The organism is Francisella frigiditurris, assembly GCF_001880225.1.
Taxonomy (GTDB): domain Bacteria; phylum Pseudomonadota; class Gammaproteobacteria; order Francisellales; family Francisellaceae; genus Francisella; species Francisella frigiditurris.
Genome location: NZ_CP009654.1, coordinates 1,038,087 through 1,153,429, shown reverse-complemented (window position 1 = coordinate 1,153,429; position 115,343 = coordinate 1,038,087). Strand labels below are relative to the sequence as shown.

The window sequence follows — 115,343 nt, the reverse complement described above, 5'->3', positions numbered from 1 at the left end:
ATAATCTAAGAGTTCTTGGACAATAGAATTTATATTAATATCAAAAAATAGTCTCTCAGCCGTTTCTTTTAAACGACTTAGGTGCATATCTAAATATGTAAAACTATTATAAAAATACATACTTTCTATGAGTTTAAAATCAGGTTTATAGATCTGTTTTATAAAGTTGATTTTAGTAAGCATCTCTTGCCATTCTGAATGGTATTCAGAGTAAACAGTTATTCCACCACCAACACCGATTTTCAAATTTTTTTCATATTTTTGGATAGTTCTAATTGCTACATTAAAGCACATATCATTATTGGGTAAAATATAGCCTATAGAGCCTGTATAAACTCCCCTATTCTCTTTTTCTACGCGTTTAATAATTTCCATAGTGCGTTTTTTAGGAGCACCTGTAATTGAACCACAAGGAAAAAGCTTATCTAGTATCTGTTTTAATGTCGTATTTTTACAAATATTTCCAGATATTTCAGAAGTCATTTGTAGAAGATTATTATATTTTTCTATGGTAAATGCTTTATCCACTTTAACAGTATGAGTATCACAAATAGCAGACATATCATTTCTAAGAAGATCTACAATAATAAGGTTTTCAGATCTATTTTTAGCAGAGTTTTCTAATTCATTATAAATTTGGGTATTTTTTTCAGTATCATTCGTTAATCTAGCAGTACCCTTCATAGGTCTTACAGTTAATTTTTTATCTTCTTTTTTAAAGAAGAGTTCAGGAGATATTGAAATAATTTCATTTTCAGCAAATGGTAAATAAGCTCCATATTTAACAGGTTGCTGTTTTTTAAGTTTTGTATATAGTTCAAGTCCAGTCAATTCTGTATGGCCATCTAGCATTTTTGTATAGTTAATCTGATAACTTTCACCATTTTCCAAAGCTTTTGTTACTGTAGAAAATCCTTTTTCATAATCTTTTAAAGACAGATTATCTAGTAATACCGCTATACTATTAAAACTTTCTTGAGAAGGAATGTTTTGAGAGAAATCTTTAAATGCTACAAAATGTAATAGTACGCCATCATTACTTCTTCTTAATTTTTTAAAATTATTATTTAAATAGTAACTTGCCTCATAACTAATATAGCCTGCTAAATAAAAACCATGTTTTTGTAAATTTGCTATTTTATCAAAAGCATTATTTAATGAAGTTTCATCTGTAGCAATAACTTCTTCTATAGGATTTGTAAAACAATAATTATTTTCATTTGTCAGAGAATTTTCAAATATCGCAAATTTTGGAAGATTATCATTCATGTTATTCATATTTTTCTCAAATGCTTATTAAGTTTCTCATATAAAACTATTTTCTCAATTATCCTATAAAACTAGCCTATGTATCTTCAGAATTAAAATATTCTAAATCTTCTGGGTAAGGATTAAGATAACTTTGTTTTGCTAAATATGGTAGATCTAAATCAACTAAATACATTTTTATGATACTAACAGGGACATCCCAATTTACTTGAGAGTTTTTATATTTATTAAGTATTTCCTGCAAATACTGTCTTTGAGATTTAGACACTCTCTTATTTATTTCTCTAAGAACATTTTGTAAAGCCATATAATGGTTACCTCGATTTACTGGCTTACTAATTGTTTGCATAAATATTTTTATATATTCTTCTTTTACTTTAGTTAAATTATCATTACTAGTTGTATTAGAAAGCATATTACCTAACTGTTTTTTGATCATATTATTATGCATTCTAAGCAGAATCTTATGTTTAGAATGATAATCTGTCATTTCTTTTACATCTTTTGTTACCATAAAATTTGTTTTCAAGTCATAGTAACAAAATACTCTCTTTAGAAAATGCTCTCTAATACCTTTATCATTTAATCTACCATCATCTTCTATTGGTAAAAGTGGATCATATTTTCTTAATGCTCTAACAAATAATCCATCGGCTTTTAATCCAGTATATTTATGATCTTCATCAAATACTCTAGCTGTATCTACTCCACAACTAGGAGATTTTGCTTTTAGAATAAAACCATATACTTGTCCTAAGCCCCCAACTAATTTACTACAACTTTCTTGTAATGCATCTGTAACATCCTTATGCTCTTTATTTGTTTTTACAGCTAAGATGTTTTTTTCTAAATTTTCTACTAAAAACATTGTCTTTCTAGGAACACCTAAACCAGCAGAAACTTCAGGGCAAACTACTTTATAATCAAAATATTTAGCATAATTATTTGTAATATAAGCTTTATGACAGTTACCAGCATTGTAGCGTACATTATTTCCTAAGAGACAGCTACTAACTCCTATTAATATTTTTTGCATAAAATTTATATTCCTTGCTTTATAAGGGGTTTAAGTATTTATCTAAAAATATTATAGTGATTATGACTTCATAAAAATATAAAAATAAAGACAAACATATGCTAATTTAAATCTTAAAATATTATGAGGAGAAGAAATGAAAATTTTAATAGCTGGTGGCTCTGGCTTTATAGGTTCTGCTTTAGCAAAACAACTATCTAAAAAAGAATACAAACTTTTTTTATTAACAAGAGATAATAATTTAAAAAAACCTAAGTATTATGATCAAGTTATAATTTGGAATGAATTATATAAATGTCATAATGATTTTGATGTGGTAATTAACCTATGTGGCTATAACATATCTGATAAAAAATGGTCAAAAAAAGTTAGAAATAAAATTTTAGATAGTAGGATAATACCAACTGAAGAATTAATTAAGTTTATAAAAAACTCAAAGACTAAACTAATAAATGCTAGTGCTATAGGATTTTACCCTTTTTCAAAAGAGCAGCAAACAGAGGATAAAATAGTTTCAAAAGATACTTCAAATACTGGATTTAGCCAAGAAATAACTCATAAATGGGAAGCTTGTATAAAAACTTCAAATCTAAAAAACTGGTGTATAACTAGATTTGGTGTAGTAATGGGAAATGGAGGCTTTTTAGGTAAGATAAAACCTATCATAGTTAAAGGTCTAGGCGCAACTTTTGGAAAAGGTGATAATTTAATAACTTGGGTACATATAACAGATCTATGTAATGCTATAGATTTTATTATTAAAAACGATGTTAAAGGGTGTTGCAATATTACAGCAAGTGCAGATACCCAAAAGCAAATAATGGAAAAAATAGCCACAAGTTTAGATAAAAAGATAAGGTTTAAATTTCCAGCATGGTTTGTAAAATTATTATTTGGGCAAATGGGTAAGGAAATGCTTTTGAGTTCTAATAATATATATCCTCAAAGGTTGACAAAATTGGGTTTTGAATTTAAATATACTGATTTTGATCAGATATCTATTTAAGAAATAAGCGTATTTGTTGCTCTTAATAAACTAATATCTAACAGAAATAAAGTTTTTACTCATGATGATATAGTTATTGTTCACGATAGAAACTTAACTGAGTACTTATAAAAAAGAAAGATTTTTACACTAAGAAAGAAAATTAGTTAATATTTATTCCAAATCCTGATGCTATGTTTTTAACATCATTAGCATTTAGATCTTTTACAGCTTTACCATTTACTTTACTATTTAATAATTGCTGCGCATCATTAGCATTCATTTCTGATATGGATTTACCATTTATTTTTGTATTTTTTATAAGTTGCTTAGTTTTTTCATCAGCGCCAGTTTTTTCAATAATATTATTAGCAACGTCCTGAACATTTACTGATTTTAGAATATTATCAATCGAAGATGTATCAATACTAAAATTAGTATTGTTTAAATCTCCTGACAATACAGCATTTAATTGTAGATTCTGTAGTTTTTGATTAAATCCATTAAAGTTAACACTTACACCATCTAAATTTACAACTAAAGGAATATTAAAGCTTATATTTTTACCTGATTCAAAACTCCAGTTACCTTTACCACTAATACTTGCATTTTCAGCATTTAATTTTAAGTTTTGAATATCTAAGCCTTTAACAAGATTATCTCCAAGGTTTTTAAATTTAAACTCTACATTATTAGCCGTATCTGCTTTGTTAGAAATTGTAACATTTGCATTTATGTCATCATTCTTCGCAGTATTAATTTTAATAGTAGTTGGCTCACCTAGAAGTGTAGGGTTAGTTGATATATTCCCTAAGTAAACATTAAAGGTATTGCCGAAATCTTCATAATTATTGATATATGTATTTAAAATAGTAAGCATCGGTTTTTTACTTTCTAAGTTTTCAGCTCTAACGTTAGCATATCCATAAGTTTTAGCTTCTTCTTTTGCTACACTTTGTTGTTCTTTAGCAGTTGTTTTTGGTGAAGGTTTAAAGTTACTTAAAACTTCAGCACCTTGTTTTATACCTTTTGCAACTTTACCTGCTGTTTTTGCATTATTAAGATAATTATCTAAATTAAGCTGTTGTAACTTATTCACATCACCTGCTATTGTTTTAACATTATTGATATTCTCATCAACAGCTGGATTTATAGCTTGATCTTTTTCACCATAAAGTTCACCTTTAGAGCTTCTTTCTTTATTTAATTTAACTCCATCTAATTTAACGTTATCTAACACTAAGTGTTTTGTTAAAATTCCAGTCATATTTAAGCTAGCACTTACAGATTCAGCATAGAATCTATCTTCATGCAAATCATTCGGATTTGCAGCACCGAACCCATTTATTTCTAATTTTGCTTCACTAAAGTCTACATTTATTGATTTATAATCAACAGTTGCACCATTAGCTTTAGAAAGTTGTTGTTTAATTATATTAGAAACTAATGTTGTCTCTAATAGTTTTGGGGACATATATATTACAGCAACTATAATGGCTACAAGTATAACTCCCAAAATTCTAAATGGTTGCAAAAATCTTTTCTTTGCCATTTTTTGCCAGTCTACTTTAGAAATATTTTTTCCTAAAAGTATTTTTGAAGCTATTTTAGTACTTAATTTACTTGTGATTTTAGTATACAAGTCATTCTCTGCTTGTAGCTTTGCCATTTTAGAAACAAAGCCTTTATAAACTTTTGCGAGAATTAACCCTACAACAATACCTAAAATGATTGACACGACAAAAGCACCAGTCACAAGATAATAGTCAAATCCAGCATATGCCAAAACAGGGGTATTTACTATTTTCTTAAATAACGGTTGTGCAAAGCCATCTATTAAAAATGTACCCACACTAAAACTAAGGCCTTCGATTGCAAAAGATAATGCCTTTGCTATTAACGCTATTATTATAAATATCCCAATATTTACTCTTAAAATTAATACTAAAAATATAGCAAAAATAAATAGTAATGGAGCATAACTAAAGCCAGGAATAAATCCAAACACAAAACCTAGTATTGAAACTAAAAGCAATTGTGCAGGTGTTGTCTGACTAAAGATAGTTGACATTAATTTGTTATATATTTTTTTCATCATATCAGTTACCTTTATTGATCTTAAATTTACTCTTTTAAATCATACAATAACATTTATAAAAAATATATAAACAAAACTACCGTCTTAAAACCGCTATTTTATATTAGAAAAACTATGACAAATACGCTATTATCTTAACTGTTTAAATTAAAATTTTCGTTAAACGATCAAATAAGGAAGAAAATCAATGAATTTACATGAATATCAAGCTAAGGACCTTTTAGAGAGTTATGGTCTAAAAGTTCAAAAAGGTATTGTAGCTCATAATCCTAACGAAGCTGCACAAGCATTTGACCAAATAGGCGGAAAATTTGCAGTTGTTAAAGCTCAAGTGCATGCTGGTGGACGTGGTAAAGCTGGTGGTGTTAAAGTTGTAAAATCATCTCAAGAAGCACGTGAAGTTGCTGAGAAGCTTATTGGCACAAATTTAGTTACATTCCAAACAGATGCTGATGGTCAACCTGTAAATTCAGTAGGTGTTTTTGAAGATGTTTATCCTGTTTCTCGTGAATTATACTTAGGAGCAGTTGTTGATAGATCTAGCCGTAAAGTAACATTCATGGCTTCATCTGAAGGTGGTGTAGATATTGAAGAAGTTGCTCATAACACTCCTGAAAAAATATTAAAAGTAGAAGTAGATCCTTTAGTTGGTCTTCAACCATTCCAAGCACGTGAAGTTGCTTTTAAACTTGGTTTGGAAGGTAAACAAATAAATGACTTCACAAAAACTATGTTAGGCGCATATAAAGCATTTATAGAATGTGACTTTGCTTTATTTGAAATCAACCCTCTTGCTGTTAGAGAAAATGGTGATATTGTTTGTGTTGATGGTAAGATCAACCTTGATTCAAATGCCCTTTACAGACATCCTAAATTACTAGCTCTAAGAGACAAATCTCAAGAAAATGCTAAAGAGCTTAAAGCTTCTGAGCATGAGCTAAACTATGTTGCTCTTGAAGGTAATATTGGTTGTATGGTAAACGGTGCTGGTCTTGCAATGGCAACTATGGATATCATTCAGCTTTATGGTGGAAAACCTGCAAACTTCTTAGATGTTGGTGGTGGTGCTACTAAAGCTAGAGTTATAGAAGCATTCAAACTAATTTTAGATGATGAAAATGTAAAAGCTGTCTTGATTAATATTTTTGGTGGTATTGTTCGTTGTGACATGATTGCAGAAGCAATTATCGAAGCTGTAAAAGAAGTAAATGTAACTGTACCAGTTGTTGTTCGTTTAGAAGGAAACAATGCTGAATTAGGTTCTAAAATACTATCTGAATCTGGCTTGAAATTAATTCCTGCTGATGGTTTAGCTGATGCAGCTGACAAAGTTGTAAAATCATTAGCTTAATAAATTAAAAAATTAAAAGGAATATTGAATAATGAGCGTATTAGTTGATAAAAATACAAAAGTTTTAGTACAAGGTTTTACTGGTAAAAATGGTACTTTCCATTCAGAGCAAGCTATTGCTTATGGAACAAATGTTGTTGGTGGTGTAACTCCTGGTAAAGGTGGTACTACTCACTTAGATAGACCAGTTTTCAACACAATGGAAGAAGCTGTAAAAGCTACTGGTGCTGACGCATCTGTTATTTATGTACCAGCTCCATTTGTAAAAGATTCTGCAATCGAAGCAATTGACTCTGGTGTTAAGCTAGTTGTTATTATCACTGAAGGTGTTCCAACTCTAGATATGCTAGTAGTTAAAGAATACTTAAAAGGTAAAGATGTAAGAGTTGTTGGGCCAAACTGCCCTGGTGTTATAACTCCAGGTCAATGTAAGATTGGTATTATGCCTGGCCATATTCACCAACCTGGTAAAGTTGGTATCATATCTCGTTCTGGTACTTTAACTTATGAAGCAGTTGCTCAAACAACTAAGCTTGGTTTTGGTCAATCTACTTGTATCGGTATAGGTGGAGATCCAATCCCTGGTATGAATCAAATCGAAGCTTTAGAACTTCTTCAAAATGATCCTCAAACAGAAGCTATCATTTTGATTGGTGAGATCGGTGGTACTGCTGAAGAAGAAGCTGCTGAATATATCAAGCATAATGTTACTAAGCCAGTTATTGGTTATATCGCTGGTGTTACAGCTCCTCCAGGAAAGCGTATGGGTCATGCTGGTGCTATTATCTCTGGTGGTAAAGGTACAGCTGAAGAAAAGTTTGCTGCTTTTGAAGCTGCTGGTATTGCTTATACTAGATCGCCTGCCGAAATTGGTAAAAAATTAAAAGAAGTTACTGGTTGGTAATAATTACTTTTTACTAACTTATCTTAAAACCACCTTTTGGTGGTTTTTTTATGTCTCATTTTCCTAAAAAATTAATTTTATGTCATCCAATTATAAAACAGTACTAATCACAGGTTCTAATAGAGGTATAGGTTTAGGATTCACAAAACATTATGCCAAAAGAGATTATAAAGTTATCGCGACATGTCGTAACCCGTCAGATGCTAAAGAATTAAAAGGCTTGGCAAAACAATATAATAATCTATATATAGAACAATTAGATGTAACAAATGAAGAACATCACAAAAATTTATATAACAAATATAAGAATAGCTTTATAGATATACTAATAAATAATGCTGGAGTTTATCCTGAACATCATGAAAAAATTAGTATCTCAAAAACAGATCCAAATTGGATTGAAGAAGCTTTTAAAGTTAACTGCTTAGGAGCTTTTTATTTACTTCACTATTTTAAAGAAAATCTTCAAAAATCTTTAAATCCAAAAGTTATAAATATGGCTAGTCAAGCTGGATCTATTGAGCAAACAAAGGCTGGATTTGGCTATTCATATCGTATATCTAAAGCAGCTTTAAATATGCTTACAAAAACATTTGCATCAGAGTGTCCAGAGATTATTACTATTAGTTTACGTCCTGGCTGGGTAAAAACTCAAATGGGTGGAGAGAAAGCAACATTAGAAATAAACGATAGCATATCTAATATGTCAGGTCTTATTGATAAACTCCAACCTGAAGATTCAGGCAAGTTTTTAGATGCAATGGGTAATATAGAAAAGTGGTAGTAAAAACTTCAAAAATTTCTGGCTAGTAATTTTATTATATAAACTATTTTAGTCGAATTTTTATATAGAGTTTTTTATACTTGATCTACTTAATTCAAATTTAACTAATTTAATGAAAAAGCTACTGTTATTAACATTAATATTTGTATTATCTTTAAATATTTCTTTTTCAGAAGAAAAAGATCATATGGGGATGACTAAAGATCAAGTTAAAAACTCTATTCAAACAATGAATGTATATGATGTTTCATTAACATATCCATATCCAATATGGTTTAGTTCAGGTTTAATTGGTGATGTTTATAAAACTCAAAAAGGAGTAAGCTTTTTATATGAGGAAATACCTACAGGACAAAATTTTGATAGTTGGAAAGAGATTTATACTATCGCTGGATTATATGATAAAGAAAATAAACTTACCATAAGTCAATATGCAAATTTTGTTCTTGCTGGATTTGTAAAATCATGTGATAAAAATATTAAAATTCTTAATGCTTCAAAAACAGAATCATCTAGTATGTCAATTCTACTTTGTGGATCTTTATCAAATAAAAATATAAAAGCCTATAGTAATAATCCAGGTGAAGTGGCGATTTTTAAATTCATTAAGTTTAAAAATACATTTATACAAATTGGCCAAGAGTGGAGAACACAATCATTTGATACTACCAATATAGGACAAGAAGAATTTTTAGAGAGTGCATATAAATATGTTGGTAGTAAAGAAAATTTTGCTACAGCTTTTAAAAAAATCTATAAAGATGTTGGTGTTACTCAAGCTATTTCAAAGCCGTATTAATTTGAGATTATTCAATCACTTTATATCCAAACCAATCAGGTTTTAGATCATATTTTTCATCACTTGGAGTTAGATGTATATACTTACCATCTATAGAACTAATCTCTAAACAATCATCTACTTCCATAAGATTATCTTTATGCTGATGAATAGAGTTCTTTAATAAGTGATCTTTTGCTTTTTCTTTAGCTTCTGTTTTATTTGTAGCGACAAATAAGGCAAATTCATGCAGTTCATTTAATTTATTTTCATCATAGCCACCAAAATTTACAAAATATAATTTATTATCAGATTTTTGGGGTTGATCTTGTAGAGATATTTTATAGCCATCAGCACCTTTGACAGCTTTATAACTATCTAAATGTAGGCCTTTAATATTACCAAACCAATTTTGTCTAAGCTGTTCATAAGTATCTTCAATAGTATTGCCAATTACAAACTGTATGTCATGCAATTCAATATTAGCTTTTGATGCACTACCACCTAAATAGACTATAAATAATTGACTCATAAATTTACCTTTTTGATATTCAATAAATATTTTAACACTTAGAATCTAATTTTAGCAGTAAGTGGTAAAACATATCCCTACTTATGTAAACAGTTTAATAATTAAATATACACTGATATCCTTAAACTAATAAAAAAATATATATTTTAAAATGGATTACTCAACTATTAAGAAATTAGGAATTATCCTTGCTGTAGGTTCTTTAGCTGTTTGGATTTTATATCCATTTGTCTACGCATTTTTATTTGCTGGACTATTAGCAATAATGCTTTTTCCTATTCAACAAAAGCTTGAAAAACATATAGGAAAAGGAAAGAGTAGTTTTCTAATAGTTATGGGTATACTCCTGTGTGTTTTTATACCACTATTCTTGATAGTTTCTTATGCAATAAGTGAAGCTATTATTTATGTGAAAAACATAGAGTCATTATCTCAGTTTTTTAATAGCTTAGAAGAGCATCTAAGTAGAATTCCTTACATAGGTGATTATGCTAAAGATCAACTACATAAGTTTCTTATATCTGTACAAAAGGATAAGGCTAAAATTGCTTCTCATTTAGACACCCTTCTACCAACTGTTAAATACGTTGGATCAACAGGAGTAAGCTTAGCAACTAATTTTATTATTACCCTATTGTTGGTATACCAGTTTTTAGTAAGTAGCACTGCTTTAGAAAAATTCTTTGATAGAGTTGTGTTAAAGGATTTTGAAGATGGGAATAAATTCTTAATAACTACAGTTAATACAACAAGAAGAGTTAGTTTAGCTGTCCTAACTACGGCATCTCTAACTGGTATTATTATGGGTATAGTTTATTTTGCTCTTGGCATTCCTAGTCCTATATTATTTGCTTTTATTACAGCATTAGGAGCTATGATACCTTTCATGGTGACAATAGTTTATGTTTTCTTAAGCATCGGTGTGTTTGTATTATTTGGATTAACAAAAGCCATAATACTTCTAGTGATAGGTTTTACTCTAAATATGATTACAGATAATGTTATTTCACCTAAGATTATTAATAAAGAAATGAAGCTCAGCTTTGTAGCATCTTTACTAGGAATCATGGGAGGTATAGAGGCTTTTGGAATTATTGGAATATTTTTAGGACCAGTTATATTTAACGTAGTATTTGTAGGTATTCAAAAAGCTATGAGTGAGAGTGAGAAAATTTAAACTGAGAAAGTTTGATGCTCTATCGTTTCTTCTTTGTCATTATTCTTTATAAACCTAGTAACAATAAATCCTGTAATTATAACTAAGCTTCCACCTATCATAGTTAATAAAATTCTATCTATAGATAATATATGGTGATATTGACCCAATAAGTGCGTAAGTGACAACACAAACATTTCAATTAAAAGAGTCCTAGTTGAGAAAGAATACCCTATTGCAAATATTCCAAATAAAAGTAAAGATAAAAATATGAAATTAATCCAAAAAATGTTAGGCATTATAAAAGACATTAAGAAAATAATAATAAAAGCACCTATAGCATTAACAACTATTCTAGTTATTGCAGTTTTACGTATCATACCTTCTGAAGAGCTTTGCAATATAGCTAAAATTGTAATATTAATCCAATACAAATGCCCTACTTCATTAAAATGTTTTAGGTAAGAGGTTATAAATGTTGCTATTACAAGTGAGCTAAAGCATATTAATGACAAAGTGTATCGTTGTGAGTTATATATTTTTTTATAGTAAGTTCTTGATCTATAAATGATGTGTTTATCAAATATCCAATAAGTTAGTAAAAATATAATAATTAATATGATAGAGCATAGAGCAAGTATAGAAGCTTTATAGAAATCAAAAGGGAATGCTACAGAAATAGAAAACACTAATGCGCCAATAATAAATATATTAGACTGGCTTTTAAACCTAGGAATCAAGAAGGCTAAAGTGCCATAACAAATAGTAATTAAACCAGATAACTCTGGTAGGTAAAAGCTTATTATTCCTCCAACTAATGTTGAAATTATTATAATTCCAGCTCCTTCAATAAGTAGTGACAATGGTTTTTTACTAGGTGAAAATGTAGCAACTGTAAACATAACAGACATATTAAATAATATTAATAAAGAATGATGGTCTAATCCTAGAAAGGTAAAAACCGCTGCACTAATAATACAAAAAGTGGTTATTTTAATTCCCTCTAAAATAAATATAGGCTTTCTAATCACAATATGTCATTTTTTATTTTATGAATATTAATATGATAAACCTTACTTCTAACTAATCTAGTCATAATATATAATTTTGTTGAAGCTTTTATTAACTTTTAAGGAAGAGTTATGTCTAATGTTAAGAATAAAGTTGTTTTGATTACAGGTGCTGCTTCTGGTCTTGGTTTGGGAATGGCTAAAGAATTTGCCAAACAAGGCGCCAAAGTTGTAATAGCTGATTTAGATTTAGAAAAGTCTAAGCAGGTAGCAGAAGAAATTGCTAAAGAGAATAAGGTTGAAACTTTAGCAGTACAAATGAATGTTGTTGATGAAGCTCAAGTTAAAGAAGGAGTTGATGAAACTGTTAAAAAATTTGGTCGCATCGATACTGTTATTAATAATGCAGGTATTCAGATAATCTCACCTATTGTTGATTTTAGTGTATCTTCTTGGAAAAAATTATTTGATATCCATATGACGGGTACTTTATTGGTAACTCAAGCAGCTATGAGACATATGATTGAACTAAAAACTGGTGGTAGAATTATAGTTGTAGGCTCTGTACATTCAGTCCTTGCTTCAAAAAATAAAGCAGCCTACGTTGCAGCTAAACATGCACAAGTTGGTTTTGTAAGAGCTCTAGCAAAAGAAGGTGCTGAACATAATATCTCATCGAACTTGATTGGACCAGGTTTTGTAATGACTCCTTTAGTAGAAAAGCAAATTCCAGAACAAGCCAAAGAGCTAAACATCTCTGAAGAAGAAGTTATGAAAAATATTATGCTTGGAGGCACTGTTGATGGTGAGTTCACCACAGTTCAAGATATTGCTGATACTGCTATATTTTTAGCGGGATTCAAAACAAATGCTCTAACAGGCCAAAAAATTTTAGTAAGTCATGGTTGGGGCATGTAAATTTAGTATCATAAAAATTTCTCTATGCTAAGATTATCAATATAATTTATTTCTTTATTATTTTTAATAAAATGCCAAATTCTATACGAAATAAAATTGGTCAACTTATAATGATGGATTTTCGCTATTGGGGACATGATGACTCTAATAAACCTTTACCATTTAAGCAAGCTAATGAAAAAGTTTGTAATCTATTTGAAAAATATAACTTAGGTGGATTTATACTTTTTAGAGAAAATATAGAATCAAATGAGCAGGTTATCTCTCTATTAAGAGATTTACAAAATAGTTCTAACATTCCTATTTTATTTGGAGTAGATCAAGAAGGTGGTAGAGTTAATCGACTAAAGCAAGGAACTAGCACTTGTGGAAACATGGCTCTTGGTGCTACAGCTAATCCTGAAAATGCAAAAATACTATCTAAGCTTATTGGTGATGAGCTGTATTCTTTAGGTATAAATTTAAACTTTGCTCCAGTGGTTGATATAAATTCTAATCCTAAAAATCCAATAATTGGTGTTAGAGCTTATTCAGATAATCCAGAAATGGTTACAGAAATGGCTAGAGCTAGTATTGAAGGTTATAAAGAAGCTAATATCATACCATGTTTAAAACATTTTCCTGGACATGGAAACACCGCTCTAGATACTCATTTAGGACTTGTCACTATAGACGCTGATCTGAAAGCTTTAGAAGATGTTGAGTTATATCCATATATTAATTTATGTAAGGATAATGAAGATGTAGTTATGACAGCTCACATTAGTGTGCCAGCTCTAGATGAGACTAAATTCAAATCAGTCAATGGAGAAGCCTTTTTACCAGCGTCATTATCTTATAAGATAACTACAGAACTGCTCAGAGAAAAACTTAAATTTAAAGGTTTGATTGTAACAGATGCTATGGATATGAAAGCTATAAGCTCAAGCTTAAATCCTGTTGAAGCTGTTAAAAAAACTATTTTAGCTGGTACAGATATCGCTGTAATGCCAGTTAGAGTTTGGTCAGAAGATGATATTTCAAAAATAGAAAATCTTTTTATAGCTCTTGAAAATGAATACCATAGTGACTCTAACTTCGCGAAAAGAGTTGATGAGTCTTTTGATAGAATTATTAAATTTAAAAAAGAAAAAAAGCTTAATAGCAACCCTCTATTCACTTTATCAAAAGAAGATCAGATAAACTTAGCAAACAATATAGTTGGTTCTAACCATCATAAGAAGGTTGAATTGGAAATAGCTAAGAAGGCAACGACTATCGTAAAAAATAGTAGCTTACTTCCCTACTCTTTTAGAGAAAATATGAACGTTTTAATTATAGACTCAGATAATGCTAGATTAGAGGCATTCTCTAGATTATTAAATAAGTTAGCTATTGATAATGATTGTCATATAAACATCTCTACTAAAAATCTAAACGAGAACTTAGAGCAAATTATAAAAGAAGCCGATCTAGTTTTAATAGTTTCTGAAAGCTTAAAAGAAAGTAACTCTATCTATAGTAATATTAATAAATTATCTAAAGGTAAATCAGTGAACATAGCTGCCCTTACTCCATACGATATTAATTATATAGATAATGTAGAGAACTATGTTTGTATATATGGTGCTACATCAATGGACCAAACTAACTATACAAAAACTAATTTAGAAATAAATATTTTAGCAGGCCTTATAACTATCTTTGCTAAGCCTAGTGGAAAGCTTATAAATGAAGCTGTTGGTAAGCTCCCGGTTAGTTTATAAAGTTAAACATTTTTTGATCCAAAAAATTCAAAGTGAATATCGTTAGAATTTACACCGTTATTTAATAATCTCTCTTGTATAGAAAGCATAAAGTTTTTAGGTCCACAGAAAAAGTATTGAGCATCATTTGTTCCTAACATATCTTTTACTACAGCTAAATCTATTAATCCCTGTTTAGCTGTTTTAGACTCTCCATTCTCATAGAAGAAAATAGTTTTTAACCTTGAGTTCTCTTTTGCTAAATTTTTTAATATTTCTGCAAAAGAGTGTTCTGCTTTATTTTTTTTACCACAAATAAAGAGTATTTCTCTTCTATTATTAGTTTTTAGTTCTGACAAAAGCATACTCATTAAAGGAGTGATTCCAATACCTGCTGATATTAAAACAATTGGTTTATTATTAGTTTGATTTAGATCTAAGAAAAACTCTCCATATGGTGTAGAGACTTCTACATTATCGTGCTCTTTTATTTCATTGTGTAAATAATTGGATATACTACCTTTAGTTTCTTTTTTAACAGTTATTCTTAGATAATCCTCACCAGTTGCAGATGAAATGCTATAGTTTCTCATTGTTGTAGTGTCTTGATATGGAAACCTTACTGTAACGTATTGACCAGGTTTGAAATTAATTTTTTTAAACCTATCATTTTTTAGATAAAATGAACAAGCGGTTGAGCTTTCATGTTCTTTTTTTATTATCTTGAAGTTCTCAAAACCATCCCAGCCATATTTCTCTAAATTTTCATCATAAAGTTTTTTTTCACGACCTATAAGAATATTGGCTAAAAATCTATAAGCATCTTCCCATGCTAAAATAATGTTACTACTACTGTCTAAATTTAAAACTTCTTTAATTGATTCTATTAAATTATTACCAACTATAGGATAGTGTTCAGGTTTTATTTGTAAAGAAGCATGTTTCTGAGATATCAATTCAATAGCACTTCCTAGTGCATCTAAATTATCAATGTTCTTAGCATAAGCTAAAATAGCAACAGCTAAAGCTTCTTGTTGGGAATTATTTTCTTGGTGTGCTTGATTAAAAAATTTTTTAATTTCTGGATTATTAACAAACATTCTATGATAAAAATATTTGGTTAGTGCTATTCCATTTTCTTCTAATATAGGAATAGTTGTTTTTATTATATCTATAGTATTTTGACTTAACATAATAGATCCTTTTATACTCATACGCTATAATATGCATTTTAAATGCATATTATGTTTAATGCAAATATATTTTATACTTCTATAAGTAATTTAAGGAAAGTTTTCATGAATTTAACATCTTTTACAGACTATTCTCTTAGAGTTCTAATAATATTAGGCTCAAACCCTTCTTGTAAATTTAAAACAAAAGATCTGGCTGATAATTTAGGAATAAAACTAAATCATGCCACTAAAGTTATACATAATCTTTCTAACTTAGAATACATCAGAAGTTATAAAGGTAGAGATGGTGGAATATCCATATCTCAAGGAGCTTATGAGTCAAAATTATCAAAGATAGTTAAGGATCTCGAACCCTTAAATATAGTAGAATGCTTTTCTATTGAAAAATATCCAAAATGTTTTCTTCTTCCTCAATGTAAGCTTAAATCTATATTACATCAAGCCACAAATGATTTTATTAAAAGATTAGAGAAGTATACTCTTTTAGATATATGTAATTTTAAAAATAATGAATAGTTAGTTAATAGTTAATATTCCTATTGTTGAGTTAAGCTACCTGTGATATTCTGTATGATTAGATTTTAATTCCCTCTTAATAGGTGATTTTATTAACTTAGAAAAATTAGGCCGCATGGGCTATTGGAGTGATTTTTATATCTATCCAATTTTTATATTAGGTTTCTTAATTTTAGGTATTGAAAAACTACCTGTTAAAAATTTTTTTGTCATAATAGTATGTTTTTTTATAGGATTACTTATCTGGACATTTGTTGAGTATTTAGTTCATAGGTTTTTATTTCATAGCTTTCCTTTTTTAGAAAGAATGCATGGAATTCACCATAACTCTCCAATGGAGCTTTTTGGTAACCCAACATTTATATCCTTACCAATATATATAGTTGGTATGTTTCTACCTTTGTTTTTTATATTTGGATTAGCACTTGGAAGTATAATATTTAGTGGCTTTTTAATTGGATCTTTATTATATTTCTTTATTCATCATGCAACTCATCATATTAGAGCAAAAAAAGGTTCTATCTTATTTTTCTATAAAAAATATCATGCTATTCATCATTATAATCAAAAAGCAAATTACGCTGTAACTTTTCCTTTATGGGATAGTGTTTTTAGAACTAAAAATAAGAAATCAAAGTAATTATTTACATTTAACTCAGCAATAGATTTTTAGCTAACGTCCTTATATCATTTTTCTCTACAAAGTTTGATTTATGTAACCAAATTTTAATTTTTTTATTTGAACCATCTTGCATGAAAAATATATAAACCCAATCACTTATTATTATTTTCCTTTTGACTAACCAAAAGTTAGTTTTTACTTTATTTTCTATTAGCTCATAATAACTATCATCTATTGGTAATACTATTGCATCTAAAGTATCCGTCTTTTTAAGAGTAAATAAAATAGATATTAAAATAATAATTATAGAAATTAATAAGATAATGCCACTTAAATAATATACACAGAAAAAGGAAGTTAATGTTAAGCAAAAAGCATAAGTAAAAACCCTGTACTTTCTATCTTGTTTTAAATGAATAGTAGACCCTGGCATATTAGAGGAGCTACATTAAATCATATCCAAGTGACTTAAGTGCCCTATCATCATCAGACCATCCTGATTTTACTTTCACATGAGTTTTTAAATTTACCTGCATTCCTACAAGGTATTCTATATCTATACGAGAATCAGAACCAATCTTTTTAAGCTTAGCTCCTTTCGCTCCAATAACTATTCCTTTTTGACTATCTCTCTCAACCAAAATGCTAGCATATATATCTACAATACTTCTTTCTTGGTCAACTTTGTAGCTGTCTATCTCTACAGCTATTTGATAAGGAACTTCACTTCCAATAGTTCTCATGATTTTTTCACGAATAATTTCAGAAACCATAAATTTAACACTTCTATCTGTGACTTGATCTTCTTCATAGAAAAAATATTCACTTTCAGGTAAAAGCCCTTCTATCTTAGCTTCTAATTCATTTATATTATGACCTTGTTTGGCAGAAACATAAGTAACATCATAGAAATCTAATTTATTTTTTACAGATTCTATAAACATAGATGCTTCCATAGATTTTTTCTTATCTACTTTATTTACTACTAAGAATATAGGGATTTTGGAATCTTTTAACTTTACTACAATATTATCTTCTAGCTCGGTCCATTTACCCATTTCAATTACAAATAATATAACATCAACATCTTTTATCATTGTCGTAGCTGCTTTATTCATAAACTTATTTATAGCTTTAGATTCTTTATTATGAATTCCAGGAGTATCCACATATATAAACTGAGTATCTCCAATAGTTTTGATACCTGTAATCTGATGTCTAGTAGTCTGAGGCTTTCTACAAGTAATACTAACTTTATACTTTAATATGTTATTTAGTAAAGTTGATTTACCTACATTAGGTCGACCAATAATGGAAATATAACCACATTTTTTCATTAGAAATGAATTCTTAAGGATGAATTATTTTACAGAGATTTTAACACTGATTAGCTAGTGTGTCTAATGATGAATCTTTTTAATCTTCTCATTGCTTCTTCTAGCTCTGACATTTTATTTGCACAGCTAATTCTAGCACAGTCTTCAAGACCAAAAGATGATCCTGGCATCATAGCAACAAACTCTTCTTGTAAAAAAGCTCTACAAAACTCTGCGTCTGTATTAAATTTAGTATTTGCTAAAAGCTCTTTTAAACTAGGGAATAAATAAAATGTTCCATGAGCTTTTTTGACATCAATATGAGGCATTTCTTTTAGAGCTTTAGCAACAAAATCAGTTTTTTCTTTATATGAGTCTATAAATACTTTTAAATCAGCCTCTGGGATATTCATAGCTGTAGTAGCAGCATATTGAGATATTGAGCAAGCACAAGTAGTAGATTGTGATTGAAACTTCTTAATAGCATTATTTAAAAATTCTGGAGCTATTGAAAAACCAACTCTCCAACCAGTCATAGAGTAATTTTTAGAAACACCACTAGCTATAACATATCTATCCGCCAAATCTGGTGCAATTTCTGATATTAATGTTGGTCTTTTATCAAAGAATAATTCATCATAAATATCATCACCTATAATCCAAATATTAGGATATTTTCTAATTAGATTAGCTAATGCTTCAATACACTCTTTCGAGTAAATAAGTCCTGTTGGATTATTAGGATTATTTATAATAATAGCTTTAGTATTTTCATTAATGTATGTTTCTAGCTCTGCGACATCAATTTCAAAATTATTTTCAAATTTTGTTTTTACAACTACTGGTTTAGCTCCAGTTAAACTAATCATATCCGGATAAGAAACCCAATAAGGGGCAAAGAAAATGGCTTCATCACCCTCTTCTAATATACAGTTAAAAATATTATGTAGGCTATGCTTTGCACCAGAAGAAATACAAACTTGATCAGCAGAAAATAAAGCTCCATAATTTCTTTTATATCTATCGACTATAGCTTGTCTTAGCTCTTTTAAACCATCTACATTTGTATATTTTGTGATGTTATTATTTATTGCTTCTATACCAGCTTTTTTTATAACATCTGGAGTAGAGAATCCTGGTTCGCCAATAGCTAAAGATACAACATCATGACCTTTTTCAGCTAAGTCCTTAGCAACTTTCGCCATAGCTGTTGTTGATGATGGAGTGACATTTTGAATTTTCTTATTTAAAGTAGCCATTTCATATACCTTATAGTTTCTCTATAGTAAATTCATTTTCTGAAATTTTGATTATTGTATGATTATCTACATATTTGTAAGATTCTGATTTTAGCAAAGGTTCAGATAAAACAACATAACTATTTTTATATTTTTGACCTTGCTTTTCCATGCCTAGTGAATCAAGCATATCTTCATAATTTACATAGTATAATGATGGTTGATGATTAATAGTAGATGTTTTTATAGCATAAGATGTATTTCCATCAGTATATGCTATGCTTGCTTTAATGGCTTGGGGTACATTATTTTGTTGTTGGATTTTGAATATTTGCTCAATAGTTTTATTTATTGCTGTTTTAGGATCTTCTATAAGACCATTAGTTAATGATAATAAAAACATTGCTTCAGTATCAGTACAACCATATCTATGTTTAAAATATTTCTTATCTATAAGATATTCAAGATCGTGTCTAATTTCATTAAAATTAAAGATCGCTCCATTATGCATAAAAAGATGATTTTTATATCTAAAAGGATGGCAGTTTGTTGTTGTGGATGGAGTACCGGTTGAAGCTCTTACGTGAGCAAGAAAGTTTTTACTTTTAATATGAGAAGCAATAGAAGCTAAATTTTTATTATTCCAAGCAGGTAAAGGATCTTTATATACTCCTGGTTTTTTATTAAGCTTTGTGTACCATCCTAATCCAAAACCATCCCCATTTACATTTACAACCCCTTCATGTGAAGCAATACTTTGATGAATTAATGAGTTTTCTGGATCAACTAAAAGTTTACTCATTATTATAGATTTTCCATGATACATTAACCAGCGACACATACTCTAATCAACTCACTTATGATTTCTTAACAAACTCAGACTTTAGTTTCATTGCACCAATACCATCGATTTTACAATCAATATCATGATCTCCATCAACTAGACGAATACTCTTAACTTTTGTCCCAACTTTTACAACAAGAGATGAACCTTTAACTTTTAAGTCTTTGATAACAGTCACACTATCACCATCTTGTAAAAGATTACCATTAGCATCTTTCACTATTTTTTCATCATCTGAGCTATTTGATTCCCCTACTGCATTCCATTCATATGAACACTCTGGACAAATAAATAATTGACCATCTTCATAAGTATATTCTGAATTACATTTTGGACAATTTGGTAAACCTGACATGATAAAAATTCCTTATAGCTTTTGATATACCCATAAGTATAACATTTATTTATTTTGGATTTTCTTGATTTAATTAAAGTTTTTTCTTTTCTTAATCGCATTTATAATTTATTTTAGACAATAGATTAAATATGTATATAAAAATATGTTTGCCAAATTTAACCCTATAAAACTAACTCTTGCTATAGTTATTTTATTTAGCTTTAATCCGTTATATGCTACAGAGAATATAGTTCCATCAATATCTCCTAAACAAATAGCTCAATTACAAAAAGAGCGTAAAGAGTTTATACAAACTTTAATAGATAATCGTTATGTCTATAAAATTTCTACAGAGAATAATCAGGTAATTGTGTATGTAACGCCTAAATTATTAGAAGGATCTCCAGCAAGTCCTCAAGTTAGAGAAGAAACTCTTAACACAATACTAGCTTACTATTACACGAGTAATGAAAAGATTAATAAAATAAATATTAAGTCTAGTGTATCTGATAAGGAAGTGGGAACTTATTCATTCCAAGATGGCTTAGTCTTAAATCAGAAAATAGCTAGATAATTTATATATAGATTAGAAGTTAAGAAAACTAATTTTTTAAGATTACCAAAACATATTTGATGTCATTGGCTTAATAGCTAAAACTACTATTATCCCTACGTATGCATACCATGGCACAGTTATTAAAACAGGTGCCAGAACAGTAATCATACATCCAAAGAAGAATGTGGAAAAAAACAATAACACCTGATATGCCGGTTTATTAGTTGCTAAATAATGTCTCGCTTTTTCCATATAAGTTCCTTCTGAGGTAAAGAAATGTATAAGTAAAGGAAATTGAGCAATCAATGCCATAAGTAAGAAAAAGATCCAACTAACGTTCAATAAAGGTGTATAAAGTGTACAGGTTAATGCACCAATAAATAAATAAACCCATTTAACCAAAGCAATATCTAATAAAGAAAATTTTTGTAGTTTTTTTGATAGGAACTCTTCAGCAGACATAATAAAACCTCCAATATGTATCGCTTAATATCTCTGAAAAATAGTATAACTTAGCCATATTAAAAAACAATTATTTACTAAAGCATTAAACTTTTTTTACTAAGATCTATCAAAATTATCATTATATAAAACATGCATCATAGCTATAGTTTTATTAGTGTTATATAAAGGTTGATAACTATTCATATCAAGCTTACAAGATTTTTCATATAATGGTTCAAACTCTTTATTACACAATTTAAAATAATATAAACAAAATTCTTTTGTAATTTTTGTATGAGTCTCATAGTACGCTACATTTTTAGGTGTATATATCTTGCAAAAGTTTACATACTCCTCATTATTTTCGGCATATAAAGACACACTTGAAAAATATAAACCTATAATGAGTAACAATATTTTTTTCATAGACTTAATATATGATTTCCTTGATAGATAAGTTAAACAATTTATAAATCTATACAAATTAGTATCATTTCAATTTAGAATCTTTTAAAGCAAATACTCAATAAAAAAATATATAATTAACTCACATACTCAACATATTTCGCTGGAGAAATGAGATCTTTCAACTCTTCCGTATTTGAAAGTTTTAATTGATATAACCATCCCTTGTCATAACACGACTCATTAATAAGTTTCGGTTTATCAACAAGAGTTTCATTAACTTTAACTACTTCACCAGATAATGGAGAACAAATATCAGAAGCTGTTTTTACAGATTCAATCACACAGACATCATCATCTTTTTCACATTTTTGACCAACTTTTGGTAAATCAACATAAACAATCTCACCAAATTCATTTTGAGAATAATCATCTATACCAATAGTGGCAATATCACCATCTACTCTAATCCACTCATTTGTTTCTGTATATAAATAATCTTGCTTTATTTCAGTCATCTCATATCTCCACTAGGACTTTATAGCCCTTTCTATTTAAAGCTTTTTACTGCTATAGATAATAACATAAAAATATTTTAAACTTAATCTCAACAAATCTATCTATTTATAATGACTGTATGGAATATAAAACAGATTTATCTAAGCTTAAAGGTAAAAATATTATTGTTACTGCTGGTGGTACTGGTGGCCATATTTTCCCTGCATTAGCCATTGCCCATGCATTAAAAGAAAATGGTGCTAATATAACTTGGGTTGGCACTAGAAATAGTATGGAAGAAAAAATAGTTTCTGGAAAATTTAATATTCAATATATTAAAAGTTCTGGTATTCGTGGTAAAGGTCTGTCAAAAAAAGCTGCTTTACCATTTACATTAACAGCAAGTGTATTAGCTGCTACCATTATTCTTAAAAAAACAAAAGCTAATTTAGTTATCGGTTTTGGAGGATATGTTTCTGGACCTACATGTATAGCAGCTAAGCTTATAGGAATCCCTGTAATAATTCATGAGCAAAATGCTAAAATAGGTTTAACTAACAGAGTTTTAGCTAAATTTGCCAAACAAGTCTGCCTAGCTTTTCCTATTGATAATTTAAATAATTATTTTAAAGAAAAGCAGTTAAAGAAATTTTCAATCGTAGGTAATCCTGTTAGATTAGAAATTGTAAAGCTTAATGGTATCAATAGAAATTTTAGCAATGAAAAATCCTTAAACTTACTAGTTTTAGGTGGCAGTCAAGGAGCTAAAGCTATAAATGAGAAAATACCCTCTTTAATAGAAATTTTAAAGGATAAAGGTATTAATATAACAGTATGGCATCAAACAGGAAAATTATTATTTGATGACACAAAACAACATTACTCTTCTATTTCTAACCAAAACATTAAAGAAATAGCTCCTTTTATAGAAAACATGGCTGAAGCATATGAATGGGCTAATGTTATTATTTGTAGAGCTGGAGCACTCACAGTATCAGAAGTAGCTATATCAGGTTTACCAGCAATTTTTATACCTTTTCCCGCAGCTGTTGATGATCATCAATATTTTAATGCTCATACAATAGTAGAGAATAATGCTGGATTCTGTTTGCGACAAGAAGAAGCCAGTCTTGAAGAGTTATCAAATATACTTTTAGAGCTCGCTTTAAATAAAGAAAAACTTATAAATATCTCAGAAAATGCAAGAAAAACCTTGATAAAAGATAGTACAGCACAAATATTAAATATAGTAGCTCAGACTTTAAAATAATTAATTGGAGAAAACAATGAATTTCGATATGTCTAAATTAATGCAACAAGCCCAAAAAATGCAAGAGCAAATGAAAAAAGCTCAAGAAGAAAAAGATAAAATGGAAGTTGAAGGTGAAGCTGGTGCTGGTCTTGTTAAAATCACTATGACAGGTAAGTATGATGTTAAAAGTGTTAGCATAGATGATAGCCTAATGTCTGAAGATAAAGAAATGCTAGAGGACTTAATTGCTGCAGCTGTTAATAGTGCTGTAAGAAAGGTAGAAGAAAGCTCTGGAACAGATTTAAATAAAATGGCTCAAGAAGCTGGTATAAATATACCTGCAGGCATGAAATTTCCATTCTAATTATTCTATATATGCAAAACAATATACTCTCACCTAAAATAATCGCTGTAATTGACTCTTTAAAAAAACTTCCCAGCGTAGGAAAAAAAACCTCTCAAAGACTAGCATTACATCTTTTAGATAAGTCTCCAGATGCTGCTATTCAAATTGCTAATTCCTTATTAGATGCTGTTAATCATATTCAAAAATGTAATGTTTGTCAGATACTAACTGAATCAGAGATTTGTGATATTTGCTCAAATGAAAGAAGAGATAGTACTAAATTATGTATTATTGAAAACATGCTTGATTTAATTGCTATTGAAGAGGCAAATATTTTTAAAGGTAAATATTTTGTACTAAATGGAAGACTTTCTCCTTTAGATGGAATTGGTCCCAAAGAGCTTAAGCTAGACCTTCTAGAGAAAATCATAACATCTAGAAAAGTTGAAGAAATAATATTGGCTATAAGTCCAACTGTAGAGGGTGAAACAACAGCGCACTTTATATCTGAGATGATCAGGAATAAAGATATTAAAATTACTAGAATTGGCTTTGGTGTTCCTTTTGGAGGGGAGCTAGAGTACTTAGATCAACAAACTATATCTCATGCATTTAACTGTAGGACAAATATTTAGTCTTTATTTAAACCTCTTTCAGCATTTAAACAAATATCTAATTTTCTAATTATTCTAGATAATAAATAAAATTCTTTTGTATCTTTAACAATTATTACAGCCTCTAAGACAGCAATAGAGTTACTCATACTTAAAACACTAAAGCTTCTAATATCAACACCCTCTCTGGCAAAGGCGGTTGTTATTTTTGCTATTGCTCCTGATATATTATTTATTGTAATAATCATTCTTGCTCTAAAGCTCGCCTCATCGCCATCATGAGAAATCCATTTAGAAAAAGTCTCTTTAGAACCCTCTTTAGCTAAGTCTCTATATGCAATATTACAACTTGATCTATGAACTTTTATACCTTCTCCAGGTACTATGACAGCTTTTATATCATCATTAGGAATAGGTAAACAACAGTTAGCAATTCTAAGGTCATCTCCATATCTAAGTCTTATCACAGCTTCATCAAATTCTTCTTCTTTTATAGAATCTGATATATGTTTAACAATAAAATCTATAAAGTTATCTTTCTCAACTAATCCGAGACCTATATCCAAATAAAACCTATTTATTGTTTCTATACTTTCATAATTATATAAAGCACCATCAACCACTTCAGATGGAATTTCTTCTATATTTATATCAAATTTAGCTAATTCATTAGAAATAATCTCTCTACCTCTAATATAATTTTCATTTGTGCTTTGTTCTTTTATATATGATTTTATAGAAGCTTTAGCTCTACCCGTAACTACAAAATTAAGCCATGCTGGATTTGGGTCAGCCACTGGAGATGTAATAATCTCAACACTATCTCCTTGCTTAAGCCTATAATTTAGAGGAACATTCTTCCTATTAACCTTTGCTCCTAAACATCTATTTCCTACAGCTGTATGAATATAGTATGCAAAATCAACACATGTAGACCCTGCTGGTAATTCTATGATTTCTCCATTTGGAGTGAATACAAATACATCGTTATCAAATAGATCTTTTTTTACATTCTCTAAGAACTCTACCGAGCTTGCTGTATACACTTGTATATCAGAAATTCTCTTAAGCCATTTTTTTAGAGACTTATCACTCTTTTCACCTGATTTATAACTCCAATGAGCTGCGACCCCAAATTCAGCAGATTCATCCATCCTTTGAGTCTTAATTTGTATCTCCATAGGAATATTATATGGTCCTAAAACTACTGTATGTAATGACTTATAGCCGTTTACTTTTGGAGTAGCTATATAGTCTTTAAATTTTTGTGGAACAGGTTTATAAGCCTCATGAACTTTACCTAAAGCAACATAACAATCGATTCTTCTAGGAACTATTACTTTATAAGCGTACATATCCATTATTTCAGAAAAAGGCATTCCTTTTTTCTTCATTTTATTATAAATACTATAAAGAGTTTTTTTTCTTCCTTTTATACTCTTATCTGTAATTAATGTACCAAGCCTTTTACTTAAAGTCTCCTTTACTTCATAGAATACTTTTTCTTTATTTTTTTCTACTTGCCTAACTCTTTCTTCTAAGATTCTATAGCGATATGGATACATTCCTTCAAATGCTAAAGTTTCTAACTGTTCTTTTAATGTATTGATACCTAGTCTATGAGCTATAGGTGCAAAAACTTCTAAAGTCTCTTTTGATATTCTTCTTTTCTTTTCTGGCTTTAATGGAGCTAATGTCCTCATATTATGAAGCCTATCAGCAAGCTTTATGAAAATAACTCGAACATCTTTTGTAACAGACAATAACATTTTTCTAAAATTTTCTGCCTGCTGTTCTGCCCTATTTTTATGTCTAATCTGAGTAAGCTTTGTAACCCCTTCTACTAATTCTGCTACTTTTAATCCAAATTTATTTTTTATATCTGTAAAAGTATATTCTGTATCCTCTATAACATCATGCAATAATGCTGCTATTATTGTATCTGCATCTAACATCATATCTGCTAAGATACATGCTACCGCAACAGGATGCGTAAAATATGGTTCTCCTGAGCTTCTAACTTGTGTTTCATGAGCATCTGCACCAAAAATATATGCCTCAGCAATCTTTAGTCTGTCAGATTCCGATAAGTATTCACAAATTAATTTATTTAAATGGTAAAAGCTAAACATAAGAACCTACTATATAAACTTGTATAAATATAATAATTAGATTTAAAGACCAAAGCAATTATTTAGTTTTATAGGAAATAAGATATCTTCTTGAAAGAATTGCTACAACAGTTATTAATATAATATCTATAATTAACAATATAGCTGCTAATGTTGTGTTATATTTTTTTTGTGCAAATATAGCACCTTGACCAGGGGGTGTCATTGTAGTTGGATTATAAGTTATTCCATATTTTTCAACAATTGAAGAGTTAATATCTCTAATATTCACAACAGCAATACCCTCTTTTAAATAGTTAACTGCCACTGAATTTACATTTTTATATTCTATTGGTAGTTTTTTAGTTATACCTGGTGGAAAACTAGATATACGAACAAACTTTTTAGTTTCTTTTTCATCATCCTTTTTATCATTACTTTCTATAGTATTCTTATTTGTATCTATTTGTTTAAGACCAATAGAAGCCATATTTCCACCAACATTAATATAAGCCTTTATCTTATCATCTCCAATAGCTTTTTTATAAAGTTCCATTCTTGTTTTTATAGATCTATTAGTAGAATCTTTATATGGAACATTTATCAATTTATAACCATTTCTTTTAACAGCATCATTTAATTTCAATATAGCCGCTGGTGACATTCCATAACCAGTATCTCTTGAACCTCCTAAAGTAATGCCTAAAATATCATAATCAAAAACTCCATTTTTAACCAAATTCTTATAAATATCTGGCCATGTAAAGTCTGGTCTATTTGCACCAAACTGTGAAGATCCTACAGAGAAAATGATAATTGGCTTAAGCTTTAATGCTTTAATTGCTGATAGCATAGCTATATCCAGAGCAGGATATGATCCTGTTTCTTGAACAGCCACCACATCCCCTTCTTTTAAATCTAACTGCGTTAGCCAACTAACAAATAAAGCTGCTATATTAGGATTTACTGATGACCTTTTAGCGTAAAGATCTCCAGAATCAGTTGTTATTTCTGTCATAGATTCACCAATCAAACCAGTACAAGAAACATCGCCAACCTTACTACAATAATAACCTTTTGATAAAAATTCTCTTTGTGTAGTTTTAAAAGCATTAAAAGCAATATTTGCGGCTTCTAGCTTTTGTGTCATTCCTTTATTTTCTACAACAAGGTTTCCTTCAACTATATATAAAGAAACTATCATAAATGCGCATAAGAAAACTATAATGTAACGTGACAAAAATTTTCTATGCCAATACATATTTTTCATTTTATATCCCTACTATTTGTGGACCTATTAATACAATTAACAATAAACGGATTATTACAGATGCTATCAATAAAGAACCTATCGTCTCTATAAGCCCTTGTCTATCTATAGATAGAGTAATTAATCCTGGTATGATATATCCAATAACTTGTAAATCACTAGAAAAATAGCTTGTACCAAGGTATGGAGCAACAAAGATATTTGATAAATAACCTATAATAAAAGAAAGCAAAACTGTTAATGCTATCCTTCTTCTTCCATAGATAATCATAAATTTAGACATAAAGCGTATAATACCAAAAATAATTATTGAAACTATTATAGTTATTATAACTCTATCAGGAGCACCCATTTCTAAAGCAAAATAACCTGGTACGACCATACCTCCAGTAGAAAGCCCTAAAAATGAAACAAATATTAAACCAACGACAAGACCAATTCCTATCGAGAGAGTTAACGGATCCATAAACAACAACTCCTTAACAAGTTAAACCTCTAAATTATGCTTCTTTTTATGTTCATTATCACAAAAATCGACCAATTGCATACCAATATCTTTAATATTCCCAACACCAACCAAGATATATGAATCACCAGGGTTAGCGACTACAGTTTTATTTAAAATCTCTATTGGTGTCATTTCTTCACAAATAATTACCTTTGCCATAGGCTTGCTAAGTGCTTTTGCATATTTTTTATAAAAAGAAGTAAACACCTCTGTTCCTGTACCAATAAGTACAATAAGATCTTGAGTTTGCCATTCTAAAGCAGCTTCTGCCATTTGTTTAGATCTATCTTCTCTATCATCTCTACAATTAACAACAAGAACTTTTTTATCGCATGCCTCGTACTTACTACAAAGTTTATCCCAAAGCATTTTTGTAGACACTGGATCATTTGCTGCAAAAGCATTTGCAAAATTAATCTCTTTACCTTGGATATCAAAATTATACTCTGTCATCGCTCCCGGATCTGGAGTTGCTTCCCACATTCCTTTTAAAGCCACATCTCTTGGAATTCCAAGATCATCTGTCACTTTTAAGGCTAAAGCCACATTAATTTTAAATTCTGAATAAACAAATTTGTTAATTTCTTCATCTGTTATTTTTTCAGCATCTTCTGGAGTAGCGACTATAAGCTCTGTACCTCTATCCTTACATGCATACTCAAAAAAATCTAAATGAACATCCTCAGCAGTAAAATATTTTGTCCCCAAAGGAACTGTTCCAGCTAAGGCTTTCGCAACATCTCTTTCAGTAGGACCCATAACATCTAAATGGTCTGGACGCGCATTTGTCAAAACTCCATGAGTAGCTCTTACTAACTTTCTTTCACAAAGAGATTGTAAAAGAGGCTGTAAAGCCATACATTCGATAATAATGGCATCAGCCTTTGCTTTTCTTGCTTTAAAAAGTATTTTTATCTGCTCTGCAATATTACTATAACCAATTCTAAAAACTGGTGTTTCAGAACCATCCGTATCTATATATCTTGCCAATGTTCCTGTCGTTTTAGCAACAGTCCTATAACCACCAGCTCTGACACCTGCAGCTATTAGTCTAGCTACACTTGATTTTCCTCTAGTTCCATTAACATGAATTCTTATAGGAACACTTTTTATACTTTTATTGTGAAAAATATTTTCTATTATTAAATACACAGCTAAAGCCACAAAAACGCCAGCTACTAATAAAAAGTCCAAAACTACATCCTTATATTAACAATAAGATATCGCCAAGATTATATCATTATAAAAGATTTATATAAAGTAACAGATAAAATGTAATATTTACTAAACTTCTTTAAATCTCGTTTCTGGCATATAGTAAACTATTGGAATCATTATTATTGATGAAACGATCAATAACCAAGCAGGAGCTGAAGCACTACCTACAATGACTAATAATAGAGTTGCAACAAAAGGTACTGTCCCACCAAAAAAAGAATTCCCAATATTATAGCTCAAAGCATTACCACTATAGCGGTATCTAGCTTGAAATAACTCTGGTGCTGCTGCACCATATGAGCCCCAAATTAGCATAAGTGGAATGCTTAATATAGCCGTAGAAAGTACAAGATAAACAGGTCCCATAGTCATCATAATAAATGCGGGATATGAAAATATTATGTATAACACTATTGAAATTTTAACTAATATTTTACGACCAAAGAAATCACTCATTAAACCCCATAATGGTGCAGAGAATGAAAATAATAAACTAAAAACTGTAATTATAGCTAACGAAAAAAATTCAGAATAACCAAGATCAATAAAGTGTGTTTCTAGATACGACAAAATTAAATAATATGCAATATTACCATATGCTGACAATGCTATAGCAAAAAACAAAGGTTTTGCCTGCTCTTTAAACATTGAGCGAACTGGAGTTAATGCGATTCCGCCTTCTTCTTTAAGCTTTTCGAAAGAGTGACTTTCTGGTATGATCAGTCTCATTATTAATGCAATTATTGCCAAAATCAAACCAACTAAATACCCTACTCTCCAACCCCAAATATCTAAAGCAGTACTTCCTAATATCCCAGATAATATCATCACCACTAGAGATGCAAAAAAGACGCCAGTACCAGACGACATAGTCGCAAAACTTGCAATAAACCCTCTACGATTAGATTTTGCTGACTCAATCATAAGAACCATTACTCCACCATAAGACCCACCTATTGAGAATCCTTGAAAAAGTCTCATCAATATCAATATTAAAGGGGCTAAAATACCTATACTATTATATGTTGGTAGAAAAACAATCACCAACATAGGGAAAATCATCATTAATAAAGATATTACTAATGCTCTTTTCCTACCCAAACGATCTCCCACACTCCCCATAACCATACTTCCTATGGGACCCATAAAAAAACCGGCAGCAAAAACTCCAAAAGTCATCAAGATTCCTGCATACTTATCTACATGTGGAAAAAAATTATGTGCAATAATTGGAGTCAAATATGCAAAGAGCATAAAGTCATACCACTCTACTATAGTACTAGTAGCGGCAAAGAATACATGTTTTTTTGAGAATTTGATCATTCTAAAATAAATATAATATACATATTTATACTTTAATAAGTATTTATAGTCTTTACAATGATTATTTAGAGTTTGGGCTTAATTTTAAATTTGAATGGTGCGGACGGGGAGACTCGAACTCCCACGGTTGCCCGCTGGAACCTAAATCCAGTGCGTCTACCAATTTCGCCACGTCCGCAATATTGTGGGGTGATTGATGGGACTTGAACCCACGACAACCGGAATCACAATCCGGGGCTCTACCAACTGAGCTACAACCACCATTACATCTCTTACTATGTAATGGCACGTCCGGCAGGATTCGAACCTGCTACCCTCGGCTTAGAAGGCCGATGCTCTATCCAGATGAGCTACGGACGCACAAAAATGGTCGGAGCAGAGGGATTTGAACCCCCGACCCTCTGGTCCCAAACCAGATGCGCTACCAAACTGCGCTATGCTCCGACAATATTTTAATTAGTGGTGGCCAGAGGCAGAATCGAACTGCCGACACGAGGATTTTCAGTCCTCTGCTCTACCGACTGAGCTATCTGGCCAATGACGTATATTAAACTATATAGACTATTCTAAGTCAACATGTTTTTTACATTTTTTCTTCGTAAAAAGTTCTAATTTTGTTGCCATCTGCATAAGCATATAACGTCTGTGCAACTTTAGTTGATCCTGAATAGATATTGCCCTTTTTATCTAAAGCTATCAATCCAACATAATACCCTAACTCGTCACTTTCATTTATAGACTTATCCACAGCCTCTTCAAGACTCATTCCATCTTTAACTCTTGTTGCAATTTTTACAGCAACACCTTCATTAACAATATGCTCACCTATACCAGTACAAGATATTCCCACAATATCATTAACGAAGTTCCCAGCTACTGTTGGGCTATCGCCAACCCTCCCAGGATATTCAAAACCTGCTCCACCTGTTGAAGTTATTGCGCAGATATTGTTTTTAGAATCAAGGACTACTACACCTATAGTTCCTGTATATCCTTTTTTCAGGCTTAAATATTCCTTCCAACGTTTTTCTGTCATAGGGTTATAAGCCTCTAAATCCATAATATTATGAGCAAAATCTGTAGCCTGCTGTCCAGCCAATACACTATTATGTTGCTCTGCCAATTTATTAGCTACATCAACAGGGTTCTTAACATTCTGAATATTTATGACACCTGCAAATTTCTTTCTAATACTATCCATAATAGATGCTGACATTCTTATTTGTCCATCTTGCTGAACTCTAGATCCTGTACCAGCATTAAATATATCATCATCTTCTAATAGTTTAGCTGCAAATATAGCCACCTTTCTAGCATCATCTACTTGTACTAAATATTCATATGATTTTTTAATAATCGACAATAAATGCTCATGATAATCTGAAAAACTAGTGTTTTTATCCTCTCTTGCGCCACATCCGCCATGGATAATAATTTTTTGCATAATAATTGCACTGAGTAAAAATTTATTTATAAAAATTATATATGAACTATATAAAAAGAGAAAAACAAATGATTAAAATTCTACAAGATGAGTATTCAAGTTATATCTTTGGCCTTCAAGAAGTAAATGCATTCTGATATCAACTAAACTAATAGGGTCATCATCTCTAGCATTATGCATAGACGAATGCTTAAGATGAGAAAAATCAACTATTGTTATCATACCACTACCAACCACTTCAACAACGCCTTCTGGATTTAAAAATGCCCCAGTATCCTCATCTATCCCAATACCAACCATATAAGGATTGTAAGATAATGCTGTTAGTAACCTACCCAACCTATCTCTTTGAGAGAAATGTTGATCAACTAATAACTTGTTAGTAAGCCCTAATCCTGGCGCTAAACTAACCATGTTACATCTAGGCATAAGACCTGGTTGCCCACTAGCAATCATAAAGCCAGACATAAATGCCGCTCCAGCAGAAGTTCCAGCGACATGAACACCTCTAGCACTTAACCTTCTAATCATTTGGGCAATAGGTGTGCCTCCTAGAGTTGTAGAAAGTAACAATTGATTACCTCCTGTCATAAATACACCAGTACATTCACTCAGCGTATTTAAATACTCCTCATTTACTGTTGCATCTAGCCTAGTTTCGATTTTCAGATTGTAAACATCTTTAACTCCCATTGAATTAAAGATTTTAACATATTCATCACCAGTATCTGGAAGCTTAGAAGCTGTAGGAATCACAGCTATTTTAGCATCTGCGCCACCAGCTAAATCAATAAACTTTTGTAACACTGTAGGACTTGCTAACTTATCCTCTCTTCCCCCAATAGGGATTATATAACCTCTTTCTTCTTTAGAATCTACTTTAGAAGGCATTAATTAAATCTCCTTTAATAAAAATAAACTACACTAAACTTTAAATTTTAAGCCATATAAAATAATACTAATTTATCGTTAATAATTCTATAAAAATTACTCTAAATAAGTATATAAAGTAACTTATTATACTCTTATATAAATGCTATAATTCGCTTAATTGTTTGAGATTTTATGAACGCTTTACTTATGGATAAAAACATAAAAACCCTAGTTATCGGTGGTGCAACTTTAGACACTATTATCGAATATGAAGAAATGCTTACTATGAATATGCAAAGGAAAGATAGTAATCAATCATTCATGCTATTAGAAGAAGGTGCAAAAATAGAGGTTAAAGAACACAATTCTTTTTCTGGTGGTGGTGCTACAAATACAGCTGTTAGCTTTAAAAAACAAGGATTAGATGTTAGCTTCTTTGGAAAAGTTGGCAAAGATATGGCCGGTGAAAAAATAATAAAAGAATTATTGGATCTAGGAATAGATACTTCAAATGTTAGATATTCTGATACTTATGGAACAGCAACTTCATATGTAATACCTTCATTAGGAGGAGATAGAACTATTTTTGCATATCGTGGAGCTAATAGAGATATTCTAAAAGATGATCTTCCTTATGATGCTATTAAAAACAGTGACTTTATATATATAACCTCATTAAGTAAGGCCTCCGCAGCCAGGCTTCCAGAAATAGTTAAAATTGCTTCAGAAAATAATGTAAAAGTCGCTATAAATCCTGGATCCAGCCAGTTGGATGTTGGGGAGAGTTTTATTAAAGACTCTATGTTTGGCATAGATACTCTTGTTTTAAATTACCAAGAAGCAAGGAAGCTTATGATGTCATTACTTTCAACAGAAGATTCTGATGTAATTGAAGCTAGAGATGATACAAATGACAATCTAATTGAAACTAGTTCCGCAATTTTTCAAGATGCAACCTTTAGGTTAAAAAGCTTTTTTAAACTATGCTTAAATCTAGGTCCTCGCGTTATTGTAGTAACAGATGGAGAAAAAGGTGTTTATGCAGCAACTAAAGAATGTCTCTATCATTCAGAAGCTATTTATACAGAAAATGTAGTAAATACACTAGGTGCTGGAGACGCATTCAGCTCTACTTTTTGTGCTAACATATACAAAAATAAAAAAATCTCTGAAGCCATAAAATATGCGTTGATAAACTCAAGTCAAGTTATACAATATCCTGATGCAAAATCAGGTTTACAGACTTCTGAAGATATAGAAAAAATCAAATCATGGCTTGATAAGGAACTTGATAAAAATATAAGAGTTATTTCCTGGTAGCTATATAATCACTCTTAAAGAAAGATTTTACATCTCTAACATAATAATCAATTTCTGCATTATCATAAAAGTTAGCAGCTGATTTTTCATTATCCGCATGCACAAGTACTGTAGTCATGCCTAAATGTTTTGCTGTAACTAGATTATGGGAAGAGTCTTCAAAAAAGACACTATCTTCAAAATTTAGACCAAATTTTTGCTGACCTATTTCATAATATTTTTGCTTTGGTTTTGGCACAAGTCCCGTTTTTTCAAGTGTTAAAATGCCATGAAAAAATTGATGTAGATCAAATTGCTTTAAAACCCTATCTGCATGAAAGTCTGATGCATTAGTAAAAATATATAAGTTTTTATTCTTTTCTTTAAGATCTAATAATATTCCATTTAATTCTTTATTAGGTCTAAAGTGATTTATTTCAATGTTATCAATAAAGTGTAAGAACTCTTTATATTCTATATTATGATATCTCATAAGACCAAGCATGGTTGAACCACACTCATAATAAAGCTCATCTCTAATAGCACTTGCTTTTTCATCATCTAAAATATCTAGCTTAAGTTTTATAAAATCAGACATCCTTTGAAGTTGCATATCAAAAAGACCATTATCATATGGATAAAGTGTATTATCTAAATCAAATATATAGTTTTTCATTCTTTAAGACCTTCTTTATAACTTGTGCAAATTAGTATACTCTTGCCACTTTATAGTATCTTTGCACATGTCATATAAAGATTTACTTACATTAAAAGACAGTTCTCTCTTTGACTTAGTAATATCTGCTAACATCCTTTCAATATCACCATCTCTTCTATCGACAATTTTATACGATATTTTTTTACCTAAGACTTCTTCATAAGCCTTAACAATATCTAGCACACTATAACCGCTTCCTGATCCTAGATTATAAGCTTCACAACCGACTTTCTCCTTATAAAGCTTTTCTAACGCCAAGATATGTCCTTCTGCTAAATCATTTACATGAATATAATCTCTTATTGCTGTACCATCATGAGTCTGATAATCTCCACCAAACACATTAAGCCTATCCCTCAAACCCGAACCAACTTGAGCTAAATATGGCATTAAATTATTAGGAATTCCTTCAGGGTCTTCTCCTATAATTCCACTAGCATGTGCTCCAACAGGATTAAAATATCTTAAAATAGCTATATTGAAATTTGAATATGCTTTTTGTATATCTACAAGAATCCTTTCTATAATTAACTTTGTTGCAGCATAAGGACTAACTGCATTCAAAGGCATTCCTTCAACAAAAGGTACTTTATTATCCATACCATATACTGTAGCCGAGGAGCTAAATACTAAATTATTTATTTCATACTCCTCCATCAATTCTACGAGATTAAGAGTAATATCTATATTATGTCTATAATATAACATTGGTTTTTCAACACTTTCACCAACAGCCTTTAGTCCTGCAAAATGAATTACTGAATCAATTTTATTTTTCTCAAACACTTCTCTGAGCTTTAGTTTATCAAGCATATTAAGCTTAAAACTTAAGAAATCTTTATGAGTAATTTGTTTTATTCTTTCTATAACAGATTCTTTACTATTTGAAAAATCATCAACTACAATAACCTTATAATTTCTTTCTAAAAGTTCAACTACGGTATGACTTCCTATAAATCCTGCTCCTCCAGTAACTAAAATTGTCTTGCTCATTATCATCCTAAATGTTTTAAATTTTCTTTCATCATTAAAATAGTTTTCTCATAACTCTCAGAATTAAAAATTGCTGATCCTGCAACAAAAGCATCTACCCCACACTTTGCTATCTTTGCAATATTTTCAGGATTAACTCCTCCATCTATTTCTAGAAGAATATTCTTACCCGAATTTTTAATCCACTGAGATGTTTCTTTTGCTTTATCTAAAATTGCTGGAATAAACTTCTGCCCACCAAAACCAGGGTTTACAGACATTAATAAAATCCTATCTAATTTATCAGCAACATATTTCAGACTATCTAAATTTGTAGCTGGATTTAAAGCCAAACCTGCTTGAATATTATAAGACTTAATTAACTGTAAGCTTCTATCTATATGTTCGCTAGCTTCCGGATGAAATACTATACTAGTCGCCCCTGCTTCTGCAAAACTCTCTATTAAAGAGTCTACTGGTTTAACCATTAGATGAACATCCATGCCTGCTTTAATACCATAATCTCTTAGTGATTTAAGTATCATAGGCCCAAATGTTAGATTAGGAACATAATGATTATCCATAACATCAAAATGAATATTATCTGCCCCAGCCTCTAAAACAGCTTTAACATCATCACCTAGTTTTGCCAAATTCGCTGAAAGTATCGAGGGATTTATTTGAAAAGATTTCATAAAAATTTAAATAATTAAAATAACTTAAAAAATTTTAACATATTGTGCAGTAAGATTTGAGTATATAAGTAAAACTTTTATATAATATTACTCATGTAGTTGAAATATTTCTCATCTACTTCTTAGGAGATATTGAAATGAATAACCATGTTAAGAATGCAATAGAAACTTTTGATTTAGAAATTAAAACTTTAGAAAACTTAAAAAGATCAATTGATGAAAACTTTGAAAAAGCTTGCGATTTAATATTAACAAATAATAAAGAAAAAGGCCGTGTTATTGTAACAGGAATGGGAAAGTCTGGTCATATAGGAAAAAAGATTGCAGCAACACTTGCAAGTACCGGAACCCCCTCTTTTTTTGTACATCCTGGAGAGGCTGGACATGGTGATTTTGGAATGATCACAAACAATGATGTTTTAATAGCTATTTCTAATTCAGGAACTTCTTCTGAAATAATGGGATTAATGCCAATGCTAAAACATCTTAAGATTCCTATAATTACAATAACAAGTAACCCTAATTCGATAATGTCAAATAATAGCACTATAACTCTTAATCTAAATGTAGAGAAAGAAGCATGTCCTCACAACCTAGCTCCAACTTGTAGTACAACAGCTACTTTGGTTTTAGGAGATGCTCTAGCTATAGCATTACTTAAAGCTAAAAATTTTACTGCAAAAGATTTTGCATTCTCTCATCCAAGTGGTGCTTTAGGTAAAAAGCTAATTCTTAAAGTTGAAGACATAATGAGAAAAGGCTCAGAAATTCCTATAGTTAAACCTACAAACTCAATTAGAGATGCTATATTAGAAATAAGTAAAAAAGGTATAGGCCACACTCTAATTTCTGAAAATAGCAAACTCCTCGGCATATTCACAGATGGTGACTTGAGAAGAATATTTGAAACAAACAATTTTAGTAGTCAAGCAGCTATAAATACAGTCATGAAAGAAAATCCTAAAACCATCTATCAAGATGATATGGCTATTTTTGCTTTAGAAAAAATGGAAACCTATGAAATTACTAGTCTTGCTGTAATTGATAAAGAAAACTCTATTTTAGGAGTAGTTACTCTCCATGACTTAGTTAAATTAGGTTTGAAATAAAATATTAAAGAACGTTACCCATTAATACACTATGATAACCAGCATCTACATGAATATTCTCACCTGTAATACCAGAAGCCATATCTGAACATAAAAACGCAACTGTATTACCAACTTCCATTATATCAACATTCTTTTTAAGAGGAGATACTGTAGCGTTGTAATCAAGCATTTTCTTAAAGTTAGATATTCCTGATGCTGCTAAAGTTTTGATAGGACCAGCTGATACACAGTTTACATTGATTCCATCTTCACCTAAAGCTAATGCTGTATATCTCATAGTAGCTTCTAAAGATGCTTTAGCAACACCCATAGTGTTATAACTAGGCATAGCTTTTTCAGCACCAATATAAGTAAGACCAACGATAGAAGCTTTTCTACCTTTCATCATCGCTCTACCTTCTTTAGCTAATGCTGCAAAAGAATATGCACTAATATCATGAGCAATTGCGAAACCTTCACGAGTAACACAATCAATAAAGTTACCTTCTAGCTGGTCACGAGGAGCAAAAGCAATAGAGTGTATAAGACCATCAAGACCGTCCCAAACTTTAGCTAACTCTACAAATAAATTCTTAATTTCTTCATCAGAAGTAACATCACAAGGAAGAACAGCTGCAGGATTAAATTCTGCCGCAATCTTTTCTACCCTTTCTTTAAATTGGCCAACGTATGTAAAAACAAGCTCAGCGCCTTCTCTATGTAAAGCCGTTGCTATACCATAAGCAATAGATTTATTACTTAGAAGACCTGTAACTAATATTTTTTTACCTTTTAGAAAACCCATGTCATTCTCCTTTTTGGATTTATTAAAACTTTTTAGCAGTAAAAACCTATGTAAGGTATAATTACTACAACGCATATAAAGAACATTATAAATAATACTATTTTAAAAATCACTATTTAATCTTTATTGAGGCTATAGAGAAAATGAGTACTAATTATAAAAAAAAGAAGGTTATCACAGATTCTAGAGGTGAAGTAAGCTTTGATAGAGCAAAAGCAGCTTGGGATATTATGAAAATAACCTCTGAATTAGTTGAAGGCTATGAAAGACTAGATAATATCACTCCTGCCGTAAGTATTTTTGGATCTGCTAGATTAAGAAAAGGAGACAAACACTATGATGCTACAAAAAAACTAGCAAATAGGCTCTCTCAAGAAGGCTTCTCTGTTATCACTGGCGGCGGACCTGGAATAATGGAAGCTGCTAATAAAGGTGCTTATGAAGGAAGCTCAATTAGCGTCGGCCTAAATATAACCCTGCCTCATGAGCAAAGAGCAAATAATTATCAAGATGCTTCTTTATTTTATAGATATTTCTTCACTCGCAAAGCAATGTTTGTTAAGCATTCTATGGCTTATGTTGTTATGCCTGGAGGATTTGGAACTTTAGACGAACTATTTGATATTACAACTTTAGTACAAACAAAGAAAAAAGCATATATGCCAATTATACTTTTTGGTAAAGATTTCTGGGAAGGATTATTAGATTGGATTAATACAGTAATGATTGATAAAGGTGTAATAAGTAATGAAGATAGAATGCTACTACATCTAGTAGATGATATAGATGAAGCTTGTGAGATTATAGAATTACACTATAAAAATACATATCACTCCCAAGATCACTGCAAAATTGTATTTTAAGGAAAACATGGATATTAATACTGTTTCATCAACAATAATAACAAATGCTTTACCAATTATTACAGTATTTACTGTTCTTATTCACATTTTCTGTGGATTGAGTATTGCAAAAGATATACCCAAAGTTTTAGATAGAAGACTAACTACAATTTTATTACCAAAAAATATATGGATATTAGTTGGTTTAGTATTTGGTATTTGGGGTGTACTAATATATTGGCTAATTCATCATTCAAATATATCTAAAGGTTAACCTTCTTCATTGCTTTATAGCAAACTTGTAAAACCTTACTACATCTTCTACTATGAATTAGATAAAGCGTGTAAATAATTCATATATGAAAATAGCAGTTATAATTAATAAAGACTGTCGCAACTATAAAAAAAATAAAGACCTAATTAAAGAGTTTGAAAATAATATCTCTTGTGACAAATTCATAATCAAAGCAAAAGATCTTGTTTCTACATTAAAAAAAATTCAAATATACCCTATTGTTATCATAGGTGGTGGAGATGGCACTATTCATACTACTGTACAACACATCAAACCTGAACAAGTTTTAGGCGTCTTACCTATTGGGACATTAAATCATTTTATTAAAGATGCCCATTTACCTCAAACAGTGCAAGAATTAATAGAAAGTATTAAAGCAAACAGAATAAAAAATATTGACTTAGTCTCTATTAACAATGAGAAAGTAATAAATAATATATCTTTAGGGTTTTATCCCTATTTTGTAAAAAAGAGAGAGCGTTTAGAAAAGTCCATTGGGAAACTATTTGCTTATATTCCCGCTTTTTTTCATCATTTACGCAAACATAAACCTCTAACGCTTACATTGGAACATGATTCTAATAATTATGAAATTACTACTCATACGCTAATTATAAGTAATACACCATATGAACTAAGTTTTCCTATTTCAATTGAAAGAGAGGATTTAATCACAGAAACTATGGGAATTTATTATATAAATACTTTAAAAAATGTGTTCAAAGCAAATTTGAATAAAGAATTTTGGAAAATAAAGCAAACAAGCAATAGTATTAAAATAGAAAATAAAGCCAAGCATAACATAATAAAAGCGGGAATAGATGGAGAAGTCATTACGCTAAAATCTCCATTAACTATTTCTATGCTCCCTAAAGCTCTAAAGGTATTTTACTAGCTATGAAAATTTTACATATTTCTGACTTACACTTTGGTTACCATGATGAACATATCATCCAAAAATTTAAAAACTTCACTCGAATAGAAAATCCTGACTTAATAATAGTTACCGGCGATTTAACACATCGTGCTAAAACTGATCAATTTAAAGCTGCGAAAGAGTTTATTAAGGATTTGCCTTGCAAAACTCTTTGTATACCAGGTAATCATGATGTTCCTTTATATAGATTATATAAACGCTTTTTTTCACCGTTTTCAAAATATAAAAATATCATGAATCTTCCAAAAGAAATTTCTTTTGAAAATGATCTAGTTAATGTAATTGGTTTAAACTCTGTTAATCCAAAATCTGTAAAGAAAGGAAAACTAACTAGTCTTCAACTTGAGCATATAGATAATTATTTCTCTCATGAGAATAAATGGAATATATTAATGTTTCATCACAACATATCTAAAATTGAAGATCTTCATAATCCACTGCATTCTTCTAAAGATTTGATAGAAATTGCTAAAGATCGCCCTATTCATATTATTTGCACAGGACATCTACACTATAGTCATGTAAACCCAATAGATGAAAAGTTCCCAATAATTGCACATGCTGGATCTCTTTCATGCAAAAGAAAGAATGATAATTATAATAGCTTTTTTAGCTTTGATATTGATTTAAAAAACTTAAAAATAACTAAACATATCTATAAAGAAGGTAGTTTTATAAAAGACGCTTATTGGGAATTCTCAAAATAAGATTATGCAGCGATAGCTAATAAATCTTCTCTAATAATATTTAATAATCCATCCTCACCAAGACAATGTCCAAGACCTGTTATAATTTGTATATTTTCAAATCCTTTCTCGAAATATTTATTATCTGTAACAATATCTAATTCAGCTAACATAACTCTAATTCTAGAATCAAATTTACCCATAAAACCATTTAAAAGCATTAGAATGTGGCAACCAAAAAAATCTTTAGGCGCTGATTTCAATAAAATACGCACTGATTTTGAATGTAAAAAGAAAGGAGTAATCATACATAACTTACTAAAATGTCTTTCTTCAATTATTGAAGTTATACATGAGGACATAGATACTACATATATATAATCATAATTATCAAAATTATGTTCTGATAATATTTGCTTTAGTCTTTTTCTAACCAAGATAGGTTTACCTATATGAACAACTGTAAGGTTAATCTTTTTATTATTTACATCAATAGTTTGTTTAAAAGAATTTTCGCTACTATATCCTCTAATAACTAAAATATTCATCTTGCTTTTCTTACCCTTGAATTAACTTATCTTACTTTCTCATCTATTAATTCTATTTGGTATCCATCAGGATCTTTTATAAAAGCGATAATCGAGGTCCCTCCTTTAACAGGACCAGCCTCTCTAGTTACTATACCACCTTTTGCTTTTATTTCATCACATGTTTTGTATACATCATTAACTTCCATACATAAATGACCAAAAGCATTACCATGATCATATTCATGATCTCCCCAGTTATATGTAAGCTCTAAAGCTGTATTTGCATTTATATCTCCATATCCCAAAAATGCTAAAGTATATTTATATTGTGGATTATCAGATTTTTTAAGAACTTTCATCCCTAATATGTTTGTATAGAAATCTATAGATTTATCTAAATCCTTAACTCTCAACATTGTATGTGCAAATCTCATCTTTATTTCTCCTTCAAATTTGTCATTAAAGCAGGTTTTTGCTATATTATAGCAGATTTTAACTCCCCTGTTCGCAATACCTCCAGGGTTAACAAAACTAAGGATTCTAGAAGTGACAAACTTTGAACTACTTTTTCTATATACGATTATAGATTTCTTTATAGCATTTTTAGCATATCGCCTATTTGGCAAAAAAGGGCTTATTGTTTTTATAATTATTAGTGTTATTGCAGCAAACATACAAGTAAACAAAGGCATTGATTACTCTGTTTTTGGATATACATTCTCAGCAACTATGGGAAATGTAATGTTTGGTGGAATATTTTTAGCTAATGATCTACTTAATGAAAAATATGGAAAAGATGAAGCTAGAAAAGCCGTATTTATTTCAATATTCGCGGGGCTCTCTTTTGTTGTCTTAATGTGTTTTTCAACTCTTTATCAAAGCATAACCTCTGATGAATACTATAAAAATACCAATGAAGCTATGGATTTATTTTTTTCTATTAATGGAGGAGCTCTAAAAGCTATTATAATAGGTAACTTGGTCTATCTAATTTCTCAGCTTTTTGATGTATTTATTTACGCAAGATTTAAAAGCTATAATTCAGAATTGAAATGGCTTTGGTTAAGAAATAGTGGCTCTACTGCCATTTCACAGCTTATTGATACAACACTTATAACATATGGATTTGCTTTTGCTGGAATTATCCCAATGGAATACGCTTTAGAAATGGTCTTTACTACTCTGCTTATAAAATATATTGTGACAGTTATTAACTCGCCTCTTTTTTATCTAATAGCTTTTGTGAAACCAAGTAAGAGATTTATTTAGACTAAATTAAATTCAATTCTTTTAAAGCATGAAATATTCCATCTTCAAAATTACTCTTAGTTATCAAAGATGCTTTTGCTTTTAGCTTGTCAGAAGCATTATTCATAGCAATACCACAATCAACTTTATCAAACATTTCTAAATCATTATTACCATCGCCAAAAGCATAAGTTTTATATCCTTCAAGACCTAGATGTTCTATCACTTTAGATATTCCATCTGCTTTTGTATGATTCTCAAGATAACAATCAACATACCCACAAGAAAAATGTTCAGCTACCACATATCCTTTACCTAGCGCTTTACGCAAAGCATTAAGATTAACATAGTCTGCCATTATCAATGCATTATAAATAATCGCATTATCTAGATTTTTAGATTCAATAATTTTTTCTTTATTAACTATTACACTATTATAAAAATATTTTAATTCTTTTGAGGCTAAACTCTCAACGTAAGCTTTATCACCTTCAAACATCCATGGATGATTATTTTGCTCACAGAAATCTAAAACTCTATTAATTGCTTCTTCTGGAAAAAGTTTCTCATAAACCAATTTATTATCAATTCTAACCACAGATCCATTAGCAGTAACAAACCCATCCATATCTAACTCATACACAGAATTTGGTACAAAGGCTTCGGTTCTGCCAGTTGCTATAAAAGTTTTATGTCCTTTAGAGCGTAATTCATTAATGGCATTTATACTTTTTTTAGAAACAACTAACTGTTTGTTTTCTGGATAAACTAAAGTCCCATCAATATCAAAGAAGAATGCTTTTTTCATATTTTAAATCTTATATTTTCTTACCTATTAATAATTAACATTCATTACCAGGTATAGTTATAAACGTTGGCCCATTGAATTTTAAAGCCTCATCTATAGCATTTTTATAACTATTTTTATCAGCTTTAATAGTTTTAGCTCCAAAACCTTTAGCAATACTATATAAATCTAATTTAGGATTTGTAATATCCATTCCTACATACTTTTGCTCGGGAGTTTCTGGGACTTGCAAATGCCATAGCTCTTTTAATATTTTATATTCATCATTAATAATACATATAAATATTACAGGAATATTATATCTAGCAGCACTCCAGATACTGTGGATTGAATACATACTTCCACCATCACCAACAAAACATATACTATGCTTTTTACTATGTAGAGAAATACCAACGGATAATGGCATAGCCATACCTAATGCACCACCTCTAGGTTCATAATAAACTTTTGAAAATTTTAAGGCGTAGGTTATTTCTTCAAGCAATGTTTGATTAGTAGAGCCTTCAATTACTATAGGTGTATCACGAGCAGAATAATTTAATATATCAAATAATAAGCTATCTTTATTAAAACTTTCTTCTTCTATAACTAGAGGAGATTTGTTCTTTGAATTTTTATTTTTAAAATAGTCTGCAATTATTCCTAAATTATTACCTATATCACCTCTAATAACATAATCAAATGGATAATCGTATCTAGTTCTTATATTTCCACTGCTAAACTGAATTAAAGTAGACTCTTCTGGTATCGTCTGTTTTTCATGGTGTAAAAATGACTGAATCTTTTCACCCAATAAAATGATTATTTCATAGTTAGATAATAGATTATTAGCCTCTAAAGAAACAGCTGGTAAAACTCCTTTGTAGTTTGAAGCATTAATATCAATTGATGTTTTCAAAGAAAATGGAGCTAAGTAAATATCTGCATCTAATTTAACACTTATTTCGCTCAAGTTTGTTTTAACTTTATTACTCCAAACCACCTCAGCATCAATAACAAAAGCTATTCTATTTTCACATGCATCTAATAAATTACCAATCTCATCTAAATCTAAAACTTGAGTATTATCTATTAATTTAGTTGGCTTAAAATATCCTGTTTCACATTTATCTGTATAAATTTCCATTGGTATAGACAAAAAAGTTGGCATTTTAGACTCTAATGACTCTAAGTAGCATCTTTGAAGAGCTATATTCAGATCAGATATATGTTGTACTTCATATTGTACTTTTGTTGCAGTTTTAGCAAGCTCTGTTAAATTGCCTGATAATATTGGCTTATGAATAAGATGCTTCCTATTTTGCTGTCCCGCAATAACGAAAAGAGGTATTCCTGCCGCATATGCGTTGAACATATTGCTCATAGCATTTGCCAATCCAGGATATGTATGTATATTTAAAACAGCTGGTTTACCACTTTCTAATGCATATCCCGCAGCAATCCCTGTTGCAACAGATTCATGTAAACCCAATATATATTCACAGTTTTTATTTTCTGAAATCACATCCAAAAAAGTAGTTTCTGTAGTACCAGGATTACCAAAAACATATTCTATTTCAAATGTATCAAAAAAATCATTAAGTATCTGCTTACCGCTTTTTAGCATAAAAATCACTCTTTATTAATATAAAAAAAATATAATACTATTTTATAATGAAATAAAAAATTATACTGAAATAAATTAGATTTTTTCTATCATGCTTTATCTAACAAATATCTCGTATCAATCACCATTAACTATATTTCTTGAATCATGTCCTATAGTTCTAGTAAGGTCTCTAGCTCCATGACCTATAGCATCACCCATATCTTTAAAATTTTCTTTGATTGAACCATTATGTTCAGTATTAGAACTACTACTAGTACTAGAGCTGGAACTATCATTATCATTTGAGCATGATGCGAGCAATATTATTAATATAATAGATACACTTAATTTTATATATTTCATATAGATATTCCTTATGAATTTTGAATGAATTATAGCCATTAAAATAAGCTTTTGAAAGATGGATTAGAAGATATAGTTATTTAATTTTCTAAAAAATAAACATAGCGTCGCCATAGCTAAAAAACCTATACTTTTCTACTATTGCATGATGATATGCTTTCATAATATTTTCTTTACCTGCAAAAGCACTAACTAGCATAATAAGCGTCGATTTAGGTAAATGAAAGTTTGTAATCATAGCATCCACAACATTAAACTTTTTTCCTGGATATAGAAAAATATCTGTCTCGCCTTGATAAGGTTGGATTTCACCATTTTGCCCTGCTGTTTCAAGTGAGCGTACAGAAGTTGTGCCGATAGCTATCACTCTCCCACCATTTGCTTTTGTTTGGCAAATCTTTTCACAAACATCTTCTGGTACTGATATAACTTCTGAATGCATTTTGTGATTGTTAACATCATCAACCTGGACCGGCTTAAATGTTCCCGAACCCACATGTAAAGTTATATAAGCTGTATCAATACCCTTGTCTTTTATCTGTTGCATTAACGAGTCTGAAAAGTGTAAGCCTGCTGTTGGCGCAGCAACTGAGCCAAGGTCTTTAGCATATACTGTTTGATACCTTTCAGCATCAAAGGCCTCATCATAACGTTTCATATATGGTGGCAGTGGAATATGCCCAAACTCTTCCATAAGCTGATAAATATCTTTTTCACCTTGTAATTCAAGCAGATATATACCACCATCTTTCTCAAACACTTTAGCTAATGTATCTTGCACATATATTTCGCTTCCAATAACTGGTGAACGATTTGCTTTAATATGTGTTTCAAATATTTTTGGTGTTTTTACTTTTTCTATTAGGAACTCTAATTTTGCTCCAGTAGTTTTACTACCATACAAACGGGCCAACATTACTTTACTATTGTTAAAAACAAGTAAATCTTTAGGATTTATAAAATCTATAAAATCTGTAAACTTATGATCCACTATCTCGCCAGTGTGCTTATTTAACTTCAATAATTTACTAGCATCTCTATTCTCTAGAGGATAACTAGCAATCAGCTCTTCTGGTAATTTATAATCAAAATCATCTGTTTTCATTTAATAAAAATATTTTTAAAAACTTTTGGGCAAAATATTACCATAACTTAAATAATTGATATAACAATTTAGGTCATTATCAACCTAATATGCTATTATCCGTAGATATAATAATTTAAATATAAATATTTATGTTATTCTCAGACTTACACGTAAGCCAAGATATTATAAAAATATTAGAAAATAAAAATATCAAAACACCTACAAATTCACAAATTTTAAGCTTTGAGAAAATTTTAACTGGAAATAATATTTGGCTAAAATCACCAACAGGTAGTGGTAAAACACTAGCTTATATTTTACCAATCATAAATAAATTATTAACAGATAAAAAACCTCTAACACAAGTTGTATTTTTTACACCCACTCATGAATTAGCTATTCAAATTAGTAATTTTATAAATGAGACTTTCTCAAGCATAGGCATTAAATCATTAGCATTAATTGGTAAAGCATCGATAGACAGACAAAAAGAAAAATTAAAGAAAAAACCTAATATTGTTGTTGGTTCTGTTGGGAGAATTCTAGAACTTATTGATCAAAAGAAACTAAAAGCCGCTCATTTACAATACTGCATTATAGATGAAGCAGATCGCATGCTTGAAGATGATAGTTTAAAGCTTTTAAAACAAATCATCTCTAAAACTACAAATCTACAATATATATTAGGTTCTGCTACTATCAAAAACCATGCCTTTGATATTGCTAATGGTTTTATAGAAAACTTAGAGCTTGTTGATAACTCAAAAGAAAAAGAAACTATAGAGCATAGTTATATTACTGCTGATGGCAACCGTAAAACAGATGCATTACGAAAGTTACTTAACAAAATATTTCCAGCTAAATCTATAGTATTCTTACATAGAAATAATGATGTAGATTTTGTCACAAAAAAAATAGATAAACTAGAATGTGGTGTTGGCTCTATTCATGGTGAACAAGATAAGATTGATAGAGCTAATACCATCAAAAAATTCAAAAATGGACAAATTAAAGTTCTCGTTGCTTCTGATGTCGCCGCTAGAGGTCTTGATATTAATGATGTCGATTTTGTAATAAATTATGATATCCCATCTAAAGTAGAAGACTATCAACATAGAGCTGGCAGAACAGGTCGTATGGGTAAATCTGGCAAAAGTATTTTAATAATCAAAGAATCTGAATTTTCTTATATTGAAAAACTACAAAAAAAATTAAACATCAATATTAAGAATGAAGTTTTTTAAAAAAATATTATAAAACATCAATTATAAAGCTTGTTTAACTATAGTTTTCTTAACCAAATTATTTTTATTTACAAAATTTAGACCAAATTTTCTCAGGCTACTAATGACACTATTATTACTAGCAAACACTTCTTTAAATGCTTTCATCAAATATATCATTTTTGTATTGTCTAATTTCCGTTGTCTTTGATACTTATCTAATGTCGATAAAGCACCTAATATTCTACCTTTTTCAAAAGCTTCACTTAGAACATCTACTAATACCTGAACATCTTTAAAGCCTAAATTAATACCTTGTCCTGCTAAAGGATGTATAGTATGGCAAGCATCACCTACTAAGACCACCCTATCTTGGATATACTCTTTCGCATGTCTTTCAGCTAGAGGAAAACTAAATCTTTTAGAAAGAAGCTTCACTTCTCCTAGCGTTCCATTAATAGCTTTAGAAAGCTCTTTTTCAAAATCGCTATCATCTAAAGAATTAATATAATTCGCATATTCTGATTTTAATGACCAAACTATTGAAGCTCTTTTTTGATCTTCTAATGGTAGAAAAGCCAACACTCCCTTATCATAAAATCTTTGATATGCAGTAGCTTCATGAGATTTTTCTAACTCTAAAGTTGCTACAATAGCTGTATGGTCATATGCTTTTACTTTTGTTGGAAAATTAAAATAATCCCTTACAAATGAGTTAGCTCCATCAGCTCCAACTAGTAAATTTGCTTCTATTTCTAAATCATCAAATTTTACTCTAACAGTATCTTTATATCTTTGTATTTCATTAATCTTAGAGTTTTCTAATATTTGTATATCTGTTGATCTAATTTTATTTAAAAGTGAGTCTACTATAAGCTGATTTTCTACAATATGCCCAAGGCTATGCTCTGATATTTCTTCAGCTGTAATGTTTATATATTCATCTGGAGTATCATCCCACACTCTCATCGTATAATAAGGAGAAACTCTTTCATCTTTTATAGAACTCCATACATCTAGCTCTTTAAGAAAGTTTTGACTATTATGATTTATTGCACTAACTCGTGTTTCAACCCTATCATTAGACAATTTTTTAGCATGTATTTTACCAGCCTCTACTATTACTACTTGGATACCTTTATTGTATAAAGCTAATGCTAGTGACAAGCCAACCATACCTGCACCAACTATTACTACATCTTTCTGTAACATTATTCTACGACCTTTCTCATTAATGTTGAGCCTTTACTAAGCTTACCCATCATTAATCTACTAAATGTTTTTTTAGCTATTTTACTTCTTTGTAGTAAATGTAATCCTGCATTCCTAAGTGTTTTTAGAGTAAAATTGTCTGATACAAACAACTGTATAAAACTATGTGTTACTTTTACAGTCCTATTATGATCAGATTTCCTTAGATCTGCAAAATTTTGTAAAACATTTGTAAGTTTTTGTTTATCTGTTATATCTAAGTCTTTAAATAAATCATATAGACAGCCAATATCTCTAACACTTAAGTTTAAGCCCTGTCCAGAAACTGGATGAAGGAAGTGTAAGGCATTTCCAAAAAATAAAACATTATCTTTAAAAACCTTTTGCGACTGTACTAAATATAGTGGAAAAACCATAGGTTTTGAAATATTAATAAATTCTCCCAATCTATATCCAAATCTTTCTTGCACAAAGTTCTTAAATTCTTGATTTGACAATTTAACTATAGAATCTACTTCTGCTCTATCTACAGTCCAGACACAAGCCATCTTATTATCATCTTTTGGTAAAAGAGCTAAAACACCATCACCTACAAACCTTTCATAAGCCACACCCTGATGATCCAACTCAGTATCAATATCAAAAACTATAGCATCTTGTTTATAGTCTTTTGTATCAGCTAAAACACCAAGCTGCTTTCTAATACTGGAATTAGCGCCGTCGCATGCTATAAATAAATCAGCTTTAACTTTTTTATGATTATTTTCTGAATCTCTAATATTTAAAACATATTCATTTTGTTCTTCTGAAATTGATTCAACTGTAGTTAAAAATGCTTTTGTTATATTTTTAGTCTCAGATACCCTTTTCAGAGCAACTTCTAACAATAGTTTCATCTTAACAATATACCCTAGAAAAGGAAGATTTTCTTCTTCAGCAGAAAGCTCTGCCCTACCATAATTTCCTTTATCAGATACATGTACTTTTTTTATCGGTTGGGAATCACCCTCTATTTCTGACCAAAGATTTAAGGCATTTAAAATTGCTGTTGATGAATATGATAAGGCTAAACTTCTAGTATCATTTTTTACCACTAATGCATCTCTTTCAATATGTAAAATTTGAAAACCTTGTTTAGCTAATGATAATGATGTTAGAAGACCAACAACTCCTCCACCGACAATAACAATATTATATTTATCTTTCATCACAAATTATTTACACACTTTCACTATCTATAAGCAACACAGCAACCTTTGTATATTCAACGAGCTCCATAAAGTCTTCTTCACTAGCATCTCCGTCATCCAAAGCTTCATAATCCATATAAGAAATTTGCATAAGGTCACGTATTGCTTCTTTAACTTCCTTTGAATTACTATTTTCATAATCTAATCCAAACAAGCCCACACCAGATAAAAAACCCTTTATCCAATATGTTAATGCTTCTGCTCTATAACTTAAAATTTCTGTATCTTCTGGTATAAATAAATCAAAGCTAAGGCCTTTTTCATCAAATTGCTCTTTAGTATAGTCATAGAGTTTTTTCATAACACTAATCGCAGAAGTTGCAACAACGTCACCATCCTCTATAGATTTCGTCATCAATGAATCAGCCCATGCTGTAAATTTAACATCTGCACCAAAACTAAATAATGCACACAATAATCCATGAGCCTCTGAAGAGTTTGTTAAAGCTTGCATAACTCTTAAAGCTTCTGTTACATCAGAATAACTAGGTTTTTTATTTTCCATAGAAATATTTTAAAATATATTATTTTTTTCTAATAGCCATTTTACTTCATCTAGCCTTTTAGTAGTAGATTAATATTAAAATAAAACCTAAATAGCTATTAAAAGTTATTGCTACAATACATAATAAACATTTATAATTACATTGAAGTTTATAGTGTTATCTAGATTGTTTGTGATTTAGCTTCAATCTTGAGCCGATACATTTTACAAAGGGAGTCTTGGTATTTTATCTAGAGTGCATGCTTTTGCATTTGCCAGAAAGAAGCCCAACGATAAAATTATGACACCCACTTTTACTGTCCTGGGATCAAGGACATTGAGTTAAAACGACAATCTGGATAGCCACCCTTTATGATAAAAAAAGAGTTTAGACAAGAGCTTTTGCAAAAACGAAGAAATCTAGAAAACAAATGGTTTTTATCTGAACAACTTAATCTTAAAGCCATAAAATATCTAAAAGATAATTTTGATAAAAATATAAAAATAGCAAGCTACAGCTCTTTTCGTGATGAAGTTGACACTAGCACTTTAAACAGACACTTTCAGGTTTATCTCCCAATAATACACCCATTTATAAAACGTGGCCTATGGTTTGTAAAAGATACTATCAAATATCGTCAAAACAAATTTAACATTCCTGAACCTATTTATTCAATACAAGATATATTCGCTCCTTGGGAACTCGATGTAATTTTAGTTCCATTAGTTGGCTTTAATGAAAAAAAATACAGAATGGGTATGGGGGGAGGTTTTTATGACTACTCTTTCAAATTTAAAAAGTCTTTTAATTCTCCTTTAGCTATAGGTCTTGCCTTTGATGAACAGCAAAATAATGATATTATCATAGATAGTCACGACATTGCTCTTGATGTAATTATTACACCTACAAGGATTTTATAGAATGAACTCTTCTGCGATTGCTACAGAGATAAAACAAAATATTTTAGAAAAAATAGATAGTAATGCAGAAATAAATATTGTTGATGAAACACATAAACATAAAAAGCATAAAGGATTCATTGAAGGTAAATATCACTTTTTAATTGAAATAAATTCTAAAGAACTAAATAATCTAAGTAGATTGAAAGCTCATCAAGAAATATACAAGAGCTTAGGAAATTTAATGCAATATATTCATGCTTTATCAATAAAGCTAATTAATTAGGAAACATAATCATGCTTGATATGATAATACATTTAAATTCTTATATAGATTACTTTATTAATACCTTAGGTCCTTGGTTTTATGTTTTATTATTCATTGTTATCTTTTGTGAGACTGGTATAGTTTTTGGACTATTATTTCCTGGAGATTCTCTATTGTTTGCTATTGGAGTAACGGCCGCTGCCACTAGTATAAATATTCATACAGCAATTATTACAATATGTATAGCTGCTATAGCTGGGGACTCTTTCAACTATATAACAGGAAAATTAATTGGAGAAAAAATCTTTACTCCAGATGCCAAAATCCTAAAAGCCTCATACTTAAAGAAGACTAATTATTTTTTTAATAAATATGGTGGTAAAACTATTATTTTTGCTAGATTTATAGCATTTGTAAGAACTTTAGCTCCATTTGTAGCTGGTGTAAGTAGAATGAACTATGCTAAGTTTGTACTCTTTGGTACTATATCTGCTATTTTATGGTCTTGCTCAATAACATATATTGCTTTCTTTCTTAGTGAAAACCAATTTGTTAAAAGGTATTTAAGTTTAATAATAATATGTATAGTTGGTATTGTTATTATTCATTACTTAATAAAAATATTTTTACAAAAACTAATAGCAAAAAAATAATTTACGTTTTGTTAATCAATATCTTATAATTGTCAGATTAATATTATTTTATTAACTTAACAATGGATCTATTTACAGTACTTTTAGATATAATTTTACACCTTGATAAACACATAAGCACTTATATTAATTTACTTGGTAACTGGTCTTATGTTTTATTATTTATTGTTATATTTTGTGAAACTGGTCTTGTAGTTACACCCTTCTTACCTGGTGATTCTTTACTTTTTGCTATTGGGCTAACAGCAGCAGCTACTACATTAAATGTACATCTAATTGCACCTTTACTTGTTATAGCAGCAATTCTTGGGGACTCATGTAACTATTTTATTGGAAGGTATATTGGTAAAAGAATATTTAAACCTGATGCTAAAATTCTAAAAACAAAGCATTTAGATAAAACACAAGCGTTCTTTAACAAATATGGCGGAAGAGCTATTATATTAGCAAGATTTATGCCATTAATTAGAACATTTATGCCATTTGTAGCTGGTATGAGTAGAATGAATTACCCTAAATTTGTAGCTTTAGGTGTTATTGCTGCTATCATTTGGGTTTACTCAGTAACTTATACTGCCTTTATTTTTAGTAACAATGATTTTGTAAGACATAACTTTGGTTTATTTATTATGATAATTATTGTTGTTTCTTTAATACCTGCGGCTATTTCTATTTTAAAAGCACTTATAGCATATATAAAAGACCGTAAATAATATCTAACTCTCTTTTAATCTCAAATAATCAAGTAAAAGCTTTCTACTTTTTAATTCTCTTTTGTCTAAGCATGCATTTATACTTATTCTAGTGATTCTACTAATATAAACTAAGTCTTCTTCATCCCAAACTAGCATTGAATCATAAATCTTCTTTATAGATTTTCCAGATATTTTTGAAGTGTCTTTTTCAACCATTAGTTTAAAGCCTGTTAAAGGAATAATTTCATAAAACATATTTTGACTTATCTTTTCACCAGCAATATCTTCTTCAATACAAATCGCCTGACCTAATGCATTTAATAATTCTAACTCAAACATTCTTAATAGATATTTATAATTAATTTCATTTATATTTTTTATTAAGAAATCATATTTTCTAAATAAAGCTTCCTCTTCATGAGAATAGCTTAACAATAAATACATTAGCTCATTGACATACTGTATAGATAGCAAAATAATATAAGAACTCTTATAGTTAGACTCGACAAACTCTATATTAAATACTTTATTTAAGCCATCTCCTTTTTTACTGAAACTTATTTCTCCTCTAAGCTTTGTAATTGGTTGATATAGATTTTGTTGTTTTTTATTTACTCTAATAATTGCTGATAGCTTTCCAAACTCTAAAGTGAATAAAGATACTAGAATAGAATTTTCCTTATATTTTTTCTGATGCAAGATATAAAAATCATAAAGTTCACCTTTCATTGATTTTATCTATTAACTCCATTATCTGAATAGCTCCTCGGACTTTAGTATCTGGGATATTAAATAATCCAATTAGCTCCTCAAGTCTAATATTAGATAAAACTTTTTTTGCTTTAAGTTCACCCTGCAACCATTTTGTCATAGCTACAACATAAGGATCACCCCAAACTCTAAAAGAAATATTTTTTCCAACATACATTTCGATAATTGAGAAACTATCTTCTACTTTATAAAGCTTTTGATCTACTGTAATAATCCCATCTTTTTTAGACAACTGAGAAAGTAAGTTTTTGACCTTATTGTTATACATCAGCATAGTCCTTATTTGGCAATAAAGACCTTAAAAGTTTAACTTTATGATTAATCACTTTAGCTAAGCTTTTTACATCATCAACTGTTGTCATAGTTCCAAAAGAAACTCTTAAACTAGAGTCAGCTTCTTCAGCTGTTAAGCCAATAGCTGTAAGAACATGAGATGGCTCTATTGAACTTGAAGTGCATGCAGAGCCCATAGATAAAGCAAATTCATTTAACATCGCCAATAAAGTTTCTCCTTTAATTAACTCAAAAGTTATATTAAGTATTCCCTCATAACTATTATTTAAATCTGTATTTATCTTTATATAGTGCTCTTTATTTAATTCTTTAAGAAAAACATCTCTAAGATTTCTTATGTGATCTGTATTTTCTTGTTTATTTATGAAAATTTCTTCAGCCGCGATACTTAAGCCCAGAATCTGATGATTTGCTAAAGTACCTGCTCTTTTTGAAAATTCTTGAGCTCCGCCATGAATTTGTTTTTGTAATTTTACTTTAGGTGACTTAGAGCTTACATATAAAAAACCTATGCCCTTTGGTCCATATATTTTATGTCCTGATACAGATAGCAAATTAATATTCATCTCTTTAATATTTATATCTATTTTTCCATATCCTTGAGCAGCATCAACATGAAATAAAATATTATTTCTTTTCGCAATCTTGCCAATTTTAGCTAAATCATTTTTAACACCTAGCTCATTATTAACAGCCATTAAACTAATCAATACCGTTTGTTCAGTTATTGCATTTTCTAAATCATCTAAACTTATATTACCTTTATTATCAACCTCTAAATAAGTAACATAACATCCTCTAGTCTCTAAATACTGACAAACTTCTAAAACGGCTTTATGTTCTATTTTTGAAGTAATTATATGATTACCTCTATTCTGATAACTTTCTAATACTCCCTTGATAGCCAAATTGTTAGATTCAGTCGCTCCCGATGTAAATATTATCTCTCTTGGTAAAACTCCTAGAGTATCCGCAATTATTTTACGAGCAGATTCTATATTCTTATTAGCTAATTCACCAAATTCATGTGTTACTGAGCCAGAATTACCAAAATCAATATTTGAAAGAATATTATTAACCATTTCCTCCTTTACTTTTTCAGAAAGAGGTGTTGTAGCAGCATAGTCAAAATAAATATTCTTCATATAAGTAATACTAATATAATTTTCTTTTCTTTAATATGTATACTTGCTATTATAACAGATAATTATGTTTAAAAAACTTTGACAAAATCGCTAATAAAAAAGATTCAATTAGAGATGGTAAATCTAATTCTAGAGTCATTAAATTTTTAAAATTAGCGATGTTAAAAGAAGGCTATAAAGAATAGCCAAATTTAAAAGCGAGCTAACCTATTAAACGGTTAGTTGTGATATCTATGTATAAAGGAAAATTACAATAATGAAAAGAATATTAATAAATAGCAAAAGTAGCGAAGAAACAAGAATTGCTACCCTTGATAATGGAAAACTAATTGATTTAGATATTGAAAGTATTGATAGAGAACAGAAAAAGGCTAACATTTATAAAGGCTACATCTCAAGAATTGAACCAAGCTTAAATGCAGTGTTCGTAAGTTATGGTGAAGAGAAAAATGGTTTTTTACCTTTTAAAGAAATATCAGAATATTATTTCAAAGATACTCCAAATGAAAATGGTGATAATATAGCTAGCCTATTAACAGAAGGTCAAGAGCTTCTAGTACAAATAGATAAGGAAGAAAGAGGAGACAAAGGCGCTGCTCTTACAACTTTTATAGCTCTAGCTGGATCTTATATGGTTTTATTACCAAATAATCCAGATGGTGGCGGAATATCTAGAAGAGTTGAGGGTGACGATAGAGAAACTCTTAAAAAATACTTAAAACAGCTAAACATTCCAAAAAGCATGAGTGTTATAGCTAGAACAGCTTGTGTAGAATGTTCTTTTGAAGAACTAAAACATGATTTTGATAATCTTCAAGAGCTATGGGATTCTATAAACAAAGCGTACCATAAAATAAAAAAACCTACTCTTTTACACAAAGAAAGTGACATTATTGTCAGAACAGTAAGAGATAATTTAAAAGAAGACGTTAAAGAAATCATAGTTGATTCTAAAGAATGTTTTGAAGATGTTAAAAGACAGCTTTCTCTATTAAGACAAAATTTTGATATCAATAAAGTAAAACTTTACGATGAAGAAATCCCTCTTTTTACAAGCTTCAGTATAGATCAACAAATTGAAAATGCTTATAAGAGAGAAATCAGACTTCCTTCAGGTGGTTCCATTGCAATAGATACAACTGAAGCATTGGTTGCTGTGGATGTAAACTCTTCTAGATCAAATAAGGCTGAAGATGTTGAAACAACAGCATTTAAAACAAATTTAGAAGCTGCTGAAGAAGTTGCTAGACAATTAAGAATTAGAGATCTTGGTGGACTGATTATAGTTGACTTCATTGATATGTCTTTCTTTCCTAATAGAAAGCAAGTTGAAGAAAAATTAATGGAATCTTTGCAACAAGATAAAGCTAGGATTCAAATGTCTAGAATATCTAAATTAGGCCTTGTTGAAATCTCTAGACAAAGATTAAATGCTTCTATAAATGAAAGTGTAATGCAAAAATGTCCTCGTTGTGAAGGTCATGGTTTCATAAAAACTACTCAAGCTACAGCACTTACAATTTTAAGAAAAATCAGAGTAGAAGCAATCAAAGAAGATACAAATGAAATTAGAGTTCAAGTTCCTGTAGATATTGCTGCATATATTCTTAATGAAAAAAGAGAAAGTATTCTAGAAATAGAAAGAATATCAAATGTTAAAGTCATGATAATTCCTAACTTCAATATGGAATCTCCTAAGTTCCAAATGCAAAGAATATGGGGATCAAGTTACAAATCAAATAAAACAAGTTCTGAGCTTATAGAAGATGTTTTCAATCTAGAAATTCCTAAAGCTCCTAAAAAAGAAGTAGCTGCAACTAATTTAATTAAAGCAGCTGAAGAGCATTCTCATTCTGTTAAAGAAAAAGTTGAGCAACCAAAAGTAGAAAAAATTGAAGAGAAAAAGCCTGAAGTCGTAGCTACAGCTCAAAAGAAAAAAGGATTTTTATCAAAGCTGTCTAGTCTTATTTTTGGAAAAGAAGAAGAGGTAAAGTCAACTCCAAAAAATACTCAAAGCAACAATAAATTTGAGAAAAAAGATAATACAAATAACCGAAATGAAAATGGTAATAATAACAATAATTCCCAAAAAAATGATAAAAAACAAAACGACAATAATAAAACTCAAAGAGATAATAGTGAGAAGCCTTTCAATAAGAATAAGAAAAATGACAACTTTGAAAAATCTCCTAATAATAGAAGAAATAATAATGGGAATGGAAACAACAATAACAATAGAAGCAATAACATAAGTATAAATAATGCTGAAGAAGTTGTAGATATAACTAAACTTAAATACAAAGAACAAGCTAAACAAGAAGAGATTAGTAATGTAAAAAAAGTTATATCTAAAAACCCTCAAGAGTTTATTTCTGTGATGGTAAAAGATGTTTTAGAAAACTATGATAATTTAAAAGATAATAGTTCTGAAAAAATTACTACTATAGAAAAATCAAAGACTGAAAAGTATCTAAAATTTGATATTGTTTCAACTGAAGAACTAGAAAAATCTCTTCTAGCTGAACAAAATCAGATAGTAGAACAAGCTATTGAAGAAAATCAACAGCAACAAGAACTTGTTAATGAGATTAAAGAAGAGATAGTAGAAACTCCAAATAATGAAACAATCATTATAGAAAATGATATAAATGAAAATGTCTCTAAAGAAGATCCTCAGTTAGAAAATAAAAACTCTGAAGAGAATAATAAACAAACTAATAAGCCAGCAAATAAACAAAAAAGAGCTAAGGCTAAACAAAATAAAGAAGAGCAAAAATCTGAAGCTAAAGATGATTTCATAAACTACTCACCAGCTGTAGATTTTGACTCTCAATCTATCTTATAAAAGGAATCTAAACAAAAATGCTACAATATCCAAATATAGATCCAGTAGCTATAAGTCTAGGTCCATTAAAGGTTCACTGGTATGGGCTAATGTATCTCTTTGGTTTTGCTGCTGGATGGATATTAGGCGTCTATAGAGCAAAAAAACCAAATTCAATTATTAAACCTGAGCAGGTTGGAGATATTATCTTCTATATTGCTTTAGGTGTGGTATTGGGTGGTAGAATTGGCTATATAATTTTTTATAATCTTCCTGTATACATTCATAATCCTTTAAGTATGTTTTATGTATGGGATGGTGGAATGTCTTTTCATGGTGGCTTTATAGGAGTTATGCTGGCTTTCTGGTTATACTCAAGAAAACATAATCTAAACTTCATTGATCTTGCTGAATTTTTTGGACCCATGGTTCCTATTGGTCTTGGTGCTGGACGTATTGGTAATTTTATAAATGGTGAGCTTTGGGGTAAAGTTACAGACTCATCTTTTGGAATGCTTTTTCCAACAGGTGGCCCACTACCAAGATACCCTTCCCAGTTATTGGAATTTTTATTAGAAGGCGTTGTACTATTTACTGTTCTCTGGGTTACCACGATAAAACCAAAACCTAGATACTATGTTCTAGGAATGTTTTTAACTTTATATGGTGCTTTTAGATTTATATGTGAATTCTTTAGACAACCAGATCCACAATATGGATATATTTGGCTAAACTGGTTAACTATGGGGCAAATCCTATCATTACCAATGATTATTCTCGGGATTGTTATTTTAATATTTGTTTACTTAAGAAATAGGAAGAATAAATTATGCAACAATATTTAGATTTCCTGAAATATATTAAAGAAAATGGCGTACTAAAAGGTGATAGAACAGGTACTGGCACTATTAGTATTTTTGGCTATCAAATGCGTTTTGATCTTCAAAAAGGTTTTCCATTAGTTACTACAAAAAAGATTCATTTGCCAAGCGTAGTTCATGAACTACTTTGGTTTATAAGTGGCGATACTAACGTTAAATATCTAAATGATAATAAAGTAAGAATATGGAATGAATGGGCAACTGAAGACGGTGAGTTAGGACCCATCTATGGTAAGCAATGGCGAGACTTCAATGGTGAAGGAGTTGATCAAATAGCTGAAGTAATCGAAATGCTAAAAAACAATCCTAATTCTAGAAGAATTCTAGTATCCGCATGGAATCCTTGTGCTATCCCAACAGAAAAACTCTCTCCTCAAGAAAATGTAGCAAAAGGTAAATCTGCCCTTCCGCCTTGTCACGCTATGTTTCAATTTTATGTAGCTAATGGAAAACTTTCCTGCATGCTAACCCAAAGAAGTGCTGATGCTTTTCTTGGTGTACCATTTAATATTGCAAGCTACTCATTATTAACACATATGATTGCTCAACAATGTAATCTAGATGTTGGTGAGTTCATATGGTCTGGTGGAGATTGCCACATATATAATAATCATATTGAACAAGTAGAAGAGCAATTATCTAGAAATACTTTACCTCTAGCTACTCTAAAAATTAAAAACAAACCGAACTCTATCTTTGAATATACCTATGATGATTTTGAGTTTAAAAATTATGAACATCACCCTGCTATTAAGGGAAAAATTTCAGTCTAAGGAGGCTGACTAAAATGTCTCAACTTTCATTAAGTAAAAAGAAAATTCCCATTTTATTATTAGAAGGAATCCATCAAAATGCTGTCGATGCTTTTAAAGCTGCTGGATATGAAAATATTGAAGTAATGTCTACTGCTCTAGAAGGACAAGAACTTATAGATAAACTAAAAGATTTTAAAATTGTAGGAATCAGATCAAGGACTCAGATGACTAAAGAAGTTATCGAAAAGTCCGATCACCTTACAGCTATAGGATGTTTCTGTATAGGAACAAATCAAGTAGACTTACAAACAGCACAAAAATTTGGTATCCCTGTATTTAATGCCCCATTTTCTAACACAAGGAGTGTTGCTGAGCTTGTACTTGCTGAAGCAATGTTATTAATCAGAAATGTTATTGATAAAAATGCTAAGACTCACCAAGGAATTTGGTTAAAATCTGCTGAACATGCACATGAAGTAAGAGGAAAAACCTTAGGTATTATAGGTTATGGACATATAGGAACACAATTAGGTATTCTTGCTGAAAGTGTTGGTTTAAATGTTATCTTCTATGATGTTGAAGAAAAATTACCTTTAGGAAATGCTACTCAAATAAAAAGCTTAAATGAACTATTAAATAAATCAGATGTAGTATCTCTTCACGTACCTCAACTACCATCTACAAAAAATATGATTTCTAAAGATCAGTTTGAGCAAATGAAAGAAAACTCTATACTGATAAATGCTTCTCGTGGAAATGTAGTTGATATTAGTGCTCTTGTAAACGCTTTAGAAACTAAAAAATTAAAAGGTGCTGCTATTGATGTATTCCCTAAAGAACCATCATCTAAAGAAGAATTATTTGTGAGCCCATTAACAAAATTTGACAATGTATTTTTAACACCTCATATTGGTGGAAGCACTATTGAAGCTCAAGAAAATATTGCGACTGAAGTTAGTACAAAATTAGTTAAATATTCTGATAATGGCTCAACCTTAAATGCTGTTAATTTCCCAGAACTTTCATTACCTTCTCATGCTAGTAGCCATAGAATTTTACACATCCATGAAAATATTCCTGGAATGATGAATAAAATAAACCAAATATTAGCAGATAAAAATATAAACGTTGATGGTCAATATCTTAGAACCCTTGAAAAAGTTGGATATGTAGTAATGGACATCCAATCAAATTCTGATCAAGCTAGAGAGCTTGTTGCAGAGTTTAAAAATATTAAAGGGACTATTAGAGCTAGATACTTAATGTAAAATGTTTTTTTCTTCAATTATAAAAGAAATACAAAATTTAAAGCCTTCACAAATATTTATTGGTTATAGTGGTGGTATAGACTCTAGTGTTATCATAGAAATTGTTTCTAAAATTAATGATGTTCCCATTACTGCTATACATATTAATCATGCGATTAATCATAATGCTGATAATTGGGAAAATCATTGTAGAACAATATGTTTTAATAAAAATATACAATTCATTTCACATAAACTAGAGAAGGCACCTAAAGGTGAAAGTTTTGAAGCTTGGGCAAGTAACCAAAGAATGGCTTTCTTTGAAAAACAAATGTCTGCTTTTGACAATCCTTTATTAATATTAGGACATCACTTAGATGATCAGGCTGAAACTTTTCTAATCCAAGCTATCAGAGGTGCTGGTCCTGCTGGATTATCATCTATGCCTAAATTGAGAAAACTAAATCATGGTTATATTTTTAGACCATTACTAGATATTCCTAGAAAAGATATCGAAGAATTTGCTTATCAAAATAAAATAACATGGGTTGATGATGATAGTAACGAAGATATTAAATATCAAAGAAACTTTATTAGGCATAAGATAGTTCCTTTATTAAAAGAAATAAATCCTAGCATTAATCAAACTTTAACTAGATCGGCAAACTTATGTGCTAAAAATCATAACACTTTATCAAAACTTTTAAAAAAACAATTAGATAGTATATTAGAAAACAAGCAGCTAATATTAGAAAAATTAATAAATCAAGATACTGATATACAAGAAAATATTTTACACCTTTGGTTTAAAGAAAATACAGGAGTTAGTTTAAAGGCTAGCCAAACAGAATCTATTATTAATGCATTAAATACTACTGCCCTTACAGGATGGCAAGTTTCTATAAACAATTATAGTCTCTGTCTTACTTATGGAAAGCTAAGTATCTTAAAACAAAATAATACTTATTCACCATCATCTCCAACTAAAGACAATGTTATAAATTGGTTAAAGGCTAATAATATATTTGATATAAACTTCTCTGATATTATTGTCAGAGAAAAAAAACCTTCTGACAAATGTCGCTATATAGGTAGAAATAAAGAAAATAAACTTAAAATTCTATTTCAAGAACTAAATATACCTGCAGCTAAAAGAGATATTGCAAGAGTGATAGAATTAAACAGTCAAATTATAGCTGTTTATCCATTTTTTATTTGTCACTAATAACCTTTATTTAAGTCTTCTTATAACTAAAGATAAAATAAACCAAAAAACTATCATACCAACTATAATTAGAGCTATATGTGAAAACAGTCCCAAAAAGAGATTAGCTTGAGTAACTAACTCATTTGTATCTGAAGTTGTAACATCTTTGAATGCTGCCATTTGTGCAAAGCGTGATGCAATAAATCCAGCAATACTCCCTGTAAATAAAAAATATACTGCAGACAAAAATCCAGAATGCTGTTTATCACTTATTCCCGTAATTTCTGATAGTGCTATAGGGTCTATAAAAAGCTCTGATAATCCTAAGAAGAATAACGAGATAATAACCCATATAGCTGAAGTCTTACCTAAAATAGTTGCTTCCTTAGCTGCAAAGATCAAAATAACAAAAGAAATTAGTTGAAGAATAAATCCAAAAACAAACTTGATCATTCTACCAAAATCATCATCAAGTGCTTTAAATCTTTTCCATACCCATGCAAGAAAAAGACCTCCAATAATAATTGATAATGGATTTATAGATACAAAAACACTTGCAGGCAAGTCATATCCAAATAAAGTTGTATCTACATTTCTCTCGATGAAAAGCTCAACTGAAGTAAACATTTGCTCATCAAACACCCAGAATAGAATACCAAAAATTAAGAAAGGAATAGTTAAAAGTAGCGTTTTGCGTGTCTTAATATCAGTAGAAACAACTATTTTTATATACCATATAACACTAAATATTGTAGTTGCAGTAATTAGATAAATTTCATATTGGTTTTTAAGAGCAAAATAGCTAACTGAAATAATAATTATCGTTAAAACTAAAATAAACCAAACAAGACTTTTGTTACCTAAAATAGAAATTTTTTCAGGCTTTACTTTTGGAACATATTTTCGTCCCAATAAGAATATTGCTAAGCCAAATAGCATTCCTACACCAGCCAGCCCAAAACCATAATCCCATCCATATATATTAGCAACCACACCACAAGCAACTGGAGCACATATACTTCCTATATTTCCACCCAAATATAGTAATGTAAATGCTGAATCTCTTTTAGGATCATCTTTTTCATACAACTGTCCTAATAGGCAAGGAACATTACTTTTAAAATAGCCATAGCCGCAAATAATAAAAGACATTCCTAAAAATAATAAATCTTTACCATCTATACCTATGATAATATGCCCACACGCCATTAAAATAGCGCCTATAATAACTGCAGTTCTAAATCCTAATAATCTATCAGCGGCTAAGCCTCCCAATATAGGAGTCATATATACCAAAGATGCAAAGGCTCCATAAACTGCATAAGAATAATGATCACCTAACAGAAGTTCTTGTGTTAGATATAGTATTAGCAAAGCTCTCATTCCATAAAAGCTAAAATACTCCCACATATAAATCGCTATAATAAACCACAATCCTTTAGGATGTTTATTCGCTAATACTTTTTCCACTAATTAGTTCTCTAGAGATAAATACTAAACTTTAAATATACTTTATAGTAATTAATAGATTCAATTGTTTTCAGCTAAATGAATACATTTTTTATTAAGACAAAAAGACTATGAATTAGTTGCAGCAAATGGTAAAGATGAGTGTTGAACTAATATTTTTATATTATTACCTACTTTCTTATAAACAAAAGTATATTCAACTTTAGTATCATTACCTTTATCATCAGTAAATACATAATGTCCCATAGCAATAGCTAGACTACCATATTTAAATATTTGATCATTTGTAAATGTAATTTTAGTCCATGGTTTAATAGCAAAGCCTTCATCTCCTGCTATTCCAACTCTTCCAGAATCTGCTTTAAAGTTATTTTTACCAATGAAATAAGATAATGCGCTATCAAAATTAGGCCTAAATCCTTCATTAGCTGCTAGTGTTGGTCTAAAGAAAATATATTCATTTTGGTTAAATGTATACATCGCTTTTAAAAAATTTTCAGCAACTTCCTTAACATTCCCACCATCACGATAAGTTTTACCTATATTAATAATTCCATTAGCCCATGCACTCTGAGCTGAATCAATCTCTGCTTTAGTAATCTCAGCTCTCTTTACATGACATCTAGTATAATTTTTATATACACATGTAGCTAACAAGCTTGATACTATAATTAATGCTACTAGCATTATCCAAAAAGCTTTCTTCATTAGAATTTCTCCTCAAATTATTTAATTATCAGAGCTATAATAATATTAATTACAAATAAAGAGAATTAATTTTTTTATTTATATATACCATTGGTCTAATTTTGATTTAAGCTCATCTAAGCCAAGCTTACTCATAGAAGAAAATAATTGGAAAGATATATTATCTGCTGATTTATAATTTTTTAGAAAGCTTTTAACCATAGTAATAGCCTCAGCTTTTTCTTTATTATTAAGTTTATCTGCTTTAGTCAAAAGAATATGTAGGTTCATATTACAAGATATTGCCATTTCCATCATTAGACAATCAAATTCTTTTAGTTCATGTCTAGAATCTACTAAAAGCACAAGCCCTTTTAAGCATTGTCTTTCCGTAACATAAAACTCCATTTCTTTTTGCCAAACTTTCTTTATGACCTCAGAAACTTTAGCATAACCATACCCAGGTAAGTCTACTAATCTTCTTTCATCATCAAGCCAAAACAAATTAATTAATTGAGTCCTTCCTGGTGTTTTACTAACTCTTGCTAAGCCTCTCTGTCCAGTAAGCGTATTTAATGCACTAGATTTACCTGCATTTGACCTTCCTGCAAAGGCTACTTCTATACCTACATCTGCAGGTAGCTGAGAAAATTTGGCTGCTCCCATTATATACTTTGCTTTTTGATAATTTATCATAACTTATGCTCTTTTTTTATTTGATCTAAAAGTCCATGGCAAGCTGTATCTATCATTAAAAAAACTTTCTCAAAATTATTCTCATAATAAGGATCTGGAACTTCCTCTAAAATAATAGTTGGCGCATATTTAAGTAATCTTGATACTTTAGAAAAATTGGCTTGGGGAAACATTAGTTTCATAGTATCAATATTTTCATAATCCATAACAACTAAGTAGTCATAAACATCAAAATGTTCTAACTCTAATTGTGCAGATATGAGGTCTGAAAGATCACAGTCATAAATTGATGCCATTTTTACAGCTCGTTTATCAGCTGGATTACCCTCATGATGCCACTCTCTAGAGCTTGTCCCAGCAGATGCAACTTCAATAACATTTTCTAATGATTCTTTTTTCACCAAATCTCTAAAAATACCATGAGCTGTTGGAGATCTACAAATATTTCCTTTACAAATAAATAATACTTTTATTTGTTTGCTCATAAAACCCCTCTTACTTTGCCTGTTGTATATCTTTTGCTAGCTTACTATCAAGCTTAAATCCTTCAAAGAATTTACCACTTGGTTTCAACATAAATACAACTTCATTCTCACTATTAAAGCTTTCTTTATAAGAGTTCATACTTTTCAAGAACTGATATAATGGTACAGATTTTGAATAAGAATCTGTAAATATCTTAGCGGCTTTAGCATCTGCCTCAGCTCTTATAGTTTTTGATTCTTTATCTGCTTCTGCCATTGTTACAGTTACCTTAGCATCTGCAGCTGCTTTAATTTTTTCAGCTTGTTGCAAACCTTCTGCTCTAATAGATGCTGCAACTTTATGACGAGAAGATTTCATTCTTTCATAAATAGAGTCAGTAACTGTATCCGGTAAATCAATTTGTTTAACTCTCACATCAATAATAGTTACGCCTATTTGCTTAGATTGCTCCTGAACATTTTTTGTTAAAGCAATCATTAATTTATCACGATTATTATTTATTAGGCTTTGAATATCATTATTACCCACTTCTGCTCTTAAAGATGATTCTAAAAACTGTTTTAATAAAGTTTCAGCTCTAAACACATCTCCGCTTGTACTTATAAAGAATTTAGAAATATTATCAATTTTCCAGACAACGTAAGCATTAATAAGAACATCTTTTTGCTCTTTTGTAACAACCCTTGCTGAGTCAGCTGTTAAAATTCTATTTCTCATATCATAGTTCTTAACAGTATCAACAAAAGGAATTTTCACATGGATACCTGGTTTATATTCAATTACATTACCATCTTTATCTGTTACTAACTCACCAAGTCTTAATAGAACTGATTCTGTTCCTTGCTTTACTATAAACTTTGTACTTAGCCCAACTACAATTCCTACAATAATTAAAACTAAGAATATTTTTGCAAATTTATTCATATCTTAGTTACTCCCATTTGAATTTGAATTTGGTAACAAAGCTTTCTCTTGAGCTTTATCTAAACCATAAAAGATGTTTTTAGCACCATCACCATCTATAAGGAATACTTTATTGTGCTGTAAAACTTCTGTGATCGTATCAAAGTACATTTGGTTAGTAACAATATCAGGATTACTCTTATAAATAGGAAGTAGATGTTCAAATTGTGCTATATCACCCTGCGCTTCTAACACAATTTTTTGTTTATATGCATTAGCTTGATCTAAAATCCTTTGAGCCTTACCTTCTGCTACTGGAATAATATTATTAGCATAAGCTTCAGCATCATTTTGTGCCCTTTCCCTATCTTCTCTAGCTTTTATTACATCATCAAATGCACTTTTAACTGCATCTGGAGCCTGAGCTGGTTGCATAATCACTTCACTTACATAAATTCCTGACTTATAAGTTTTAAGTAATGCTTCCATTTCCTCTCTAACTTGTTGTGTAATAACCGCTCTATTTGTAGTTAATATCTGCTCTAGTTTATTTTCACCAACAACCTGTCTAACAGCACTTTCTAAAGCTTGTTGTAATAAGTTAGTTGGATCATTATTAGCAAATAAATAATTTTCTAAGTTTGCGATGCGATATTGAACAGTAAACGAAATATGCACAATATTTTCTTCAGATGTAAGCATATCTCTTTTTAAAGATGTCGTTTTTAGCTCTTGTACATTCTCTTTATAAACTTTATCAATGCCTATAGGGTGCCAATGAAGACCCGGCCCTTCCATTTTAGAGAATTTTCCAAGCCTTAATACTGCTGCCTGTTCTGCCGGTTGAACAACATAAAAACCCAAAAGTCCCCATGCAATAATTAAAATAGCTATACCTATCCACACAATTTTTGCTATTGGTGGTTTTTCATATTTTTTAGCATTCTTTGAATAAATACTCTCTCCAGAATCTCCAGACTTTTTCTTTCTGGAAAAAAACTTCTTTATCATTTCTTCTAAATCTGGTGGACCACCTTGCTCAGAATTCTTACTCCAAAACCATTTTCTTTTGGTTATTTTTTCACTCATTACAACTTCCTAAGTATTTATTACTTTTAAAAATTTACTTAAATCTACTTCAAACTCTCTAATGAAGCTCTCAAAGTCACTTTCTGAAATATTAATATCTAATAAATAATTACCATTTTCAGAAAGATCTTCTTTTTCAACAACGCCTAAATCATATAATTCAGAGCGTATTTTTGAATATTTTGGTTCTAATTCTAATTGCCCTGTTATCCATGATTTATTAAAAAATCTAGCCAACGCATCAAAAAAATAATCTAGCCCTTCTCCTGTTTGTGCAGACAAATAGACTCTTGATACTATATTACTATCTGCATCATCTAAATCAACAAGACCTTTATCAACATGTTCTATTTTATCAATTTTATTATACACACAAATCATAGGTTTATCTGAAGCACCTATTTCATCAAGCACTTTATCTACTTGCTCAATATATCCTTTATAATCTTCATCAGAATAATCAATCACATGTATTAATAGATCTGACTCTATAGCCTCTTCCAATGTAGCATGAAAGGCCTCTACTAAATCATGAGGAAGATTTCTTATAAAACCCACCGTATCAGAAAAAATCACACTTCCTAGCTTAGGAACATTAACTTTTCTCAATGTCGGATCAAGAGTTGCAAAAAGCTGATCTTTCACAAAAACATCTGCATTTGTAATTTTATTAAATAATGTAGATTTACCAGCATTTGTATATCCAACAAAAGATATTGTTGGAATATTATGCTTTTTACGTGAAGATCTGCTCAAATCTCTATGGTGCTTTACCTTTTCTAACTTCTGGGTAATTTGCTTAATTCTTTGTCTAATTAAACGTCTATCAATCTCTAACTGAGTTTCACCAGGACCACCTCTTACACCAATACCACCTTTTTGCCTCTCTAAGTGACTCCAGCCTTTTACTAGCCTTGTAGATTGGTAGTTAAGTTGTGCTAATTCAACCTGCAATTGGCCTTCATGTGTTTTAGCTCTTAATGAAAAGATTTCAAGGATTAGCCTAGTTCTATCAATAACTTTACATTCAAGAAACTTTTCAATATTTCTTTCTTGTGATGGGCTAAGTGGGTGATTAAATACAACTAAATCAGCTTTTAACTCATCTAGCTTTTGTTTAATCATCTCCATTTTACCTAAGCCACAGAAATATTTAATATCTGGCTCCGGATGATTAAAACTAAGACTAGTTAGTGCAACTTTATCTGCTGCTATAACCAAACCTTCTAGTTCAGCCAAATCAGCATTTAAGCCTCTATGATATTTAAAAGTGATATTAACAAGTAGACATTTGCTACCTGATTCATAAGATTGGAAAAATTCCATTTACTAATATACCTCAACAATGGAATCACAAAAAAGATAAGGATAAAACAAGATTTTATTGATTAGCGTTATTATTCTCTTCTATCTCTAAATCTTCAGAGTAAACTTGTTCAACATCATCACCATTGTCATCTTCGTTAGAATTTTCTGCACCTTGGTGATACTGATTATAAGAACTATATACCAATCTAACGCTTTTAGCTGGAACAATAGTTGATATTGCATGCTTGTAAACCATTTGGTTTACTGTGTTTCTTAAAACGATACAAAATTGATCAAAAGCTTCTACTTGACCTTGTAGCTTAATACCGTTAACTAAATAAATAGATACACTTACTTTTTCTTTTCTTAAAGCATTCAAAAATGGGTCTTGTAAAGATGATATTCTAGACATTGTTTCACTTCCTTTTAGTTATTTTATAATAATTATTATTTTATCAAGTTTAACAGAGTTATTTACTCCGGCTTCATTTTAACAATATTTAGCCTTCTCAACAACTAGTTTTAATTTTTTATTGATTCTCTTTAGGCAACCATAGATCAGCTAATTCAGATGAACTTAGTTTAGTAGTAGTTTGAACTATTCCATCTACACTTCCTCCATCCATATCTATGTCATCTGCTCCAGAGGCTGCTAATAGCTCTGCTATCTTATTTGAGTTAGCTGATAAATCTAATGCAAATCCATCATTAGCATCTATCTCTAAACCTTGATTTGTATATTGACTAGTAAAATAATCATCTACTATTACTGAGCCTAATGGATCACTATCAAAACTAATTAGTAAATCTTCTCCATCTCTACTTAAATTAACAGAATCATGATCAATATCTGTTAACTCTAATGTATCCATAGTTCCATCATTAGATGATACATTTAAAGTATCGTTACCATCTCCTTGAGAATATCTATAAGTATCTGAGCCTTCGCCTCCAGAGATTGCATCATCTCCCTGACCTCCAGTTATGATGTCATTTCCTTCATTACCAGAAATCACATTGTCATTATTGTTACCTAATAATGTATCATCTGAAGCGGAACCTATTCTGATATCTGACTTATTTAATTTACTCCCATCAGCAAACTCAAAATACTCTAATGTATTATTGTTCATAAAGTCTTTTAGAACTAACTGATCAACTTCATTTCCTTCAAAGTTAACCAACAAATCTCTACCTGATATGGACAATCTAACATCTTCTTGATTTAAACCTTCTCCAAACTTAATCGTGTCTCTTGAGCCACCATCATAATACTTAGCTCCATAATCACTCATCAACATCTCTTGGATAGTATCTACCCCATCTCCCTTATTGAAAATGTATGTATCACTTCCATAACCTCCAGCTAAGAAATCATCCCCAGTACCTCCAGCTAATACATCATTACCCTTATTATAACGAGCATCCATTACATTATTGTTGTTATAGCCTGTACTTGAGTTGTATACATTGTCCCCTATCAATGTATCATTACCTTCACCACCAGTTAATACATCTGATTGACTTCCTCCATATAAATAATCATCTCCTAAGCCACCATCTAATGTGTCATTATGATTATCACCATATAGTTTATCTGATCCTTCTCCACCAACTAAACTATCATTCTGGTCACCACCTCTTAGAGTATCATCACCAATTCCACCATCTAATGTATCTACTCCTAATCCGCCAGATAAACTATCATTTCCAGCTTCACCATATAAAGTATCATCTCCACCATTGCCACTAATAGCGTCATTTCCATCACCAGCATAAAACTCATCTGATCCATCAAATAATGAATAGCTATCATTATTCTCCGTACCATATAAAGTATTATCTAAACTCATAAAGTTGGTTTTGTTTAACTTACTTCCATCAGCAAACTCAAAATACTCTAATGTATTATTGTTCATAAAGTCTTTTAGAACTAACTGATCAACTTCATTTCCTTCAAAGTTAACCAACAAATCTCTACCTGATATGGACAATCTAACATCTTCTTGATTTAAACCTTCTCCAAACTTAATAGTATCTCTTGATCCACCATCATAATACTTAGCTCCATAATCACTCTTCAACATCTCTTGGATAGTATCTACCCCATCTCCTTTATTGAAAATGTATGTATCACTTCCATAACCTCCAGCTAAGAAATCATCTCCCTTGCCTCCAGCTAATATATCATTACCTTTGTTATACTGAGCATCCATTGTATTATTACTGTTATAGCCTGTACTTGAGTTGTATACATTGTCCCCTATCAATGTATCATTACCTTCACCACCAGTTAATACATCTGATTGACTTCCTCCATATAAATAATCATCTCCTAAGCCACCATCTAATGTGTCATTATGATTATCACCATATAGTTTATCTGATCCTTCTCCACCAACTAAACTATCATTCTGGTCACCACCTCTTAGAGTATCATCACCAATTCCACCATCTAATGTATCTACTCCTAATCCGCCAGATAAACTATCATTTCCAGCTTCACCATATAAAGTATCATCTCCACCATTGCCACTAATAGCGTCATTTCCATCACCAGCATAAAACTCATCTGATCCATCAAATAATGAATAGCTATCATTATTCTCCGTACCATATAAAGTATTATCTAAACTCATAAAGTTGGTTTTGTTTAACTTACTTCCATCAGCAAACTCAAAATACTCTAATGTATTATTGTTCATAAAGTCTTTTAGAACTAACTGATCAACTTCATTTCCTTCAAAGTTAACCAACAAATCTCTACCTGATATGGACAATCTAACATCTTCTTGATTTAAACCTTCTCCAAACTTAATAGTATCTCTTGATCCACCATCATAATACTTAGCTCCATAATCACTCTTCAACATCTCTTGGATAGTATCTACCCCATCTCCTTTATTGAAAATGTATGTATCACTTCCATAACCTCCAGCTAAGAAATCATCTCCCTTGCCTCCAGCTAATATATCATTACCTTTGTTATACTGAGCATCCATTGTATTATTACTGTTATAGCCTGTACTTGAGTTGTATACATTGTCCCCTATCAATGTATCATTACCTTCACCACCAGTTAATACATCTGATTGACTTCCTCCATATAAATAATCATCTCCTAAGCCACCATCTAATGTGTCATTATGATTATCACCATATAGTTTATCTGATCCTTCTCCACCAACTAAACTATCATTCTGGTCACCACCTCTTAGAGTATCATCACCAATTCCACCATCTAATGTATCTACTCCTAATCCGCCAGATAAACTATCATTTCCAGCTTCACCATATAAAGTATCATCTCCACCATTGCCACTAATAGCGTCATTTCCATCACCAGCATAAAACTCATCTGATCCATCAAATAATGAATAGCTATCATTATTCTCCGTACCATATAAAGTATTATCTAAACTCATAAAGTTGGTTTTGTTTAACTTACTTCCATCAGCAAACTCAAAATACTCTAATGTATTATTGTTCATAAAGTCTTTTAGAACTAACTGATCAACTTCATTTCCTTCAAAGTTAACCAACAAATCTCTACCTGATATAGACAATCTAACATCTTCTTGATTTAAACCTTCTCCAAACTTAATAGTATCTCTTGATCCACCATCATAATACTTAGCTCCATAATCACTCTTCAACATCTCTTGGATAGTATCTACCCCATCTCCTTTATTGAAAATGTATGTATCACTTCCATAACCTCCAGCTAAGAAATCATCTCCCTTGCCTCCAGCTAATATATCATTACCTTTGTTATACTGAGCATCCATTGTATTATTACTGTTATAGCCTGTACTTGAGTTGTATACATTGTCCCCTATCAATGTATCATTACCTTCACCACCAGTTAATACATCTGATTGACTTCCTCCATATAAATAATCATCTCCTAAGCCACCATCTAATGTGTCATTATGATTATCACCATATAGTTTATCTGATCCTTCTCCACCAACTAAACTATCATTCTGGTCACCACCTCTTAGAGTATCATCACCAATTCCACCATCTAATGTATCTACTCCTAATCCGCCAGATAAACTATCATTTCCAGCTTCACCATATAAAGTATCATCTCCACCATTGCCACTAATAGCGTCATTTCCATCACCAGCATAAAACTCATCTGATCCATCAAATAATGAATAGCTATCATTATTCTCCGTACCATATAAAGTATTATCTAAACTCATAAAGTTGGTTTTGTTTAACTTACTTCCATCAGCAAACTCAAAATACTCTAATGTATTATTGTTCATAAAGTCTTTTAGAACTAACTGATCAACTTCATTTCCTTCAAAGTTAACCAACAAATCTCTACCTGATATGGACAATCTAACATCTTCTTGATTTAAACCTTCTCCAAACTTAATAGTATCTCTTGATCCACCATCATAATACTTAGCTCCATAATCACTCTTCAACATCTCTTGGATAGTATCTACCCCATCTCCTTTATTGAAAATGTATGTATCACTTCCATAACCTCCAGCTAAGAAATCATCTCCCTTGCCTCCAGCTAATATATCATTACCTTTGTTATACTGAGCATCCATTGTATTATTACTGTTATAGCCTGTACTTGAGTTGTATACATTGTCCCCTATCAATGTATCATTACCTTCACCACCAGTTAATACATCTGATTGACTTCCTCCATATAAATAATCATCTCCTAAGCCACCATCTAATGTGTCATTATGATTATCACCATATAGTTTATCTGATCCTTCTCCACCAACTAAACTATCATTCTGGTCACCACCTCTTAGAGTATCATCACCAATTCCACCATCTAATGTATCTACTCCTAATCCGCCAGATAAACTATCATTTCCAGCTTCACCATATAAAGTATCATCTCCACCATTGCCACTAATAGCGTCATTTCCATCACCAGCATAAAACTCATCTGATCCATCAAATAATGAATAGCTATCATTATTCTCCGTACCATATAAAGTATTATCTAAACTCATAAAGTTGGTTTTGTTTAACTTACTTCCATCAGCAAACTCAAAATACTCTAATGTATTATTGTTCATAAAGTCTTTTAGAACTAACTGATCAACTTCATTTCCTTCAAAGTTAACCAACAAATCTCTACCTGATATGGACAATCTAACATCTTCTTGATTTAAACCTTCTCCAAACTTAATAGTATCTCTTGATCCACCATCATAATACTTAGCTCCATAATCACTCTTCAACATCTCTTGGATAGTATCTACCCCATCTCCTTTATTGAAAATGTATGTATCACTTCCATAACCTCCAGCTAAGAAATCATCTCCCTTGCCTCCAGCTAATATATCATTACCTTTGTTATACTGAGCATCCATTGTATTATTACTGTTATAGCCTGTACTTGAGTTGTATACATTGTCCCCTATCAATGTATCATTACCTTCACCACCAGTTAATACATCTGATTGACTTCCTCCATATAAATAATCATCTCCTAAGCCACCATCTAATGTGTCATTATGATTATCACCATATAGTTTATCTGATCCTTCTCCACCAACTAAACTATCATTCTGGTCACCACCTCTTAGAGTATCATCACCAATTCCACCATCTAATGTATCTACTCCTAATCCGCCAGATAAACTATCATTTCCAGCTTCACCATATAAAGTATCATCTCCACCATTGCCACTAATAGCGTCATTTCCATCACCAGCATAAAACTCATCTGATCCATCAAATAATGAATAGCTATCATTATTCTCCGTACCATATAAAGTATTATCTAAACTCATAAAGTTGGTTTTGTTTAACTTACTTCCATCAGCAAACTCAAAATACTCTAATGTATTATTGTTCATAAAGTCTTTTAGAACTAACTGATCAACTTCATTTCCTTCAAAGTTAACCAACAAATCTCTACCTGATATGGACAATCTAACATCTTCTTGATTTAAACCTTCTCCAAACTTAATAGTATCTCTTGATCCACCATCATAATACTTAGCTCCATAATCACTCTTCAACATCTCTTGGATAGTATCTACCCCATCTCCTTTATTGAAAATGTATGTATCACTTCCATAACCTCCAGCTAAGAAATCATCTCCCTTGCCTCCAGCTAATATATCATTACCTTTGTTATACTGAGCATCCATTGTATTATTACTGTTATAGCCTGTACTTGAGTTGTATACATTGTCCCCTATCAATGTATCATTACCTTCTCCTCCTATTAAAGTGTCTGATTGATTACCTCCATGAATAGTATCATTAGCATCAGTACCTAATATAAAATCAGTTCCACCTGTACCAGCAAGAGAACCTAAAGAAAAGTTTTTACCATCAGCTGTAAACTTGTAAGATCCTGCATCTACAAGCTCAATATTTACACCTAAGGATTCAGCTAAAGCATCTGCTACTTCATTTTCAAGTAGACTATTTACATCCCAACCATTTTCAGAGAAGCTATTATCATTAAAATCTGAAAGTTTTTTAAGTAAAGCAACTCCATTAGCAGGCTCATCAATAACTTTATTTGTTAAATACTCATTCACCCCATCAAAATTAAGTCCAATCTCACCACTCTCAGCATTATAGTCAAAACCAATGTTCTCTAATATTTGTGGATATTCAGTTTGAGCAAAGATATTTTCTTTGACTGTGTTTAATATAGAGTTATAGCCATTAGCTACACTTGTTAAGTTCATATCTCTAAGGACTGTATTTCCTACTGTATACTCATTCCAACCAGCTGTGAAATAATTATCTCCTAATACATTCTCTTGTCCACGAACTATGTTATAGCTTCTGCTTTTATTACCATGAGTAATAGTTAATGTATCTCCGTCTATACTTGTTTGTATAAGCTTATTTGATGAAAATGTTTCTAATGTCTGAATCTTGTCTAATTGGCTTCTTGTAGAGTCGGATATATTAAATGTAAAGCTTGTACCATCTTCTAAGGTGATATTCTCAAGATTGTTTGTATCTGAGAAATTTGATGTCTTTGTCCACTCTGTTAATAAGTCATCTGCTAAACCTAATTTAGCTGTATAACCCTCTGTATTCATCTTACCTAATAAGTCAGCAAGATTTTGATTTTGGGTAGCAGCTTCTTGTAAGTCTCTAACCTCACCAATACCAGCCATTGCCATCATTCCATTAAAGGCTGATGTATCTAGATTATCTGTAAACTCTCTATAAATAGCATTTTGGTTAAAGTTTAAGTTACCTATAGCTGAAGTTGTACCATCTGTACGAGTAAATGTTCCAGTCTTTGAGATTATCCCACCATCTGTAGCTGTAGTAGTGGTTGTAGCATTTAAATTAATATCTGCAATTCCAGCTTCTGATAAACTCATTAGCTCATCTGCTTGAGAGATACCATCTTGGTTTTTATCTTGCCATACTTTTACTTCATCAAAGGCTGCATCATTAGCATCAAATACACCATCATTATTACTATCTAAATCTGATAATGCATCAAAGCCATCTGTAGCTACAGTACCATCACTTTTAACTGTAGCATCTCCAAATAACTCCTGACCATTATCTATAGTTCCACTTCCATCTATATCACGAACTAATAAGCCATCATCAGCTCCTACCCAGCCAGTACCACGCTTAACTCCATCAGCATTACTATCAAACAGCACAGAGCCATCAGCCAACACTGTCTCGATACCATCGCCATCTAAGTCAAGTGTCAGAGGATCGCGGCGGATTACTCGTAGGGTTTCTTGGGTGCCGGATTGGGATGAGTTTTGAGCTATGTTATTTATTAAACTATCTAAACTATTAGCTCCGTCTAAAACTGCTGTTGCTACAGATCCAAACACATTTTGTACTTGCTGATAAATATTATCAAAACTAACCATATTTGAATAATTATCAAAAACAGCTAGCATACTATCTACTTTTGCTTGAGAATTTAATATATCTTCATATGTGTAGTTTGTACCTTCAACTTTAGTATTATCCCAAGCTATAATTTCTAACTGCCTTTGCTGATATAAATATTCTGTAGCAGGTGTTAGGGCTATTTCTATAGGTCGTGGATTATCTTTTAACAAGTCTCCATACTTCACAGCTAGAGCTATATCTTCTTTTAGATACGATACCAAGCCTACAACATCAAACTTATCTACAAGCATTTTTCCATTCGCATCAAATGCTTGAAATACAAAGTTATCAGATGTGTGTGCAACACCAAGAGAACCACCTTCATAGCTTGGAAGATAAACAGTATTACCTAGTTGATTACTGAATGGGTTATTTGGAACCAAATCTCCAGGTCTAACAAAATTTGTAATTTTATCTTTAACTAAATCTTTATTTTCTAAATACTTATCAAAAAGTTGTATTTTTGTAGGATCTGTTACTTCTACAGCTACTGAAACACCTCCTGAAGTACGCTGATATTCATAATATTTACCATCAACCTTTTCTACTTGAAGTGTCTTATCTATACCAAATGCCTCAAAAGTTATACTCTCGCCAAGTTGATCTCCTATAACCACATTCTGTGCTTGAGAGATACTTCCTCCCTCTGAGTGACCAGTTGTTGATATTGTATTAATTGTTCCTTCATAATTTTTTCTAATTTTATTTACAAAATTAACCCCAGCCAGCATATTAGTTGAAACCTCGCCAGCTGCCATTTGTATATCAGAAACTTTATCTCCAATACCACTTGTACCTTTATTAACTATAGCTACACTACTAGGATCACCAACTGGACTTATAGCTATACCATAATAATCCCAGCCCCCTACTCCTACTTCGCCACCTTGCTCAATAGTTGTACTTGTTTCTCTTAATTCAAACTTATCTAAAACATTACCATATTTTTCAGTCAATTCTGATACTTTAACCTGAATATCTATTGGAATACCTTCTCTAAAAACCTGGTTACCATTAGGGTCTTTTTTATAAATATAATCATGTAGTGTTGGAGTTGCTTTTGATCCAACAGGCTTAACTTCATTATTATCAAAAATAAACTTATCTTTGTTCGTACCTTCTGTACTAACTGCATATACTAGGTTACTTAAAAGTGCTGCTTGCTCTTGTGTTAATACTTTAGCCATTGTTAATCTCCTTTTGTTTAGTATATAAATCTTTTACTTGTTGATATATTGGTGTGTCTACTAGCCATTTTGATTCTGGTGAATTTGATCTTGGTATCAAACTCCAGTTTTCTTCAACTTTTCCTCCACTCCAGGCTTTCCATGGAATACTATGCCTTGGAATAAACTTAAAATATTTAGCCACATCCAATGGGCTTTTGATATTTTTACCTATATAAGCATATTTAGGAATATTTGGATCATATCCACATGTTTTCTTAACGCCATTTATAGTACAGTATCCTATATCTATAGTTGCCCAAGTATATTTATCTGCTTCCCAACCTTGCTGACTAGCATATATTTCTGTTGTTAAAGGGAATTTTACAAATTTAGGTTTCTCAGGCAAATCCATAAGTTGCACCACTATCTCATACACAAAAAAGTCTTTCGATTTCAAAAACTCATTAAGTTTATATGTAGCCTCTAAAATTTTAAGAATATTTTCAGGTGTCTCTTTTATATTAATCTTTATACTTGTCCCATATCTAATAGCTTGGTGACTGGTTCTTATCCATTCATCTAAATGCATCGCCTTACTATGTAAATTATCCAATGCCAGATCTGATAAATACTTTTGATCCTCCGGCAATTCAACTGGAGATATTGAAGCCCCACTAGCAACAGCTTTATACTGATCTTTGGGAACTATACCCTTAAAATAACTCTCTACTAGCTTAGCAGACTCTATCGCTTGCCTAGTTTGTAAAAAGTTACTTACAAATGAGCCCTTACCTGTCAAATCAGTAATCACAGTAAACTGCCTACCAGGCATTGAATCAGTTTCAACTATAAAAGTATATGTCTTACTTTGGTTATCAAACTTACCTCTAACTACTTTAAACTTCTCATGATACTTACTATCTAGTTCTTGGGCTATCTTCGGCTTAAGTGCTTCTACTTTTGGATCAATAGTCTCTTGTGTTGCTACACTATATATTGAAAATCCTAATATACATATTAGTAATATAACTAATGACCAACGTCCCAAGATTTTTTTATTTGATGATTTCATTTCTTACCACCTTTATGTTTATATTCATTTTATCTCCATATTGTTAACAAAATTCCCCTTCAAGTGTTGAAGGGGTGGCAGTCGCTAGACTGACGGGGTAGTCCTTTTAACTTCTCTAACTTATCCTTTAAATAAAATAGTGCTCCAGCAATATTAAATTTTACATCTTCATCTAATACCCTCAAAACATATAACCCTAAACCTTCCAAATATGCTTGTCTTTGCTCATCATATTCAAATTTATCATTATGGCTAGAGCCATCAATTTCTATTACTACATTCAAACTAGGACAATAAAAATCTACTATATAATTACCTATAATTTTTTGCCTATCAAAATCTAAGTCTAATAGCTGCTTATTTTTAAGTTTATTCCATAGTAATACTTCTGATAAATTACCCGCTTGGCGCAATTCTTTTGCCCTTTTTTTTAACCTTGGATTATATGGCAACTTCTTTTTCATCTTTTTAAAGTACTACCCCGTCTTGCTTCGCAATCCACCCCTTCAACACTTGAAGGGGAATAACTGAAGCTATTTTTAAACATCACCTCTCCCTCAAACTATTATCAATACCTCTTGTAAGAGGCTCTGTGAAGAAATCTATCACTCTTCTGGTTCCTGTCTTAACCTCTGCTACTACTGCCATTCCAGGTACTATCTTATAGCTCTCACCATCTTTGTGTAAGGTATTATCATTTAAGGAAACTATTAGCTTATACACTAAGCCCAATCTCTCATCTTCTATAGCATCTCCAGAGATCTTCTCCACTGTCCCATGTAGTACTCCATACTCAGCAAATGGGAATGTATTGACCTTAACCTCAGCCTCTTGACCACTCTTTAGATATCCAATATCTTCATTCTTAACATACACCTCAGCTTGTAGCTTCTGATCTAATGGTACTATCTGCATTAATACCTCTGCCGGACTAACTACTGCCCCTATAGTATGTATCTTTAATTCATGCACTATGCCATCTATCGGTGACTTAATTTGATTCTTACCATTTAATGTAGTGGCTTTATGTAATTCTTGTTCTGATGTATATAGATCTTTTGTATCTTGTCTGATTGATTTTAATGTCTCTAGATATGTTTCTGATTTGAATGACTCTAGATTACTTCTAGCTTCAGCTATCTCTGCTTCTAATTGTTTATCTCTCTTTCTCTCTGTCTCAAGTTCATAATAAGTATTTAGATACTTCTCTCTAGTCTCTAAATAATCCATCCTTGATACAGCTTTCTTCTTTAGCAGGTTTGCATAGGCATCTGTCTTCTCTTTGATAATCTTCACAGTCTGCTCTAGTTGAGCAGTCCTATTCATACTTATCTCTTGTTCTGTCTTCTTTGAATCAAGGGTTGCTTCTAATGTCATAAGCTTAGCAATACCAGATTGCCATTGTTGCCATAACAATCTCTTTGATTGTTCAATATCTAATTGATCTGTAACACCCTCTGGTACATCAAACTTAATCTTATCGTATGGAATTTGTTCTCTAAGATTACTCTTTATCATTTCATAAAAAGTCTGTTCTCTGGCTATTCTTAGTTTATAAAACTCAACATCTTCTTGTAGTTTATTAATATCAGCTTCTGTATAGTCAGATTCCAATGTCATTAAGATATCACCCTTCTTAACTAACTGACCATTCTCAACATTCACTCCTATAACAGTTCCTTTCTCTGATGATTGGATTGTCTTAACATCTCCACTTGGAATAATCTTACCCTGACCTGAGGTGATAATATCTATATTAGAAACAGCTGCCCATAGTATTACAAATACTATTAAGAATATTAGACAATATAGAACTTTCCTCATCAAAGGATGTGGTGGCTTATCTGTAACTTCTAATACTCCAGGTAAAAAGCTATATGCATCTTTCTTAGCATTATCTTCTTCTGCTAAGGTCTTACGATTCTTCCAAAAATCCAATAGCTTAGACATTACACCTCTCCTCTATGTTGAGCATTATAAAGTTCAGCATAATGTCCACCTCTAGCTAATAGCTCACTATGAGATCCATCTTCTACAACTGTACCCTTATCCATATAGATAATACGATCACAGTCTTGTACTGTTGTAAGTCTATGAGCAATGATAAACACTGTTCTATCTTTAGCTATCTTAGCCATATTCTTTTGAATGATTTTCTCTGATTCATAATCAAGTGCTGATGTTGCTTCATCTAATATTAGAATCTTAGGATTATTGATTAATGCTCTAGCTATAGATAATCTTTGTTTCTGTCCACCTGAGAAGTTTGCTCCACCTTCTTCGATAACTGTGTCATAACCATCCTTTAACTCTAAGATAAAGTCATGTGCCCCTGCATACTTAGCAGCAGCTACTACACTCTCCATACTCGCACTTGGATTAGTTAAGGCAATATTCTCTCGAATACTACGGTTAAACATAAAGCTCTCTTGTAGAACAACCCCTATGTTTTGTCTTAACCATACTGTATCTATAGTAGATAAATCTGCTCCATCTACTAACACTTTACCAGCTTCTGGTTGATACAATCTTTGAATAAGTTTTGTCAAAGTACTCTTACCACTACCAGAGCGTCCTACTATACCTATAGACTCTCCAGCTTTTACATTAAGATTAACTCCATCTAATATAAGTCTAGTATCAGCAGAGTATCTAAACTTAACATCTACAAAACTAACCTGACCCTTAAATGTAGGTAATGCACTCTTACTTGATTTGTTACTAGTCTCTGTAGGAGTGTTTAATATATCTCCTAGTCTCTTTAATGAAACTCCAGCCTGTTGGAATTCTTGCCAGATGTTTACAAGCTTAAGGATTGGTTGAGTTACTCTTCCTGCTAACATATTAAATGCTATTAGCTGACCAACTGTAAGGTGACCAGCTATAACCATATGTGCCCCAACAAAGATGATTGCTATAGTTGTTAACTTATTAACTAACTCTGCTATCTGTCCTGCTACATTACCTAAGTTCTGAGATCTGAAAGATGCCTTAACATACTCTGTTAGGTTATCTTCCCACTTTCTTTGCATCTGTGGTTCAATAGCACTAGATTTTACTGTTTGAATACCTGTTATAGATTCTGTTAAGAAAGATTGGTTCTTTGCTCCAGTATAGAAAACCTTATCTAAGCGATGTTTTAATATAGGTGTTATAAATACTGATAATATAAAGTAGATTGGGATAGTTGCTAATACTATTAATGTTAGTTGCCAGCTATACATAAATAACACTGCTATGAATATAAATGTAAATGATAGATCTATTATTAAAGTAAGTGCTGTACTTGTAATAAAGCTTCTTATCTTATCTAGTTCTTTTACTCTTGCTACATTCTGTCCTACTTGACGTGTTTCAAAGTAAGATAATGGTAACTTAAGTAAATGGCTAAATAGCTTAGAACCTAAGACCACATCAACTCTTGATGTAGTATGACTAAATAGATATGTTCTAATACCACCAAATATAACTTCAAATATTGCCACAACAAAAAATACTATTGCTAATGTATTAAGTGTTGTCAGACCATTATGCATAATTACTTTATCCATAACTACCTGAAAGAAGAATGGGGTTACTAGTCCAAATAACTGTAAAAACAAAGATGCTATTAATACATCTCTGAATATATGTTTATATTTCCATAATGCTGGAATAAACCACTTAATATTAAATGAATCTTCCTGAGATGTTTCATTACCTTTATGGGTAACTAAAATTGCTTTACCTGCATAAACTTCATTGAACTCTTCTTGTGTCAAAGGTTTGACATTTTGTTGACCTTGCACTAACACAAGATATTGACCTTTATTAATAGCTGCTAAGATAAAATACTCACCTTGTTTATCTTGCAAAATCACAGGGAAAGTTCTTGGATTAAAATACTCAGTCTTTAAGTCAACCGCCTTTGCTCTAAAGCCTTGAGCCTTGATTGCCCTTAAGAGATTTACTTGTGAAATATTGCCATCTGGCTCTGCATATTCGTGGATTATTTGCTTGGGGTCTACTGCTATTTTATTGAAGTTAGCAATCTGGCAAAATGAATATATTCCACTATGCATAATTTTAATTTTCTTAAAACAAAATTAAACTAAATGGTATATAATTTTTATTCAAATTTAAACAATAATTTTATACATAGTGTCAAGACTTTTTACAGCAATTATTTTATTATTTACAATTTCACAAGCTAGTGCTTTTCCTAGTAGATATTTCTGTCCTGCATCAGAAGATTTCAAACAAGAAAATAATCAGCTTGTAGCAACTACTAATTATTATGATATTAAACATACTTGGGTAGGCTTTGATAAAAATCCATCTGGATTTCCAGAGTCTCCACAACTATTCAAAGGAGCAACATTAGCAAATTGTAAAGATGGTACTTGTGATCTAGTTTGTGTTTATTACTCAAATGTAGAAGATCATACTATTGAAGCTAGCTCAAATCATAAACCTAATCAAACTAACTTTATAATCAATGAAAATATAAATGCTTATTTAAAGAACTTCCAATGCCAATTCACTGAGCATGTGGATTGTCCGTTTATTGTTGAAACTGTATAGATTATTTCTACTGCCAGCTACCATAAGTGGGATTTGGGACTATAAAATATTTTTTACCAAACATTGAATAACCATCGTCATCGACTTTACGCATATTATCTTGAGTCATATTTGGAAAGTCTTGAATATTATCACCAAAATAGGCTATTACTTCATGAGCAGGTAATTTATTAGTTACTATAATATCGTCAGAATATTCACCACTTATAACCGCTTCAAATCGTGGATTTTTATTCTGTGCTTCTTTACTGACTCCAGCTGCAAATAAAATCTGGTCAAAATAAATACCTTCTTGCTTTAGATTTTCTACAGTAGCTTCAACCATTCCCGTATTTTTAGCATTACGATTAGTAACAAAACTAACATACCCTCCCAAATTATGAACCAAGTCAGTTAGCATCTTTACACCTGGAAGAGCTTTAGCTTTACCTTTTTTAAACTCATCTTCGTTAAATTTATAAGTCTTATAATTTTCGTATTCATCCCAAGAATTATCTAAAGTTGTTTCATCTATATCTAAAATAATACCCCATTGACCTTTTTGTAGTTTTTGAGACTCTAATTCTGCTTTAATTTTTTCTGCGGCTATATTATAAACTTCTAAATAAATTGCTCTTTTTTCATCAGATATATGGTACCACTTAACCCCATCAACATTTGGATAGTCACACCCTGTAGCATAACTTATTCCGATACTACCTTGTAATGTCAAAAGCATTCCTATTATTATCTTTTTCATTTTTTCTCCTTATCTCTTTCTTATTATGTTTATTCCATGCCTGATAGGCAAAACCACATTATCAAGATCTCCTCTAGATATAATGTATTTATTAAACTCATCTAATGCTTTTGCTCTTTTTTCATTAGGGCTTAATACTTCTCCTCTCCATAAAATATCATCAACTATTATTATTCCACGATCTGATAGCTTATTTATCAAAATATCAAAGTAGCTTTTAGTTTGTACTTTATCTGCATCTATGAATGCTATATCAATGTTATTTGGCAAAGTTGGAATCACATCCAAAGCATCACCGATTATATATTTTATTTTAGGCTCATCTTGGAAATAGCTTTGTGCCAACTCATTGCCTGCTTGATTCTTTTTATCTATGGTATATATAACTGCATCATCACCAGTTACTTCAGCCATTGCTAAGGCTGATAATCCCGTATAAGTCCCAACATCTACACATAATTTTGCATTTGTAGTGAAAACTAAAAGTTGCAGTATCTTTGTTACAATTTTTTCAGATAGCATTTGTGAACCATGCACATTAGCTTGAGTTTCTTTAATTAAGCTTTGTAATTTTGGAGATAATATCTGAGTATGCTCTACGCAATATTGCCAAATATCTGAATCTGTAAACTGATTTTGTTGCATCTATAAACAATAAGTAAAGTTAAGCAAAATATCTGAGTATTCTGCATTAGCCAGTTCCATATTGAAAGTGCTTTTATATATTTTTTATGTTAGAATTTTGCCGATTATTATATATGTTACTTTTTAATTTAAATTCTTCTAAAGGTTAATAATGAAAGATACTAAAAAAGTTTTTATAAAAACTCTAGGCTGTCAAATGAATGAGTATGACTCATCTAGAATGCATGAAGTCCTAGACCAACATTTTAATACAGTAAAAACTGATGACTATAAAGAAGCTGATATTATACTAATAAACACTTGTTCCATTAGAGAAAAAGCTCAAGAGAAAGTTTTCCATGAATTAGGTAGATGGAAAAATCTTAAAAAGAAAAATGAAGACCTAGTAATAGGTGTTGGCGGATGTGTTGCATCTCAAGAAGGTGAAAATATCATTAAAAGAGCCCCGTTTGTTGATCTAGTTTTTGGACCTCAAACTATTCATAGATTGCCAGAAATGATTAAGCAAAAAAGACAAACAAATGAATCTCAAGTAGATATTTCTTTCCCAGAAATTGAGAAGTTTGACTACTTACCAGAACCTAAAGCTGAAGGTTCTAAAGCTTTTGTGTCAATTATGGAAGGATGTGATAAATATTGTTCATACTGCGTGGTCCCATATACCCGTGGACCTGAAGTTAATAGACCATTTGAAGATGTATTAGCAGAATGTGCTTCGTTTGCTGAGCAAGGTGTGAAAGAAATCACTCTACTTGGACAAAATGTAAACCACTACTTAGGCCCTATGGAAAATGGTGAAGTTGCTGATTTAGCTTTGTTAATTCATTTCATAGCAGAAATTGATGGTATTGAAAGGATTAGATTTACAACTTCTCATCCCGTTGAGTTTTCTCAAAACCTTATTGATGCTTATGCAACAGTTCCAGAACTAGCTAATCATTTACACTTACCTGTGCAGCATGGTTCAGATAGAATTCTGATAAATATGAAAAGAAATCATACTATTTTAGAATTTAAACAAAAAATTAGAAAACTAAGAGCTATCAGACCAGATATAACTATCTCATCTGACTTTATAGTTGGCTTCCCTGGTGAAACAGAAGAAGATTTCCAAAAGCTATTAGATTTAGTAAAAGATGTTCATTTTGATCAATCATTTAGCTTTATTTATAGTAAGCGTCCAGGAACTCCTGCTGCTGATCTACCAGATGACACTCCTATGGAAGTTAAAAAAGAGCGTTTAAAAAGACTTCAGACTTTGTTAGATAATAATGCTCAAATAATCTCAAGACAAATGGTCGGCACAGAACAAAGAATCCTTGTTGAAGGAACATCTAAAAAAGATGATAATATACTTGCTGGTAGAACAGAAAATAATAGAATCGTTAATTTTATAGGTGATAAATCTTTGATTGGACAATTTACTAAGGTTAAAATTACAGAAGCATTACCTCATTCATTAAGAGGAGAACTTGTCTAATATATGAATAAAACCCAATTCACATTAGAACCATACAGCTATGATGCAATGATGGTACTATGTGGTAATCTTGACGAAAATATTCGAGCAATAGAATCTTACTTTCATGTAGAAATAAAACATCGCGCAGATGAATTTGAAATTTCTAGCGAATCTAGTGTAAATAATACTCAAGCTAAACGATTTATAAAATCATGCTATGCAGAAATATTAGCTGGTAATTCAGACTTTGACTTAGCTCAAATCACAACGATTTTAAATGCTACAGCTAAAGAAGAAACTGAGAAGAAAAAACATGCTCAAGAAGCTATTACAGAATATGAAATTCAGCTCAGAAGCAAGCAATTAAAAGCTAGAACAAAAAACCAAGCGATCTATCTAAGTAATATAGAGAATAATTATGTAACTTTTGGTGTTGGGCCAGCAGGTACTGGTAAAACCTACTTAGCTATAGCATGTGCAGTTGCTGCCTACGAAAAAGGTACTGTAAGAAGAATAGTCCTTGTTCGCCCTGCTGTTGAGGCTGGTGAAAAACTTGGTTTCCTACCAGGAGATTTAACTCAAAAAGTTGATCCTTACCTTAGGCCAATGTATGATGCTCTTTTTGACTTCATGGGAGTTGAAAAAGTCACTAAACTTATTGAAAAACAAGCTATAGAAATAGCTCCTCTAGCTTATATGAGAGGTAGAACAATTAATGATGCTTTTATAGTACTAGATGAAAGTCAAAATACCACAAAAGAACAAATGAAAATGTTCTTAACTAGAATAGGTTTTAATACAACGGCTGTTATAACTGGTGATATTACCCAAGTTGATTTACCAAAAAATATAACGTCAGGGTTAAGAAATGCTATAGATATACTTCATAATGTTGATGGTATAGCTATCACTTATCTTAAACCTGTAGATATAGTTCGTCATCAAATAGTCCAAAGAATAGTTAAAGCCTATGATAAATACGAAGATAAAATAGAGAAGCAAAAACACCATGAGTAATATAGATTTAAATATTATAAATGATGATGATTACGAACACCCCTCAAAGGAAATCTTACTTAAGTGTTATAATATAGTCTTAGAATACCACAACCTAAAAAACTCAAGTATCAATGTGAATATTGTCTCTAACGATGAAATTAAATCTATAAATAATCAATATCGTAAAAAAGATAAAGCTACAAATATATTATCTTTTCCTTTTGATAAGCCAGAAGGCTTACCAGATGACATTATGGATGACTTTTTAGGCGATATCATCATTGCACCAGATGTTTTAGAAAAAGAAGCTATAGAGCAAAACAAGACTTTAGATAACCATTGGTGTCATATTTTTATACATGGTATTTTACATTTATTAGGTTATGATCATAAAAATGATAAAGACGCTGATGAGATGGAAACTTTAGAAATAAAATTATTACAGGAATTAAATATTCCTAATCCATATAAAGAGGATTTAGCATGACGGATAATTCTGAAAATACAGAAAAGAAAGAACATAAACATAGTTTCTTAGATAAGATAACTTCTAGTCTTTTTAATATTAAAACTGAGGATGATCTTTATCTAGCCATTTCAAAAGCTGTAAAGAATGAAGTAATTGACATAAAATCTGAAGATATGATTTTAGGAGTAATGCGAATAGCATCTCTAGATGTTGGCGACATAATGCTTTCTAGAACTAAAATGGTTACCGTAGATTTAGGAATGTCTATAAATGAGATATTAAAAAAAGTCATACAATCATCTCATACTAGAATTCCCGTTTTTGCAGATGACAAAGAGGATATTATTGGAATTTTACATGCTAAAGACTTATTAAAATTAATCTTTGATATAGAAGTTGAAGATACTACAAGTAAAGAGCTAGATGCTAATGACATTAGGGGAATATTACGCCCTGCCATATTTATCCCTGAAACAAAAAAACTAAATGCGCTATTGAAAGATTTCAAAAATAGCCAAAATCATATTGCCATAGTCGTAGATGAGTATGGTGCCATATCAGGTCTTATTACGATAGAAGATATTTTGGAAGAGATTGTAGGTGATATTGATGATGAGTTTGATACTATAAATCAAGCTATTAAAAAATTAAATGAAGATAAATTTATAATTGACGCAACAACATCTATAGAAGAGTTTAATGAGTATTTTGGCACTAAAATAGATGAAGAAGATGATTTTGATACAGTTGCTGGAATGATTATTCAAATTCTAGAACGTCTGCCTAAAAAAGGTGAGTATGTTACTGTTGGTGAATTCAAGTTTACTGTTAATGACTCTAATAATCGTAAAATTATAAATATCTTAGTAGAAAAAATTAAAAAATAATGAAAAAAAATATAGTTTTTGCCTTACTAGCTTTCATAAGCGGAGCTTCTCTTACTTTAGCATTCGCTCCTTTTAGAATAGACTTCCTAGCTATATTAGCTTTATGCTTATTCTTTTATTTAGTTGACAAATCAGAAGGTAAATTAAAAAAATCATTAACTGGGCTGTTTTTTGGACTAGGCTTTTTCTCTACAAGTATTTCATGGGTTTATATAAGTATTACCCTTTTTACTCAATCCTTAGCTATTGGTGTAATAACAGCTATTGCTTTAATTATTTTACTCTCTTTTTTACTACCCATCCCATTTGCTTTAACAATACACTTTCTAGTAAATAAAAATTCTAGAATCTCAAAAATTATCCTATATCCAGCATTATGGACATTATTTGAGATTTTTAAAGCTAATGTTTTATGGGGAGGATTTCCTTGGGTTTCTCTTGGTTACTCCCAAACAGAAAGTCCTTTAATTTGGTATTCAACTATTGGTGGAGTTTATTTCTCAAGCTATATAGTAGCTTTAATAGCTATTCTAATTAATCAATTAATTCTGACTTCTACAAAAAATAAAAATATAGCAATTTGTGCTATAACTGTAGTTTGTATATATATCATTGGTTATGGACTATCTTTATGTCACTGGTATAAAGATAATGGATCTCCACAGAAAGTAGTATTAGTGCAAGGAGATTTTGTCCAAGGCTTTAAGTGGGATTACAATAATTTTAATAAAATTAAAAATTACTATAAAGAAATAGCAAGTAAATATAGTAATTCGATCATATTTTTACCAGAAAATGCTATCCCTGCCTATAGAGAATATACACGAAATTATTTCAATGAATTAAACCATGTAGCCAAAGAACATAATAATTCAATTCTAGTTGGCTCATTAAGCATTGATAATGATAAAAATTACTATAACTCATCGATAGTTGTTGGAGATGGTTCTGGAACCTATAGTAAACATCATCTTGTTCCATTTGGTGAATATTTTCCTATAATCTCTTCCTTTAGTTACTCTGTAGAGAAAGCTGGCTTAAGTAACTTCACTCCAGGTAAATATACTCAACCTCTTATGGAAATGTCTGGAAACAAAGTGGCTAATTTTATTTGTTATGAAATTGCTTATCCAGAACAAGTTAGAGATCAATTGCAAAATGCTGGTTTTATTTCTGTTATTAGTGATGATTCTTGGTTTGGAGACTCGATTGCTAGACCACAGCATCTTCAAATATCTCAAGTAAGAGCTATAGAAACAGGCAAATATGTACTTCAAACAACTAATAATGGCTTAACCGCTATAATTGAACCTAATGGTAAACTTCAAAGTCTACTTCCTAAAGATACTCAAGCCAATTTAGAAGGAACTATCTACTCTACAGATAGTTATACTATTTGGAATAAAGTTGGAATGTCATTGATCTATTTTATAATTATACTTTCTGTATTTATTAGTATTATTTTTACTAGAGTGTCTTCTAATAAAAAATAGTTTATATCTATTTAAAACCATTTTAGCTGCTGTTAACACCCTTTATAAAAAAGTTTAATGGCGTAGTATATTTAATTAGAGATGAGAAATTAAAAATGGAGAAGTACAATTTTATTAATATTCAAATGGATCTTTAGAACTATAAAAAACTCTTTTGGAAACATAATTGAATGGTATGATTTTTCACTATATGGTTACTTTGCAACTATTATAGCTGCTCAGTTTTTCCCCTCCCATGATCCATGGATATCCTTACTCGCTGCTTTTGCAGCCTTTGGTGTAGGTTTTATAGCTAGACCATTTGGCTCTTTTTTATTCGGCTACTTAGGAGATAAAGTTGGTAGACATTATGCGATGAACATATCTATAACCCTTATGGCAATTAGTACTGTCGCCATGGCTTTTTTGCCCACATGGGATCATATAGGAGTATTAGCCCCAATACTATTAGTTTGTATAAGATTACTACAAGGTGTTTCTGCTGGTGGTCAATTTGGTAACTTAATGACTATAACAGCCGAAGATGAAACTTTAAAATATAGAGGGTTCAGTTTAGCCATAGCTTATTCAACTTCTGTTATTGGTTTCTTAATCGCTGCTGGCGTGAGTTATTGTGTATTTAGCTTTCTACCCAAAGATGCTCAGGCATGGGCATGGCGCATACCTTTTGTATTTGGTTTCTTATTACTTTTGATTCATATATTCCTTCGTGAAGATGATAAAGGAGAAGTAAATACTGCACCTAGAGAAAAAACTCCTACACAAATTTTATTTAGTTACTATCGTTGGCATTTAACACTAATCTTAATCCTTTCAGTTAGTGCAAGTACACTATATTATCTGGTAGTAACTTATCTTGTAACATATATGGAGCTTGAGCTTGGTTTATCTTTAAGTTCAGCATTAGGAGTTAGTACAATAAGTTTAGTTGGCTTATGTATTACAACGCCGATTTTTGGGTTTCTATCTGATATCATTGGCAGGAAAAGATTTCATATAATAGCATATATAGTGATGAGCTTATCAATAATTCCTTTAGTTCTATTATTACAAACTGATAACTTAAGTCTTATCACATTAGGTGTACTTTTAATAGCAATAGCTACAGCTATCACTCAAGGTGCTTCAACACCTTATTATACAGAGATATTTCCTCCTCAGGTTAGAGCAATAGGATGCTCAATAGGGTTTGGGTTTGGGGCTGCCATATCCGGCTTTGCACCTATGCTAGCTACATATATTATGGGAGTGACTACTTCTACAGTTGGCTTATGTACTTTAATGATAGTGACGAGTCTTATAGGTCTAATTGTTGCAATAATAATACCAAATCACCAAGCTGAAATAAGAAGAGTTAACAGTATAATAAATGCTGAAGAGACTGAGTAATTAATATCTAACTTATGATCTCGTTTATCATTTGTAAACCTAAAATTCCCTCATTAAATAAATACTTATCACTTATCTGATGAGCATACCAAGCTATTGTAGTTGAGCTATATATTGCTCTAAGTATAGCTATTGTATGAGTATGATTCTCTACATCTCCATAAACACTCCAGAATAAAGAGTGGACTTTTTTAGGTAAAAATTGATATACAATAGCAAGATCTATTGCTGGATGTAATAATTCTGAATCTCCCCAATCTATAATGCCACATAGATCTTTATTGCTATCTATAATTAAATGCTTAGCATATAAATCACCATGGCATAAAGTTGCAAATTTAGGAATACTTATATTCATATTGTTTTCATAAAACTTTTTGATATTTAAATCATTTGATAATACATTTCTATTTATCAAATATTCTAAACGTTCTTTAAACTCTTGATATCGGTCTTTGAAATTCAGCCTATTAATCTGCTCATATTCAATTCCCGAAGAGATACACTTATCCAAAGGAAAACTATGTAACTCTTTTAGAAAAGACGCTAGCTTAACTACTAAAAGCATCCGTTCATTACTAGTTAAATTTGCTCTATCAGAAGTTACTCCATTAATATAATCATGGTAATAAAAAGGATATTTGAATGATTTTGGAGCTAAACAAACATTTTTAGGAATTGGCAGGGAAATATTAGTTTTTATAAGTTGTGATAAAACTTTAATTTCATTAGTTAATAACTTTGCAGCTTCTTCATGTTTTGGGAACCTAAAACATAAATTATCATTGATAATCCATGTAGTATTATCCCAACCTTCTCCTAATAACTTAATGCTTTTAATACAAATTTTGGGAAAATTATTATTAATAATTTCTTTAGCATGGTTCGCTGATAGAATATTTTTATTTTCCCAAGGCCTGATATTACTCATTTAAATTATAAATACTAAAAGCTACCCTTTATTAACAGCTACGTTTGTAATATATACTCCCAAGAACACCACACCTCCTAATAGAAATACCATTGGTGATACAGTTTGAGCATAAAGAATAAATCCTATTATAATTGTTTGGAAAGGTAGTGTATTTTGAAAAATTGCTGTTTTATAAACACCTAAGTGCTCAATAGACTGAAGATACCAAACATAAGCTACAACAGTTGCAAATATAGCTATATATAGCATACTCACCCAAAATATATAATCTGTATCAGCAAGTTTACTATAATCAGATTTAAATATAGTTACTATGCCAAACATAACTGCTCCTATAACAGCCGCATACATATTTACTGTTATCATTTTGACACCATCATGTGCAGCACATTTACCAAATACAGCATATATTGAAAAAAAGATAACTGCTAATACACTTAATGTTTCTCCCAACCCAACCGTAACATTAACTGGGCAAGAGTCTGGATTTTTTGGAGCAAAAAGAACTACTCCAATAGCTCCAACTAGTGCTACTAAGATACCAAGTCTAGCTTGTTGACTAATTTTATTCTTAAACATATAACTAGACATAACTGTTATAAGACAAGGAGAAAATGCATATATTATAGAGATGATATTTCCAGAAATAATTTCCTCTGCCCATAAGAAGACTATGTTATACATAAAGATTCCAAAAAAACCAACTCCAAAAACATAAAGCCACTGTCTGCTAGTTAGCTTTGGGAAGAATATTTTTGTATAAAAATAATGCATAACTATCAATATTACAGCCGCAAAAATATATCTAATAAAAGCAACCATATATAAATCAACATAACCTAATGGAATTGGTGCTATATGGTACAAGCTAGCCCAAAAAGTTATAGCTAAGAAAATCTTTACATAATACTTAAAATCACTCGAAACCATAATCATTACACCTTTTTATTTTTAATAAGGTGGTCAACTATCTCAGGATTTAACAATGTAGAAACATCTCCTAAATTATCATAGTCATTAGCTGCTATTTTTCTAAGAATCCTTCTCATAATTTTTCCTGATCTTGTCTTAGGTAGTTCAGGCGTAAACTGAATAACAGCTGGAGAAGCTATTGCACCAATTTCTTGGCGCACATGCTGAACTAATGCTTTTCTAATATTACTAAATTCTTCTTCTGTTAAAGGTGTATTATCTTTTAAAATACAATAAACATATATTGCCTCACCTTTTATGTCATGAGGGAAACCAACAACAGCAGTCTCTGCAACCTCTGGGTGACTATCTAAAACAGCCTCTATTTCTGCTGTAGCTAATCTATGTCCAGAAACATTAATGACATCATCCATACGCCCTTCTATCCAGATATAACCATCCTTATCTCTCCTAGCAGCGTCTCCTGAAAAGTAGTAACCCTTATATGGACTGAAATACACTTGAGTATATCTATCATGGTCACCATAGATACTTCTAGCTATCCCTGGTGTAGGTTTTCTAATGCATAAAGCTCCTTTGCCTTCACCAATAATTTCTTTATGGTCAGAATCTAAAATCACTGGATCAACACCAAAAAATGGTTTAGTTGCAGAACCAGGTTTTAATCTATGAGCTCCAGGTAAAGGAGTAATCATAATTCCACCCGTTTCTGTCTGCCACCAAGTATCAACTAAAGGTGCTTTAGAGTTTCCAGCATCTTCAACAAACCACTCCCATGCTTCAGGGTTGATAGGTTCGCCAACTGAACCAAGAACTCTAAGCGAACCTCTATTAGTATTATTTAAATATTCATTTCCTACTTTTAATAAAGATCTAATTAAAGTTGGTGCTGTATATAAGATATTTACATTATGCTTATCAACTTCTTGCCAAATTCTAGATGCATCAGGATATGTTGGCACCCCTTCAAAAACTAATGTTATTGCTCCATTAGCCAATGGTCCATAGACTAAATATGAGTGACCAGTAATCCAACCAACATCAGCCGTACACCAATACACCTCTTGATCTTTATAGTCAAAAACCAGCTTATGTGTAAGAGCTGCGTAAACTAAATAACCAGCAGACGTATGTAAAAGACCTTTTGGACTTCCTGTTGATCCAGATGTATATAAAATAAATAAAGGATGCTCTGAGTCAAAAGCTACTAATTCATGAGTATCTTTAACTTTTTTAGATTCTTCTGTATAACATAAATCTATTTTATCATCCCATTTGATATTAGAGTTTGTTCTTTTAACAACTAAAACATTCTTAACGAAATCTAATTTCGATATAGCTTTATCAACATTAGCTTTTAAAGGTATTTTTTTACCGCCTCTAAGACCTTCATCTGCTGTAATAACAAATTTACTTTTAGCATCTTCTATACGGTGCTTTAATGACTCTGCAGAAAATCCTCCGAACACAACTGAGTGAATAGCCCCTATTCTTGCACAAGCTAACATTGCATATATAGCCTCAGGAATCATCGGCATATATATTGTTACTACATCTCCTTTTTTTACGTTATGGCTTTCTAGAATATTAGCCATTTGACAAACTTTGTTATAAAGCTCTTTATATGTTATTTTTTTGGATTCATTTATATCATCGCCTTGCCATATTATCGCTGTTTGATCAGCTCTATCTTTAAGGTGTCTATCAACACAGTTATAGCAAACATTAAGCTCTCCTTTATCAAACCACTTAATATCAAGAGGTTCAAAGCTAGCTGCATATGCTTTTTCAAAGTTTTTATGCCAATGCACTCTATTCGCTTGCTTTGCCCAGAAGCTCTCTGGATGCTCCAAAGATTCTTTATAGAGAAGATCATAAGTATTTGAATCTACATGAGTATGCTTAGCAAACTCCTCAGATATCTGAAATTTTGAGTATGACATAAAATTTTTCCTTTATAAAACAGCCTACAGATAATATAGCATAATCAACTACTATATAATTAGTTATCTTGAGTTTGATCATTTTGATTTTGAGAGCTACCTTCTTGACAAGGAAGCAAGTTCATTCGTTGCAACTCTTCCCAAGAATCGTTAGGGCAAGCTGTTGGCTTATCTTTTGGTAGACACCAATATGTTGCACTTTCTAAAGTTGTTTGTGATAAACATTCTTTAAATTTTGGTACAGATAAATACTTAGGAGTATATGTACTTGGATCAGTTCCAACCATAGTAGCTGAAACCCCTAATGCAGGTAATAATACTGTTGTTAACATTAATGCTTTTCTCTTCATTTATATCTCCTTTAAACTTATTTAATTAGCAGTATCTTTAAGATATCTAGCTACAATCCAGTTAATCATACTAATCCAAAGTGGACTAAATAGTAATGATAAAGAAATAAGGGTTATACATAACTGATATGTAATAGGAGGAATTATGTTCAGAAGTGATCCCATTGAAACTAATACAAAGCTGAACTCTCCTATCTGTGAAAGCATAGCTCCCCCACATAAAGCTTCACACCACTTTTGTCGTAACGATTTAAATATTAATGCGTTTATGGTCGTATTAATAATATATACTGCCATTAGTAATATAGAAAATAGTGGCAAATATTGCCATATAAGCCTTAGATCTATAAGCATTCCTATAGAAATAAAAAATAATGCCATAAAAATAGTCTTTACAGTAAGTAGGCTATGACCAACCCATTCTGTTTCTTTTGCTGTAGCTACAACCATTCCTCCAACGAATGCTCCTAATGCAGAAGATAATCCTAAGCTACCAGTTATAGTTGCCATACCAAAGCATATTAATAATGCTAAAAATACCCTCATCTCTTGATCTTTTGCAAAAATAGAAACGAATGGAATTCTTATGGTATCTTTTATAGCCATCCAGGCAGCTAATGCCAATACTAAAATACCACCAATAATTTGTATAATTATTTGAGTTGTTGATGGCATTTCACCACCTAATAAACCAATGATAATTAACATAGGAACTACTGCCAGATCTTGTACAAGTAGAACTCCCAATATATTTTGACCTAATTTTGTTTTGGTTTCTCCAGAATCTTGTATAAGCTTAAGCACCACTGCTGTACTACTTAAACTAATAGCTGATCCAAACAATACTATTTTTGCCATAGACCATTTTAATGCCAAACCAATAATAAATGTAATAAATACTGTTGCTATAATTTGGAGTAATGTCCCAAAAGTTGGTACAACCCAGTTCTGTGCAAATTTTCTTGGAGAAACCTCCATACCAGCAAAAAACAGTAGTAATATAACACCTATCTCTCCTAATCTAGCTAAAGCTTCATGACTCTGGATTACATTTATGCCATATGGTCCAAGTAGTATCCCAGTTAAAAGATAAGCTACAACATATGGCTGTTTAAATTTTTTAAGAATAACTGCTGTGAATAATATACCTAGCATAATAAACACAAAAACAGGAATAAATGGCTCATTATGCATATTTATAACTTTTATAAAACTTAGCTCAAGTATAAATAATACTATACTTCAATTATGAAATAACATCAATTTTAAGGTTTATTTATCAATAAAAATATGCTTTTTCAGAACCCAAAGTGGACCTATAAGTAAAAATTGAATATCTTCTAAAAAAGATGGTTTTTTACCCTCTAAGTGATGTCCATAAAATTGAAATATCCAACTTACTACAAACACCAATATAGACACAAAGAAAATATAAGGGATTACACTAATAATTGCTAGCATGATTACGCTTACAATAATCATGGCTAATGTATATCTGATAGATAATGTAGCATAAAAAAGTAATGATAAAACAATTGCTAATAATGCCACCCATTGAGATATTGACCACAATATACCTAAGATAGAAAATAAAATAGCTGGAACACAAATACTATGTATAAACTGGTTAGTTTTATTTTGGTGACTTGATGCATATTCATTCAACAAATCTTCTAAATTTCTCGCCATCTTAAATGATCCTTTAACTATTTATCCATTCTTGTACTGTTTTAACCATACCGACTCTACTAATGTTTGCTAGGGAAGCATTATGAGTATCACTGGCATGAGAGCCACAAGCATCTTTTAAAACTGTTACTTTATAATCTCTATCATGCGCTTCACGTGAAGTTAATTCAACAGTCATATCAGTTGATACACCAATAATTATAATTTCTTCTATCTTATTTGCTCTAAGTACACTCTCTAAATCAGTATTATAAAAAGCGCTTATACGGTGCTTTATTAATATATGATCATTTTCCTTAATATCGATTTTCTCATGAAACTGAGTACCCCATGTATTAAGCTCTAATGCATTATTTTTCTTTGCTGATCCAAAAATTGGTGACCACTCTGGACATTCAATATAAGTTTTTGAAAAAGTAACTTTCACATGAGCCACTAAAATATTCTTTTCTCTAGCATGCTTAATAGCTTTAGTTGCATTTTCTAACACATTATTTTCTTGTAAATAAGGAGTAAACTTAGCGCCTAATTTACCATCTGGATGAACAATATCATTTATAAAATCTATTGCTAATAACAATCTATTACGCATATCCCCTCTCAAAAACTATTTTTATTTGTTTCTCATTCCTTCGCCATTATTAATTAAACATAATGGCATTTTAATAGATTGTATCTCTTTCCATATCTTATCAGAACAATTTTTGGGTTGATCACTTGGTAGACATCTTATAAATGCTCCATTAGTCGTATCAGTAGCTAAACAATTATTATATTTTCCTGGATTAGACACGTATTCTATAGGGTATGAATTTGAGTTAGAATCTGCAATAGATAAAGAAAATACTAGCATCGCCAATAAAATTAAACTTATTTTTTTCATTATATTTCCTATTATTAATACTTTTATATATGTATTAATTAATTTCTTTGACACATTTTACATATTAGAAAATGAATATTCTACTTTAGAGCATAGCTCAACTCACGTTAGAAAATTAAATGACTTAATTTCTTTGCTTTGAAACTATTTACAAAACATAATTATGAACTATAATACATGAAATATGATACATAAATTAAAATTCACAAAGAGGATGATTATGACAAGAAATGATATAGATAATGCACTTAACCAATGGAAAGAAGGTCTATTAGAAATAGCTAAGCTAAATAAAGAAGGAAAAGCTTATGAAACGATGGCTAAAGCTTTTATCAATGATATGTATGCTTATGATAACCATGAAGTTCTATTCAAACCTACTCTAGCTTCTAAAAAGATGTTTAGAGACACTCTAGATGGTGCAGTGTCATACTTTATTGGAAATAATCCTAACTTTCCAGAAGATAATGGCTTTGCCCTAAACGACTGGGTAGAGCTAGAGTTTGAAAACACTGGTTATATTTTAGATAAGAACATTAGCATAGTTATGGGCAATAAGCATTTAACTAAATCAAATGGTGAAAAAGTAGTAGCAAATTACACAATGGGATTTAAGCGTAATAGCGAAGGAAACTTACAAATTGTTTTACACCATTCATCTTTACCTTTTGTTCCAGTATAATTACTCAAAATTATTAAAGCTCTAATAATATATATGTCTAATAAAAAACAAAGCTGGACATTTTTAACAAATCATTCTCACGTATTATTTCTAATTAATAGCAATCCTAATATGACTATTAGAGATATGGCCATAAAAATAGGTATTACAGAGCGTGCAGTGCTAAATATAGTAAGTGATCTAACAGAAACTGAATACTTAAATATTACAAAAGTGGGTCGAAAGAATCATTATTCTATAAATAAGCTAAAGAAATTACGCCACCCTATAGAAAATCACTGTACAATTGATGATTTTTTAAAAGCTCTTTCTATTATTGATTAGTTTTTATACTCTACATTTATCTCAATAAAATCTTCTATTGGATTAAATCTGTCAAAATCTGCGATATATGCTCTTTCTCTAGAGTTATCATCCCAAATCTCCTGCCATTTCTCTATTACCGCTTCAGTATCTTCACCTTCTAGTCTATGTTGCTCATGATTTAGATTTATTATGACATCCTCAAATCCCGTAGGTGTTTCAAAAGATTCATCAACTTCATAACCAATTAACAAGCTATATGGTTTTGTATGGTCTCCTTGATAATTGTAATAAACAGAAATAATATCTGCTGAAAGGTTTTTACCATCTAGATAATCTAAAACTTCACTCTTAAAAAACAAATCCCAAGCATTTTCTAATAAATCATCTCTATCATTAGAAACCTCTGTTGATACTCCTACTACTTTCATGTTTATCTCCATTTATATATTTAATCTAAAACTTCATTATCTATTAATTTATTATCAATCTCTTTCTTTGGTTTAATATTTGAAACCTTTTTAAGCTTTTCTGTTTGAGATATAAGGCCACCATTACCTTGCAACTGCTTAAAAGCTGCCTCGTAATCATCATTTGCTCTACTAATACTTTTACCAACTTTTTGAAAGGTTTCTATAAGGTTTGCCGCTTTCTCATATAGTTTAGTGGCTCTATCATAAACTTCAGCTATACTTTGAGCTTGCTTTTCATATCTCCAAGTATTTTCAACAGCTCTTAATGCAACTAAAAGTGTTGTAGGACTTACTATAATTATCTTTTGCTTAAAAGCTTCATCAAAAAGATTTACATCATTATCTAAGGCTAAAAGTAATGCTCCTTCTATTGGTATAAACATAAATATAAAATCTAGCGAATTTATGCCTTTAAGATTTTCATAATTTTTATTTGCTAATCCCTTAATATGAGATCTTACTGATTCAATATGTTTCTTAAGATATATTTTTCTCTGATCTTCATCATCTGTAGCCATATAATCATTGTAAGCAACAAGAGAAGTTTTTGCATCGATTACAATATCTCTATCATCAGGTAGTTTTACTACAACATCTGGCCTAAATGCTTTACCTTCATCATCTGTGATATGTTTTTCTCTAAAATATTCGAAACCTTCTCTAAGCCCAGATTTCTCAAGTACATTTTCAAGCACCATTTCACCCCAAACACCTTGCTGCTTTGTGCTACTTCTAAGAGCATTTGTCAAATTATGCGCTTCTATTGTCATCTTCTGATTAAGCTCTTTTAAGTTTTTTAACTCATTCTGTAATGCGCCTCTTGCACTAGACTCTTTATCATAGACATCTTCAACCTTTTGCTTAAAATCTTTCAACTGCTCTCGCACAGGATTTAATACATTAATTAAGCTTTCTTGATTACGCTCATTTAGTTTTTTTGAATTATCTTCAAAAATTTTATTAGCCAGATTTTCAAATTCTGATTTTAATTTAGCTTCACCATTCTGTAATAACTCTAGCTTTTCTTGCATTGAAATATTCTGCTCTTTAAGCTGTGTTTCTAACATTGCGATTTGGGACTTATAATTTTTTACTTCTTCTATATAGTTATCTGTTTTAGATTTCTCTAATTTTAACTCTTGCCTTAATTCTTCTAACCTTTGACTACTACTATCTTTTAGCTCAATATTTTTCTGCTTCTCATTTGAAAGCATAATATCCAAAGTAGATTTCTCACTTTGTAAAGCATATATATCAGCTTGTTTAGAATTTTTAAGTGTTTCTAGCTCCCTAGTTTTTTTATTCAGCAAAATAAAAAGCCAAAAATACAATATAATAGCTAATAAAATTAATCCAATTACAAATATCATTTACAAATCCTAAATCATTTATTCCTAATGAAAACATTCCCAAATTTCTTGAGCTAGTTTTTTACTAATTCCTTTTACTTTAGATATTTCTTCTACAGAAGCTTTGCTTAGTTCTTGCCAACCACCAAAATGCATAATTAAAGCTTTTCTGCGTTTAGGGCCAACTCCTTCTATATGCTCGAGAATAGATGATTGTCTATTAGAAGAAACTTTTTTCCTTTGTGACTTTATAGCTAAATCATGAGCAGAGTCTCTAACCTGTCTTAACAACAAAAATCCTGGATTATTTTCATCTAAAGTATACTCTAACTCATCATAGCCTTTATAGATTTTTTCTTTACCACTTTTACGCTCTATGCCCTTTCCAAGGCTAACCAATTTCACCCTATCCTGCAAACCATATTCTAAAAGTACTTTCTCAGCTTGACGAATTTGACCTTTCCCACCATCAATTATCATTACATCTGGTAAATTATCAGCTTCTATTCCTGAACTAACTCTACGCTCTACTGCCTGATGAATCGCAGCATAATCATCACCTGGTGTTACATCTTTAATATTATATCTTCTATGAGATTTTCTATCTTCACCTTCTGTATTATAAACCACACAAGATGCTACTGTAGCCTCTCCCTGAAAATGACTAATATCAAAACATTCAATTCTTTCTATAGACTTATCTAATTCAAGAAACTCTTGCAATGATTCTAAACGTTTTGAATATTGTGATTTCGAAGCTGCAAAGGTATTTAACTTTTGTTTAGCATTAACCTCTGCTAATTTAAGCCATTTTAGATTATCTGCTTGAGGAGCTAATATCCAATTTATTGACTGTCCTATTTTTTGAGAAATCGAAGTCATTAAGTCTTGAACTTCAGAAAATTCTATTTTAGACAAAATAATATTTTTAGGCCATATATTACGTATCTCATCACCAAGATAAAAATGTGATAAAAATGCCTGCATCACACTAGTTTCATCTTGTCCTTTAGCATCAATACTCCAATGTTTATCAGCAGCTATATTCCCATTAATAATCTGTAATAGTGCTATGCTTGCATATCCATCCTGAAGATAAACTCCTATAACATCAAAAGTTTTATCTGACTTTATATCTATAATCTGCTGTTCTTGGAGCTTTCTTAAAGTTACAAGCTGATCTCTATATATTTGAGCTTTTTCATATTCCATGTCCTCAGAAGCTTGATACATCTTGGCAGAAATATCATCTAATACGCTCGTTAGTTTTCCAGATAAAAACTTTCTCAAAAGCTCTAGCTGCTCATCATAAACATCTTTTGAAACTAAACCAACACACGGACCTAAACATCTTTTTATCTGATACTGCAAGCATGGCCTTATCCTAGAGTTATAATAAGTATTCTCACATTGCCTAATAGGAAATAATTTTTGGATAATATTCAGAGTATTCTTTACTGATGAAATAGACACATAAGGTCCAAAACACTCGCCTTTTTTATAGGCTGATTTACCTCGCTGAAAAAAAACTCTAGGAAACTTATCTTTTGATATAACAAGATATGGATAACTTTTATCATCTTTAAATAAGATATTATACTTAGGCCTATGTTGTTTTATTAATGTATTTTCTAATAAATAAGCTTCATAATCACTTGGCGTAATTGTTATTTCTATCCTTGATATCTGTTTTACCATCATCAAAGTTTTTGAATCTTTAGCACCTTTTGAGAAATAGCTATTAACTCTATTTTTTAGATTTTTTGCTTTTCCAACGTATATGATCTCACCATTTTCATCAATCATCCTATACACACCAGAATGCGTAGTTAAGCCTGATAAAAAGCTTTTCAGATCAAAATCACTCTGTTTATTAGAAATCATGGCGTTAAAGCAGATTTTTTAATTTACTAAACATATAAAAATGTTAGCATATAACTCGCAGTCAATACATTTTAAAAATTAATGATAATAAAACAACAGAGTCAATTTGATCAGCTTATCGAAAGAATTAAAGCTCACAATCAAATTACTATAGATACTGAATTTTTTTGGGTAAGAACGTATTTCCCAATACTTTGTTTAATTCAAGTATCTATCGATGATGATGTTTTTCTAATAGATACTTTAAATAAAGATATCAACCTTACTGCTTTGACAGATGTTTTTGAAGAATCAAATATCCAAAAAATTATGCACTCCGCTGCAAATGATATTCCAATTATTAAACATTTCTTAAATTGTAAAGTTAATAACATTTTTGACACTCAAGTTGCAGCAAATTTTCTAGGTTATCAGAATCAAGTTTCTCTAAAAACCTTATTAGAAGAAGCTTTAAATATCTCTATCGAAAAAGAAGAACAATTTTCTGATTGGAGAAAAAGACCTCTTTCTGAACAACAAATTGAATATGCTATAAATGATGTTAAGCATCTATATTTATTAAAAAATCATTTAGAAGAACAATTAAACAATAATCAATATGTAGATTATTTCTATGATGAAATGAAAAATATTTGTAATGATTCTGAGTTTACAAATCCAAATGATGCATATTTAAAAGCAGGTAATATCCAAAAATACTCAGCAAAAACTCAAAGAAATATAATATTACTTGCAAATTGGCGTGAAGCAACAGCACAACAGAAGGATATTCCTATTAGATTTTTATTTGATAATAAAGACTTATTCACTATTGCTGCTCTTAACCCTAAAAGCCTTGATGATTTCAAAGATCATCCTTTATCAAGATTAAAACTAAATTTAAAAAAACAAATAATAGAAGTTCTTAATACTAAAGATGATGTTTCAACATTAATAAAATCTAAAAAAAATCCTATAAAGCTTGATGAAGAGTTTTTAGAAAGAACTATATCTTTCTTTGAATCAGAGGTGGATAAATATACTATCAACAAGACATTTATTGCATCTAAAAAAAATATTAGATCTTTAGCATATAACCTAAAATTAAAAAATGAATTTTCTAATAGCAAACTATTAGAGGGTTGGCGTTATAAAGTAGTTGGAAAATCTTTAAAAGAGTATATATTAAAGCACATGGTCTAATATTTTATTTATTCTTCTCTATGCATATTCCTACTATTACTAGAAATTCTAAACTTTTTCCTATTGTACTTGCTATATTTGCAGCCTTACCTCCTTTAGCAATTAATACCTATGCTCCAGCTATCCCACTTATAGCTAATAGCTTTAATGTAACTGATAGTGATGTTTTAGCTACATTCACTACATATTTTATTGGATTTTCATTTGGTATGCTTTTTTGGGGAGCTGTTTCTGATAAGTATGGTAGAAAAAACATAATTTTAATTGGTACTATAATATATGTTATCAGTACTATTCTTTGCTCCTTAAGTACTAGCTTTAAAATGCTTGAGCTATTAAGACTTATACAAGGCTTATCCGATTCAGTAGGAGGAGTCATAGCATTTTCTATAGCTAGAGACTGTTATAAAGGACATAAACTTACTAGCATGATTGCAACCATAATAATAATAATGCTTGTTGCGCCTATAGTTGCTCCTATTATAGGCACAGTGCTAACTTATACTACTAATACATGGCAAAGCTCATTCCACTTTCTAACTTTATATGGTGTGATTCTATTAATATTTGCTCTAATGATAGAAGAAACATTAAATAAAGATGATAGACAAAAAAGCATTAAAGAGCTCATTCCTAGTTATTTTAGTCACTTTAAAAATCCAGGATTTATGCTAGCAACTATAGCATCTGGCATGGCATGGACAGCTTTATTTATGTACATAGCTTCAGCTTCTATTATTTATCTAAAGATCTATAATACTGGACCTATTCTATATTGTATTTATTATGCGGCGGCTGTAATTGCTTCAATCATGGCTAATTTACTTATTAAGCGCCTTTCAAGCCGTGTAAATAATTTAAGATATACAAATATTAGTATTTCACTTTTGATCATATGTTGTTTAGGACTTTTTATCGTTTCTAAATTAAACTTAGATAACGCTATAAACTATACAATCTTTATGTGTATTCTTTGTTTGTCTGTCTCTTTTACATGTACGATATTATATTCTTTCTCAATGAATGTAGTTTCTCATAACTTTGGAACAGCAAACTCAATTTCAAATTTCCTTAAAAACATGATAGCTGGTGGAGGCGCTCTAGTCATTAGTTATTACCATGGTAGCATCTTAGTAAATATAGTTTCTTTTTATCAATTATTATTTATTATTCTTTGTATGTTATTGGTATTAGCTATCTATCAACTTAAAATTAAAACCTCTATTGATGAGGACTAGATAATAGCCTTTTATAATGCTACAATTACAGCCTAATTTTTAGACCAAATTTTAATTAAAAGTATTAGTTATGGAATATAGAAAATATATATGTATCGTGTGTGGCTTAATATATGATGAAGCTGAAGGTTGGCCAGAAGATGATATTGCTCCAGGCACTAAATGGGAAGATGTTCCTGAAGACTGGGAATGCCCAGATTGTGGTGTTAGTAAAGAGGAATTTGAACTTCTAGAAGAATAGTTTATCTTTTCCAAAAATGTCTTCTCAAATTTTTCAAAAAATCACTTTTGATAATAAGCCATTTATTATTATGCGAGATGATTTATCTCATCCTATTTTATCTGGAAATAAAGCAAGAAAATTAGGATACATTTTAAAAAATCCAAATCACTTTTCTCATATAAAAACTATTGTGTCTTTTGGAGGAAATCAATCTAATTTTATGCTAGCCCTATCTCAACTTGCTAAGTTGAAAAAATGGGAGTTTCATTATTGGATAAAACCTTTACCCAAACTTTTAAAACAACAAAAATTAGGAAATATAAAATCAGCTCTTAATAATGGTATGCAGCTTTTTGAAACCCAAGAGGAATTAAGTCTACATTCTATAAAACATTTATATAAAGACTCTGCTTATAATAGCCTTTATTTTTTTGACCAAGGGGGTCGTCAAAAAGAAGCTGAAGAAGGAATAAAAGACTGCGCTAATGAAATATTCAAATACTGTCAGAATAACAATATAATAGATTATACTGTGGTTGTAGCTTCAGGAACTGGCACTACTGCCCTTTTTCTGGAAAAGTATTTGCCAAATAAAGTATATACGATTTCCTGTATAGGGGACGATGATTACCTTAAACAACAAATGCTAAGTATTGATAACGAAATTAACTTTCCTAAAATATTACCAAAACATTTTAAATCTAATTTTGGTAGTCTTGATTTTGAAAACTATAAAATATATAAAAGCCTACTAAAACAAACTAATATTGAATTTGACCTTCTCTATGACCCGATAGCATGGAGAGTATTATTAGAAAACTATAATAATCTACCTAAACCAGTTTTTTATATTCATTGTGGAGGTGTTAGTGGAAATCTATCTATGATAAAAAGGTATGAAAAACAGTTTACTTAAAAATTTGATCATCTGATGGTTCATCTTTCAGATTTATATTAGCTATTATAAGTGCAGCAAGCCCTAATAATAACTCTATAATAAATATAAATAAATTAAACTCATGCATAAAGCTTATAACATCAGAAAGTAAAACTAGGATAAAAATAGACTTCCTACCTAGCTTCTTTGCTCTCAAGTAACATATGTAATATAAGACTACCATAGCTAGTATATACAAAATTGATAAAAAGAAATTTGTATTTGTACTATGATTTAAATAAAAACGCATATCATAAGCTACATACAAATATATACTCAAAAGAATATACAGAAAATTAAATACCAATGTTCTTTCTAAAAAAGAATTTAACTTCTCTAAAAAATTACTTTTAACTCTTATAAAATCTTTTTCTTTTTTTATTTTATCCCTACGTTTTGACCACTCTGGGATATTTTGCTTGCTCATTTCAATAATAAATTCTCTAACTTAATTATCTTAAATCCTACATCTATTTTATAAAAAACTCAATAAGCAGAATTTGCACTAAACGCTCTTCTTTATAACAGAAAAACCACTATAATAAGAATGTATAACATATCAGAGGAGATTATTTGTGATAAAAAGATCTGTTTTCAAAAAAACTTTATTAGCTTTGGGACTTATGACAATTCCAACTTTAAGTAGTGCTACCGTTGTTTTTGAAGCTCAGCTTGATGATGAGCTTAGTGACACTCTATATTTTGGTAGTGCAGCATATTTAGATACAAGCTGTAAAATACTTAGCTTAAATAGTGATAAAGTTGCTGCTTCATGTGATGTTTCATTTGGTACTGGTAAAATAGCTATTCCAATATTAAACAGTTCAACAAATAAACAAGTATCTCAATTATTGGTTAGTGATCCACTTATAGGCTCTGCAACGATTACCCTTCGTGATCCTAACAATTATGACTTTATATCTTATTGTGATACTTCTGGTCAATGCACTAATGATCCAATTACTAGATACTACCTACTAGCAAATCCTATTGATGGAACTCCTAACTATCCAGGTCAAAAAGCAACTATCATTGTTAAGCGTATATAATTGTAATAGCTATTTTATAATCTGTATCTAAATCATATTTTTTTATATATTCTTTCTCTTGTAATTCAAATATGTTTAATGACTTCACCTCGATAAATAAACCTTTTTCCAAAGCTTTAACATATGATTCTTTAATAGTCCAAACATCATAGAAAAATCTTTGTTTTTCAATATTGTCTATTAATATTTCAAAATATTTAATTTCCTCAATAGACATAATTTCTTTATATAAAACATTTATATCTATACTATCATTTTGTATATTCTCAATATCTGCACCTAGATCTTTAACTGATTTAGAGACTGCTAATAAAATATATTGATCACTATAAGAAAAGCTAAATTTGAACTTGCTTGCTAATATAGAAGGTCTTTTAAAATCATTATAAATAAAATCTAGAGTTTTATTTTTATACCCATTTTCTTTCAAAATTTGAAAAAGAAAACATCTAGATAACATTCTTTTATAACGATCATGATCTCGTTTATATTTATATATTTCAGATAAATCTTTTTGATCGATACAACTAATATCTAAACCATGCTTTACATGGGAGTCAATGATATAAATACTATAGTCTTTTTCGATTATTTGTTTATAGCATTTAATCATTAATTTCCCTCTATATAATAAAACCACTGATACAAATGATACTTAGATTAAGTCTTTTTACTAGACATTTGAATAATTTAATTAGATACATTTTTTTTATATTTAGTCTATAATTGTCCTGAATTTATAAAATAATGGACTCATAATGATCAATAATTTAAGGAACATTGCAATTATCGCCCATGTAGATCATGGTAAAACAACACTAGTTGATAAACTTTTACAACAATCAGGTACTCTAAAAAATAGAGGTCCAGAAGTTGAAAGAGTAATGGACTCTAATGATATAGAAAAAGAAAGAGGTATTACAATATTAGCAAAAAATACAGCTCTAAAATGGAGAGACTATAGAATTAATATAGTTGACACTCCTGGACATGCTGATTTTGGTGGTGAAGTTGAGCGTGTGCTTTCAATGGTTGACTCTGTTCTTTTACTTGTTGATGCTGTTGATGGTCCTATGCCTCAAACTAGATTCGTAACAGAGAAAGCTTTTGCTAAAGGGTTAAAACCAATTGTTGTTATAAATAAAATAGACCGTGATGGCGCTAGACCAGACTGGGTTGTTGATCAAGTTTTTGACCTATTTGATAGATTAGGTGCTACAGATGAGCAGCTAGACTTTCCTATTATTTATGCTTCAGCTATAAATGGTTGGGCTACTAATGTGCTTGATGAAAAGAAAGAAGATATGACTGATTTATTCCAGGCAATTATAGATAATGTTGAACCTCCACACGTTGATGAAAAAGGTCCATTCCAAATGCAGATATCTTCTTTAGACTACTCTAGTTTCTTAGGAACTATAGGTATTGGTCGTATTCAACGTGGCAAAGTTAAAACCAATACTCCTATTACTCTTATAAATAAAGAAGGTAAAACTCGTAATGGAAGGATCCTTCAGATCCTAGGATATATGGGACTAGACCGTGTTGAAGTTCCAGAGGCACAGGCTGGAGATATCGTTTGTATTACAGGCATGGAAGGTTTAAATATTTCCGATACACTTTGTAGCCCAGAAAAAGTCGAAGCTCTCCCAGAATTATCAGTAGATGAACCAACTATTAGTATGACCTTTCAGGTTAATAACTCTCCTTTTGCTGGCAAAGAAGGTAAATATGTAACCTCTCGCCAAATTAAAGATCGTCTAGATAAAGAATTACTTACAAACGTAGCGTTACACGTTGAGCAGCTTGAAGATCCTGATAAATTTAAAGTATCTGGTCGTGGTGAACTTCATTTATCAATATTACTAGAGAATATGCGTCGTGAAGGCTTTGAGATCGCTGTTTCAAGACCACATGTAATATTTAAAGATATTGATGGTGAGAAGCATGAGCCTTATGAGCAAGCAATCATTGATGTAAATGAAGAGTACCAAGGCACTGTAATGGAACGCATGGGTCTTCGCCAAGGTGAATTAAAAAATATGGAACCAGATGGAAAAGGTAGAGTAAAATTAGAGTTTATCATTCCATCTCGTGGCTTAATCGGTTTCTATACAGAGTTTTTAACTATAACTTCTGGCTCTGGTATTCTTAATAAAATATTTGACCACTATGGACCTATGAAAAAACAAACTCTTGAAACTCGTCAAAATGGTACCTTAGTCTCTATAAATAATGGTAAAGCCGTAGCATTCTCTATTTTTAATTTACAAGAACGTGGGAAGATGTTTGTAACACATAATACAGAAGTTTATGAAGGTATGATCGTTGGAATTCATAATCGTGATAATGACCTAACTGTAAATATAACTAAAGGTAAACAATTAACAAATATGCGCGCATCTGGTAAAGATGAAGCTCTAACTCTAGTAACTCCAATCAAGTTAACTCTAGAATATGCTTTAGAGTTTATTGAAGATGATGAATTAGTAGAGATCACTCCTAAAAATATTAGATTACGTAAAAAACATCTTACAGAGAGTGATAGAAAAAAAGCAAGTCGCAGCTCTTTATAAAAAATAATAATATTTATTATCTACTTAAAATATTTCATATCTTACATATTTCCCAAAATAATTAATTTTAAATTAATATAAAATATATAATAAATTTGCTGTAAATAATCTTGATTTAAAGTAGCAAAAAATTATATTATTGCGCGTGTATTCAGATTAGATTGATTTAATTCTATATTCCAAGTAGGAGAAAATATGAAAAAATTAAATAAAATATCTCTTATCACAATGTTGTGTATGGGCACAGTTGGTTTTGCAAATGCTAACTGCGTACAAGATGATGTATCAACAGGTTGGACAGGTAGTTTAACTTTCCACTGTACAGAAGATACAGACCTAGTTAAAAACCCTATTTCTTTTAAAGTATCAAATAACATTAAAGTAAGCTCTATGTGGGGTTTACCAGGTAACTCTCAATTCACTCAAAATGGAGATACTATCTCTGTAACAGTTAAAAAATGGTGGCCAGATGAAGCTTATATAGCACAAGCAGGTCAATACTATACTTTATCATTTTCACCAAATACAAATAATTTTGCTATTAGTGAATTCTCTGTTAATAGCCAAGATGGTGGTCAAGAGGCTTCTAAAGCTACCATAAAAATAAATCTTCCTGAAAAACCTCAATTTATAGGTACTAGCAAAGCTAATGTAATTATTTACAAAGATGGTGTTAAAGTTGCGGAAATGAAAGATACTGCCTGGGGCTCTTCTCAAAGCTTTGAGGCTGAAGGTAACGTAGGCTATACAATTAACGTACCAGCAATTGATAATGCTACAGGTAGCGCTACTCCAGCTAACTTTACTACTACTGGTGGACAAACTCAAGAAGTTAATATCCAGTACACCGCTCCTAAAGTAGACTATAAAGGGAATATCACAATATCAGCATCTACTCCAGATTCTACAACTAAGACTCCTAGTTATACCCTAACTGATGCACAAGGAAACGTTATTAAAGAAGGAGCATTAAACTTCAACGCTCCTACAAACTTAAATGACATTCCAACTAGTGCAAATGGTAAACAATATCAGTTAACTGTTGATGGATATGCTGAAAATGGCTTTAACTATACTGCTAAATCAGTTTCTGTAGTTGTTAAGAATACTGAAACAACTGAAGCTAAAGTAGAATATACCAAAGAAGCTATGCCTACTGAAAAAGTAAATGTGGAAGTCAAAGGTATTCCTAGTGGAAAAAGCTCTACTTTAACGTTAAAGAATGATAATGGTAAGATTATCACATCAAAATTAAATGCTGATGGAATATCTTCTATAGATGTTCCTAAAGATGGTGAAAACTGGAACATAACTGCATCATCATTTGATGATTATAAGGTTACTGTCTCTCCAGCAAATTTCACAGCTAATCAAAACACTCAAAACATTACTATAACTTTCGCTGAGCAACAAAAATCAACTCAAGATGAGTTCATTACTGGTTACTGGGAAAACTGGAAACCTGCTCAACAACCTCAATCAACTGACATGGGTAATCCAGCTCATTATAGTACTGATATTGCTCCATATACACATGTTGTTTACTCATTCTTAACTTTAGCTAAAAATCCTAATCCAGATAATCCATCAAATACTACTTGGGATGGAAGTGCTATTTATGAATCTATGACAGCCGGCGACGTTCTTAAGTTTATGAGGGAATACCCTGAAGGAACCCCTAACTGGGAACGTACTGATAATTGGATGAGAGTTAGAGTCGATGCTTTAATTAAAGCTACTCATGATAATAATGGTAAATTCATTTGGGCTATTGGCGGATGGTCAGATTTACAGCAAACTATTTCTACAAACCAAGTTGACAAGCTTGTAAGTATGATTGTAGATTTACTTAAAATTTCTGGTGATGGTGTTGACTTTGATTGGGAACACTTACATCAATTAGCTGATGGTAGCAAAAATCCAAATGCTCAACAACAAACTGCTGTTTTAGCAGAAGTTTTATTAAAACTTCGTCAAGCTCTAGATAAAGCTGGTTTACAAGATAAGCAAATTGGTTATACTACTCGCTTTAATGCTTTCATGGCTGATAGTAAACAATATGGTTTCCCAGGATTTAATTCTGATGGCGAAGGCTTAGCAATAGACAACTGGTTAAAAGCTCACGGTAGCTCTTTAAACAACGTTGTTGATTTCGTAAATATCATGGCTTATGATGTTGGACCTGAATATATGCCAAATGGTCAAACTTGGAACATGAATATTTACAAAAATGTATTAAGTACTTTTGGTGCTCATGTTGATAGTAGCAAAGTCGTTCTAGGTTTTGAGCCTGGTGGACAAGCTGCTGGCGGACAATGGGAAGGCATGGCTGTTGATAAACAAGCAATTGACTATGTAGCTAACAATGGTTATGGCGGAAGCATGTTCTGGGCGATAAACCAACCTCCATATAATAGTACTGAAAACACTGGCTTAAATTCAGATAAGCTAGCAAAATATTCTCAAGATAAATTCTCTAATAATTAATTCTTATATTCTTTTGATATCTATTACATCAATCACTCAACTTTAATGATGAAATAGAAAATTCTAAACTATTCGCTATATTTTTAATCTCGAATTTTTATATATAACAAGCTAAAATAAACTTGTATTTATACAATTAAAGGATATAAAAATATGCAACACTCTGAAGGTTTTTTAAAAGTAGTCAATGATGCAAAATCTAGAATAGAAGAATGCAATGTAGATGATATATATAATATGAATCAAAATGGAACTTTAGATGGTCTTCTAATAGATACTAGAGAAGAATCTGAGTTTGCTAAAGGCTATATTCCTAATGCTATACATATTAGTAAAGGAATCATTGAATCAGTAATAGAAAACACTATTCCAAATAAAAATCAAAAAATGTATTTTTATTGTGGTGGAGGATTTCGTTCAGCTTTAGTAGCAGATAGTTTAAGACAAATGGGATATAAAAATGTAATATCTGTAGATGGAGGATGGAGAGGCTGGAATACTAAGGGCTACCCAATTCATCAACCTCAAGATAGTATTCCAAAGGAATTTATAAAGCTTGTTAATGATGCTAAATCTAAAATAAAAGAAAGCTCTTCTTCTGAACTTTACAGAAAAATTCAAAGCAATCAATTAGATGGCGTAATAATTGATACTCGTGAAGATTCTGAATTTGCAAGATTTCACATTCAAGGAGCAACTCATCTTAGCAAAGGTCAATTAGAAGTAAAAATAGAGAATCTTGTCCCTAATAAAGATCAGACTTTATATTTATATTGTGGTAGTGGCTATCGCTCTGCATTAGCAACATCAAGTCTACAAGATATGGGCTATAAAAACGTAATTTCGATATCTGATGGAATACAAGGCTGGATAAAAAACAACTATCCTTTAGTACAAAGCTAAGGAAATATAATGTTTAGAATAGGTCATGGTTATGATGTTCATAGATTTACAGATGCAAAACAAAATATAATAATTGGTGGAATTGAAATCCCATATGAATATGGTCTAGAAGCTCACTCAGATGGAGATGTTCTTACACATGCCATATGTGATGCATTATTAGGTGCTTTAGCTTTAGGTGATATCGGCAAATATTTTCCAGATACTGACAAAAGATTCCAAAACCAAGATAGCAAATATTTTTTAAGAGAAATAAAAAAAATGTTAGATAATGAGGGTTACAAAATATCTAATATAGACTGTTCTATAATAGCTGAAGCTCCTAGAATGTTACTTCATATAGAAAAAATAAGGAGTTGTTTAGCAGAAACTTTAAATATCGATATTTCTCAAATAAATGTTAAAGCAACTACTAATGAAAAACTAGGACATATCGGCAGAAAAGAAGGCATAGCAACTCATGCGGTATGTCTCCTATATAAGTATTAATCTTTAGGTAAACTTTCTAAATATTCTACAATTTCACCTAGCTCAGCCTGACAAAATAAAACACCTATATCATTAGGACCTAATTTATCTAAGATATATTTAACGCCATCAAGTTCTTTATGAACTAAATGAGATTTATTCACAGTATCAAAGCCTTTTTTAGCT

Annotated in this window: 115 protein-coding genes, 5 tRNA genes, 1 other RNA gene and 1 pseudogene (2 of these 122 cut by a window edge); 50 read left to right on the top strand and 72 right to left on the bottom strand. The window is 30.7% G+C overall.

Annotated features, from left to right (window positions below; all coding sequences use genetic code 11):
* On the bottom strand, nucleotides 1–1,278 hold the 5' portion of the coding sequence (locus KX01_RS05690; protein WP_071664068.1) for a chorismate-binding protein. The gene continues 495 nt to the left of window position 1, outside the view; the window shows 1,278 of its 1,773 coding nt (coding positions 1–1,278); its start codon is at nucleotides 1,276–1,278; its stop codon lies beyond the left edge, outside the window.
* A 67-nt stretch (nucleotides 1,279–1,345) separates the two neighbouring features.
* Nucleotides 1,346–2,305 carry a YbgA family protein gene (locus KX01_RS05685; protein WP_071664067.1) on the bottom strand — a complete coding sequence of 320 codons (960 nt, stop codon included), beginning with the start codon at nucleotides 2,303–2,305 and terminating at the stop codon, nucleotides 1,346–1,348.
* 136 nt (nucleotides 2,306–2,441) lie between these two features.
* On the opposite strand from KX01_RS05685, the gene KX01_RS05680 reads away from it, so the two are divergent.
* A complete protein-coding gene (locus KX01_RS05680) occupies nucleotides 2,442–3,311 on the top strand; it encodes a TIGR01777 family oxidoreductase (RefSeq protein ID WP_071664066.1) in 870 nt (289 codons plus the stop codon).
* 142 nt (nucleotides 3,312–3,453) lie between these two features.
* On the opposite strand, the gene KX01_RS05675 is transcribed toward KX01_RS05680, so the two are convergent.
* The gene (locus tag KX01_RS05675; RefSeq protein WP_071664065.1) at nucleotides 3,454–5,388 is read right to left on the bottom strand and encodes a TIGR03546 family protein; all 1,935 of its coding nucleotides are present in this window, start codon (nucleotides 5,386–5,388) and stop codon (nucleotides 3,454–3,456) included.
* A 187-nt stretch (nucleotides 5,389–5,575) separates the two neighbouring features.
* On the opposite strand from KX01_RS05675, the gene sucC reads away from it, so the two are divergent.
* The 4 genes from sucC (at nucleotide 5,576) to KX01_RS05655 (ending at nucleotide 9,226) form a co-directional block, all read left to right on the top strand.
* Nucleotides 5,576–6,739 (top strand): ADP-forming succinate--CoA ligase subunit beta, encoded by a 1,164-nt coding sequence (gene sucC, locus KX01_RS05670; protein WP_071664064.1) that lies wholly within the window; start codon nucleotides 5,576–5,578, stop codon nucleotides 6,737–6,739.
* A 31-nt stretch (nucleotides 6,740–6,770) separates the two neighbouring features.
* The gene (gene sucD / locus KX01_RS05665; protein ID WP_071664063.1) at nucleotides 6,771–7,643 is read left to right on the top strand and encodes a succinate--CoA ligase subunit alpha; all 873 of its coding nucleotides are present in this window, start codon (nucleotides 6,771–6,773) and stop codon (nucleotides 7,641–7,643) included.
* 79 nt (nucleotides 7,644–7,722) lie between these two features.
* Nucleotides 7,723–8,427, top strand: a complete 705-nt coding sequence (locus KX01_RS05660) for an SDR family oxidoreductase (RefSeq protein ID WP_071664062.1) — start codon at nucleotides 7,723–7,725, stop codon at nucleotides 8,425–8,427.
* 112 nt (nucleotides 8,428–8,539) lie between these two features.
* The gene (locus tag KX01_RS05655; RefSeq protein WP_071664061.1) at nucleotides 8,540–9,226 is read left to right on the top strand and encodes a hypothetical protein; all 687 of its coding nucleotides are present in this window, start codon (nucleotides 8,540–8,542) and stop codon (nucleotides 9,224–9,226) included.
* A gap of 7 nt (nucleotides 9,227–9,233) precedes the next feature.
* Here the strand turns inward: KX01_RS05655 and KX01_RS05650 are convergent, their stop codons facing one another.
* Nucleotides 9,234–9,737, bottom strand: a complete 504-nt coding sequence (locus KX01_RS05650) for a DUF1543 domain-containing protein (protein WP_071664060.1) — start codon at nucleotides 9,735–9,737, stop codon at nucleotides 9,234–9,236.
* A gap of 151 nt (nucleotides 9,738–9,888) precedes the next feature.
* Here KX01_RS05650 and KX01_RS05645 point away from each other — a divergent pair, with 151 nt between their 5' ends.
* Entirely contained in the window at nucleotides 9,889–10,914 is a 1,026-nt protein-coding gene (locus tag KX01_RS05645) for an AI-2E family transporter (protein WP_071664059.1), read from the top strand.
* Here KX01_RS05645 and KX01_RS05640 read toward each other — a convergent pair.
* Nucleotides 10,911–11,924: an FUSC family protein gene (locus KX01_RS05640; RefSeq protein ID WP_071664058.1), complete on the bottom strand. Its 1,014-nt coding sequence runs from the start codon at nucleotides 11,922–11,924 to the stop codon at nucleotides 10,911–10,913. The two genes, KX01_RS05645 and KX01_RS05640, sit on opposite strands and share 4 nt — an antisense overlap.
* Before the next feature lie 111 nt (nucleotides 11,925–12,035).
* On the opposite strand from KX01_RS05640, the gene KX01_RS05635 reads away from it, so the two are divergent.
* A complete protein-coding gene (locus tag KX01_RS05635; protein WP_071664057.1) occupies nucleotides 12,036–12,821 on the top strand; it encodes a 3-hydroxybutyrate dehydrogenase in 786 nt (261 codons plus the stop codon).
* A gap of 71 nt (nucleotides 12,822–12,892) precedes the next feature.
* Nucleotides 12,893–14,566, top strand: a complete 1,674-nt coding sequence (locus KX01_RS05630; RefSeq protein WP_071664056.1) for a glycoside hydrolase family 3 protein — start codon at nucleotides 12,893–12,895, stop codon at nucleotides 14,564–14,566.
* Between the two features lie 2 nt (nucleotides 14,567–14,568).
* Here KX01_RS05630 and hmpA read toward each other — a convergent pair whose 3' ends face one another.
* Nucleotides 14,569–15,738 (bottom strand): NO-inducible flavohemoprotein, encoded by a 1,170-nt coding sequence (gene hmpA, locus KX01_RS05625; RefSeq protein WP_071664055.1) that lies wholly within the window; start codon nucleotides 15,736–15,738, stop codon nucleotides 14,569–14,571.
* Between the two features lie 105 nt (nucleotides 15,739–15,843).
* On the opposite strand from hmpA, the gene KX01_RS05620 reads away from it, so the two are divergent.
* Together KX01_RS05620 and KX01_RS05615 are read left to right on the top strand one after the other, a co-directional pair.
* Nucleotides 15,844–16,257 carry an Rrf2 family transcriptional regulator gene (locus KX01_RS05620; RefSeq protein ID WP_071664054.1) on the top strand — a complete coding sequence of 138 codons (414 nt, stop codon included), beginning with the start codon at nucleotides 15,844–15,846 and terminating at the stop codon, nucleotides 16,255–16,257.
* A gap of 115 nt (nucleotides 16,258–16,372) precedes the next feature.
* Nucleotides 16,373–16,897, top strand: coding sequence for a sterol desaturase family protein (locus KX01_RS05615; RefSeq protein ID WP_232223315.1), 525 nt, complete (start codon nucleotides 16,373–16,375; stop codon nucleotides 16,895–16,897).
* A gap of 10 nt (nucleotides 16,898–16,907) precedes the next feature.
* Here the strand turns inward: KX01_RS05615 and KX01_RS05610 are convergent, their stop codons facing one another.
* From KX01_RS05610 to KX01_RS05590, 5 genes are read right to left on the bottom strand one after another with little or no spacing between them, the layout of a single operon-like run.
* Complete coding sequence (locus KX01_RS05610) at nucleotides 16,908–17,312, bottom strand: hypothetical protein (RefSeq protein ID WP_232223314.1); 405 nt, start codon at nucleotides 17,310–17,312, stop codon at nucleotides 16,908–16,910.
* A 10-nt stretch (nucleotides 17,313–17,322) separates the two neighbouring features.
* Nucleotides 17,323–18,216: a GTPase Era gene (gene era / locus KX01_RS05605; protein ID WP_071664052.1), complete on the bottom strand. Its 894-nt coding sequence runs from the start codon at nucleotides 18,214–18,216 to the stop codon at nucleotides 17,323–17,325.
* A 50-nt stretch (nucleotides 18,217–18,266) separates the two neighbouring features.
* A complete protein-coding gene (locus KX01_RS05600) occupies nucleotides 18,267–19,454 on the bottom strand; it encodes a pyridoxal phosphate-dependent aminotransferase (protein ID WP_071664051.1) in 1,188 nt (395 codons plus the stop codon).
* 10 nt (nucleotides 19,455–19,464) lie between these two features.
* Nucleotides 19,465–20,274 carry a class II glutamine amidotransferase gene (locus tag KX01_RS05595; protein ID WP_071664050.1) on the bottom strand — a complete coding sequence of 270 codons (810 nt, stop codon included), beginning with the start codon at nucleotides 20,272–20,274 and terminating at the stop codon, nucleotides 19,465–19,467.
* A gap of 16 nt (nucleotides 20,275–20,290) precedes the next feature.
* Nucleotides 20,291–20,632 (bottom strand): zinc ribbon domain-containing protein YjdM, encoded by a 342-nt coding sequence (locus KX01_RS05590; RefSeq protein ID WP_071664049.1) that lies wholly within the window; start codon nucleotides 20,630–20,632, stop codon nucleotides 20,291–20,293.
* A 145-nt stretch (nucleotides 20,633–20,777) separates the two neighbouring features.
* Between KX01_RS05590 and KX01_RS05585 the strand changes: the two genes are divergently transcribed.
* Nucleotides 20,778–21,188: a hypothetical protein gene (locus KX01_RS05585; RefSeq protein WP_071664048.1), complete on the top strand. Its 411-nt coding sequence runs from the start codon at nucleotides 20,778–20,780 to the stop codon at nucleotides 21,186–21,188.
* 42 nt (nucleotides 21,189–21,230) lie between these two features.
* On the opposite strand, the gene KX01_RS05580 is transcribed toward KX01_RS05585, so the two are convergent.
* From KX01_RS05580 to gcvH, 3 genes are all read right to left on the bottom strand, one after another.
* Nucleotides 21,231–21,632, bottom strand: a complete 402-nt coding sequence (locus tag KX01_RS05580) for a hypothetical protein (protein WP_071664047.1) — start codon at nucleotides 21,630–21,632, stop codon at nucleotides 21,231–21,233.
* 99 nt (nucleotides 21,633–21,731) lie between these two features.
* Nucleotides 21,732–22,040, bottom strand: a complete 309-nt coding sequence (locus KX01_RS05575; protein ID WP_071664046.1) for a hypothetical protein — start codon at nucleotides 22,038–22,040, stop codon at nucleotides 21,732–21,734.
* Nucleotides 22,041–22,156: 116 nt separating this feature from the next.
* Nucleotides 22,157–22,537, bottom strand: coding sequence for a glycine cleavage system protein GcvH (gene gcvH / locus KX01_RS05570; RefSeq protein ID WP_071664045.1), 381 nt, complete (start codon nucleotides 22,535–22,537; stop codon nucleotides 22,157–22,159).
* Between the two features lie 119 nt (nucleotides 22,538–22,656).
* Here gcvH and murG point away from each other — a divergent pair, with 119 nt between their 5' ends.
* From murG to recR, 3 genes are read left to right on the top strand one after another with little or no spacing between them, the layout of a single operon-like run.
* Nucleotides 22,657–23,787 (top strand): undecaprenyldiphospho-muramoylpentapeptide beta-N-acetylglucosaminyltransferase, encoded by a 1,131-nt coding sequence (gene murG / locus KX01_RS05565; protein WP_071664044.1) that lies wholly within the window; start codon nucleotides 22,657–22,659, stop codon nucleotides 23,785–23,787.
* Nucleotides 23,788–23,803: 16 nt separating this feature from the next.
* Nucleotides 23,804–24,133, top strand: coding sequence for a YbaB/EbfC family nucleoid-associated protein (locus tag KX01_RS05560; protein WP_071664043.1), 330 nt, complete (start codon nucleotides 23,804–23,806; stop codon nucleotides 24,131–24,133).
* Between the two features lie 11 nt (nucleotides 24,134–24,144).
* Nucleotides 24,145–24,750 carry a recombination mediator RecR gene (gene recR, locus KX01_RS05555; RefSeq protein WP_071664042.1) on the top strand — a complete coding sequence of 202 codons (606 nt, stop codon included), beginning with the start codon at nucleotides 24,145–24,147 and terminating at the stop codon, nucleotides 24,748–24,750.
* Here recR and KX01_RS05550 read toward each other — a convergent pair.
* From KX01_RS05550 to KX01_RS05495, 12 genes are all read right to left on the bottom strand, one after another.
* Complete coding sequence (locus KX01_RS05550; protein ID WP_071664041.1) at nucleotides 24,747–26,861, bottom strand: RelA/SpoT family protein; 2,115 nt, start codon at nucleotides 26,859–26,861, stop codon at nucleotides 24,747–24,749. The genes recR and KX01_RS05550 overlap by 4 nt on opposite strands.
* A 58-nt stretch (nucleotides 26,862–26,919) precedes the next feature.
* On the bottom strand, nucleotides 26,920–28,110 hold the full coding sequence (gene pgsW, locus KX01_RS05545; protein WP_071664040.1) for a poly-gamma-glutamate system protein: 1,191 nt from the start codon (nucleotides 28,108–28,110) through the stop codon (nucleotides 26,920–26,922).
* Nucleotide 28,111: 1 nt separating this feature from the next.
* Nucleotides 28,112–28,576 carry a poly-gamma-glutamate biosynthesis protein PgsC gene (gene pgsC / locus KX01_RS05540; protein WP_071664039.1) on the bottom strand — a complete coding sequence of 155 codons (465 nt, stop codon included), beginning with the start codon at nucleotides 28,574–28,576 and terminating at the stop codon, nucleotides 28,112–28,114.
* Nucleotides 28,577–28,597: 21 nt separating this feature from the next.
* The gene (gene pgsB / locus KX01_RS05535; RefSeq protein WP_071664038.1) at nucleotides 28,598–29,812 is read right to left on the bottom strand and encodes a poly-gamma-glutamate synthase PgsB; all 1,215 of its coding nucleotides are present in this window, start codon (nucleotides 29,810–29,812) and stop codon (nucleotides 28,598–28,600) included.
* A gap of 90 nt (nucleotides 29,813–29,902) precedes the next feature.
* Entirely contained in the window at nucleotides 29,903–31,159 is a 1,257-nt protein-coding gene (locus KX01_RS05530; protein WP_071664037.1) for an MFS transporter, read from the bottom strand.
* A gap of 95 nt (nucleotides 31,160–31,254) precedes the next feature.
* Nucleotides 31,255–31,337: transfer RNA gene (locus KX01_RS05525), tRNA-Leu, on the bottom strand.
* Between the two features lie 7 nt (nucleotides 31,338–31,344).
* Nucleotides 31,345–31,420, bottom strand: a tRNA-His gene (locus KX01_RS05520).
* Between the two features lie 22 nt (nucleotides 31,421–31,442).
* Nucleotides 31,443–31,519, bottom strand: a tRNA-Arg gene (locus KX01_RS05515).
* A 7-nt stretch (nucleotides 31,520–31,526) separates the two neighbouring features.
* Nucleotides 31,527–31,603 (bottom strand) — tRNA-Pro (locus KX01_RS05510).
* A gap of 16 nt (nucleotides 31,604–31,619) precedes the next feature.
* A tRNA-Phe gene (locus tag KX01_RS05505) sits at nucleotides 31,620–31,695 on the bottom strand.
* 47 nt (nucleotides 31,696–31,742) lie between these two features.
* The gene (locus tag KX01_RS05500; RefSeq protein WP_071664036.1) at nucleotides 31,743–32,603 is read right to left on the bottom strand and encodes an isoaspartyl peptidase/L-asparaginase; all 861 of its coding nucleotides are present in this window, start codon (nucleotides 32,601–32,603) and stop codon (nucleotides 31,743–31,745) included.
* Nucleotides 32,604–32,675: 72 nt separating this feature from the next.
* Entirely contained in the window at nucleotides 32,676–33,494 is an 819-nt protein-coding gene (locus tag KX01_RS05495; protein WP_071664035.1) for a cyanophycinase, read from the bottom strand.
* Between the two features lie 189 nt (nucleotides 33,495–33,683).
* Between KX01_RS05495 and KX01_RS05490 the strand changes: the two genes are divergently transcribed.
* On the top strand, nucleotides 33,684–34,796 hold the full coding sequence (locus KX01_RS05490; RefSeq protein WP_071664757.1) for a carbohydrate kinase family protein: 1,113 nt from the start codon (nucleotides 33,684–33,686) through the stop codon (nucleotides 34,794–34,796).
* Here KX01_RS05490 and KX01_RS05485 read toward each other — a convergent pair.
* The 3 genes from KX01_RS05485 to rpe are packed head-to-tail and all read right to left on the bottom strand — an operon-like array spanning nucleotide 34,783 to nucleotide 37,160.
* On the bottom strand, nucleotides 34,783–35,451 hold the full coding sequence (locus KX01_RS05485; RefSeq protein WP_071664034.1) for a pyrimidine 5'-nucleotidase: 669 nt from the start codon (nucleotides 35,449–35,451) through the stop codon (nucleotides 34,783–34,785). The genes KX01_RS05490 and KX01_RS05485 overlap by 14 nt on opposite strands.
* A 15-nt stretch (nucleotides 35,452–35,466) precedes the next feature.
* Nucleotides 35,467–36,486: a UDP-glucose 4-epimerase GalE gene (galE, locus tag KX01_RS05480; RefSeq protein WP_071664033.1), complete on the bottom strand. Its 1,020-nt coding sequence runs from the start codon at nucleotides 36,484–36,486 to the stop codon at nucleotides 35,467–35,469.
* A 2-nt stretch (nucleotides 36,487–36,488) separates the two neighbouring features.
* Nucleotides 36,489–37,160, bottom strand: coding sequence for a ribulose-phosphate 3-epimerase (gene rpe / locus KX01_RS05475; protein WP_071664032.1), 672 nt, complete (start codon nucleotides 37,158–37,160; stop codon nucleotides 36,489–36,491).
* Nucleotides 37,161–37,297: 137 nt separating this feature from the next.
* On the opposite strand from rpe, the gene KX01_RS05470 reads away from it, so the two are divergent.
* A complete protein-coding gene (locus KX01_RS05470; protein WP_071664031.1) occupies nucleotides 37,298–38,269 on the top strand; it encodes a KpsF/GutQ family sugar-phosphate isomerase in 972 nt (323 codons plus the stop codon).
* A gap of 4 nt (nucleotides 38,270–38,273) precedes the next feature.
* On the opposite strand, the gene KX01_RS05465 is transcribed toward KX01_RS05470, so the two are convergent.
* Nucleotides 38,274–39,056 (bottom strand): enoyl-ACP reductase FabI, encoded by a 783-nt coding sequence (locus KX01_RS05465; RefSeq protein WP_071664030.1) that lies wholly within the window; start codon nucleotides 39,054–39,056, stop codon nucleotides 38,274–38,276.
* 143 nt (nucleotides 39,057–39,199) lie between these two features.
* Here KX01_RS05465 and KX01_RS05460 point away from each other — a divergent pair, with 143 nt between their 5' ends.
* The 4 genes from KX01_RS05460 (at nucleotide 39,200) to KX01_RS05445 (ending at nucleotide 41,837) form a co-directional block, all read left to right on the top strand.
* Nucleotides 39,200–39,919: an LOG family protein gene (locus KX01_RS05460; RefSeq protein ID WP_071664029.1), complete on the top strand. Its 720-nt coding sequence runs from the start codon at nucleotides 39,200–39,202 to the stop codon at nucleotides 39,917–39,919.
* 7 nt (nucleotides 39,920–39,926) lie between these two features.
* Complete coding sequence (locus tag KX01_RS05455) at nucleotides 39,927–40,172, top strand: hypothetical protein (RefSeq protein WP_198021088.1); 246 nt, start codon at nucleotides 39,927–39,929, stop codon at nucleotides 40,170–40,172.
* Nucleotides 40,173–40,257: 85 nt separating this feature from the next.
* Nucleotides 40,258–41,088, top strand: a complete 831-nt coding sequence (locus tag KX01_RS05450) for a diacylglycerol/lipid kinase family protein (protein ID WP_071664027.1) — start codon at nucleotides 40,258–40,260, stop codon at nucleotides 41,086–41,088.
* A 2-nt stretch (nucleotides 41,089–41,090) separates the two neighbouring features.
* Entirely contained in the window at nucleotides 41,091–41,837 is a 747-nt protein-coding gene (locus KX01_RS05445; RefSeq protein ID WP_071664026.1) for a metallophosphoesterase family protein, read from the top strand.
* 2 nt (nucleotides 41,838–41,839) lie between these two features.
* Here KX01_RS05445 and KX01_RS05440 read toward each other — a convergent pair whose 3' ends face one another.
* Complete coding sequence (locus tag KX01_RS05440) at nucleotides 41,840–42,364, bottom strand: hypothetical protein (RefSeq protein ID WP_071664025.1); 525 nt, start codon at nucleotides 42,362–42,364, stop codon at nucleotides 41,840–41,842.
* A gap of 26 nt (nucleotides 42,365–42,390) precedes the next feature.
* The gene (gene gloA / locus KX01_RS05435; protein ID WP_071664024.1) at nucleotides 42,391–42,780 is read right to left on the bottom strand and encodes a lactoylglutathione lyase; all 390 of its coding nucleotides are present in this window, start codon (nucleotides 42,778–42,780) and stop codon (nucleotides 42,391–42,393) included.
* Between the two features lie 112 nt (nucleotides 42,781–42,892).
* On the opposite strand from gloA, the gene KX01_RS05430 reads away from it, so the two are divergent.
* Nucleotides 42,893–43,615, top strand: coding sequence for a queuosine precursor transporter (locus KX01_RS05430; protein WP_071664023.1), 723 nt, complete (start codon nucleotides 42,893–42,895; stop codon nucleotides 43,613–43,615).
* A 1-nt stretch (nucleotide 43,616) separates the two neighbouring features.
* On the opposite strand, the gene KX01_RS05425 is transcribed toward KX01_RS05430, so the two are convergent.
* The 4 genes from KX01_RS05425 to queA all read right to left on the bottom strand — a co-directional run bounded on the left by KX01_RS05425 (nucleotide 43,617) and on the right by queA (nucleotide 47,461).
* Nucleotides 43,617–44,402 carry a Cof-type HAD-IIB family hydrolase gene (locus KX01_RS05425; protein WP_071664022.1) on the bottom strand — a complete coding sequence of 262 codons (786 nt, stop codon included), beginning with the start codon at nucleotides 44,400–44,402 and terminating at the stop codon, nucleotides 43,617–43,619.
* Between the two features lie 34 nt (nucleotides 44,403–44,436).
* On the bottom strand, nucleotides 44,437–46,011 hold the full coding sequence (locus tag KX01_RS05420) for a thiamine pyrophosphate-binding protein (RefSeq protein ID WP_071664021.1): 1,575 nt from the start codon (nucleotides 46,009–46,011) through the stop codon (nucleotides 44,437–44,439).
* A 117-nt stretch (nucleotides 46,012–46,128) separates the two neighbouring features.
* A complete protein-coding gene (locus KX01_RS05415; RefSeq protein WP_071664020.1) occupies nucleotides 46,129–46,356 on the bottom strand; it encodes a hypothetical protein in 228 nt (75 codons plus the stop codon).
* A gap of 88 nt (nucleotides 46,357–46,444) precedes the next feature.
* Nucleotides 46,445–47,461, bottom strand: coding sequence for a tRNA preQ1(34) S-adenosylmethionine ribosyltransferase-isomerase QueA (gene queA, locus KX01_RS05410; RefSeq protein ID WP_071664019.1), 1,017 nt, complete (start codon nucleotides 47,459–47,461; stop codon nucleotides 46,445–46,447).
* 131 nt (nucleotides 47,462–47,592) lie between these two features.
* Between queA and KX01_RS05405 the strand changes: the two genes are divergently transcribed.
* The gene (locus tag KX01_RS05405) at nucleotides 47,593–48,687 is read left to right on the top strand and encodes a DEAD/DEAH box helicase (RefSeq protein ID WP_071664018.1); all 1,095 of its coding nucleotides are present in this window, start codon (nucleotides 47,593–47,595) and stop codon (nucleotides 48,685–48,687) included.
* A 21-nt stretch (nucleotides 48,688–48,708) separates the two neighbouring features.
* Here the strand turns inward: KX01_RS05405 and KX01_RS05400 are convergent, their stop codons facing one another.
* The 3 genes from KX01_RS05400 to KX01_RS05390 are packed head-to-tail and all read right to left on the bottom strand — an operon-like array spanning nucleotide 48,709 to nucleotide 51,633.
* On the bottom strand, nucleotides 48,709–49,878 hold the full coding sequence (locus KX01_RS05400; RefSeq protein ID WP_071664017.1) for a UbiH/UbiF/VisC/COQ6 family ubiquinone biosynthesis hydroxylase: 1,170 nt from the start codon (nucleotides 49,876–49,878) through the stop codon (nucleotides 48,709–48,711).
* Entirely contained in the window at nucleotides 49,878–51,086 is a 1,209-nt protein-coding gene (locus KX01_RS05395; protein ID WP_071664016.1) for an FAD-dependent monooxygenase, read from the bottom strand. The genes KX01_RS05400 and KX01_RS05395 overlap by 1 nt, the downstream gene beginning before the upstream one ends.
* A gap of 10 nt (nucleotides 51,087–51,096) precedes the next feature.
* Nucleotides 51,097–51,633 (bottom strand): UPF0149 family protein, encoded by a 537-nt coding sequence (locus tag KX01_RS05390; protein ID WP_071664015.1) that lies wholly within the window; start codon nucleotides 51,631–51,633, stop codon nucleotides 51,097–51,099.
* A 155-nt stretch (nucleotides 51,634–51,788) separates the two neighbouring features.
* Here KX01_RS05390 and ssrS point away from each other — a divergent pair.
* The 5 genes from ssrS (at nucleotide 51,789) to KX01_RS05365 (ending at nucleotide 54,146) form a co-directional block, all read left to right on the top strand.
* A non-coding RNA gene (gene ssrS / locus KX01_RS05385) (6S RNA) lies at nucleotides 51,789–51,978 on the top strand.
* 6 nt (nucleotides 51,979–51,984) lie between these two features.
* Entirely contained in the window at nucleotides 51,985–52,533 is a 549-nt protein-coding gene (locus tag KX01_RS05380) for a 5-formyltetrahydrofolate cyclo-ligase (RefSeq protein WP_071664014.1), read from the top strand.
* A 1-nt stretch (nucleotide 52,534) separates the two neighbouring features.
* Complete coding sequence (locus tag KX01_RS05375) at nucleotides 52,535–52,798, top strand: BolA/IbaG family iron-sulfur metabolism protein (protein ID WP_071664013.1); 264 nt, start codon at nucleotides 52,535–52,537, stop codon at nucleotides 52,796–52,798.
* Between the two features lie 11 nt (nucleotides 52,799–52,809).
* A complete protein-coding gene (locus tag KX01_RS05370; protein ID WP_071664012.1) occupies nucleotides 52,810–53,433 on the top strand; it encodes a VTT domain-containing protein in 624 nt (207 codons plus the stop codon).
* A 62-nt stretch (nucleotides 53,434–53,495) separates the two neighbouring features.
* Complete coding sequence (locus tag KX01_RS05365; protein ID WP_071664011.1) at nucleotides 53,496–54,146, top strand: DedA family protein; 651 nt, start codon at nucleotides 53,496–53,498, stop codon at nucleotides 54,144–54,146.
* A gap of 3 nt (nucleotides 54,147–54,149) precedes the next feature.
* On the opposite strand, the gene recO is transcribed toward KX01_RS05365, so the two are convergent.
* The 3 genes from recO to KX01_RS05350 are packed head-to-tail and all read right to left on the bottom strand — an operon-like array spanning nucleotide 54,150 to nucleotide 56,338.
* On the bottom strand, nucleotides 54,150–54,857 hold the full coding sequence (gene recO, locus KX01_RS05360; protein WP_071664010.1) for a DNA repair protein RecO: 708 nt from the start codon (nucleotides 54,855–54,857) through the stop codon (nucleotides 54,150–54,152).
* On the bottom strand, nucleotides 54,847–55,167 hold the full coding sequence (locus tag KX01_RS05355; protein ID WP_071664009.1) for a hypothetical protein: 321 nt from the start codon (nucleotides 55,165–55,167) through the stop codon (nucleotides 54,847–54,849). Before KX01_RS05355 ends, recO begins: the two co-directional genes overlap by 11 nt.
* Nucleotides 55,160–56,338, bottom strand: coding sequence for a cysteine desulfurase family protein (locus KX01_RS05350; protein ID WP_071664008.1), 1,179 nt, complete (start codon nucleotides 56,336–56,338; stop codon nucleotides 55,160–55,162). Before KX01_RS05350 ends, KX01_RS05355 begins: the two co-directional genes overlap by 8 nt.
* Before the next feature lie 256 nt (nucleotides 56,339–56,594).
* Between KX01_RS05350 and KX01_RS05345 the strand changes: the two genes are divergently transcribed.
* From KX01_RS05345 to tilS, 5 genes are read left to right on the top strand one after another with little or no spacing between them, the layout of a single operon-like run.
* The gene (locus tag KX01_RS05345; protein WP_071664007.1) at nucleotides 56,595–59,183 is read left to right on the top strand and encodes an Rne/Rng family ribonuclease; all 2,589 of its coding nucleotides are present in this window, start codon (nucleotides 56,595–56,597) and stop codon (nucleotides 59,181–59,183) included.
* A gap of 17 nt (nucleotides 59,184–59,200) precedes the next feature.
* Nucleotides 59,201–60,007 carry a prolipoprotein diacylglyceryl transferase gene (gene lgt / locus KX01_RS05340; protein ID WP_071664006.1) on the top strand — a complete coding sequence of 269 codons (807 nt, stop codon included), beginning with the start codon at nucleotides 59,201–59,203 and terminating at the stop codon, nucleotides 60,005–60,007.
* A complete protein-coding gene (locus tag KX01_RS05335; protein WP_071664005.1) occupies nucleotides 59,992–60,816 on the top strand; it encodes a thymidylate synthase in 825 nt (274 codons plus the stop codon). The genes lgt and KX01_RS05335 overlap by 16 nt, the downstream gene beginning before the upstream one ends.
* Nucleotides 60,817–60,830: 14 nt before the next feature.
* Entirely contained in the window at nucleotides 60,831–62,066 is a 1,236-nt protein-coding gene (gene serA, locus KX01_RS05330) for a phosphoglycerate dehydrogenase (RefSeq protein ID WP_071664004.1), read from the top strand.
* Between the two features lies 1 nt (nucleotide 62,067).
* Nucleotides 62,068–63,270 (top strand): tRNA lysidine(34) synthetase TilS, encoded by a 1,203-nt coding sequence (gene tilS / locus KX01_RS05325; protein ID WP_071664003.1) that lies wholly within the window; start codon nucleotides 62,068–62,070, stop codon nucleotides 63,268–63,270.
* Between the two features lie 6 nt (nucleotides 63,271–63,276).
* Here tilS and KX01_RS05320 read toward each other — a convergent pair whose 3' ends face one another.
* The 14 genes and pseudogenes from KX01_RS05320 to KX01_RS05260 all read right to left on the bottom strand — a co-directional run bounded on the left by KX01_RS05320 (nucleotide 63,277) and on the right by KX01_RS05260 (nucleotide 84,086).
* On the bottom strand, nucleotides 63,277–64,722 hold the full coding sequence (locus KX01_RS05320; RefSeq protein WP_071664002.1) for a peptide MFS transporter: 1,446 nt from the start codon (nucleotides 64,720–64,722) through the stop codon (nucleotides 63,277–63,279).
* Nucleotides 64,723–64,830: 108 nt separating this feature from the next.
* Nucleotides 64,831–65,430 (bottom strand): hypothetical protein, encoded by a 600-nt coding sequence (locus KX01_RS05315; RefSeq protein ID WP_071664001.1) that lies wholly within the window; start codon nucleotides 65,428–65,430, stop codon nucleotides 64,831–64,833.
* A 78-nt stretch (nucleotides 65,431–65,508) separates the two neighbouring features.
* On the bottom strand, nucleotides 65,509–66,102 hold the full coding sequence (gene yihA / locus KX01_RS05310; RefSeq protein WP_071664756.1) for a ribosome biogenesis GTP-binding protein YihA/YsxC: 594 nt from the start codon (nucleotides 66,100–66,102) through the stop codon (nucleotides 65,509–65,511).
* Nucleotides 66,102–66,590 (bottom strand): low molecular weight protein-tyrosine-phosphatase, encoded by a 489-nt coding sequence (locus KX01_RS05305; RefSeq protein ID WP_071664000.1) that lies wholly within the window; start codon nucleotides 66,588–66,590, stop codon nucleotides 66,102–66,104. Before KX01_RS05305 ends, yihA begins: the two co-directional genes overlap by 1 nt.
* Nucleotides 66,591–66,600: 10 nt before the next feature.
* Complete coding sequence (gene hflC, locus KX01_RS05300) at nucleotides 66,601–67,515, bottom strand: protease modulator HflC (protein ID WP_071663999.1); 915 nt, start codon at nucleotides 67,513–67,515, stop codon at nucleotides 66,601–66,603.
* A gap of 3 nt (nucleotides 67,516–67,518) precedes the next feature.
* Entirely contained in the window at nucleotides 67,519–68,583 is a 1,065-nt protein-coding gene (hflK, locus tag KX01_RS05295) for an FtsH protease activity modulator HflK (RefSeq protein WP_071663998.1), read from the bottom strand.
* Nucleotides 68,584–68,592: 9 nt separating this feature from the next.
* Complete coding sequence (gene hflX / locus KX01_RS05290) at nucleotides 68,593–69,909, bottom strand: ribosome rescue GTPase HflX (RefSeq protein WP_071663997.1); 1,317 nt, start codon at nucleotides 69,907–69,909, stop codon at nucleotides 68,593–68,595.
* Between the two features lie 55 nt (nucleotides 69,910–69,964).
* The gene (hfq, locus tag KX01_RS05285) at nucleotides 69,965–70,303 is read right to left on the bottom strand and encodes an RNA chaperone Hfq (protein ID WP_071663996.1); all 339 of its coding nucleotides are present in this window, start codon (nucleotides 70,301–70,303) and stop codon (nucleotides 69,965–69,967) included.
* Nucleotides 70,304–70,421: 118 nt separating this feature from the next.
* Nucleotides 70,422–76,436, bottom strand: a complete 6,015-nt coding sequence (locus KX01_RS09545; RefSeq protein ID WP_232223363.1) for a calcium-binding protein — start codon at nucleotides 76,434–76,436, stop codon at nucleotides 70,422–70,424.
* Nucleotides 76,425–77,135 (bottom strand): annotated as a pseudogene (locus KX01_RS09455) (hypothetical protein); the annotation flags it as partial. The gene KX01_RS09545 and the pseudogene KX01_RS09455, both read right to left, overlap by 12 nt.
* A 1,828-nt stretch (nucleotides 77,136–78,963) precedes the next feature.
* Nucleotides 78,964–80,025: a hypothetical protein gene (locus tag KX01_RS05275; RefSeq protein WP_071663994.1), complete on the bottom strand. Its 1,062-nt coding sequence runs from the start codon at nucleotides 80,023–80,025 to the stop codon at nucleotides 78,964–78,966.
* A 59-nt stretch (nucleotides 80,026–80,084) separates the two neighbouring features.
* Nucleotides 80,085–80,489, bottom strand: coding sequence for an endonuclease domain-containing protein (locus KX01_RS05270; RefSeq protein ID WP_071663993.1), 405 nt, complete (start codon nucleotides 80,487–80,489; stop codon nucleotides 80,085–80,087).
* 82 nt (nucleotides 80,490–80,571) lie between these two features.
* Entirely contained in the window at nucleotides 80,572–81,975 is a 1,404-nt protein-coding gene (locus tag KX01_RS05265) for an HlyD family type I secretion periplasmic adaptor subunit (RefSeq protein ID WP_071663346.1), read from the bottom strand.
* Nucleotides 81,975–84,086: a type I secretion system permease/ATPase gene (locus KX01_RS05260; RefSeq protein WP_071663347.1), complete on the bottom strand. Its 2,112-nt coding sequence runs from the start codon at nucleotides 84,084–84,086 to the stop codon at nucleotides 81,975–81,977. Before KX01_RS05260 ends, KX01_RS05265 begins: the two co-directional genes overlap by 1 nt.
* A gap of 79 nt (nucleotides 84,087–84,165) precedes the next feature.
* Between KX01_RS05260 and KX01_RS05255 the strand changes: the two genes are divergently transcribed.
* A complete protein-coding gene (locus tag KX01_RS05255) occupies nucleotides 84,166–84,588 on the top strand; it encodes a hypothetical protein (protein WP_156860377.1) in 423 nt (140 codons plus the stop codon).
* Between the two features lie 7 nt (nucleotides 84,589–84,595).
* On the opposite strand, the gene KX01_RS05250 is transcribed toward KX01_RS05255, so the two are convergent.
* Both KX01_RS05250 and KX01_RS05245 read right to left on the bottom strand, forming a co-directional pair.
* Entirely contained in the window at nucleotides 84,596–85,327 is a 732-nt protein-coding gene (locus tag KX01_RS05250; protein WP_071663991.1) for an HAD family acid phosphatase, read from the bottom strand.
* 9 nt (nucleotides 85,328–85,336) lie between these two features.
* Nucleotides 85,337–85,972 (bottom strand): O-methyltransferase, encoded by a 636-nt coding sequence (locus tag KX01_RS05245; RefSeq protein ID WP_071663990.1) that lies wholly within the window; start codon nucleotides 85,970–85,972, stop codon nucleotides 85,337–85,339.
* A 151-nt stretch (nucleotides 85,973–86,123) separates the two neighbouring features.
* Here KX01_RS05245 and miaB point away from each other — a divergent pair, with 151 nt between their 5' ends.
* The 6 genes from miaB to KX01_RS05215 all read left to right on the top strand — a co-directional run bounded on the left by miaB (nucleotide 86,124) and on the right by KX01_RS05215 (nucleotide 92,671).
* A complete protein-coding gene (gene miaB / locus KX01_RS05240; protein WP_071663989.1) occupies nucleotides 86,124–87,452 on the top strand; it encodes a tRNA (N6-isopentenyl adenosine(37)-C2)-methylthiotransferase MiaB in 1,329 nt (442 codons plus the stop codon).
* 3 nt (nucleotides 87,453–87,455) lie between these two features.
* Nucleotides 87,456–88,451 carry a PhoH family protein gene (locus tag KX01_RS05235; RefSeq protein ID WP_071663988.1) on the top strand — a complete coding sequence of 332 codons (996 nt, stop codon included), beginning with the start codon at nucleotides 87,456–87,458 and terminating at the stop codon, nucleotides 88,449–88,451.
* Nucleotides 88,444–88,920 carry an rRNA maturation RNase YbeY gene (ybeY, locus tag KX01_RS05230; protein WP_071663987.1) on the top strand — a complete coding sequence of 159 codons (477 nt, stop codon included), beginning with the start codon at nucleotides 88,444–88,446 and terminating at the stop codon, nucleotides 88,918–88,920. Before KX01_RS05235 ends, ybeY begins: the two co-directional genes overlap by 8 nt.
* Nucleotides 88,917–89,789, top strand: a complete 873-nt coding sequence (locus KX01_RS05225) for an HlyC/CorC family transporter (protein WP_071663986.1) — start codon at nucleotides 88,917–88,919, stop codon at nucleotides 89,787–89,789. Before ybeY ends, KX01_RS05225 begins: the two co-directional genes overlap by 4 nt.
* Nucleotides 89,789–91,282 carry an apolipoprotein N-acyltransferase gene (gene lnt, locus KX01_RS05220; protein WP_071663985.1) on the top strand — a complete coding sequence of 498 codons (1,494 nt, stop codon included), beginning with the start codon at nucleotides 89,789–89,791 and terminating at the stop codon, nucleotides 91,280–91,282. The genes KX01_RS05225 and lnt overlap by 1 nt, the downstream gene beginning before the upstream one ends.
* 108 nt (nucleotides 91,283–91,390) lie before the next feature.
* A complete protein-coding gene (locus KX01_RS05215) occupies nucleotides 91,391–92,671 on the top strand; it encodes an MFS transporter (RefSeq protein ID WP_071663984.1) in 1,281 nt (426 codons plus the stop codon).
* A gap of 7 nt (nucleotides 92,672–92,678) precedes the next feature.
* Here the strand turns inward: KX01_RS05215 and KX01_RS05210 are convergent, their stop codons facing one another.
* From KX01_RS05210 to KX01_RS05175, 8 genes are all read right to left on the bottom strand, one after another.
* The gene (locus tag KX01_RS05210) at nucleotides 92,679–93,602 is read right to left on the bottom strand and encodes an aminoglycoside phosphotransferase family protein (protein ID WP_071663983.1); all 924 of its coding nucleotides are present in this window, start codon (nucleotides 93,600–93,602) and stop codon (nucleotides 92,679–92,681) included.
* A 21-nt stretch (nucleotides 93,603–93,623) separates the two neighbouring features.
* Nucleotides 93,624–94,535, bottom strand: coding sequence for a DMT family transporter (locus tag KX01_RS05205; RefSeq protein ID WP_071664755.1), 912 nt, complete (start codon nucleotides 94,533–94,535; stop codon nucleotides 93,624–93,626).
* 5 nt (nucleotides 94,536–94,540) lie between these two features.
* A complete protein-coding gene (gene acs / locus KX01_RS05200; protein WP_071663982.1) occupies nucleotides 94,541–96,481 on the bottom strand; it encodes an acetate--CoA ligase in 1,941 nt (646 codons plus the stop codon).
* 59 nt (nucleotides 96,482–96,540) lie between these two features.
* Nucleotides 96,541–96,831 (bottom strand): hypothetical protein, encoded by a 291-nt coding sequence (locus KX01_RS05195; protein WP_071663981.1) that lies wholly within the window; start codon nucleotides 96,829–96,831, stop codon nucleotides 96,541–96,543.
* A gap of 21 nt (nucleotides 96,832–96,852) precedes the next feature.
* Nucleotides 96,853–98,025, bottom strand: coding sequence for a cation:proton antiporter (locus tag KX01_RS05190; RefSeq protein WP_071663980.1), 1,173 nt, complete (start codon nucleotides 98,023–98,025; stop codon nucleotides 96,853–96,855).
* A 78-nt stretch (nucleotides 98,026–98,103) separates the two neighbouring features.
* Nucleotides 98,104–98,520, bottom strand: a complete 417-nt coding sequence (locus tag KX01_RS05185; protein ID WP_071663979.1) for an Mpo1 family 2-hydroxy fatty acid dioxygenase — start codon at nucleotides 98,518–98,520, stop codon at nucleotides 98,104–98,106.
* Nucleotides 98,521–98,533: 13 nt separating this feature from the next.
* Entirely contained in the window at nucleotides 98,534–99,112 is a 579-nt protein-coding gene (locus KX01_RS05180) for a cysteine hydrolase family protein (RefSeq protein WP_071663978.1), read from the bottom strand.
* A 21-nt stretch (nucleotides 99,113–99,133) separates the two neighbouring features.
* Nucleotides 99,134–99,403: a hypothetical protein gene (locus KX01_RS05175; protein WP_071663977.1), complete on the bottom strand. Its 270-nt coding sequence runs from the start codon at nucleotides 99,401–99,403 to the stop codon at nucleotides 99,134–99,136.
* A gap of 220 nt (nucleotides 99,404–99,623) precedes the next feature.
* Between KX01_RS05175 and KX01_RS05170 the strand changes: the two genes are divergently transcribed.
* A complete protein-coding gene (locus KX01_RS05170) occupies nucleotides 99,624–100,085 on the top strand; it encodes a phosphoribosyl-AMP cyclohydrolase (protein ID WP_071663976.1) in 462 nt (153 codons plus the stop codon).
* 33 nt (nucleotides 100,086–100,118) lie between these two features.
* Nucleotides 100,119–100,409, top strand: coding sequence for a winged helix-turn-helix transcriptional regulator (locus KX01_RS05165; RefSeq protein ID WP_071663975.1), 291 nt, complete (start codon nucleotides 100,119–100,121; stop codon nucleotides 100,407–100,409).
* Here the strand turns inward: KX01_RS05165 and KX01_RS05160 are convergent.
* Genes KX01_RS05160 through uvrC form a run of 3 tightly spaced genes read right to left on the bottom strand, consistent with a single transcriptional unit; the run spans nucleotide 100,406 to nucleotide 104,094 of the window.
* Entirely contained in the window at nucleotides 100,406–100,819 is a 414-nt protein-coding gene (locus tag KX01_RS05160) for a GyrI-like domain-containing protein (protein ID WP_071663974.1), read from the bottom strand. The genes KX01_RS05165 and KX01_RS05160 overlap by 4 nt on opposite strands.
* A 20-nt stretch (nucleotides 100,820–100,839) precedes the next feature.
* Complete coding sequence (gene rmuC / locus KX01_RS05155) at nucleotides 100,840–102,231, bottom strand: DNA recombination protein RmuC (RefSeq protein WP_071663973.1); 1,392 nt, start codon at nucleotides 102,229–102,231, stop codon at nucleotides 100,840–100,842.
* 24 nt (nucleotides 102,232–102,255) lie between these two features.
* A complete protein-coding gene (uvrC, locus tag KX01_RS05150; RefSeq protein ID WP_071663972.1) occupies nucleotides 102,256–104,094 on the bottom strand; it encodes an excinuclease ABC subunit UvrC in 1,839 nt (612 codons plus the stop codon).
* A gap of 81 nt (nucleotides 104,095–104,175) precedes the next feature.
* On the opposite strand from uvrC, the gene KX01_RS05145 reads away from it, so the two are divergent.
* From KX01_RS05145 to KX01_RS05130, 4 genes are all read left to right on the top strand, one after another.
* On the top strand, nucleotides 104,176–105,276 hold the full coding sequence (locus tag KX01_RS05145) for a ribonuclease D (protein WP_071663971.1): 1,101 nt from the start codon (nucleotides 104,176–104,178) through the stop codon (nucleotides 105,274–105,276).
* A gap of 26 nt (nucleotides 105,277–105,302) precedes the next feature.
* On the top strand, nucleotides 105,303–106,514 hold the full coding sequence (locus KX01_RS05140) for a multidrug effflux MFS transporter (RefSeq protein ID WP_156860412.1): 1,212 nt from the start codon (nucleotides 105,303–105,305) through the stop codon (nucleotides 106,512–106,514).
* Between the two features lie 70 nt (nucleotides 106,515–106,584).
* Nucleotides 106,585–106,755, top strand: a complete 171-nt coding sequence (locus tag KX01_RS05135; RefSeq protein WP_071663969.1) for a rubredoxin — start codon at nucleotides 106,585–106,587, stop codon at nucleotides 106,753–106,755.
* 16 nt (nucleotides 106,756–106,771) lie between these two features.
* Nucleotides 106,772–107,653 carry a 1-aminocyclopropane-1-carboxylate deaminase gene (locus KX01_RS05130; protein WP_071663968.1) on the top strand — a complete coding sequence of 294 codons (882 nt, stop codon included), beginning with the start codon at nucleotides 106,772–106,774 and terminating at the stop codon, nucleotides 107,651–107,653.
* Here the strand turns inward: KX01_RS05130 and KX01_RS05125 are convergent.
* Nucleotides 107,646–108,101, bottom strand: coding sequence for a hypothetical protein (locus tag KX01_RS05125; protein WP_071663967.1), 456 nt, complete (start codon nucleotides 108,099–108,101; stop codon nucleotides 107,646–107,648). The genes KX01_RS05130 and KX01_RS05125 overlap by 8 nt on opposite strands.
* A gap of 148 nt (nucleotides 108,102–108,249) precedes the next feature.
* Between KX01_RS05125 and KX01_RS05120 the strand changes: the two genes are divergently transcribed.
* Nucleotides 108,250–108,723 carry a hypothetical protein gene (locus tag KX01_RS05120; RefSeq protein ID WP_071663966.1) on the top strand — a complete coding sequence of 158 codons (474 nt, stop codon included), beginning with the start codon at nucleotides 108,250–108,252 and terminating at the stop codon, nucleotides 108,721–108,723.
* Here the strand turns inward: KX01_RS05120 and KX01_RS05115 are convergent.
* Nucleotides 108,710–109,336 carry a 4'-phosphopantetheinyl transferase family protein gene (locus tag KX01_RS05115; protein ID WP_071663965.1) on the bottom strand — a complete coding sequence of 209 codons (627 nt, stop codon included), beginning with the start codon at nucleotides 109,334–109,336 and terminating at the stop codon, nucleotides 108,710–108,712. The two genes, KX01_RS05120 and KX01_RS05115, sit on opposite strands and share 14 nt — an antisense overlap.
* Before the next feature lie 145 nt (nucleotides 109,337–109,481).
* Here KX01_RS05115 and typA point away from each other — a divergent pair, with 145 nt between their 5' ends.
* The 4 genes from typA (at nucleotide 109,482) to ispF (ending at nucleotide 115,178) form a co-directional block, all read left to right on the top strand.
* Nucleotides 109,482–111,299, top strand: a complete 1,818-nt coding sequence (typA, locus tag KX01_RS05110; RefSeq protein ID WP_071663964.1) for a translational GTPase TypA — start codon at nucleotides 109,482–109,484, stop codon at nucleotides 111,297–111,299.
* Between the two features lie 195 nt (nucleotides 111,300–111,494).
* Nucleotides 111,495–113,786 (top strand): glycoside hydrolase family 18 protein, encoded by a 2,292-nt coding sequence (locus tag KX01_RS05105; RefSeq protein WP_071663963.1) that lies wholly within the window; start codon nucleotides 111,495–111,497, stop codon nucleotides 113,784–113,786.
* A gap of 153 nt (nucleotides 113,787–113,939) precedes the next feature.
* Nucleotides 113,940–114,689 (top strand): rhodanese-like domain-containing protein, encoded by a 750-nt coding sequence (locus tag KX01_RS05100; RefSeq protein WP_071663962.1) that lies wholly within the window; start codon nucleotides 113,940–113,942, stop codon nucleotides 114,687–114,689.
* Nucleotides 114,690–114,695: 6 nt separating this feature from the next.
* Entirely contained in the window at nucleotides 114,696–115,178 is a 483-nt protein-coding gene (ispF, locus tag KX01_RS05095; protein WP_083578902.1) for a 2-C-methyl-D-erythritol 2,4-cyclodiphosphate synthase, read from the top strand.
* On the opposite strand, the gene KX01_RS05090 is transcribed toward ispF, so the two are convergent.
* Nucleotides 115,175–115,343 carry the final stretch of a Mur ligase family protein gene (locus KX01_RS05090; protein ID WP_232223310.1) on the bottom strand. Its footprint extends 1,523 nt past the window's final position, so 169 of the gene's 1,692 nt are visible here — the last part of the coding sequence; its start codon lies beyond the right edge, outside the window — the gene reads right to left on this strand; its stop codon occupies nucleotides 115,175–115,177. The two genes, ispF and KX01_RS05090, sit on opposite strands and share 4 nt — an antisense overlap.

Coding starts and splice junctions, on each gene's coding strand:
- KX01_RS05685 (WP_071664067.1), bottom strand. CDS start 2,305: ATGCAAAAAATATTAATAGGAGTTAGTAGCTGTCTCTTAGGAAATAAT.
- KX01_RS05680 (WP_071664066.1), top strand. CDS start 2,442: ATGAAAATTTTAATAGCTGGTGGCTCTGGCTTTATAGGTTCTGCTTTA.
- KX01_RS05675 (WP_071664065.1), bottom strand. CDS start 5,388: ATGATGAAAAAAATATATAACAAATTAATGTCAACTATCTTTAGTCAG.
- sucC (WP_071664064.1), top strand. CDS start 5,576: ATGAATTTACATGAATATCAAGCTAAGGACCTTTTAGAGAGTTATGGT.
- sucD (WP_071664063.1), top strand. CDS start 6,771: ATGAGCGTATTAGTTGATAAAAATACAAAAGTTTTAGTACAAGGTTTT.
- KX01_RS05660 (WP_071664062.1), top strand. CDS start 7,723: ATGTCATCCAATTATAAAACAGTACTAATCACAGGTTCTAATAGAGGT.
- KX01_RS05655 (WP_071664061.1), top strand. CDS start 8,540: ATGAAAAAGCTACTGTTATTAACATTAATATTTGTATTATCTTTAAAT.
- KX01_RS05650 (WP_071664060.1), bottom strand. CDS start 9,737: ATGAGTCAATTATTTATAGTCTATTTAGGTGGTAGTGCATCAAAAGCT.
- KX01_RS05645 (WP_071664059.1), top strand. CDS start 9,889: ATGGATTACTCAACTATTAAGAAATTAGGAATTATCCTTGCTGTAGGT.
- KX01_RS05635 (WP_071664057.1), top strand. CDS start 12,036: ATGTCTAATGTTAAGAATAAAGTTGTTTTGATTACAGGTGCTGCTTCT.
- KX01_RS05630 (WP_071664056.1), top strand. CDS start 12,893: ATGCCAAATTCTATACGAAATAAAATTGGTCAACTTATAATGATGGAT.
- hmpA (WP_071664055.1), bottom strand. CDS start 15,738: ATGTTAAGTCAAAATACTATAGATATAATAAAAACAACTATTCCTATA.
- KX01_RS05620 (WP_071664054.1), top strand. CDS start 15,844: ATGAATTTAACATCTTTTACAGACTATTCTCTTAGAGTTCTAATAATA.
- KX01_RS05615 (WP_232223315.1), top strand. CDS start 16,373: ATGGGCTATTGGAGTGATTTTTATATCTATCCAATTTTTATATTAGGT.
- KX01_RS05610 (WP_232223314.1), bottom strand. CDS start 17,312: ATGCCAGGGTCTACTATTCATTTAAAACAAGATAGAAAGTACAGGGTT.
- era (WP_071664052.1), bottom strand. CDS start 18,216: ATGAAAAAATGTGGTTATATTTCCATTATTGGTCGACCTAATGTAGGT.
- KX01_RS05600 (WP_071664051.1), bottom strand. CDS start 19,454: ATGGCTACTTTAAATAAGAAAATTCAAAATGTCACTCCATCATCAACA.
- KX01_RS05595 (WP_071664050.1), bottom strand. CDS start 20,274: ATGTGTCGCTGGTTAATGTATCATGGAAAATCTATAATAATGAGTAAA.
- KX01_RS05590 (WP_071664049.1), bottom strand. CDS start 20,632: ATGTCAGGTTTACCAAATTGTCCAAAATGTAATTCAGAATATACTTAT.
- KX01_RS05585 (WP_071664048.1), top strand. CDS start 20,778: ATGTTTGCCAAATTTAACCCTATAAAACTAACTCTTGCTATAGTTATT.
- KX01_RS05580 (WP_071664047.1), bottom strand. CDS start 21,632: ATGTCTGCTGAAGAGTTCCTATCAAAAAAACTACAAAAATTTTCTTTA.
- KX01_RS05575 (WP_071664046.1), bottom strand. CDS start 22,040: ATGAAAAAAATATTGTTACTCATTATAGGTTTATATTTTTCAAGTGTG.
- gcvH (WP_071664045.1), bottom strand. CDS start 22,537: ATGACTGAAATAAAGCAAGATTATTTATATACAGAAACAAATGAGTGG.
- murG (WP_071664044.1), top strand. CDS start 22,657: ATGGAATATAAAACAGATTTATCTAAGCTTAAAGGTAAAAATATTATT.
- KX01_RS05560 (WP_071664043.1), top strand. CDS start 23,804: ATGAATTTCGATATGTCTAAATTAATGCAACAAGCCCAAAAAATGCAA.
- recR (WP_071664042.1), top strand. CDS start 24,145: ATGCAAAACAATATACTCTCACCTAAAATAATCGCTGTAATTGACTCT.
- KX01_RS05550 (WP_071664041.1), bottom strand. CDS start 26,861: ATGTTTAGCTTTTACCATTTAAATAAATTAATTTGTGAATACTTATCG.
- pgsW (WP_071664040.1), bottom strand. CDS start 28,110: ATGAAAAATATGTATTGGCATAGAAAATTTTTGTCACGTTACATTATA.
- pgsC (WP_071664039.1), bottom strand. CDS start 28,576: ATGGATCCGTTAACTCTCTCGATAGGAATTGGTCTTGTCGTTGGTTTA.
- KX01_RS05530 (WP_071664037.1), bottom strand. CDS start 31,159: ATGATCAAATTCTCAAAAAAACATGTATTCTTTGCCGCTACTAGTACT.
- KX01_RS05500 (WP_071664036.1), bottom strand. CDS start 32,603: ATGCAAAAAATTATTATCCATGGCGGATGTGGCGCAAGAGAGGATAAA.
- KX01_RS05495 (WP_071664035.1), bottom strand. CDS start 33,494: ATGCCTTCTAAAGTAGATTCTAAAGAAGAAAGAGGTTATATAATCCCT.
- KX01_RS05490 (WP_071664757.1), top strand. CDS start 33,684: ATGGATAAAAACATAAAAACCCTAGTTATCGGTGGTGCAACTTTAGAC.
- KX01_RS05485 (WP_071664034.1), bottom strand. CDS start 35,451: ATGAAAAACTATATATTTGATTTAGATAATACACTTTATCCATATGAT.
- galE (WP_071664033.1), bottom strand. CDS start 36,486: ATGAGCAAGACAATTTTAGTTACTGGAGGAGCAGGATTTATAGGAAGT.
- rpe (WP_071664032.1), bottom strand. CDS start 37,160: ATGAAATCTTTTCAAATAAATCCCTCGATACTTTCAGCGAATTTGGCA.
- KX01_RS05470 (WP_071664031.1), top strand. CDS start 37,298: ATGAATAACCATGTTAAGAATGCAATAGAAACTTTTGATTTAGAAATT.
- KX01_RS05465 (WP_071664030.1), bottom strand. CDS start 39,056: ATGGGTTTTCTAAAAGGTAAAAAAATATTAGTTACAGGTCTTCTAAGT.
- KX01_RS05460 (WP_071664029.1), top strand. CDS start 39,200: ATGAGTACTAATTATAAAAAAAAGAAGGTTATCACAGATTCTAGAGGT.
- KX01_RS05455 (WP_198021088.1), top strand. CDS start 39,927: ATGGATATTAATACTGTTTCATCAACAATAATAACAAATGCTTTACCA.
- KX01_RS05450 (WP_071664027.1), top strand. CDS start 40,258: ATGAAAATAGCAGTTATAATTAATAAAGACTGTCGCAACTATAAAAAA.
- KX01_RS05445 (WP_071664026.1), top strand. CDS start 41,091: ATGAAAATTTTACATATTTCTGACTTACACTTTGGTTACCATGATGAA.
- KX01_RS05440 (WP_071664025.1), bottom strand. CDS start 42,364: ATGAATATTTTAGTTATTAGAGGATATAGTAGCGAAAATTCTTTTAAA.
- gloA (WP_071664024.1), bottom strand. CDS start 42,780: ATGAGATTTGCACATACAATGTTGAGAGTTAAGGATTTAGATAAATCT.
- KX01_RS05425 (WP_071664022.1), bottom strand. CDS start 44,402: ATGAAAAAAGCATTCTTCTTTGATATTGATGGGACTTTAGTTTATCCA.
- KX01_RS05420 (WP_071664021.1), bottom strand. CDS start 46,011: ATGCTAAAAAGCGGTAAGCAGATACTTAATGATTTTTTTGATACATTT.
- KX01_RS05415 (WP_071664020.1), bottom strand. CDS start 46,356: ATGAAATATATAAAATTAAGTGTATCTATTATATTAATAATATTGCTC.
- queA (WP_071664019.1), bottom strand. CDS start 47,461: ATGAAAACAGATGATTTTGATTATAAATTACCAGAAGAGCTGATTGCT.
- KX01_RS05405 (WP_071664018.1), top strand. CDS start 47,593: ATGTTATTCTCAGACTTACACGTAAGCCAAGATATTATAAAAATATTA.
- KX01_RS05400 (WP_071664017.1), bottom strand. CDS start 49,878: ATGTTACAGAAAGATGTAGTAATAGTTGGTGCAGGTATGGTTGGCTTG.
- KX01_RS05395 (WP_071664016.1), bottom strand. CDS start 51,086: ATGAAAGATAAATATAATATTGTTATTGTCGGTGGAGGAGTTGTTGGT.
- KX01_RS05390 (WP_071664015.1), bottom strand. CDS start 51,633: ATGGAAAATAAAAAACCTAGTTATTCTGATGTAACAGAAGCTTTAAGA.
- KX01_RS05380 (WP_071664014.1), top strand. CDS start 51,985: ATGATAAAAAAAGAGTTTAGACAAGAGCTTTTGCAAAAACGAAGAAAT.
- KX01_RS05375 (WP_071664013.1), top strand. CDS start 52,535: ATGAACTCTTCTGCGATTGCTACAGAGATAAAACAAAATATTTTAGAA.
- KX01_RS05370 (WP_071664012.1), top strand. CDS start 52,810: ATGCTTGATATGATAATACATTTAAATTCTTATATAGATTACTTTATT.
- KX01_RS05365 (WP_071664011.1), top strand. CDS start 53,496: ATGGATCTATTTACAGTACTTTTAGATATAATTTTACACCTTGATAAA.
- recO (WP_071664010.1), bottom strand. CDS start 54,857: ATGAAAGGTGAACTTTATGATTTTTATATCTTGCATCAGAAAAAATAT.
- KX01_RS05355 (WP_071664009.1), bottom strand. CDS start 55,167: ATGTATAACAATAAGGTCAAAAACTTACTTTCTCAGTTGTCTAAAAAA.
- KX01_RS05350 (WP_071664008.1), bottom strand. CDS start 56,338: ATGAAGAATATTTATTTTGACTATGCTGCTACAACACCTCTTTCTGAA.
- KX01_RS05345 (WP_071664007.1), top strand. CDS start 56,595: ATGAAAAGAATATTAATAAATAGCAAAAGTAGCGAAGAAACAAGAATT.
- lgt (WP_071664006.1), top strand. CDS start 59,201: ATGCTACAATATCCAAATATAGATCCAGTAGCTATAAGTCTAGGTCCA.
- KX01_RS05335 (WP_071664005.1), top strand. CDS start 59,992: ATGCAACAATATTTAGATTTCCTGAAATATATTAAAGAAAATGGCGTA.
- serA (WP_071664004.1), top strand. CDS start 60,831: ATGTCTCAACTTTCATTAAGTAAAAAGAAAATTCCCATTTTATTATTA.
- tilS (WP_071664003.1), top strand. CDS start 62,068: ATGTTTTTTTCTTCAATTATAAAAGAAATACAAAATTTAAAGCCTTCA.
- KX01_RS05315 (WP_071664001.1), bottom strand. CDS start 65,430: ATGAAGAAAGCTTTTTGGATAATGCTAGTAGCATTAATTATAGTATCA.
- KX01_RS05305 (WP_071664000.1), bottom strand. CDS start 66,590: ATGAGCAAACAAATAAAAGTATTATTTATTTGTAAAGGAAATATTTGT.
- hflC (WP_071663999.1), bottom strand. CDS start 67,515: ATGAATAAATTTGCAAAAATATTCTTAGTTTTAATTATTGTAGGAATT.
- hflK (WP_071663998.1), bottom strand. CDS start 68,583: ATGAGTGAAAAAATAACCAAAAGAAAATGGTTTTGGAGTAAGAATTCT.
- hflX (WP_071663997.1), bottom strand. CDS start 69,909: ATGGAATTTTTCCAATCTTATGAATCAGGTAGCAAATGTCTACTTGTT.
- hfq (WP_071663996.1), bottom strand. CDS start 70,303: ATGTCTAGAATATCATCTTTACAAGACCCATTTTTGAATGCTTTAAGA.
- KX01_RS05275 (WP_071663994.1), bottom strand. CDS start 80,025: ATGAAATCATCAAATAAAAAAATCTTGGGACGTTGGTCATTAGTTATA.
- KX01_RS05270 (WP_071663993.1), bottom strand. CDS start 80,489: ATGAAAAAGAAGTTGCCATATAATCCAAGGTTAAAAAAAAGGGCAAAA.
- KX01_RS05265 (WP_071663346.1), bottom strand. CDS start 81,975: ATGTCTAAGCTATTGGATTTTTGGAAGAATCGTAAGACCTTAGCAGAA.
- KX01_RS05260 (WP_071663347.1), bottom strand. CDS start 84,086: ATGCATAGTGGAATATATTCATTTTGCCAGATTGCTAACTTCAATAAA.
- KX01_RS05250 (WP_071663991.1), bottom strand. CDS start 85,327: ATGAAAAAGATAATAATAGGAATGCTTTTGACATTACAAGGTAGTATC.
- KX01_RS05245 (WP_071663990.1), bottom strand. CDS start 85,972: ATGCAACAAAATCAGTTTACAGATTCAGATATTTGGCAATATTGCGTA.
- miaB (WP_071663989.1), top strand. CDS start 86,124: ATGAAAGATACTAAAAAAGTTTTTATAAAAACTCTAGGCTGTCAAATG.
- KX01_RS05235 (WP_071663988.1), top strand. CDS start 87,456: ATGAATAAAACCCAATTCACATTAGAACCATACAGCTATGATGCAATG.
- ybeY (WP_071663987.1), top strand. CDS start 88,444: ATGAGTAATATAGATTTAAATATTATAAATGATGATGATTACGAACAC.
- KX01_RS05225 (WP_071663986.1), top strand. CDS start 88,917: ATGACGGATAATTCTGAAAATACAGAAAAGAAAGAACATAAACATAGT.
- lnt (WP_071663985.1), top strand. CDS start 89,789: ATGAAAAAAAATATAGTTTTTGCCTTACTAGCTTTCATAAGCGGAGCT.
- KX01_RS05210 (WP_071663983.1), bottom strand. CDS start 93,602: ATGAGTAATATCAGGCCTTGGGAAAATAAAAATATTCTATCAGCGAAC.
- KX01_RS05205 (WP_071664755.1), bottom strand. CDS start 94,535: ATGGTTTCGAGTGATTTTAAGTATTATGTAAAGATTTTCTTAGCTATA.
- acs (WP_071663982.1), bottom strand. CDS start 96,481: ATGTCATACTCAAAATTTCAGATATCTGAGGAGTTTGCTAAGCATACT.
- KX01_RS05195 (WP_071663981.1), bottom strand. CDS start 96,831: ATGAAGAGAAAAGCATTAATGTTAACAACAGTATTATTACCTGCATTA.
- KX01_RS05190 (WP_071663980.1), bottom strand. CDS start 98,025: ATGCATAATGAGCCATTTATTCCTGTTTTTGTGTTTATTATGCTAGGT.
- KX01_RS05185 (WP_071663979.1), bottom strand. CDS start 98,520: ATGGCGAGAAATTTAGAAGATTTGTTGAATGAATATGCATCAAGTCAC.
- KX01_RS05180 (WP_071663978.1), bottom strand. CDS start 99,112: ATGCGTAATAGATTGTTATTAGCAATAGATTTTATAAATGATATTGTT.
- KX01_RS05175 (WP_071663977.1), bottom strand. CDS start 99,403: ATGAAAAAAATAAGTTTAATTTTATTGGCGATGCTAGTATTTTCTTTA.
- KX01_RS05170 (WP_071663976.1), top strand. CDS start 99,624: ATGACAAGAAATGATATAGATAATGCACTTAACCAATGGAAAGAAGGT.
- KX01_RS05165 (WP_071663975.1), top strand. CDS start 100,119: ATGTCTAATAAAAAACAAAGCTGGACATTTTTAACAAATCATTCTCAC.
- KX01_RS05160 (WP_071663974.1), bottom strand. CDS start 100,819: ATGAAAGTAGTAGGAGTATCAACAGAGGTTTCTAATGATAGAGATGAT.
- rmuC (WP_071663973.1), bottom strand. CDS start 102,231: ATGATATTTGTAATTGGATTAATTTTATTAGCTATTATATTGTATTTT.
- uvrC (WP_071663972.1), bottom strand. CDS start 104,094: ATGATTTCTAATAAACAGAGTGATTTTGATCTGAAAAGCTTTTTATCA.
- KX01_RS05145 (WP_071663971.1), top strand. CDS start 104,176: ATGATAATAAAACAACAGAGTCAATTTGATCAGCTTATCGAAAGAATT.
- KX01_RS05135 (WP_071663969.1), top strand. CDS start 106,585: ATGGAATATAGAAAATATATATGTATCGTGTGTGGCTTAATATATGAT.
- KX01_RS05130 (WP_071663968.1), top strand. CDS start 106,772: ATGTCTTCTCAAATTTTTCAAAAAATCACTTTTGATAATAAGCCATTT.
- KX01_RS05125 (WP_071663967.1), bottom strand. CDS start 108,101: ATGAGCAAGCAAAATATCCCAGAGTGGTCAAAACGTAGGGATAAAATA.
- KX01_RS05115 (WP_071663965.1), bottom strand. CDS start 109,336: ATGATTAAATGCTATAAACAAATAATCGAAAAAGACTATAGTATTTAT.
- typA (WP_071663964.1), top strand. CDS start 109,482: ATGATCAATAATTTAAGGAACATTGCAATTATCGCCCATGTAGATCAT.
- KX01_RS05105 (WP_071663963.1), top strand. CDS start 111,495: ATGAAAAAATTAAATAAAATATCTCTTATCACAATGTTGTGTATGGGC.
- KX01_RS05100 (WP_071663962.1), top strand. CDS start 113,940: ATGCAACACTCTGAAGGTTTTTTAAAAGTAGTCAATGATGCAAAATCT.